Source organism: Nocardiopsis sp. CC223A, from assembly GCF_030766825.1.
GTDB lineage: Bacteria > Actinomycetota > Actinomycetes > Streptosporangiales > Streptosporangiaceae > Nocardiopsis.
In genome coordinates this window covers 1-90,120 of sequence record NZ_JASFDV010000019.1, presented here as the reverse complement: position 1 = coordinate 90,120, position 90,120 = coordinate 1, and the positions used below count along the sequence as shown (strand labels likewise).

86 protein-coding genes and 1 pseudogene are annotated in these 90,120 nt (G+C 71.6%); 40 read left to right on the top strand and 47 right to left on the bottom strand.

Annotation, left to right across the window (positions count from 1 at the left end; all coding sequences use genetic code 11):
• Both QJS33_RS10515 and QJS33_RS10510 read left to right on the top strand, forming a co-directional pair.
• Nucleotides 1-1,141: WD40 repeat domain-containing protein (locus tag QJS33_RS10515; RefSeq protein WP_306367711.1), on the top strand; the 1,141-nt coding region annotated here is incomplete at its 5' end.
• A 1-nt stretch (nucleotide 1,142) separates the two neighbouring features.
• Nucleotides 1,143-2,927 carry a WD40 repeat domain-containing protein gene (locus QJS33_RS10510; RefSeq protein ID WP_306367710.1) on the top strand — a complete coding sequence of 595 codons (1,785 nt, stop codon included), beginning with the start codon at nucleotides 1,143-1,145 and terminating at the stop codon, nucleotides 2,925-2,927.
• 42 nt (nucleotides 2,928-2,969) lie between these two features.
• On the opposite strand, the gene eccD is transcribed toward QJS33_RS10510, so the two are convergent.
• Nucleotides 2,970-4,304, bottom strand: coding sequence for a type VII secretion integral membrane protein EccD (gene eccD / locus QJS33_RS10505; RefSeq protein WP_306367709.1), 1,335 nt, complete (start codon nucleotides 4,302-4,304; stop codon nucleotides 2,970-2,972).
• 309 nt (nucleotides 4,305-4,613) lie between these two features.
• Here eccD and eccCa point away from each other — a divergent pair, with 309 nt between their 5' ends.
• Complete coding sequence (gene eccCa / locus QJS33_RS10500; RefSeq protein WP_306367715.1) at nucleotides 4,614-8,519, top strand: type VII secretion protein EccCa; 3,906 nt, start codon at nucleotides 4,614-4,616, stop codon at nucleotides 8,517-8,519.
• A gap of 48 nt (nucleotides 8,520-8,567) precedes the next feature.
• Here eccCa and QJS33_RS10495 read toward each other — a convergent pair whose 3' ends face one another.
• The 3 genes from QJS33_RS10495 to QJS33_RS10485 all read right to left on the bottom strand — a co-directional run bounded on the left by QJS33_RS10495 (nucleotide 8,568) and on the right by QJS33_RS10485 (nucleotide 12,134).
• Complete coding sequence (locus tag QJS33_RS10495) at nucleotides 8,568-8,939, bottom strand: hypothetical protein (RefSeq protein WP_306367708.1); 372 nt, start codon at nucleotides 8,937-8,939, stop codon at nucleotides 8,568-8,570.
• 179 nt (nucleotides 8,940-9,118) lie between these two features.
• Entirely contained in the window at nucleotides 9,119-11,587 is a 2,469-nt protein-coding gene (locus QJS33_RS10490; protein ID WP_306367707.1) for a hypothetical protein, read from the bottom strand.
• Nucleotides 11,588-11,645: 58 nt separating this feature from the next.
• Complete coding sequence (locus tag QJS33_RS10485) at nucleotides 11,646-12,134, bottom strand: hypothetical protein (protein WP_306367706.1); 489 nt, start codon at nucleotides 12,132-12,134, stop codon at nucleotides 11,646-11,648.
• Between the two features lie 604 nt (nucleotides 12,135-12,738).
• On the opposite strand from QJS33_RS10485, the gene QJS33_RS10480 reads away from it, so the two are divergent.
• Entirely contained in the window at nucleotides 12,739-12,954 is a 216-nt protein-coding gene (locus QJS33_RS10480) for a hypothetical protein (protein ID WP_306367705.1), read from the top strand.
• A gap of 253 nt (nucleotides 12,955-13,207) precedes the next feature.
• Here the strand turns inward: QJS33_RS10480 and QJS33_RS10475 are convergent, their stop codons facing one another.
• From QJS33_RS10475 to QJS33_RS10455, 5 genes are all read right to left on the bottom strand, one after another.
• Entirely contained in the window at nucleotides 13,208-13,375 is a 168-nt protein-coding gene (locus tag QJS33_RS10475; protein WP_306367704.1) for a hypothetical protein, read from the bottom strand.
• Nucleotides 13,376-13,659: 284 nt separating this feature from the next.
• Nucleotides 13,660-14,067, bottom strand: a complete 408-nt coding sequence (locus QJS33_RS10470; protein ID WP_306367703.1) for a hypothetical protein — start codon at nucleotides 14,065-14,067, stop codon at nucleotides 13,660-13,662.
• A 154-nt stretch (nucleotides 14,068-14,221) separates the two neighbouring features.
• Nucleotides 14,222-14,608 (bottom strand): hypothetical protein, encoded by a 387-nt coding sequence (locus QJS33_RS10465; RefSeq protein WP_306367702.1) that lies wholly within the window; start codon nucleotides 14,606-14,608, stop codon nucleotides 14,222-14,224.
• 118 nt (nucleotides 14,609-14,726) lie between these two features.
• Nucleotides 14,727-14,945, bottom strand: coding sequence for a hypothetical protein (locus tag QJS33_RS10460; protein WP_306367701.1), 219 nt, complete (start codon nucleotides 14,943-14,945; stop codon nucleotides 14,727-14,729).
• A 78-nt stretch (nucleotides 14,946-15,023) separates the two neighbouring features.
• Nucleotides 15,024-15,296: a hypothetical protein gene (locus tag QJS33_RS10455; protein ID WP_306367700.1), complete on the bottom strand. Its 273-nt coding sequence runs from the start codon at nucleotides 15,294-15,296 to the stop codon at nucleotides 15,024-15,026.
• Between the two features lie 334 nt (nucleotides 15,297-15,630).
• On the opposite strand from QJS33_RS10455, the gene QJS33_RS10450 reads away from it, so the two are divergent.
• The 8 genes from QJS33_RS10450 (at nucleotide 15,631) to QJS33_RS10415 (ending at nucleotide 23,024) form a co-directional block, all read left to right on the top strand.
• Nucleotides 15,631-16,755 carry a hypothetical protein gene (locus QJS33_RS10450; RefSeq protein WP_306367699.1) on the top strand — a complete coding sequence of 375 codons (1,125 nt, stop codon included), beginning with the start codon at nucleotides 15,631-15,633 and terminating at the stop codon, nucleotides 16,753-16,755.
• A 222-nt stretch (nucleotides 16,756-16,977) separates the two neighbouring features.
• A complete protein-coding gene (locus QJS33_RS10445; protein WP_306367698.1) occupies nucleotides 16,978-17,226 on the top strand; it encodes a hypothetical protein in 249 nt (82 codons plus the stop codon).
• Between the two features lie 36 nt (nucleotides 17,227-17,262).
• Nucleotides 17,263-17,559 carry a WXG100 family type VII secretion target gene (locus QJS33_RS10440; RefSeq protein WP_306367697.1) on the top strand — a complete coding sequence of 99 codons (297 nt, stop codon included), beginning with the start codon at nucleotides 17,263-17,265 and terminating at the stop codon, nucleotides 17,557-17,559.
• Nucleotides 17,560-17,573: 14 nt separating this feature from the next.
• The gene (locus tag QJS33_RS10435) at nucleotides 17,574-17,885 is read left to right on the top strand and encodes a hypothetical protein (protein ID WP_073380633.1); all 312 of its coding nucleotides are present in this window, start codon (nucleotides 17,574-17,576) and stop codon (nucleotides 17,883-17,885) included.
• A gap of 103 nt (nucleotides 17,886-17,988) precedes the next feature.
• The gene (locus QJS33_RS10430) at nucleotides 17,989-20,319 is read left to right on the top strand and encodes a protein kinase (protein ID WP_372339632.1); all 2,331 of its coding nucleotides are present in this window, start codon (nucleotides 17,989-17,991) and stop codon (nucleotides 20,317-20,319) included.
• A gap of 79 nt (nucleotides 20,320-20,398) precedes the next feature.
• On the top strand, nucleotides 20,399-21,328 hold the full coding sequence (locus QJS33_RS10425) for an AEC family transporter (RefSeq protein ID WP_306367695.1): 930 nt from the start codon (nucleotides 20,399-20,401) through the stop codon (nucleotides 21,326-21,328).
• Between the two features lie 77 nt (nucleotides 21,329-21,405).
• Nucleotides 21,406-21,960 (top strand): RNA polymerase sigma factor, encoded by a 555-nt coding sequence (locus QJS33_RS10420; RefSeq protein WP_306367694.1) that lies wholly within the window; start codon nucleotides 21,406-21,408, stop codon nucleotides 21,958-21,960.
• Nucleotides 21,948-23,024 carry a CU044_5270 family protein gene (locus QJS33_RS10415; RefSeq protein WP_306367693.1) on the top strand — a complete coding sequence of 359 codons (1,077 nt, stop codon included), beginning with the start codon at nucleotides 21,948-21,950 and terminating at the stop codon, nucleotides 23,022-23,024. The genes QJS33_RS10420 and QJS33_RS10415 overlap by 13 nt, the downstream gene beginning before the upstream one ends.
• Nucleotides 23,025-23,396: 372 nt before the next feature.
• On the opposite strand, the gene QJS33_RS10410 is transcribed toward QJS33_RS10415, so the two are convergent.
• The 6 genes from QJS33_RS10410 to QJS33_RS10385 all read right to left on the bottom strand — a co-directional run bounded on the left by QJS33_RS10410 (nucleotide 23,397) and on the right by QJS33_RS10385 (nucleotide 29,821).
• Nucleotides 23,397-24,542, bottom strand: coding sequence for an RNA polymerase sigma factor (locus tag QJS33_RS10410; RefSeq protein ID WP_306367692.1), 1,146 nt, complete (start codon nucleotides 24,540-24,542; stop codon nucleotides 23,397-23,399).
• A gap of 7 nt (nucleotides 24,543-24,549) precedes the next feature.
• Nucleotides 24,550-24,957, bottom strand: a complete 408-nt coding sequence (locus tag QJS33_RS10405; RefSeq protein ID WP_306367691.1) for a YciI family protein — start codon at nucleotides 24,955-24,957, stop codon at nucleotides 24,550-24,552.
• 243 nt (nucleotides 24,958-25,200) lie between these two features.
• Nucleotides 25,201-26,598, bottom strand: coding sequence for a dihydrolipoamide acetyltransferase family protein (locus QJS33_RS10400; protein ID WP_306367690.1), 1,398 nt, complete (start codon nucleotides 26,596-26,598; stop codon nucleotides 25,201-25,203).
• A gap of 14 nt (nucleotides 26,599-26,612) precedes the next feature.
• Nucleotides 26,613-27,590, bottom strand: a complete 978-nt coding sequence (locus QJS33_RS10395) for an alpha-ketoacid dehydrogenase subunit beta (protein WP_306367689.1) — start codon at nucleotides 27,588-27,590, stop codon at nucleotides 26,613-26,615.
• A 3-nt stretch (nucleotides 27,591-27,593) separates the two neighbouring features.
• Nucleotides 27,594-28,700: a pyruvate dehydrogenase (acetyl-transferring) E1 component subunit alpha gene (gene pdhA, locus QJS33_RS10390; protein WP_306367688.1), complete on the bottom strand. Its 1,107-nt coding sequence runs from the start codon at nucleotides 28,698-28,700 to the stop codon at nucleotides 27,594-27,596.
• Between the two features lie 515 nt (nucleotides 28,701-29,215).
• Nucleotides 29,216-29,821, bottom strand: a complete 606-nt coding sequence (locus QJS33_RS10385; RefSeq protein WP_306367714.1) for a sigma-70 family RNA polymerase sigma factor — start codon at nucleotides 29,819-29,821, stop codon at nucleotides 29,216-29,218.
• A 378-nt stretch (nucleotides 29,822-30,199) separates the two neighbouring features.
• Between QJS33_RS10385 and purS the strand changes: the two genes are divergently transcribed.
• The 5 genes from purS to purL all read left to right on the top strand — a co-directional run bounded on the left by purS (nucleotide 30,200) and on the right by purL (nucleotide 35,077).
• Nucleotides 30,200-30,445, top strand: coding sequence for a phosphoribosylformylglycinamidine synthase subunit PurS (gene purS, locus QJS33_RS10380; RefSeq protein WP_220564319.1), 246 nt, complete (start codon nucleotides 30,200-30,202; stop codon nucleotides 30,443-30,445).
• A gap of 216 nt (nucleotides 30,446-30,661) precedes the next feature.
• The gene (locus QJS33_RS10375; protein WP_306367687.1) at nucleotides 30,662-31,156 is read left to right on the top strand and encodes an ATP-binding protein; all 495 of its coding nucleotides are present in this window, start codon (nucleotides 30,662-30,664) and stop codon (nucleotides 31,154-31,156) included.
• 287 nt (nucleotides 31,157-31,443) lie between these two features.
• Nucleotides 31,444-32,139, top strand: a complete 696-nt coding sequence (purQ, locus tag QJS33_RS10370) for a phosphoribosylformylglycinamidine synthase subunit PurQ (RefSeq protein ID WP_306367686.1) — start codon at nucleotides 31,444-31,446, stop codon at nucleotides 32,137-32,139.
• Nucleotides 32,140-32,185: 46 nt separating this feature from the next.
• Nucleotides 32,186-32,704: a hypothetical protein gene (locus tag QJS33_RS10365; protein WP_306367685.1), complete on the top strand. Its 519-nt coding sequence runs from the start codon at nucleotides 32,186-32,188 to the stop codon at nucleotides 32,702-32,704.
• Between the two features lie 78 nt (nucleotides 32,705-32,782).
• On the top strand, nucleotides 32,783-35,077 hold the full coding sequence (purL, locus tag QJS33_RS10360; protein ID WP_306367684.1) for a phosphoribosylformylglycinamidine synthase subunit PurL: 2,295 nt from the start codon (nucleotides 32,783-32,785) through the stop codon (nucleotides 35,075-35,077).
• A gap of 61 nt (nucleotides 35,078-35,138) precedes the next feature.
• Here purL and QJS33_RS10355 read toward each other — a convergent pair whose 3' ends face one another.
• Complete coding sequence (locus QJS33_RS10355; RefSeq protein ID WP_306367683.1) at nucleotides 35,139-35,552, bottom strand: type II toxin-antitoxin system VapC family toxin; 414 nt, start codon at nucleotides 35,550-35,552, stop codon at nucleotides 35,139-35,141.
• Entirely contained in the window at nucleotides 35,549-35,866 is a 318-nt protein-coding gene (locus QJS33_RS10350) for a type II toxin-antitoxin system Phd/YefM family antitoxin (protein WP_306367682.1), read from the bottom strand. The genes QJS33_RS10355 and QJS33_RS10350 overlap by 4 nt, the downstream gene beginning before the upstream one ends.
• A gap of 159 nt (nucleotides 35,867-36,025) precedes the next feature.
• Between QJS33_RS10350 and QJS33_RS10345 the strand changes: the two genes are divergently transcribed.
• Nucleotides 36,026-36,280 carry a hypothetical protein gene (locus tag QJS33_RS10345; protein ID WP_306367681.1) on the top strand — a complete coding sequence of 85 codons (255 nt, stop codon included), beginning with the start codon at nucleotides 36,026-36,028 and terminating at the stop codon, nucleotides 36,278-36,280.
• Here the strand turns inward: QJS33_RS10345 and QJS33_RS10340 are convergent, their stop codons facing one another.
• The 8 genes from QJS33_RS10340 to QJS33_RS10305 all read right to left on the bottom strand — a co-directional run bounded on the left by QJS33_RS10340 (nucleotide 36,281) and on the right by QJS33_RS10305 (nucleotide 46,556).
• Nucleotides 36,281-38,218, bottom strand: coding sequence for an endonuclease/exonuclease/phosphatase family protein (locus QJS33_RS10340; protein WP_306367680.1), 1,938 nt, complete (start codon nucleotides 38,216-38,218; stop codon nucleotides 36,281-36,283).
• 115 nt (nucleotides 38,219-38,333) lie between these two features.
• Nucleotides 38,334-38,735, bottom strand: a complete 402-nt coding sequence (locus tag QJS33_RS10335) for a hypothetical protein (protein WP_306367679.1) — start codon at nucleotides 38,733-38,735, stop codon at nucleotides 38,334-38,336.
• Nucleotides 38,732-39,094, bottom strand: coding sequence for a hypothetical protein (locus QJS33_RS10330; RefSeq protein ID WP_306367678.1), 363 nt, complete (start codon nucleotides 39,092-39,094; stop codon nucleotides 38,732-38,734). Before QJS33_RS10330 ends, QJS33_RS10335 begins: the two co-directional genes overlap by 4 nt.
• Before the next feature lie 92 nt (nucleotides 39,095-39,186).
• Entirely contained in the window at nucleotides 39,187-40,146 is a 960-nt protein-coding gene (locus QJS33_RS10325; protein ID WP_306367677.1) for an ABC transporter substrate-binding protein, read from the bottom strand.
• On the bottom strand, nucleotides 40,139-42,127 hold the full coding sequence (locus QJS33_RS10320; RefSeq protein WP_306367676.1) for a proline/glycine betaine ABC transporter permease: 1,989 nt from the start codon (nucleotides 42,125-42,127) through the stop codon (nucleotides 40,139-40,141). Before QJS33_RS10320 ends, QJS33_RS10325 begins: the two co-directional genes overlap by 8 nt.
• 1 nt (nucleotide 42,128) lies before the next feature.
• Nucleotides 42,129-43,409, bottom strand: coding sequence for a glycine betaine/L-proline ABC transporter ATP-binding protein (locus QJS33_RS10315; RefSeq protein WP_306367675.1), 1,281 nt, complete (start codon nucleotides 43,407-43,409; stop codon nucleotides 42,129-42,131).
• A complete protein-coding gene (locus tag QJS33_RS10310) occupies nucleotides 43,406-44,971 on the bottom strand; it encodes a GMC family oxidoreductase (protein WP_306367674.1) in 1,566 nt (521 codons plus the stop codon). The genes QJS33_RS10315 and QJS33_RS10310 overlap by 4 nt, the downstream gene beginning before the upstream one ends.
• Before the next feature lie 61 nt (nucleotides 44,972-45,032).
• Nucleotides 45,033-46,556: an aldehyde dehydrogenase family protein gene (locus QJS33_RS10305; RefSeq protein WP_306367673.1), complete on the bottom strand. Its 1,524-nt coding sequence runs from the start codon at nucleotides 46,554-46,556 to the stop codon at nucleotides 45,033-45,035.
• 321 nt (nucleotides 46,557-46,877) lie between these two features.
• Here QJS33_RS10305 and QJS33_RS10300 point away from each other — a divergent pair, with 321 nt between their 5' ends.
• Nucleotides 46,878-47,540 carry a class II aldolase/adducin family protein gene (locus tag QJS33_RS10300; protein WP_306367672.1) on the top strand — a complete coding sequence of 221 codons (663 nt, stop codon included), beginning with the start codon at nucleotides 46,878-46,880 and terminating at the stop codon, nucleotides 47,538-47,540.
• Between the two features lie 172 nt (nucleotides 47,541-47,712).
• On the opposite strand, the gene QJS33_RS10295 is transcribed toward QJS33_RS10300, so the two are convergent.
• From QJS33_RS10295 to QJS33_RS10280, 4 genes are read right to left on the bottom strand one after another with little or no spacing between them, the layout of a single operon-like run.
• Nucleotides 47,713-48,267 carry a hypothetical protein gene (locus QJS33_RS10295; protein ID WP_306367671.1) on the bottom strand — a complete coding sequence of 185 codons (555 nt, stop codon included), beginning with the start codon at nucleotides 48,265-48,267 and terminating at the stop codon, nucleotides 47,713-47,715.
• A 37-nt stretch (nucleotides 48,268-48,304) separates the two neighbouring features.
• Nucleotides 48,305-48,586 (bottom strand): helix-turn-helix transcriptional regulator, encoded by a 282-nt coding sequence (locus QJS33_RS10290; protein WP_306367670.1) that lies wholly within the window; start codon nucleotides 48,584-48,586, stop codon nucleotides 48,305-48,307.
• The gene (locus QJS33_RS10285) at nucleotides 48,576-49,445 is read right to left on the bottom strand and encodes an ABC transporter permease (RefSeq protein WP_306367669.1); all 870 of its coding nucleotides are present in this window, start codon (nucleotides 49,443-49,445) and stop codon (nucleotides 48,576-48,578) included. The genes QJS33_RS10290 and QJS33_RS10285 overlap by 11 nt, the downstream gene beginning before the upstream one ends.
• Nucleotides 49,442-50,413: an ABC transporter ATP-binding protein gene (locus QJS33_RS10280; protein ID WP_372339630.1), complete on the bottom strand. Its 972-nt coding sequence runs from the start codon at nucleotides 50,411-50,413 to the stop codon at nucleotides 49,442-49,444. Before QJS33_RS10280 ends, QJS33_RS10285 begins: the two co-directional genes overlap by 4 nt.
• Nucleotides 50,414-50,711: 298 nt before the next feature.
• Between QJS33_RS10280 and QJS33_RS10275 the strand changes: the two genes are divergently transcribed.
• Nucleotides 50,712-51,104 (top strand): VOC family protein, encoded by a 393-nt coding sequence (locus tag QJS33_RS10275; RefSeq protein WP_306367668.1) that lies wholly within the window; start codon nucleotides 50,712-50,714, stop codon nucleotides 51,102-51,104.
• A gap of 1 nt (nucleotide 51,105) precedes the next feature.
• Here the strand turns inward: QJS33_RS10275 and QJS33_RS10270 are convergent, their stop codons facing one another.
• Entirely contained in the window at nucleotides 51,106-51,870 is a 765-nt protein-coding gene (locus QJS33_RS10270) for an alpha/beta fold hydrolase (protein WP_306367667.1), read from the bottom strand.
• Between the two features lie 141 nt (nucleotides 51,871-52,011).
• Between QJS33_RS10270 and QJS33_RS10265 the strand changes: the two genes are divergently transcribed.
• The 5 genes from QJS33_RS10265 (at nucleotide 52,012) to QJS33_RS10245 (ending at nucleotide 55,014) form a co-directional block, all read left to right on the top strand.
• Nucleotides 52,012-52,524, top strand: coding sequence for a DinB family protein (locus tag QJS33_RS10265; protein WP_306367666.1), 513 nt, complete (start codon nucleotides 52,012-52,014; stop codon nucleotides 52,522-52,524).
• A gap of 192 nt (nucleotides 52,525-52,716) precedes the next feature.
• Nucleotides 52,717-52,956: a hypothetical protein gene (locus QJS33_RS10260; RefSeq protein WP_306367665.1), complete on the top strand. Its 240-nt coding sequence runs from the start codon at nucleotides 52,717-52,719 to the stop codon at nucleotides 52,954-52,956.
• 40 nt (nucleotides 52,957-52,996) lie between these two features.
• Nucleotides 52,997-53,302: a type II toxin-antitoxin system prevent-host-death family antitoxin gene (locus QJS33_RS10255; protein ID WP_306367664.1), complete on the top strand. Its 306-nt coding sequence runs from the start codon at nucleotides 52,997-52,999 to the stop codon at nucleotides 53,300-53,302.
• Nucleotides 53,302-53,823 carry a type II toxin-antitoxin system RelE/ParE family toxin gene (locus tag QJS33_RS10250; RefSeq protein WP_306367663.1) on the top strand — a complete coding sequence of 174 codons (522 nt, stop codon included), beginning with the start codon at nucleotides 53,302-53,304 and terminating at the stop codon, nucleotides 53,821-53,823. Before QJS33_RS10255 ends, QJS33_RS10250 begins: the two co-directional genes overlap by 1 nt.
• A 381-nt stretch (nucleotides 53,824-54,204) precedes the next feature.
• Nucleotides 54,205-55,014 carry an SURF1 family protein gene (locus QJS33_RS10245; protein WP_306367662.1) on the top strand — a complete coding sequence of 270 codons (810 nt, stop codon included), beginning with the start codon at nucleotides 54,205-54,207 and terminating at the stop codon, nucleotides 55,012-55,014.
• Between the two features lie 440 nt (nucleotides 55,015-55,454).
• Here QJS33_RS10245 and QJS33_RS10240 read toward each other — a convergent pair whose 3' ends face one another.
• Nucleotides 55,455-55,865 (bottom strand): DUF3817 domain-containing protein, encoded by a 411-nt coding sequence (locus tag QJS33_RS10240; RefSeq protein ID WP_306367661.1) that lies wholly within the window; start codon nucleotides 55,863-55,865, stop codon nucleotides 55,455-55,457.
• 146 nt (nucleotides 55,866-56,011) lie between these two features.
• Complete coding sequence (locus QJS33_RS10235; RefSeq protein ID WP_306367660.1) at nucleotides 56,012-57,508, bottom strand: glycosyltransferase; 1,497 nt, start codon at nucleotides 57,506-57,508, stop codon at nucleotides 56,012-56,014.
• A gap of 394 nt (nucleotides 57,509-57,902) precedes the next feature.
• Here QJS33_RS10235 and QJS33_RS10230 point away from each other — a divergent pair, with 394 nt between their 5' ends.
• The 3 genes from QJS33_RS10230 (at nucleotide 57,903) to QJS33_RS10220 (ending at nucleotide 60,528) form a co-directional block, all read left to right on the top strand.
• The gene (locus QJS33_RS10230) at nucleotides 57,903-58,604 is read left to right on the top strand and encodes a WbqC family protein (RefSeq protein WP_306367712.1); all 702 of its coding nucleotides are present in this window, start codon (nucleotides 57,903-57,905) and stop codon (nucleotides 58,602-58,604) included.
• Between the two features lie 120 nt (nucleotides 58,605-58,724).
• The gene (locus tag QJS33_RS10225) at nucleotides 58,725-59,438 is read left to right on the top strand and encodes a PIG-L deacetylase family protein (RefSeq protein ID WP_306367659.1); all 714 of its coding nucleotides are present in this window, start codon (nucleotides 58,725-58,727) and stop codon (nucleotides 59,436-59,438) included.
• A gap of 106 nt (nucleotides 59,439-59,544) precedes the next feature.
• Nucleotides 59,545-60,528, top strand: coding sequence for an NAD(P)-dependent oxidoreductase (locus tag QJS33_RS10220; RefSeq protein ID WP_306367658.1), 984 nt, complete (start codon nucleotides 59,545-59,547; stop codon nucleotides 60,526-60,528).
• 522 nt (nucleotides 60,529-61,050) lie between these two features.
• On the opposite strand, the gene QJS33_RS10215 is transcribed toward QJS33_RS10220, so the two are convergent.
• Together QJS33_RS10215 and QJS33_RS10210 are read right to left on the bottom strand one after the other, a co-directional pair.
• Nucleotides 61,051-61,425: a DUF202 domain-containing protein gene (locus tag QJS33_RS10215; RefSeq protein WP_306367657.1), complete on the bottom strand. Its 375-nt coding sequence runs from the start codon at nucleotides 61,423-61,425 to the stop codon at nucleotides 61,051-61,053.
• On the bottom strand, nucleotides 61,422-61,784 hold the full coding sequence (locus tag QJS33_RS10210; protein ID WP_306367656.1) for a YidH family protein: 363 nt from the start codon (nucleotides 61,782-61,784) through the stop codon (nucleotides 61,422-61,424). The genes QJS33_RS10215 and QJS33_RS10210 overlap by 4 nt, the downstream gene beginning before the upstream one ends.
• A 230-nt stretch (nucleotides 61,785-62,014) precedes the next feature.
• On the opposite strand from QJS33_RS10210, the gene trxA reads away from it, so the two are divergent.
• The 7 genes from trxA (at nucleotide 62,015) to QJS33_RS10175 (ending at nucleotide 68,288) form a co-directional block, all read left to right on the top strand.
• Nucleotides 62,015-62,389, top strand: coding sequence for a thioredoxin (trxA, locus tag QJS33_RS10205; RefSeq protein ID WP_306367655.1), 375 nt, complete (start codon nucleotides 62,015-62,017; stop codon nucleotides 62,387-62,389).
• A gap of 294 nt (nucleotides 62,390-62,683) precedes the next feature.
• Nucleotides 62,684-63,556 (top strand): phosphate ABC transporter ATP-binding protein PstB, encoded by an 873-nt coding sequence (gene pstB / locus QJS33_RS10200; RefSeq protein ID WP_306367654.1) that lies wholly within the window; start codon nucleotides 62,684-62,686, stop codon nucleotides 63,554-63,556.
• 74 nt (nucleotides 63,557-63,630) lie between these two features.
• Nucleotides 63,631-64,416 (top strand): response regulator transcription factor, encoded by a 786-nt coding sequence (locus QJS33_RS10195; protein ID WP_306367653.1) that lies wholly within the window; start codon nucleotides 63,631-63,633, stop codon nucleotides 64,414-64,416.
• Between the two features lie 371 nt (nucleotides 64,417-64,787).
• A complete protein-coding gene (gene pstS, locus QJS33_RS10190; protein ID WP_306367652.1) occupies nucleotides 64,788-65,879 on the top strand; it encodes a phosphate ABC transporter substrate-binding protein PstS in 1,092 nt (363 codons plus the stop codon).
• 165 nt (nucleotides 65,880-66,044) lie between these two features.
• Nucleotides 66,045-67,052: a phosphate ABC transporter permease subunit PstC gene (gene pstC, locus QJS33_RS10185; RefSeq protein ID WP_306367651.1), complete on the top strand. Its 1,008-nt coding sequence runs from the start codon at nucleotides 66,045-66,047 to the stop codon at nucleotides 67,050-67,052.
• On the top strand, nucleotides 67,049-67,960 hold the full coding sequence (gene pstA / locus QJS33_RS10180; protein ID WP_306367650.1) for a phosphate ABC transporter permease PstA: 912 nt from the start codon (nucleotides 67,049-67,051) through the stop codon (nucleotides 67,958-67,960). The genes pstC and pstA overlap by 4 nt, the downstream gene beginning before the upstream one ends.
• Nucleotides 67,961-68,072: 112 nt before the next feature.
• Nucleotides 68,073-68,288 (top strand): EF-hand domain-containing protein, encoded by a 216-nt coding sequence (locus tag QJS33_RS10175; protein ID WP_306367649.1) that lies wholly within the window; start codon nucleotides 68,073-68,075, stop codon nucleotides 68,286-68,288.
• A gap of 40 nt (nucleotides 68,289-68,328) precedes the next feature.
• Here QJS33_RS10175 and QJS33_RS10170 read toward each other — a convergent pair whose 3' ends face one another.
• Nucleotides 68,329-69,018: a spermidine synthase gene (locus QJS33_RS10170; RefSeq protein ID WP_306367648.1), complete on the bottom strand. Its 690-nt coding sequence runs from the start codon at nucleotides 69,016-69,018 to the stop codon at nucleotides 68,329-68,331.
• A 103-nt stretch (nucleotides 69,019-69,121) separates the two neighbouring features.
• On the opposite strand from QJS33_RS10170, the gene QJS33_RS10165 reads away from it, so the two are divergent.
• Nucleotides 69,122-69,508, top strand: a complete 387-nt coding sequence (locus tag QJS33_RS10165) for a MauE/DoxX family redox-associated membrane protein (RefSeq protein WP_372339629.1) — start codon at nucleotides 69,122-69,124, stop codon at nucleotides 69,506-69,508.
• Nucleotides 69,509-69,893: 385 nt separating this feature from the next.
• On the opposite strand, the gene QJS33_RS10160 is transcribed toward QJS33_RS10165, so the two are convergent.
• Both QJS33_RS10160 and QJS33_RS10155 read right to left on the bottom strand, forming a co-directional pair.
• Nucleotides 69,894-71,807, bottom strand: a complete 1,914-nt coding sequence (locus QJS33_RS10160) for a hypothetical protein (protein ID WP_306367646.1) — start codon at nucleotides 71,805-71,807, stop codon at nucleotides 69,894-69,896.
• A 160-nt stretch (nucleotides 71,808-71,967) separates the two neighbouring features.
• Complete coding sequence (locus QJS33_RS10155) at nucleotides 71,968-72,480, bottom strand: hypothetical protein (RefSeq protein ID WP_306367645.1); 513 nt, start codon at nucleotides 72,478-72,480, stop codon at nucleotides 71,968-71,970.
• 54 nt (nucleotides 72,481-72,534) lie between these two features.
• Here QJS33_RS10155 and QJS33_RS10150 point away from each other — a divergent pair, with 54 nt between their 5' ends.
• Nucleotides 72,535-73,962 (top strand): cellulase family glycosylhydrolase, encoded by a 1,428-nt coding sequence (locus QJS33_RS10150; protein ID WP_306367644.1) that lies wholly within the window; start codon nucleotides 72,535-72,537, stop codon nucleotides 73,960-73,962.
• 254 nt (nucleotides 73,963-74,216) lie between these two features.
• On the opposite strand, the gene hisG is transcribed toward QJS33_RS10150, so the two are convergent.
• From hisG to QJS33_RS10135, 3 genes are all read right to left on the bottom strand, one after another.
• On the bottom strand, nucleotides 74,217-75,071 hold the full coding sequence (gene hisG, locus QJS33_RS10145; RefSeq protein WP_306367643.1) for an ATP phosphoribosyltransferase: 855 nt from the start codon (nucleotides 75,069-75,071) through the stop codon (nucleotides 74,217-74,219).
• Between the two features lie 77 nt (nucleotides 75,072-75,148).
• Nucleotides 75,149-75,412, bottom strand: a complete 264-nt coding sequence (locus QJS33_RS10140) for a phosphoribosyl-ATP diphosphatase (RefSeq protein ID WP_306367642.1) — start codon at nucleotides 75,410-75,412, stop codon at nucleotides 75,149-75,151.
• A gap of 102 nt (nucleotides 75,413-75,514) precedes the next feature.
• Nucleotides 75,515-76,342 (bottom strand): SDR family oxidoreductase, encoded by an 828-nt coding sequence (locus QJS33_RS10135; RefSeq protein WP_306367641.1) that lies wholly within the window; start codon nucleotides 76,340-76,342, stop codon nucleotides 75,515-75,517.
• Between the two features lie 141 nt (nucleotides 76,343-76,483).
• On the opposite strand from QJS33_RS10135, the gene QJS33_RS10130 reads away from it, so the two are divergent.
• Nucleotides 76,484-77,185 (top strand): class I SAM-dependent methyltransferase, encoded by a 702-nt coding sequence (locus QJS33_RS10130; RefSeq protein WP_306367640.1) that lies wholly within the window; start codon nucleotides 76,484-76,486, stop codon nucleotides 77,183-77,185.
• Nucleotides 77,186-77,404: 219 nt separating this feature from the next.
• Here the strand turns inward: QJS33_RS10130 and QJS33_RS10125 are convergent, their stop codons facing one another.
• Nucleotides 77,405-79,411 carry a hypothetical protein gene (locus QJS33_RS10125; RefSeq protein ID WP_306367639.1) on the bottom strand — a complete coding sequence of 669 codons (2,007 nt, stop codon included), beginning with the start codon at nucleotides 79,409-79,411 and terminating at the stop codon, nucleotides 77,405-77,407.
• 1,032 nt (nucleotides 79,412-80,443) lie between these two features.
• On the opposite strand from QJS33_RS10125, the gene QJS33_RS10120 reads away from it, so the two are divergent.
• On the top strand, nucleotides 80,444-82,810 hold the full coding sequence (locus QJS33_RS10120) for a trehalase-like domain-containing protein (protein ID WP_306367638.1): 2,367 nt from the start codon (nucleotides 80,444-80,446) through the stop codon (nucleotides 82,808-82,810).
• Between the two features lie 192 nt (nucleotides 82,811-83,002).
• Here the strand turns inward: QJS33_RS10120 and QJS33_RS10115 are convergent, their stop codons facing one another.
• The 6 genes and pseudogenes from QJS33_RS10115 to QJS33_RS10090 all read right to left on the bottom strand — a co-directional run.
• Complete coding sequence (locus QJS33_RS10115; protein ID WP_306367637.1) at nucleotides 83,003-83,698, bottom strand: hypothetical protein; 696 nt, start codon at nucleotides 83,696-83,698, stop codon at nucleotides 83,003-83,005.
• A gap of 229 nt (nucleotides 83,699-83,927) precedes the next feature.
• Nucleotides 83,928-85,334 carry a dihydrolipoyl dehydrogenase gene (lpdA, locus tag QJS33_RS10110; protein WP_306367636.1) on the bottom strand — a complete coding sequence of 469 codons (1,407 nt, stop codon included), beginning with the start codon at nucleotides 85,332-85,334 and terminating at the stop codon, nucleotides 83,928-83,930.
• 327 nt (nucleotides 85,335-85,661) lie between these two features.
• Nucleotides 85,662-86,327, bottom strand: coding sequence for a hypothetical protein (locus QJS33_RS10105; RefSeq protein ID WP_306367635.1), 666 nt, complete (start codon nucleotides 86,325-86,327; stop codon nucleotides 85,662-85,664).
• Between the two features lie 78 nt (nucleotides 86,328-86,405).
• On the bottom strand, nucleotides 86,406-87,974 hold the full coding sequence (locus tag QJS33_RS10100; protein WP_306367634.1) for a hypothetical protein: 1,569 nt from the start codon (nucleotides 87,972-87,974) through the stop codon (nucleotides 86,406-86,408).
• Nucleotides 87,975-88,087: 113 nt separating this feature from the next.
• Nucleotides 88,088-89,191 carry a winged helix DNA-binding domain-containing protein gene (locus QJS33_RS10095; protein WP_306367633.1) on the bottom strand — a complete coding sequence of 368 codons (1,104 nt, stop codon included), beginning with the start codon at nucleotides 89,189-89,191 and terminating at the stop codon, nucleotides 88,088-88,090.
• 316 nt (nucleotides 89,192-89,507) lie between these two features.
• Nucleotides 89,508-89,951 (bottom strand): annotated as a pseudogene (locus QJS33_RS10090) (MFS transporter); the annotation flags it as partial.
• Between QJS33_RS10090 and QJS33_RS10085 the strand changes: the two are divergent.
• Nucleotides 89,838-90,120 (top strand): hypothetical protein (locus QJS33_RS10085; RefSeq protein WP_306367632.1); only part of this gene is annotated, 283 nt, incomplete at its 3' end. The pseudogene QJS33_RS10090 and the gene QJS33_RS10085 sit on opposite strands and share 114 nt — an antisense overlap.

Genomic DNA, 90,120 nt, shown 5'->3' with positions numbered 1-90,120 from the left:
GCTGGGCGCCTGGGCGGCGCTGGGGACCGGCGGGGCCGGGGGCGGCGCACCGGAGGAGGGCGGCGACCCGGGATCGCAGGCACAGGGGTCGACCGGGTCGGGGGCGGCGGGATCGGGCGCGGGCGCCGACTGCTCCCTGCCCGGGGACCTGGCCCCCGAGTACGTCGAGGCGGCCCGGGCCGAGCCGCAGGTGCCCGGTGCCGACACCCACGACCTGGACGTCCACTCCTACCCCTCGCCCGCGTTCGTCCAGGGCGGCGACGTGCTCGCGCTGTCCCACCCCGAGGGGGTCGCCCTGTGGGACACGGAGACCGGGGAGGAGATCGCGTACGTCGGTGCGGACCTGCCCGACTTCGCCGGTACCCCGGTGGTGAGCCCGGACGGCTGCCGGTTCGGCTACCCCTCGGGGTCCGGCGGGGTCCACGTGTTCGACCTGCGGACCGGCGGGCACACCGTGTACGGCGAGGAGGCCCGGCTGCCGGTGGCCCTGCTGGCGTTCTCCCCCGACGGAACGTCCCTGGCGGTCGGCGAAGGGGGCACGGGCGAAGGCGCTCATGTGATCGACCTCGCCACCGGGGACATCACGACCGTGGTCGACGGGTTCACCCAGGGGGTCGCCTACTCCCCCGACGGCGGCCGCCTCGCCGTGACCGGGCCGGAGCGTTCGGTCGTCGTGGACACCGCGACCGGCGCCGAGGTGTTCGCGGGGCCGGCGGCCGCGACGGCCTCGACCGGGGACTCACTGGCCATGCCCACCGACGACCTCCTCCTCTACCTGCACGAGGAGGGGATCGTCCTGACGGACCCGGCCTCCGGCGAGGACCCCCCGGTGCTCGCCCCGCCGGGCGACGGGGGGTACGGCTTCGGCGAGGTCGCCGCGGCGGGCACCGACCGCGTCCACGCCCTCCTCGACGGCTACGACGAGGAGACCGGGCACTACTCCCCCCGACTGACCGTGTGGGAGCCGTCCACCGGGGAACAGGTGGCCGCCGACGGGGAACCGCGGTACGTCCGCGACATCGCGGTGCACCCGGACGGCACGCTCGTCGCCGGGGTCTCCGTCGACGGCACCTCGGTGGTCCTGATGGACGCCGCCACCCTCGATGTCACCGCCGAGTTCGGCCGCGCCCCCGGGAGCTGACGTGGACCCCCTGCACCCGCACGACCCGCCCGCCATCGGCCCCTTCCGGCTGCTCGGCCGGGTGGGCGAGGACGCCGACGTGCGCCGCTACCTCGCCGAGGGCGAGGACGGCACGACGGTGACCCTGGCGGTGGTGCGCCCGGCCCGGGCCACCGATCCGGCGTTCCGCACGGCCTTCGCCCGCCGGATCGAGGCGGTGCGGTCCGCGCGGAGCCCCTACCTGGCCCCCATCGTGGCGGCCGAGCCGCACGGCGCCGTCCCGTGGGCCGCCGCGGCCCGCCCCGGCGAGGGCACGGTCGTCCCGGTGCCCCGGGAGACCCTGCCCCTGCTCGCCCGGGACCTGGCGCGCGGATTGGCGGACCTGCACGCGGCGGGGGCGGCGTACGGGCCGTTCACGGCGCGGGACGTGCTGTCGGACGGGACGGTGCTCGCCGGACCGGTGCCCGCCGCCGACGCCGACGCGGCCGCCGAGGACGTGCTCGCCTGGGCCGGGACGCTCACCTCCGCCGCCGGCGGGGAGGGGGTGCCGCTGCGGCTGCGCCCCCTGGTGGACCTGTGCCTGAACCCGGACCCGGGGCTGCGGCCCAGCGCCGCCGACCTGGTGCGGATGCTCGACGGCGCGGACCGGGCGGCCCCGGTCCGCGAACGCCCGTCCCGGCGTCCGCTGGTCCCCCTGCTCGCCGGCGGCCTGGCCCTCGCGGCGGTCGCCGCCGTCGGGGCGGTGCTGCTGCGCGACCGCGCCGGATCCGACGCCGCCGGGGGCGGTCCCCCGTCGGCGGCCGTGGACGCCCCGGCGGGGAGCTGCTCGGACGTCACCGGGTTCGCACCGGACGGCGGCATGCCCGAGCAGACCGCCGCCGGGCGCCTGGAGTTCTCCCCCGACGGGAGCCTCCTCGCGGTGAGCACCCCCCGACACGGGATCACCCTGTGGGACTGGCGGGAGAAGACCCCGGTCGCCCACCTGGGCGGGTCGCGCCACTCCCCGCAGCGCCCCGTCTTCTCCCCCCTCGGGTGCACGGTGGTCGCCCTCGAATTCCGGGACACCGAGGACCACGATCACAAGGTCGTCAGCCACGACCTGCTCACCGGCACGGCCGTCGACCACCTCGGGCGGGAGCCGGTGGCGGACGGCCCGTTGGGGGCCGACCCGGCCGACGCCCTGTCCGTCGCCGTCGGCCCCACCGGGCGGATCATCGTGGGCACGGACGGACCGGAGACCCTGCTCTTCGAGCCGGACGGCACCGAACCCGCCCGTGTCCTGGAGTCCTCGTCGACGAGGGCGGCCGCGTTCCTGGACGAGGACCGGGTCGCGGGGCTGGGCGGCGGCGCGATCACCGTGTGGGACGTGGACACGGGCGAGGCCCTGCACACCGTCCGCCCGACCACGGCGTTCACGTTCGCCCACGTGCCGGGGACCGACGACATCGTCCACGTCGTCCGGGACCGGGTGGTCCGGTGGAACGCGGTCGAGCGGACCGAGGTGGCGTCGTTCGCGGTCCCCGGACACGACGGCTCCGCCGACGCGAACGTCCACGACCTCACCCTGGACGCCGAACACGACCGCGTGTTCGTGTCCTGGGGCGAGGACGTCGACGGGGACACCGTGGGCCGCTCGGACGTCCGGGACATGGCCACGGGCGCGGGCCTCCTCCCGGAGGACGCCCCGTACTACAGCGCGATGGCCTTCCACCCCGACGGCGGACCGGTCGCCGCCGTCACCGGGGACGGCGGCGTGGTCCTGCTCGCCCCGGACACCCTGGAGGAGGCGGACACCCTCCTCCCCTGACCCGCGCCCCGGCCGCCCGGCGGCAAGCCGTCGGGCGGCCGGTCAGCCGGTCATGCGGGCGACCAGGGCGAACAGCCCCATCCCCCAGGCGAAGACCCCGGACATCGCGATGACCACCAGGACCTCGGTCCAGTTCAGGAGGCGGCGCAGCGACGCGCGCGGCACGTCGGTCAGGCGCACCCAGCTCAGCGAGGCCAGGACCACGCCCGCCAGCAGCGCGGCCCCCGGCAGCCAGGCGGCGAGGAACCCGTACTCGCCGGCCACCGCGAACCCGGTCGCCCCGAACCCGGTCACACCCGCCAGCCGCAGCGGCAGCACGTGCCGGATCCGGTCGAACAGGCGCGAGCGCAGCACCAGCAGCGTCGACAACAGCCCGCACAGCAGCAGGTCCGGCAGCCCCTGGGCGAGCACACCCAGCAGGACCACGACGGCGCCCCCCGACACCGCCGTGCCCGTCACGACGCCCAGCAGCAGCCGGTCGCTGTTGGTGAAGGTGTCCTCGAACCGCTCGGTGGCGACCTGCCCCGAGCGGCCCACCTCGTAGTCGAGCCCGGACAGCCCGCCCATCACCATCGCCACCCGCGGCAGCACGCCCACGCACAGCGCCAGGAGGATCCCCATCGACCGCGCCCCGTACACGGGCGACACGAAGATGCCCACCACGACCAGCACGGCGGCCACCAGCGCCACGACGCCCAGCCCGGCGATGTAGGGCAGGCCGGTCTCGTGCAGGGCCCAGCCCACCGCCGCCACCAGCAGCGCCCCGACCAGTGCGAACGCCAGTGTCACCAGGGGTTCGGAGCGGGTGATCAGTCCGGCGGCGGTCGCCGCGGCCACCCCGCCCCACACGCAGGAGACGGCCAGCAGCACGTGCGCGACGGCGGGCAGCGGCCGCCGGGCGGCCGCCATCATCGCGCCGATCGCGAACAGGGTGCCCAGCACCGCCACCGCGAGGTGCCAGGGCGACGGGTACAGCCGCATCGCCGGACCGAGCACCGCCAGCGGCCCGATCACGGCGGCCAGCAGGCCGAACGCGAAGGTCGTGGTGGGATTCCAGATCCGCGCCGTCCCGTCGATCCGGTCCTCGACCGCCCCGCGCACGTCGTCCACGTGCGCCGGCCGTCCGGGGGCGGTGCGCCGCTCCAGCAGCAGCACGTCGCCGTCGTGCACCCCGGCCCCCTCCAGGGGCTCGTCGGGGTGGACGGGGGCGCCGTCGACGGTGGTGAGCGTCCAGGCCGCGGGCTCCAGTGCTTCGTTGTCGGGGGCGCAGACCTCGACGATGCGCGGCATCAGCGCGGCCACGGGCACCGTCCCGGGCAGGGCCAGGTCCGCCCAGCGTTCCGGGCCGGTGACGGTCACCCGGCAGTATCCACTCACACCTATCGTTCCTTCGTCGTCTCGGCTTGGGCGCCTTTTGCTGCGTTATGGCCGGTCGGGGGCGGGACTGAAGTGAAATTAGGCGATTCGCGGCGTTCGCGAGATCATGCCTAGCGTAGTCACTTAGACACCAGCCCCCTGTAACCAGACACCGGTCCTTCATAGGTGGACGGAAGAGAGGTGCCCGTGGCGACGAGGACGGTCCCCCGGCCTGCCCGCAACGTTCCCCCCGCCCCCGGGACATCTCCGCTGGTCATCGCGGCCCCGCCGCAGATGCCCGAGAACGCGCCCGCGTCGAGCTCCGGCGCGATGATCATCATGCCGATCATCACCGGTTCGGGGTCGCTGCTGATGTCCATCACCATGGGCCACCGGCCGCTGATGGCCGTCGCCGGGGTCATGATCATGCTCGCCAGCGTGGTCGTGGGCATCATCATGTTCGTCGCCCAGCACAACGGCCCCCGCAAACGCATCCGCGAGCAGCGCGAACGCTACCTCGACTACCTGGACCAGCTGCGCGAGATCGTCCGGGACGTCGCCTCGACCCAGCGGGCCGACAACGCGTTCCGCCACCCCTCCCCCGACCTGCTCACCGAACCGGCGCGGTCGCGCACCCGGCGCTGGGAGCGGCGCGCCACCGACCCCGACTTCCTCGACGCACGCCTGGGCTCGGGCACCCGGCCGCTGGCCCGGCGGCTCAAGCTGAAGGTCGACACCTCCTCGCCGCTCATCGTCTACGACCCCGTCTGCCAGGGCGCCGCCGACCAGCTCATCGAGCTGTACGCGGACGTGCCCGAGATGCCGCTGGTGCTGCCGCTGCGCGAGTACGGCGTGGTGTCGGTGGTCGGCGACCGGGCCGCCGGGCGCTCCCTGGTGCGGGCGCTCATCGCCCAGCTCACGGTGTTCCACTCCCCGCACGACCTGCGGGTGGGCGTGGTCCGCGACCAGCGGCTGCGCGACCGGTGGGAGTGGCTCAAGTGGCTGCCGCACAACACGTTCGAGGATGCCAAGGACGGACCCATGCCCGCCCGGTTCGTCGCCGGGAACACCGTGCAGGCCGCCGAGCTCCTCGCCGACGAGATCGAACGCCGCACCGTGGACCTGCAACGGCGGCGCGGCCGCCCGCCGGGCCCGGGCACACAGCGTCTCGTGGTGGTCCTGGACGGCGAGCACCAGTCCACCCTGTCCGGGCTGGCCGCCGAACCCCCGGTGGCCTCCCTGGCCGACCTGGGCATCCACATCATCGCCCTGGTCTCCGACAAGCGCGAGGAGCCCGAGGCCGTCGACCTGCGCCTGCGCATCGACGCCGACGGCGTCCTCACCCAGGACGGCGACGCGCGCACCACCCAGGACGGGGAACCCCTCCACCCGCCGCTGGAGGGCAGGGCGGACCGGGCCGACGTCGCCCACCTCACCACCCTGTCCCGCCTCCTGGCGCCCTACGGCATCACCGCCTCCGACGGCGACGACGCCATGCACTCCACCGTCGGCCTGCCCGAGATCCTCGGTGTGCCCGACGTCGCCCACCTCGACACCCGCCGCACCTGGGCGCGCCGCAGCACCGGCGACTACCTGCGGGTCCCCATCGGGATCGGGCCCGGCGGCAACACGGTGCTGCTGGACCTGAAGGAGTCGGCGTTCGGCGGCATGGGCCCGCACGGGCTGGTGGTCGGCGCCACCGGTTCCGGCAAGTCCGAGATGCTGCGGACCATGGTGGCGTCGCTGGTCATCAACCACTCGCCGGAGAACCTGGCGCTGCTGCTGGTGGACTTCAAGGGCGGCGCGACCTTCGCCGACACCGACCGGCTGCCGCACAGCTCCGGGCTGATCACCAACCTCGCCGACGACGACTCCCTGGTCGCCCGGTTCCGCGAGGCCACCTTCGGCGAACTGGTGCGCCGCCAGCAGATCCTCAAGGACGCCGGGAACCTGCCCAACCTGCACGCCTACGAGGCGGCCCGGGAGAACGACCCGGCGCTGGAGCCGCTGCCGCACCTGCTCATCATCATCGACGAGTTCTCCGAGCTGCTCACCGCCCACCCCGACTTCGCGGAACTGTTCGTGGCGATCGGGCGCATCGGCCGGTCCATCGGCGTGCACCTGCTGCTGGCCACCCAGCGCCTGGAGTCCGGCAAGATCAAGGGCCTGGAGTCGCACCTGTCCTACCGGATCGGCCTGCGCACGTTCTCTGAGGCGGAGAGCCGCGAGGCGATCGGCGTGGGCGACGCCTACCACCTGCCGCCCGAGCCCGGCTCCGGGTACCTGAAGGTGGACACCTCGGTGTTCGAGCGGTTCAAGGCGGCCATGGTGTCGGGGCCCTACGAGCCGCCGGCGCAGGAGGAGAAGGACGAGCACGAGCCGGTGCTGCCCCTGCTGTCCTACAACGGCCTGGACAGGGTCACCGGGGCCGGGTCCCTGGTGGACTCGTTGATCGGCTCGCTCAAGGGCCGTCAGGAGGCGCCCCGGGAGGAGAAGCGGACCATCCTCCAGGTCATCGTGGACCGGCTGGTCGCCTCCGGTGCGGCCCCGGTGCGGCCGGTGTGGCTGCCGCCGCTGCCCGAACTGCTCACCCTCGACACCGTGCTCGACGAACTGGGCGAGGGCGTCCAGGAGGGGCCGGGCACCGAGCCGCCCGCCGAGGAGATGCGCGCCGTCTTCGGCTTCACCGACATCCCGCGCGAGCAGCGCACCGTGCCAGCGGAGCTGGACTTCACCGGCGGCGAGGGCAACGTGGTGGTCCTGGGCGGGCCCCAGTCCGGCAAGTCGACGCTGCTGCGCACCCTGGTCGCCTCCCTCGCCTGGCGGTACCCGCCGGGCCGGGTCGTCGTGTACGCCATCGACTTCGGCGGCGGCGGGCTCCAGTCGCTGGACGGGCTGCCGCACGTGGCCGGCGTCGCCGGTCGCGCCGACCCCGAGAAGGTGCAGCGGGTGCTGGTGGACGTGCGCGCCCAGCTCGACCGGCGCCAGCGGGCGTTCCGCAAGTACAACCTGGACTCCCCGGCGGCACTGCGCCGGGCGCGCGCCGAGGGCAAGGTGCCCGAGAGCGTCGCGGGCGACGTGTTCCTGATGATCGACGGCTGGTCGTCGGTGCGGGACACCTTCGACGAGGCCGACGAGTTCCTCATGGACATCGCCACCCGGGGCCCGTCCCTGGGCGTGCACACCATCCTCACCGGGGCCGCGGCCTCCCAGGTGCGCTCCCGGCTCCAGGCGCTCTTCGGCGGCCGGTTCGAGCTGCGGCTCAGCGACCCGATGGACTCGGGGATCGGCCGCAAGATCGCCGACGAGGTCCCTAAGGACACCCCGGGCCGCGGCCTGACCGCCGAGGAGCACCACACCCACGTGGCGCTGCCCCGGGTGGACGGGTCGGCGACCGACGCCGATCTCTCCGCCGGACTCGCCGACCTCGTCGCCCGCGTCGCCGAGCGCTGGCCCCAGGGCGCGGTGCAGGGCGTCAAGACCCTGCCCGCCCGGGTGGAGCTGGACGACCTGCTCAAGGGCCGCCGCGCGCCCCGCGGCCGCCGCCTGGAACTGGTGCTGGGCCTGGCCGAGAGCACCCTGGCCCCGGCCACCACCGACCTCACCCGCGACCCGCACCTGGTGGTGTTCGGCGACCCGCAGAGCGGCAAGAGCGCCCTGCTGCGCGGGCTGGTCAAACAGATCATGCGGCGGCCGGCCAAGGAGGTCGGCATCGTCATGGTGGACTTCCGGCGCAGCCACCTGGAGCTGGTCCCGGAGGAGTACCTGCTGGCGTACTGCACCACCGCCGAGCAGACGGGCGCGGTCGCCAAGAACCTCGCCGGGTCGCTCAAGGAGCGCCTGCCCGGCCCGGACGTCACCCCCAAGCAGCTGCGCGAGCGCACCTGGTGGAAGGGCCTGGACCTGTACGTCGTCGTGGACGACATGGACATGACGGGGTCGCGGGCCAACCCGCTGGCGCCGCTGGCCCCGTTCATCCCCCAGGGCGCCGACCTGGGCCTGCACGTCATCGCGGCCCGCCGCACCGGCGGCGCGGCCCGCGCCATGTTCGAGCCGGTGCTCCAGGCGCTCAACGACATGGCCAGCCCGGGCGTGCTGTTCTCCGGCGACCGCATGGAGGGACGCCTCTCCAACGGCACGGCCTCCCGCCAGCTCCCCCAGGGCCGCGCCCTGCTGGCCCGCCGCGGCCAGCGCCCGGACCTGATCCAGGTCGGCTGGAGCGAACCCCCGGCCTGACCCCCGCGCGGGGAGGGCACCCGCCCTCCCCGCGCGTCCACGGGGCCCTCAGGAGCCGTCGGCCCACCCGCTCCCGCAGTCCACGTACTCGGCGATGTCCTCCTCGTACTCCTCCAGGGTCTCGAAGGACTCCCCGCCCGTACCGGGGTAGTCCATGGCGAAGTCGTAGCCAGGGCGCTCGACGGCACACCAGGTCACCGTGTTGGTCCGCATGAAGAGGTAGAGGCCGTCACGAACCCGCACCAGTAGAGGCGCAGAGTCGTCCGCCCCCTCACGGCCAGAGATGAACCATTCCCGCTCATCGGTCTCCACTCGCCATTCCTCACCGTCCTCGACCAGGACCCGGGCGTCCACCAGCACGTCCCGTGCCTCGTCCCCGGCATTGGCGATCAGCACATCCGCGTCCTGTTCCGCGAACATGCGCTCCAACGTGACCGCATGCACGGTCTGCCGAACCCACTCCGCGTCCGGTTCGGGACCACTCGAGACATCACTTCCTTCACCTTCCCCGCCACATGCACCAACAAGAAGGATAACAAAAGTAAATACTGGAATTTTAGCCGCAAAATTCCATTCACAAAACCCTCTGCGAGGACTAGTCATTCATCTTCACCAGAATCCCTGCGCCCCAGCTCCTGAACCAGTTCATAGCGATCATTATAAGGAGTGGCAAACTGATCATAGAGTCCATTCCCGTTTGTAGGATCCACCTTCGATGGGTCGATCGTTGTTCCATCCAGCGCCGCGAAAACCGCATCGGCGCCACTAATAGAAACTCCATCCGAATCTTCTATGTCATTCCATTCGCTTTGATCGACTTCAATCCCAATCGAACCATCCTCACCATAATGGATTACACCACATTTCTCCAGCAAGTCGATTTGACCCTCATCTGGCCCTCCGATGATTGCATCATTTTTCGAGTCCAGGACATGGGAGAGAAATTGCAGCTTCTGGTCAATTCTTCGAGACTCTGCGTCATCAATATGAGGAACCTTGGGCGCAAAATCTACATTGGAACCGGCCAAACCCTCTGCAATGTGCCCCGACCCCAGGCCCAGGCCTGTACTGATTGCGTTTCCCAACACCGGAATCTTTTCTGCCAGCGATCCAACTTCATCCAAGGCAAATCCATAGAGCTCTTCCCGGCGCTCCTCGGCATTTTTATCATCACCAACCCTGTCCTCAAGCTCCATAGAAATGCCCAACTCAATAAGAGAATGGAGCGTTGCAGGACCGACGGCAGTACTTTCTGGCAAACCGTGACCAATGTACAATTCAATGGCAGCATGCTCATACGCAGAAGCAAGGCCGATTGTTCGCATGGCTGAATCTTCATCGCCCATTAGATACTGCATGTAGGCCGCACGCTCTTGGATTCCGATATCGAATCTCTCTGTAGAGGAATCATAGTTTCCCGCGCCAATAATAGTTTCACCCCCATCTTTGATGTCGCTCTCGGCGAAGCTGACGATATACGTCTCAAAGACTCCAGCAAATGCATCCGCTAGCTCTGGGTTGAACTCTGTGAACGACGCATCCTTGCTGTCACCCACCTTGACACCGGTATCAGTCAGAGCATCCTGCGCATCACTGGTAGTAACCAGATCAACAAATCCAGCTGCCGCTATTCCCGCCCGCTCCCTCAGCTCCTTATCATCACTAAGAGAGTCTTCAGCCAACCAATCGATGAGACCCCGTGCAGCAGCCCCATCATCTTCCCATTCATGAGAGAAAAGGCTGGTAACGAGTTCTCCAAACTCTGTTCCCCGCATCCCACCACCGACAGAGAAATAAGTCGGGTGCTTGTAGCTCTCTCCATCGGGGTACTCCCCGGTGAGAATCGCGTAGTTGGCGTCCTTGTTCTGAGTGGAGATGTCGAGCATCGTCTGCAAGGTCTCGTCGTCGGTGCCGCCGGTCAGCGGATCCACGACCACACCGGCAATGGTTCCGGTGAGATTCGCGGACAACTCGGCTCCTCCGATGAGAGGACCGCCCGGGTATTCATTGAACATGTCGTTCGCATCATCGAACATTTCAGTCAGGATCTCGAAATCTGAGGCCCAGCCGGGAGAGTACGCCCCTCCCTTGGAAGAGTAGGGAAGGTAGCCGAGCGGGCCTTCGACGACTTCATGGATCGACTGGGGGAGCTGGTCGTATCCACCACCGATGCTCTCATCCGAGAGGGCGAGGACGGATCCGCCCATGGTGGACAAGAGCTGGTCCTTCTGCTCCTGTGTCAGGTGCTCGCTTTCCTGAAATCCGTTCATGTTGGTGAAGAAATACCCATCCCCTGAAGACCCGGGTTCTTCGAGATCCATGGTCTCGATAAGGTCACCGAGTATTTCCAGTTCCCGCTCGGTCAGCGGGTCACCTTTCTCTTGCCTGTTCGCCACTGAAGTAAGAAAGGCGTTCATGAGGGCCAGGTTCTCATCCAGATCCCTCAGGGCGTTCTCATCGCCATCGGCAGCACGGTCGAAGGTTCTGGCCAGGTCATTGCCATCGATTCCCGGCGGGAAGGAGAAGTACCGGTCATCCCCGGTCACGATCCACCCGAGTCCCCCAGGGACGTCTCCCAGGTGGCCGCCTTCGACGAGTTCCCTGATCCCTTCCGGGGTGGGACCTGTGGCCAGACTCTCAGATGCCTCCGTCGCCGAAGTCTCCAAGGTCGCCCACTTCTCATCCGCCTTCCCCTTGTAGTACTCGACCCATTCCTGCTTCTCGGCGTGATCGTCCGAAGACGCCACTGCCCTCGCCAGTTCTTCCTTGAGGGACTCGATTCCCTCTTCGTACGTCTCCACCGCTGTCACATAAAGGGTGATGACGCCCTGAGCATGGATGGTCGCTAGAATCGCGTCCTCCCAAGCCTCTTGATTCTCGTCAGCCGCAGCCCTGATGTCATCATCGATGAGCTCAGAGAAGTTCGTGGCCGTCGTATTAGTGATGGCATTGAAACTCGCTGAGCGCCCAGTGATACTCGAAAACATATTATCGAAGGCAAAAGCATGGCGCTTGAGAGCCCCAACATTTGCCTCGACCTTTTTATGAGGGAGTTCGTAGCCAGACATCCCGAACCTTTCCACCATTCAAAACCGGACGCAAAAACCAGGGAGGCGCAAGAAAAATTCAGTAGACCTCGTAATTGAGCGGCCTGGAAAGCACGGTTCCGTCAGTTGCGGACCTGTATTCTTCGGAGGAATCGGTGTCCGTTCTCGACCCCTCGGAAGACGCGGATTGGATGTTCTCAGCAAGCCTCTTCGCCTGCTCTTGGACATCCTGCATATGCTCTTCCTGTTCGGATCCGAATTTCGTCCATCCGGTGACGACCGGCGGGGACTTCATGATCTCAGCGACAGCGCTGACGGTCTCCGACCAGTCCAGGGGCAGGTCACGGAGCCGCGAGGCGGCAATAAGGGACGCGCTCCCTCCCGCGTAGCCCTCAGAAGGGTCCATTCCAACGGCACTCGACATTCCAGGACCTCCTTTTATCGACAACAGGAACAATCTCATGGAGAAGAACGATCCGGGAAAGACCCCTGCTTCACCCCTCGCTTCGCCTCCTTGCCCGAACAGCCCGGAGCAGAGGGCGAACACGAAGATAACCGCAGCTGGCACGATCCGTCACCGCAGCCCTTCGACTTTCGTTGGGAGTGTCCGGTGTCGGCCATTGCCGAACAGGGATTCGTGGCGTTTCCGCAGGTGAAAGGCACTTCCTTCCAGGGAGGCCGGGTAGACGCGACACAAAGGACCACCAGAGAATGTGACCGGACCCTCAGCACCGAACAACGACGCCCCCCGGATAGAGATGGTCGGCCATGCGAGATCGCCCTCCGCTCCTGCTCGCCTTGCTGCTCCTTTTCCGGGTGCGCGGTGATGCCCGAGGCGGTACCGACGCCCAGCCCGATGGCGGCCTATCTGACCCAGGCGGGATTCACACCGACCACGTCGGAGACCATCCCGAAGGAACCCCTGCCATGTCTGTCCGGGGCCGACCGGTGGCCTGGGGGGTGAAACCGGATGCCTGCGTTGGTCGCGTCCGTCAGTCGGCGAGTACGTCGTGCCCGACACGGCCGCCCTCTACAACGTCGCCACCGGCGCCCGTGTCTGGTTCTATGCGGAGAACGGCCTCCTGCAAGCCTTCTACCCCGCCACCGGATCAGGCGAGTGACACCTGGATCTGCGCGAGGAACACCGGATCGCCTTCCTGCACAGCGTCCCGGTGTGGTTGTTCGGAACCGGTGACGGCCTGCTGTTGGATTTCAGCGGTGGGTACGTCCGGGTGTCCGCGGCCGGTGCGGAGATCACTTCCGTGGTCCCCCTGGCCCGCTGTTCCGCCCTACCGGTGGCGGTTCGCGGCGATGACCTGGTCCTGGCCGAGTGCAGTGGAGGTGGCACCTACACCGTCGTCGACTTGGAGGCCGAAGACGTGCAGTAGCTCCGGGAAGAGGGGCGGGCCGACGTCGGTCGGGTGAACGGGGGTCCGTTGACCGCACTGCCCGAGAGGCCCGGATCAGCACCTGCGCAACCGGAGAGGCTGGGAACGGTCGGCCTGGTGGAGACCGAGACGGCGACGTTCACCCTGGCCTGCGCCCCGGCGGTGTCGGAGAGCCTGATCCGCGGGCCCTGGGGATCGGGATGACCTGCTCGAAACCGTGTCCGTACGCCGTCGACATCGGCTGACACGCCGGTCAGGAGATACAGCCCTCCCTGGCGCAGACGATTCCTTCGACCGTCCCGGCGTCCGCCTCTGTGTCCTCCCCGCTGACGCCGGGCCGGTACCAGACCACGTGCAGGCGTCCGCTCCCGTCCAGGCCCATGTCCACCCGCCCGGGGTGGGCTCCCTGGTCCCCGAGCACCGACCGGCGGGCCTCAGTGCACGCGGTGTCCGCACAGGACAGGAGCACCACCTGCCCGGTGGCGGCGTCGATCGCGGCGATCTGCGGCAGTCCCCGGAGGTCCAGGGCCAGGGCCGCGGGCGGCGTACCGGGGCCGGGAGCGAGCAGCTCCGTCTCGGTGGAGGAGGTGCACTCCGGATCGCCGCGGCCAGCGCCCGGACCTGATCCAGGTCGGCTGGAGCGAACCCCCGGCCTGACCCCCGCGCGGGGAGGGCACCCGCCCTCCCCGCGCGTCCACGGGGCCCTCAGGAGCCGTCGGCCCGCCCGCTCCCGCAGTCCACGTACTCGGCGATGTCCTCCTCGTACTCCTCCAGGGTCTCGAAGGACTCGCCGTCCCTACCGGGGTAGGCGGAGACGAAGTCGATTCCGGAGACCTCGGAACCGCACCAGGTCACCGTGTTGGTCCGCATGAAGTGGTAGAGGCCGTCGTACACCTGGGTGATCAGAGGTCCGGGCCCGCCGAGTCCCTCGCTCAGGTCGGGGGACCACTCGCCCGGGTCTGTTTCCACCCGCCATTCCTCACCGTCCTCGACCAGGATCCAGGCGTCCACCAACACATCCCGCGCATCATCCCCGGCATTGGCGACGAGCACATCCGCGTCCTGCTCGGCGAACATGCGCTCCAACGTGAACGTCTGCACGGTCCTGCGCACCCACTCTGCATTCGGACCCGGAACGCTCGGGTCAACGCCCTCGGTTTCCTCGGGAGCACACGCACCGATGAATAAAAGCACGCACACGACCACTGCCAGACGGGACACACCCATGTTTCCGGTCACTCCCGAGAACACGTCAGGAGCGCGAAGCTCACAGATACCCATCCCCGCAGTCTACGTAGTCGGCAATACTCTCGCGATAATCCTCCTGTGAATCAAGCTCGCCCACAAAACGGTCCTTATAAGAATTAACGAAATCTTCTCCCGTGACTCCACCCTCGCACCAGGTCACGATATTATCCCGCAGGACGTGGTCGAGAGTATCATCGATCGGGTTTAGGTCGTACGCGAATTCATCCCAGGGAGCCCAACCGTCCTCTGGGTTCTGCTCAACTTGGAACCCCTCCTCCGTCGGAACAAGAATCCCATTATCCACCAAGACATCAATTCCATCTTCGTCGGCCTCAGACAAGGTCTCTTCCGAGCCGTGCTCCCGCACCATCCGATCCAGAACCGCAATCCTCGCGGTTCTGGTCACCCATTCGGAATCATGCCATTCATGCCATGGAGTCGGATCGGATTCCACTTCGGATTCGACATCAATCGAGCATCCAACCACCATAAAGAGGGAGACGGACAATCCAATAAAGAGACAATTATTTTTCATCAAATAACGACCACGGCCGCTCACCGGCGAGCGGGCCCACCAGCGACAGCCACATCGGAGTGAGGAGCACCATCGCCACCGCGCCCAGCGGCCAGCCGACGAACCCGGCACCGCGCTCGCTCTCGATCAGGGCGTGTGCCACCGCCGCCAGGCCGCACAGGACACCGCCGACGGCCGTCAGACCCGCCAGGGTCCAGGGCAACCGCACGGCTGACCGTCCCAGCGCGGCGAAGAGGCCAGGTGACCGACCACGCACGGCCTAGGCGATCACGTGGACCGCCGCACCTCATCCGAGGGCGAAGGACGCGACCAGGGCGGTGGCTCCCGACCACAGCAGGACAGGAGGTACGAGTTCGGTGACAGGCGCGTGCAGCCAGGGTTCGGAGTCCACGATCCGCCCGTACCGGGCCACGGACCAGGGGACCCCGACCGCGGCGGCCACCGTCCACGGCACCAGCGGCAGCAGCAGGGCCGCCCAGGCTCGGGGGTGGGCGGCCCAGGGGATCCGGGCGAGGAGTTCACCGATGCCCTCCGCGTCGGCGGACCACTGCTCCCGCACCCCGATCTCCCATCACCTCGGACCAGCAGCACCGATAAGGCGACGAAAGCACCGATACCGGGGAATCGCCCCTTGGATGGCGAACGGGACGACGATAGCGAGACCCACCGGAACCCCGGTACCAGGGCGCTACCGGGCGCACCGGCGTGGCCGGAACCGGCCAGGGAACGCGTCGGAAGCGGCCCGTCACCTCGCGCGCACGGGTACCGCGTTCCGTCCCGTGCGCCCCGGTGGACGTTCTGTCACAGGATGAACCGTAATCTTCCTATGGGCATCACACTCCCCGCACACCCCCCACGGAACCCGGAACCGCTCCCCCGAAAGGCAGTCCCCCATGCGGCGCACTCTGGCTCTGACCGTGTGCCTGCTCGCGCTCACCGCCTGCACCGGCACCGCGGCGGACGAACCCGGTGAGGACGCCCCCGAGACCGTCGAGGACCTCGCCGAGGAGGGTCCCGTCGGCCTCGCGCTCGTGCACCGCGGCTACGGGGGCGGCGACCCCGAGGCGGACCAGGCCCTGGTGTTCCACGACGCCGAGACGGGACAGCCCCTGAACAGGTTCGACCTGCCCGACGGTTCCGTCGACCCCATGGCCGCCGCACCGCCGGTGCACGCGCGCTTCTCCGAGGACTGGACGTACTACGTGTACGCCACCCGCGAGCCCAACGCCGTCCACGTCGCCGTCCTCACCGACGCCGAGGAGACACCGCCCACCGCGGAGCCCACCGAGGGGGAGGAGCCCTCCGCTTTCTTCTACCTGCCGGTGGAGAGCATCACCCCGCCCGCGGGGGAGGTGCTGTCCGCACCGGCCGTACACGGCGACCGCCTGTGGTTCGTGTCGGACAACCCGGCCGACGCCAACCCGCCGCGTGTCCTGTCGGTGCCCCTGGACGCCCCCACGGGCACCCCCAACCAGGAGGGCAGCCTGCCGCTGGGCGAGAACCGGCGGCCCAGCGACTGGTCGCTCACCCCGGACGGGGCCCTGCACATCCGTGACAGCGTGCAGACCGTCAACGTCAGCGGCAGCGGCAGCCTCGTGGTGCGCGAGACCGCCGGCAGCGTCGTCAACGCCACCCTGACCATCGACGGCACCCCGTGGCAGAGCTTCGACGGCGCACCCGTCTGGGGTGCGGGGACCGCCCTGCTGCGGTCCGCCGCCACCGGCGGCGAACCCATGCCGGGCGCCTACCTGGTGTCCGTCGACGGGCAGGGGCACACCGCCGCCCGGATCCTGGAGGACGCCGACGGACCCGTCGAGCAGTACGCGCTGCCCGCCGAACGCGACGCCGTCCTGGTGCAGACACCCGCGGCCTGGTTCCGGGTCGACCTGGACGAGGACGGGAAGGTCGCCGGGACCGAGGAGCTGTTCCCCCGGTTCCACGACGCGTCCATGGACGGGTGGCCGTTGGCCGTGCGCTGGGTGCGCACCCCGATCCCCGCGGAAAGCCCTGACGCATGAGACATTTCGGACGGCAACCCCGCGTTGACCCTCAGGCACGGACTTTACTATCGTCCGTATCGTCCCCTCCTTTCTCGCGGTGGCCGAAAAACCACCCGGAGGAACCCCCGCCCCCGAACAACCGGAAAGGTCACGATGTCACACGTCGGTATTGAGAATCACGATGCGCTCGCCAGCGGCGGAGAACAGCTCGGACAGGAATCCGACAATCTCCGGTCCCAGATGGGCCAGCTCATCGACGACATGAGCCAGGACGCCAACGTCCTCCAGGGCCAGGCCCTCAAGGACTTCAACGACGCCAAGCAGGCCCTCTCCGAGCGCTTCGAAGAGCTCATGACCTGGTGCGGCCAGAACGGCATCAAGCTGAACGAGGGACAGGGCCAGTTCAACCTCACCGACCAGGAATCCAGTGACGTCCTCGGACAGTCCGTCGGCGACCTCGGCGGACTTTCCCGGCCGATCAACGCCTGACCCCAGTTCCCTCTTTATCGAGAAAGGGCGTACCCCATGGGAGCCTCCAACTTCGACGTCTACGGCGACGTCGCCGGCATCCAGGGCCTGGCCGAGGACCAGCAGGCGCACCTGGGCCGGTTCACCGCGATCATGAGCCAGATCCACGAGCAGTCCGAGTCCACCGTGAGCAAGTGGGAGGGGTCGGGCAGCTCGCAGTTCCAGAGCAAGGCGCAGGAGTTCGACACGCACTTCTCCGAGGTGAACTCGGCGTTCGCGACGCTGATCGCGGCCACCGGTGACACCGCGGACAACTACAGCAAGCTCACCCGATACCTGGACGGTCTGTTCTAGTAGGCTCGGCGACGATGTCCACCCCACCCCCGGCCGACCCGGAACCGCAGCTCCCCGAGGCGTTCCACTACACGCCCGACGAGGAGAAGTACGTACTCCAGGCGGACGCGCTGCGCCACCGCCAACTGCGGTCGGCACTTCTGTACGGGTCCAGCCGCTACTGGCGGCGGCGCCAGCAGGTGTGGCCCGCGGTGATCGGCGGACTGATCCTCGTCGCGCTGATCTGCGGTGTCATCGCCCTGGTGGGGGCCTTCGGCAGACAGCAGGAGGTCAACAGCGAACGCGGGTGGGGCGTGAACGCCCAGGAGACGTCCGCGCGGCCCTGACCCGCCGCCCACCCACACCTAGGGGGTCCTTCCTCTCATGTCCTCATGGGCGCCCGGGTACGAGACGCCGGTCCCGCTGACGCAGGGGCGTCGAGCCCGCATCGTGCGCGCGACCCGGTCCACCAGCGGTGCCGACGTCGTGCTCAAGGTGATGCCGTCGAACCGGGGTCGGACCGAACTCGAACGGTTGCGCGACCTCAGCGGCGTGCCCGGCGTGGTGCCGCTGCTGGACGCGGGGAACACCGCGGACGGGAACGTGTTCGTGGCGCTGCCGTTCTACCCGGACGGGTCGTTCGCGGAGCTGCTGGCGAACAAGGGGCCGGCGCCGGTGCAGGAGGCGGCGGCGGTCGCGCGCCGCATCGCGGAGGCGCTGGAGGCGATGCACCGGCGGGGGCTGCTGCACGGGGACGTGTGCCCGGGGAACGTGCTGCGCGCCGGGCGCACCCCGGTGCTGACGGGGTTCGGTGCGGTGCACCGGCCGGGGGAGGCCCTGCCGCCGCCCGACCCGCGGTCGGAGTCGTTCCTGCACGCCGCGCCGGAGGCGCTGCGCGGCGAACCGCGCACCCCGGCGTCGGACGTGTACCAGCTGGCGTCCACGGTGTGGACGTTGCTGGTGGGGCGGCCGCCGTTCGCGGAGGGCGGGTTCGACCCGCGCACGTACGCGGAGCGGGCGCTCACCCAGGAGGTGCGGCCGGTCCCCCGCGACGACGTGTCCCGCAAGCTGCGCGGGGTGCTCACCCGCGCCTTGGCCAAGGACCCCGGTGAGCGGTACCCGAGCGCGGCGGCCTTCGCCAACGCCTTCGAGCAGGCCCGTTCCCCCCGTACCGCCTCCGGGCCCCAGCCCTCCGCGGCGACACGCGCGCCCTCCGGGGCACAGCCCGCGGCGGCCGCGCGGCACCCCGGCACGCCCCCCACCGCACAGCCGCCCGTGCCGGGAGCCCCCGGAGCAGCACCCTCCGGCGCATACCCCACGGCCGCCTCGTGGTTCCCGGAAACCCCTGACCCCGCACCGGCTCCGGTCAGAACACCCCCCGGGCCGCAGCCGCCCGCCGCTCCTGCGGCGCCCTCGGGGGCGCAGCCCGCAGCGGCCGCATGGGACACACCCGCCTCGGCGCCCTCCGGCGCGCAGCCCGCTCACCCGCCCGGCGCAGCCTGGACGCCGGGGGCACCGCCCGCCGCGGGTCCCGGCACCGCCGTACCCGCGGCGCCCATGCCCGAGGGCACCCCCGGCAGGGCGCCCTCGGGTGCGCAGCCCGGGCACACTCCGCCCTCCGGGGCGCACCCCGCGGCGGCCACATGGCACCCCGAGGCCCCCTCCGCCCTGCCCGGCACCGGGGCCCCGACAGCACCACCCGCACCAGACAACCCACCGGCCCCGGCACCACCCGGCGCACACCCCGCCCACGGGCTGCCCACAGGAGGACGACCGCCGGGCGGCCCTGGCGTCCCCCACACCGCGCAGCCCGATCACGGCACCGCCGCACCCACGGCACCCTCCGGGGCGCACCCCGCCGCGGCCGCATGGGACACACCCGCCTCGGCACCCTCCGGGGCGCACCCCGCCGCGACGGCCTGGGACCCCGCGGGCCCCGGCGCACCGGCTGCTCCGCCGTTCCGGCCGCACGGCACCGGCGGGTTCCCCCCGGCCGCGCCGACCGGGCTGGAGGGGAGCAGGCTGCCCGCGGTCGACGCCGGCGGGACCGCCGAGATCATGATGGCCAAACTGCGCGGCGAGGAGATCTCCCCGCTGCGCGCCTGGTCGCGGCTGGAGGGCTGGACCGGCGACGGCCAGGCCTCCTTCCTGCCCGTGGACGAGATCGAACAGGAGGAGGACGCCGGCGGCCGGCCCCCCGCCGCCTTCGACGGCGGCCCCGCCCGGTGGCGCCGCCACCTGCACATCGCCGTCTCGGTCTGCGGCATCCTCCTGGTCACCGCCGTCTCCAGCGTGTTCGCGTCCGCGGCACCGCAGCCCGTGGCGGAGACGGCCGCCGCCGCGGAGCCGACCGCCGAGCCGCAGCCGTCCGAGGAGCCCGCCGACGAGGTCGTCTCCCCCAGCGCCCCGCCGGAGGTGGCCGCCCCCTCCGCGGTCGCCCTCCAGGACAACCTCGGCAACATCATGCTCACCTGGACCGACAACAGCGGCGGCACCGCGTCCTTCTTCGTCCTCGGCGGCCCCCGCGGCCACGACCCCGAGACCCTGGCCCGCACCGGCCCCGGGGTGGTGTCCGCGCAGATCCTCACCGAGGACACGGTGATGGAGTACTGCTTCACCGTCATCGCCGTGGACGGCGCCTCCGCCCCCGCCGCCGAGGTCTGCACCGCGCGCGAGGCGGCCCGGGAGGCCGCCCGCGAAGCGGAGGAGGAGGCCGAGCGCGAGGCCGAGGAGGAGGCCGAGGAGGAAGAGGACGACCCCTCCCCGCCTCCCCGCGACTGAGCGGGTGTGACCCCGCTCCTGGTGGCCGTGACGGGACCGGAGTAGGTTCCCAGGGTCCCCGCTACCCCAGGAGGTGCCCGTGTCCGGCGTGGTCACCGGCTTCGGTGTCATCACCACCGTCGTCGTCATCGGCTACATGCTGGGACGCCTCTCGCTCCTGGGCCCCGGCGCCCGTGACGTGCTCAGCGCCCTGGCGTTCTACGTGGCGGGCCCCGCGCTGATGTTCACGATCCTGCTCGACACCGACCTGTCGGTGCTGTGGTCGGGCAAGGTCGTGGTGAGCGCCCTGAGCGTGGCGGTGGTGGTCCTCGCCGTGGTCGCGACCGGCCTGCTGCGCCGCTGGGGCGTCTCCCGCACCACCATGTCCGCGCTGGCCTCCTCCTACGTGAACGCCGGGAACCTGGGCCTGCCGATCGCCTCCTACGTCCTGGGCGACGCCTCCCTGGTGGCCCCGATCCTGCTGACGCAGATGCTGGTCATGGCCCCGGTCGCCGTGACCGTCCTGGACCTGGCCGGCGGCGAGGTCCGCGGCGCGGGCCCGGTGCTGCGCCGCGCCCTGGGCACCCCCGTGCGCAACCCGCTGCTGCTGGCCTCCCTGGCCGGGGTGACGGTCTCGGCGGTGGGCTGGTCGCCGCCCGCCCCGTTCCTGGAGCCGTTCGGGCTGATCGGCGGGATGGCGGTCCCGGCGATGCTGCTCGCGTTCGGCATCTCCCTGCACGGTTCCGGGATGCCGGGCCGCGGCCCTCAGCGCGGTGCCGTGCTGTTCGCGGTGAGCCTGAAGTCCGTCGTGCAGCCCCTCACGGCGTGGGCGCTGGGCGCCCTGGCCTTCGACCTGTCCGGCCCGGACCTGTTCGCGGTGGTGGTGCTGGCGGCGCTGCCCACGGCCCAGAACGTGTTCACCTACTCCCTGCGCTTCCGCACCGAGGTCGACACCGTCCGCGACACCGTGCTGATCTCCACGTTCGCGACGGTCCCGGTGCTCTTCGCGGTCACCTTCCTGCTGGGCTGACCGAAAAAGTCCCGCTCCGGATCTAACACTCTCCCCCTCCCCCGACACGTCCAGGTGAGAGGACGGGAGGTACGCCGATGAGACACGGCACGGCCGGGGACGCATACTCCGGCCAGCGCGACTTCAACGCCATGTTCGAGGAGCACTACGACGCCGTCCACCGCTACGCACGGCGCCGGGTGGGACCGGACCACGCGGACGATGTCGCTTCCGAGGCCTTCGCCGTGGCCTGGCGTCGCGCCGAACGCATGCCGCCCGGGCGCGAACTGCCCTGGCTGTACGCCTGCGCACGCCGGATCACCCTGGCCCACCTGCGCAAGAACCACCGGCAGGACCTGATCGCCGAGTCCCTGAGCCGGCGGCCGGGCTCGGCCGTCCACGCCGACGACGCCGACCGGGTGGTCGAACGCGCCGGGGCCCTGGCCGCCCTGGCCCGGCTGACGGAACCGGAGCGAGAACTCGTGATGCTCGTGACCTGGGAGGGACTCGACTGCCGCCAGGCGGCCCGGGTCGTCGGCTGTACCCACGTCACCGCCCGCGCCCGGCTGCACCGGGCCCGCAGGAAGCTCACCGCCCACATGGCGGAGCACTCCGCCGACCACGCCCCGAAGGAGGCGGCATGGACGACCTGACCGCTCTGCGCACCGCTTTGAACGGCGCCGACCCCGCTGCGGGCACGGCCCCCGCCCCCGAGGCCCGCCACCGGGCCCGCACCCGCGCCATCGCCCGCCTGGAGGAGTCCCCCGCCGTGTCCCGACCCCTGTGGCGCCGCATCCCCGTCCTGGCCGCCGGTGCCGCCGCCGCGGCCCTGGCCGTGGGCGCCGGAACCCTGCTCCTGCCCACGGGCGAGCCGGGGGGCATCCCCGCCGCCTACGCCGCCCCGCCCGAGCCGATCGAGGTCGTCGGCGGCGACCCGGTCGACGGGACCGACGGCCTGCTGGCCCTGGCCGAGGTCGCCGGGGACCGCGGCCCGGCCCCGGGCTCGGGCGACGTCGCCTTCGTCTCCACCACGGGGACGCGGCTGATCCGGCTCACCGCCGGCGCCGGGGACGAGGACCCCGACGAGACCCACGGCTACCGGTACGTCCCGTACGAGTGGAACGAGTGGACGGGCCCGGGCGGCGAGCACCGGTCGGACACCCACCCGCAGCCGCCGCTGGACAAGGGCGGTGAGGAGGCCGACCACGAGTGGTTCCTGGAACAGGGGACCGAGTCCTCCGAGGAGACCCTGCACCCCTCCCTGGTGTGGCCCGCGGAGCTGCCCACCGACCCGGACGGCCTGGCGGAGGTGCTCGCCGGCCTCGGTGAGGGCCCGGCGGACGGCTCCCCGGCCGGGATCGTGAACGCGGTGGAGTTCCTGTACGGCAACCGCCCGCTGGCGGGCCCGGAGGAGGCGGCGGTGCAGCGCGTGCTCGCCGGGCTCGACGGCCTGGAGTACCTGGGCACGGCCACCGACCCGCTGGGCCGCGAGGGCGAGCTGTTCTCCGTGGAGGTGGCGGACGGGACGTCCGTGTCGGAGTTCCGCTTCCTCTACGACGCCGGGAACGGGTCGCTGCTGTACCGCGACACCATCCTGCTGGCGGAGGACCCGGAGCTCGGCTCCGCCGAGGACTACGGCCTGTCCTACCCGCTGACCGCCGAGCAGGTCGGCTACGTCTGGTCGGGCTGGGTCGGGGAGGTCGGCGCCCGACCCTAGGGCGTGTTCGACGGGTCATTCCGACCGCCCGTCGCCCTCAACGGACGCCGTCGGCGCGGTGCCTCCGCGGAGCCGCCGGGCCGCCTCCCGTCGCGCCGCCTGCGCCCGGACGGCCGAACCCGGGCGGGCCCCGCCGTACGACACCGCCGAGCCTGCGAGGCAATGCACAGCCGGGAGATGGCGCCCGTCCCGTTCCGGGCGGACTTGCGGACGCCTCGGAAACCGAAGGTGTCCGAGTCGACACGCCGGGGAACAATCAGGGGTAGTGGATCCGCCCCCCTCCCCCTTGGGGGGCGGGTCCCGCCTCGCGGGCGGGGCCGGTGCGCACGGCGTACCGGCCCCCTGCACGTCCCCGGCGACCCGCCCGGCCCGTCAGCGGCCCGGCCGGGTGTTGAGCCGGGCGGCCTGGCGTGTCAGGTGGTTCCGTTCTGCCAGGTCGGTCGCCTTCCGGGCCGCTTCGGCGTACAGCCGGGCCGCCGTCTCCGGGTCGCCGTCGCGTTCGTGGAGGTACGCCGCCACCGCGGTGTGGCGGGGCAGCGAGTCGTCCAGTTCCGCGAGTGCCGCCAGGCCGGCGCGCGGCCCGTCGGCCTCGCCGACGGCCACCGCCCGGTTGAGGCGGACGACCGGGCTGCCGGTCAGGCGCACGAGCTCGTCGTACCACTCGACGATCTGCACCCAGTCGGTCTCCGCGGCGGTGGGCGCGTCGGCGTGGAGCGCCGCGATGGCGGCCTGGGCCTGGAACTCGCCCGGCCGGTCGCGGGCCAGGGCCGCCTGGAGGACCTCCACCCCTTCGGCGATCAGCGCGGTGTCCCAGCGGCCGCGGTCCTGCTCGGCGAGCGGCACCAGGGCTCCGTCGGGGGCGGTCCGGGCGGCACGCCGGGCGTGGTGGAGCAGCATGAGCGCGAGCAGTCCCGACGCCTCCGGGTGGTCGACCGCGGCCGCGAGCCCCCGGGTGAGGCGGATGGCCTCCGCAGCGAGGTCGACGTCGCCGGAGTAGCCCTCGTTGAAGACCAGGTAGAGGACGCGCAGCACCGTGGCGACGTCGCCGGGCCGGTCGAACCGCACGCCGGAGACGGTGCGCTTGGCCCGGCTGATGCGCTGCGCCATGGTCGTCTCGGGCACCAGGTAGGCCCGGGCGATCTGGCGGGTGGTCAGCCCGCCGACGGCCCGCAGCGTGAGCGCGACGGCGGACGACGGCGTCAGCGACGGGTGGGCGCACAGAAAGTACAGCCAGAGCGTGTCGTCCACCGCGGACGCGGGCCCGGGCTCCGGTTCCCCGTCGACGAGGTCCTCCCGCCGCCGCCGGGCGGTGTCCGCGCGGGCCGCGTCCAGGAACCTGCGCCAGGCCACGGTGACCAGCCAGCCCTTCGGGTCCCGCGGCGGGTCGCCCGGCCAGACCCGGACCGCTTCGACCAGGGCGTCCTGCACGGCGTCCTCGGCCGCAGCGAAGTCGGCTCCGCGGCGGACGAGGATCCCGAGCACGCCCGGTGTGAGGCTCCGGAGCAGCGTCTCGTCCACTCGGGGGTCACTCCGTGATGGTGGGCGCCGCGCCCAGGAACGGGCGCAGTTCGAGCCACTCGTGGATCGGCCTCCCGCCCGCCCCGGGGGCGGCCGACAGTTCCCCGGCCAGCTCGACGGCACGTTCGTGGCTGTCGACGTCGATCACCATCCAGCCGGCGATGAGGTCCTTGGTCTCGGCGAACGGCCCGTCGGTGACCGGCGGCCGGCCCTCGCCGTCGTAGCGGACGAACGTGCCCTCGGGGGCGAGCGCCTGGCTGTCGACGAACTCCCCGGTCTCCTCCAGCCGGGCCGCGAAGTCGTTCATGTACCGCATGTGGGCCGAGATCTCCTCCGGCGTCCACCGGTCCATGGGCACGTCATTGACCGCCGCCGGCGCGCCGCGATAGTGCTTGAGCAACAGGTACTTGGCCATCGTCGTTCCCCTCGGTACGGTTGCGGCCCGCTTCCGGCCGCCTTCACCCCGGGGACGGAGCCCGTCGCGGATCCTCGACATCCCGCGCGGATCTTTTCCCGGATTCCCCGTACGGCCCCCGCCGGGCCCGGCAGGCCCCTCTCGCCCCGCCCCGGCGGGCACCCCGGAGACGTGTGCGGCCCCCGGGGTCTCCCCCGGGGGCCACGTCGCACCGTCAGCCCCGACGATGCGGTTCACAGGAGACTACCCCCAGGCGAGCGAGGTCAGCTCCGGGTCCTCCAGCGCGGCGCCGATGTCGCGCAGCACCTTCGAGCCGAGCTCCCCGTCGACCAGCCGGTGGTCGAAGGACAGCGACAGCGTCGTGACCTTGCGGATCTTCAGCTTGCCCTTGTGCACCCACGGCATGTCGCGGATCTGGCCGAAGGCGAGGATCGCCGCCTCCCCCGGGTTGAGGATCGGGGTGCCCGCGTCCACTCCGAACACGCCCACGTTGGTGATCGTGACCGTGCCGCCGGACATGTCCGCGGGGGTCACCTTGCCCGCGCGGGCGGTCTCGGTGAGTTCCTTGAGCGCGGCCGCCAGCTGCGGCAGCGTCTTGGCGCCGGCGTCCTTGATGTTGGGCACCACCAGGCCGCGTTCGGTGGCGGCCGCGATCCCCAGGTTCACGTAGTCCTTGACCACGATCTCCTGGTTCGCCTCGTCCCAGGACGCGTTGACGTCCGGGTTGCGCTTGATCGCCAGCAGCAGCGCCTTGGCGACCATGAGCAGCGGCGACACCCGCACACCCGCGAAGTCGGGGTGCTCGCGCAGGCGCGCGACCGCCTTCATGGTGCGGGTGACGTCCACCTGGAGGAACTCGGTGACGTGCGGTGCGGTGAACGCGCTGCCCACCATCGCCGCCGCGGTCGCCTTGCGCACGCCCTTGATGGGCACCCGCCGCTCCCGCGCGGACCGGTCGACCGTCCCCGCGGCCGCGGGGGCCGCCGGGGCCTCCTGGGGTGCGACGGCCGGTTCCGGGGCGGCCTGCCCGCCCTGGGCCGCGGCGTGGACGTCGTCGCGGGTGATGATCCCGCCCGCGCCGCTGGGGGCGACCGTCGCCAGGTTCACCCCCAGGTCCTTGGCGAGTTTGCGCACCGGCGGCTTGGCCAGCGGGCGCCCCTGCGCGGCCACGGGAGTGGGGGCCACCGCCACCGGCGGAGCCGGAGCGACGACCGGCCTGGCGGCCGGGGCCGGGGAGACCGGGCCGGAGGGCGCCGGGCGGCGGCGGGCGCGGCGCTGGGTGGCGGCGGCCTTCTCGCCGTAGCCCACCAGCGGCTTCTCCCGCTCCTCCGCGGCCGGAGCCGGGACCGGGGCGTCGTCCCCGCCGCCGGTGCCGTCGTCCACGGTGATGATCACCGTGCCGACGTCCACCGTCTGCCCCTCCTCGACCAGCAGTTCCTTGACCGTGCCCGCAAAGGGGCTCGGCAGCTCGACGACCGCCTTGGCCGTCTCGATCTCGCAGATGTTCTGGTTGACCTCGATCACGTCACCGGGTTTGACGAACCAGGTGAGGATCTCCGCGTCGACCAGGCCTTCGCCCACGTCGGGCAGTTTGAACGAGTGCACGCCGCCCACCGCGGGGGCGTTCTTCTGAATCGCCATGTGTCCCTGATCCCCTAGTACGCGAACGCCCGGTCGACCCCGTCCAGGACCCGGTCCAGGTCCGGCAGGTAGTACTCCTCCAGCCGCGACTGCGGGTAGGGGGTGTCGAACGCGGCGACCCGGATGACCGGGGACTCCAGGTGGTAGAAGCACTCCTCGGTGATCCGGGCGGCGATCTCCGCGCCCGGCCCGCCGGTGAGCGTGGCCTCGTGGGCGACCACCAGGCGCCCCGTCTTCTTCACGGACTCGACGATGGTCGGGTAGTCCACGGGGGACAGCGACCGCAGGTCGATGACCTCGATGGAGTGGTCGGTGTCGGCCTCGGCCGCCTGGAGGGCGGTCTTGACCATGGGCCCGTAGGCGAGCAGCGTGGCGTCGGTGCCGGGGCGGGCGACCCGGGCGGCGCCCATCGGGGTCGCCTCGGCGATGGACGCCTCGGTGTCCACCTCCGCCTTCTCGTAGTAGCGCCGCTTGGGCTCCAGGAAGATCACCGGGTCCTCGCTGCGGATCGCCTGCTGGATCATCCAGTAGGCGTCCACGGCGTTGGCGACGCTGATCACGCGCAGGCCCGCCGTGTGCAGGAAGTACGACTCGGGCGACTCGCTGTGGTGCTCCACGGCGCCGATACCGCCGCCGTAGGGGATGCGCATGACCACGGGCATGCTGAGCGTGCCGGCGGAGCGGCGGCGCATCTTGGCGAGCTGGGTGAAGGTCTGGTTGGCCGCCGGGAAGAAGAACCCGTCGAACTGGATCTCCACCACGGGCCGGTAGCCGCGCATCGCCATGCCGATGGCGGTGCCGACGATGCCGGACTCCGCGAGGGGGGTGTCGATGACCCGGTCGGCGCCGAAGTCCTTGTGCAGGCCGTCGGTCACCCGGAAGACACCGCCGAGCCGGCCGACGTCCTCGCCCATGACGAGGACCTTGGGGTCGTGCTCCATGGCGGCGCGCAGGCCGGCGTTGATGGCCTTGCCGATCGTGAGGTTGGTCATGGCCTATCGGACCCCTTCCGCCTCGAAGGAGGCCAGGTATTCGGCGTACTCCGCGCGCTGGCGGTCGATGTGGACGTTGGGTTCGGCGTACACCTCGTGGAAGATGTCCAGCGGCCCGGGGTCGGGCAGGTTCCGGCACTGCGTGCGGACCTTCTCGCCCAGGGCGTCGGCCTCGGCGTCGACCGAGGCGAAGAACCCCTCGTCGGCCAGGCCGTTGTTCTCCAGGTGGCGGCGCACCCGCAGGATCGGGTCCTTGGCCTTCCACTCCTCCAGCTCGGCCGCGTTGCGGTACCGGCTCGGGTCGTCGTTGGTGGTGTGGGCGCCCATCCGGTAGGTGAACGCCTCGACCAGGGTGGGGCCGTTGCCCTCGCGGGCGTTGTCCAGTGCGGCCCGGGTGACGGCGAGGACCGCCAGCACGTCGTTGCCGTCCACGCGCAGGCCGGGGAAGCCGAAGCCGGAGGCGCGCTTGTAGATGGGCACGCGGGCCTGGCGCTCCAGCGGCTCGGAGATGGCCCACTGGTTGTTCTGGCAGAAGAAGACCACGGGGGCGTTGTTCACCGAGGCGAAGTTGAACGCCTCGTTGGTGTCGCCCTGGCTGGTGGCCCCGTCGCCGAAGTAGGTGATGACGGCGGTGCCGTCCTCGCCGACGGCGCCGTCGCGCTGCACGCCCATGGCGTAGCCGGTGGCGTGCAGGGCCTGGCTGCCGATGACGATCGTGTAGAGGTGGAACCCGTGCTCGTGGGGGTCCCAGCCGCCGTTGGTGACGCCCCGGAACATACCGAGCAGTTCCTTGGGCTCCACGCCGCGGCACCAGGCGACGCCGTGCTCGCGGTAGGAGGGGAAGGCCATGTCGGTCCCGCGCAGGGCGCGGCCGGAGCCGATCTGCGCGGCCTCCTGGCCCAGCAGCGAGGCCCACAGGCCCAGCTCGCCCTGGCGCTGGAGGGAGACGGCCTCGCTGTCGAAGCGGCGCACCAGGACCAGGTCCCGGTACAGGTCGCGGATCTCGTCCGCGGTGATCTCCAGGGGGTAGTCGGGGTGCCCCGTCAGTTCCCCCTCCGGTGTCAGGAGCTGGATGAGCTCCGGTTCCTCGTGCACGGTGGTGTCCGACACGTCGCTCCTCGGTATTCGGGGCCGGTTTCGCGCGGGTGAGCGCTGATCGGCCGGATCGCCGCGCGCGCACCCGGGGTGATGGGTGTACGGCGGACCTCACCATATGGTGACAGAACTCACCCTGGCCAGCGCAAGACCCGGCCATCACCTTTTACGCCGCGAGTCCATGTTCCCCGATGCCGGAGCAGCGCGATTAGCAGGGCTTCCTAGCATGTACAAGGTCTTCCGACGACTTCGCCGCCGGGTCGCCGGGGTCCGGCCGCGGAGCGACGGGCGGCCGGGTCCGGCCACGGAGCGTGGCGGAGAGGTCGGTCCGAAACCCCCCGGGGGGCGGGGTCGCGGGCCCGGGCGCCGGACGGGGGCGGGGTTCCAGCCCTCCCGTGAGGTGCCGCTGAACGCCCCGGGTCCCCGCGGCGCGGCGGGGTTCTGGGGCTCCGGAGGAGATACCTCCGGGAAGAAGGACGTCGGCCGCCGGGCCGTCCGTTGCGGGCGGCGGCGGGCGGGCCGAAGCGGGACTAGCGGGCGGCGGGAACGCGCATGCCGCGTTCGCGCGCGTAGTCGGTCAGCATCTCGCGGAGCTGGCGCCGGGCGCGGTGCAGCCGGGACATCACGGTCCCCAGCGGGGTGCCCATGCGCTCGGCCACCTCCTTGTAGGCGTAGCCCTCGATGTCGACGAGGTAGATGACCTCCTGGAACTCCTCGGGCAGCCGTGCGAGCGCCTGCTTGATGTCGGAGTCGGGCAGGTGGTCCAGGACCTCGTTCTCGGCCGACCGCATGCCCGAGGAGGTGTGCGCCTCGGCGGCGGCGAGCTGCCAGTCCTTGATCTCGTCGGTGGTCTCCTGGCGCGGCTCGCGCTGCTTCTTGCGGTAGCTGTTGATGAAGGTGTTGGTCAAGATCCGGTAGAGCCAGGCACGCAGATTGGTGCCGGCGCGGAACTGGTGGAAATTGGCGAAGGCCTTGGCGAACGTTTCCTGAACGAGGTCTTCTGCGTCGGCCGGATTGCGGGTCATCCGCAGGGCCGTGGGGTAGAGCTGATCCGCGAACGGCGTGACGGCGGTGGCGAAGTCCAACGCCTCTTCCGGCTCCTGCCGGTCACTGTTCCGCGCGGCGATCGGTTCCATTTCGATAGTCGTCAAGATTCCCCCTCAGGACGACCGGACGATCACTTCCACCCTGTTAGACGCCACCTTGTGCTCCCAATGATGACATCAATCGTGGTGATCCGAGTCACGAACGTACCGAAACACTCGCTTGAGGGGTTCAGGATGCGGTAAAAACCCCCGTTTCCCCCTACCCCGCAGGCGGTCCCGGATATTCCCCGGCCGGACCCGGCCACACACCGGCCCGGGAGTGACGAAGGCCTCAACCGCACCGGCGCCCCCGCGTGTGCCGTACTCTGGCGTCGCCCGCTCCGAGCAGTACGGAGAGGCGTCCGCCCGGCCGGGGAGCCGGGAGGGGACGAAGAGGGCGGCACACCCATTTCTCTTGTGGAGGACCCTGTGGCCCGCGTCGTTGTTGACGTCATGCTCAAGCCCGAGATCCTGGACCCGCAGGGCCAGGCGATCGCCGGCGCCTGCTCGCGCCTGGGTTTCGAGGGGATCGAACAGGTCCGCCAGGGCAAGCGCTTCGAGGTCGAGGTCGAGGGCGAGGTCGACGAGGCCAAGCTGGCCGACGTCCGCCGCCTGGCCGAGACCCTGCTCGCCAACACCGTGATCGAGGACTTCCGGGTGCACGTGGCCTCCTGATCCGCCCGCCCCACCCGGCTCCGCAGCGGACGGTCGCGCCGGATTAACGGCCTTCGCCCAAAAGCGCGAGAAGTGCCCGCGGCGCCGGATGTGCAATGGAACGACCGGCGGTGTCCCATGAGGACGCCGCCGGTCGTTTTACGTCCGCCGCCCTCGGGAAGGTTCCTTGACGGGCCGGGCCCATGACCGACGACGGAGCACGAGAGGTGTTATTTCATGGACGCCGTCTTCTCGATCTCCCTTCCACGGCGGGCGTACACGGTCGCGGTCGTACGCGACATCCTCGGGACCCTCCTGTTCCGCGGCGGGCTGTGCCGGGGGTGCGTCGACGACTTCCTGCTGGCCGCCTCCGAGGCCTGCGCCAACGCGGTGGAACACGGCGGCCCCACCTCCGACTACCGGGTGGACGCCGAGATCGACCGGCAGTGGTGCGAGGTCCGCATCTCCCATACGGGGAGAGCGCCCGACCCCGAAGCGCTCGCCGCCCGCTTCACCTCGGAGCGCCCACCGCCCCTACCCGGACCGGATGCCGAATCGGGTAGGGGCATTCTGTTGATGCGCCGCCTCATGGACGAGGTGTCCTTCGAGGGGGAGCCGCGGATCACCGTGCTCCTGCGCAAACGCCGCACCACCTGCGACGAGGGCCCCGACGACGACACGGCCGGGAGCGTCCCGGCCCGGCTCGGCGCACTGGCCCTGGGCCGGGCCTGAGGGGTCCCGGGGCGGTCGGCGGCCACCGCCGCCGCCACTGTGTCGCACACCACGGCGGCTGTCGGGTCGTACACCCGTCGGCCCCTCCGAGCCGTTGGAATCGGGAGAATCGTACGAACGCGAGCCGCGGAACGGGGGTGAGCGTCGTACCCGAGCACAGGTGAGCGGGTACGCTGCCAAGTGCGGGCGCGGTACCCCCCTCGGGGTCGGACAGGCGCCGCCAGCCTCCTCGCCGAAACTCCCCGCAGCCGCGGGGAGGGACCCGACCAACGACTCGGAGTGTGCTCATGACAGCCCGTGTGGGCGTCGTCACCTTCCCCGGTTCCCTCGACGACAAGGACGCCGCGCGCGCCGTCGCGCTGGCGGGCGCCGAGCCCGTCGCCCTGTGGCACGCGGACGCCGACCTCAAGGGAGTCGACGCGGTCGTCCTTCCCGGCGGCTTCTCCTACGGCGACTACCTGCGCTGCGGCGCCATCGCCCGCTTCGCACCGCTGATGTCCGAGCTCGTCCCGGCCGCCCGGTCCGGGGCCCTGCCGGTCCTGGGCATCTGCAACGGCTTCCAGATCCTGTGCGAGAGCCACCTGCTGCCGGGCGCGCTCACCCGCAACTCCACGCTGCGCTTCGTCAACCGCGAGCAGCGGCTGCGGGTGGAGAACACCGCCACCGCCTGGACCGGCGACTACGCCGAGGGCCAGGAGATCCTGGTCGTCCTCAAGAGCGGCGAGGGCAGCTACGTCGCCGACGAGGCCACCCTCGACGCCCTGGAGGCCCAGAACCGGGTCGTGGTCCGGTACACGGGCTCCGACCCCAACGGCTCGCGCCGCGGCATCGCCGGGATCACCAACGAGCACGGCAACGTCGTCGGCCTCATGCCGCACCCGGAGCACGCCGTGGAGGCGCTGACCGGCCCCTCCACCGAGGGCCTGGGCTTCTTCACCTCGATCCTCGCCCACCTGGGCGCCAAGAGCCCGGCCGGCGTCTGAGCCCGGCCCGGTCCCACCGCACACCGACAAGGGGACGATCCTCGCGATGATGGCGCTCCTGCGCTCCCGGACCACGATGTACGTACTCGCCTCCGTCGTCGTCGTGGGCCTGGTGGTGTCGGCCGCCGTCGGCCTGTTCAACTCGCTGGGCTCCGTACCGCCCGGCGCGCAGCAGACCGGCCAGGAGGGCGGGGCCCCGCCCGCACAGGCGCCCGACGTGCCCGAGGTCTCGTCGCTCGGGGACCCGCCGCCCGGGCTGTCCTACACCTCCGACCCCGAGGACGGCGTGTACTGCCGGCAGGAGGGCTGCGCCCTGCTGGTCACCGTGCTCACCGAGGACGGTGAGATCACCGGGGACGCCCGGGCCACCGTCCGGGAGGTCTACGACCACCTGCTGGACCGGGACTGGAAGATCATGCTCCCCGAGGGCGCCGAGTCGCCCGAGGACGTGCCGCCGGAGCAGACCGTGCTGACCGACGAGACCGTCATGATCGCCGACTCCTCCACGGGCGCCGCCGGGGAGCCCGCGGTGCTGATGGTCCGCTACGCGGACCTCACCCGATGACCCCGCCCACGACCTTCCGCGCCGGTCGGCGGACGCCACGGCCCGGCTCACATCCGCACATCCCGAACGGAACCACGCATGTCTGAAGTACCTCGTCTCGACACCGTCGCCGTGGCGCAGAACAGCCCGGACACGCCTCAGCCGTACGCCGAACTGGGCATGGCGAAGGATGAGTACGAGCGGGTCCGCGAGATCCTGGGCCGCCGCCCCACCTCCGCCGAGCTGGCCATCTACTCGGTCATGTGGAGCGAGCACTGCTCCTACAAGTCGTCCAAGGTGCACCTGCGCCAGTTCGGCGAGAAGGCCCCCCAGAGCGACGCCCTGCTGGTCGGCATGGGCGAGAACGCCGGCGTGGTCGACGTCGGCGACGGCCGCGCGGTGACCTTCAAGATCGAGTCGCACAACCACCCCTCCTACGTGGAGCCGCACCAGGGCGCGGCCACCGGTGTGGGCGGCATCGTCCGCGACATCCTCACCATGGGCGCCCGCCCGGTGGCGGTCATGGACGCGCTGCGGTTCGGCCCGGCCGACGCCGACGACACCAAGCGGGTGCTGCCCGGCGTGGTCTCGGGCATCTCCTTCTACGGCAACTGCCTGGGCCTGCCCAACATCGGCGGCGAGATCGGCTTCGGCGCCGGGTACATCGGCAACCCGCTGGTCAACGCCCTGTGCGTGGGCGTGATGAAGCACGAGGACATCAAGCTGGCGCAGGCGCCCGGCCCCGGCAACAAGGTGGTGCTGTTCGGCTCCACCACCGGCCCCGACGGCATCGGCGGCGCGTCGGTGCTGGCCAGCGCCACCTTCGACGACGAGTCGCACGCCAAGCGGCCCAGCGTCCAGGTCGGCGACCCGTTCATGGAGAAGCTGCTCATCGAGTGCAGCCTGGAGCTGTTCGCCAAGGACCTGGTCGTGGGCATCCAGGACCTGGGCGCGGCGGGCGTCTCCTGCGCCACCACCGAGCTGGCGGCGGGCGGCACCGGCGGTATGAGCATCCGGCTGGACCGGGTGCCGCTGCGCGACCCGCGGCTCACTCCCGAGGAGATCCTCATGAGCGAGTCGCAGGAGCGCATGATGGCCATCGTCGAGCCGGCCAGGATGGACGAGTTCCTGGCCATCTGCGACAAGTGGCAGATCCTGGCCACCGAGATCGGCGAGGTCACCGACGTCACCGCCGAGGAGGCCGAGCGCGGCGGGCGCCTGGTCATGACCTGGCACGGGGAGACCGTGGTGGACATGCCGCCGCGGACCGCCTCCGACGAAGGCCCGGTCTACGAGCGCCCCTACGCCCGCCCGGAGTCGCAGGACGCGCTCCAGGCCGACGACGCCGCGGCGCTGCCCCGGCCCGCGACCGACGCGGAGCTGCGCGAGCAGCTGCTGCGGGTGCTCGGCGCGCCCGGTGTGGGCGACCCGACCTGGGTGACGCAGCAGTACGACTCCTACGTGCGCGGCGACACCGTGGTGTCGACCCCGCACGACGCCGGGATGATCCGCATCGCCGACGACTCGCACCGGGGCGTGGCGCTGTCCACCGACGGCAACGGCCGCTACACCCGCCTGGACCCGTACGCGGGCACCCAGCTGGCGTACGCGGAGGCGTACCGCAACGTGGCGGCGACCGGCGCCCGGCCGTTGGCGGTGACCAACTGCCTCAACTTCGGCTCGCCGGAGGACCCGGGCGTCATGTGGCAGTTCGCCGAGTCCACCCGGGGCCTGGCCGACGCGTGCAAGGCGCTGGGCACCCCGGTGACCGGCGGCAACGTGAGCTTCTACAACCAGACCGGCGACGTGGCGATCAACCCGACCCCGGTCATCGGCGTGCTGGGCGTCATCGACGACGTGCGGACCCGCCTGAAGACGGCGTTCGGCTCCGAGGGGGCGCGGGTGTTCCTGCTCGGCGAGACCCGGCCGGAGTTCGGCGGCTCGGCGTGGGCCGACACGGTCCACGGCCACCTGGGCGGGCTGCCGCCGCGGGTGGACCTGACCGCCGAGGCGGCGCTGGGCGAGGTGCTGGCCGAGGCCGCAGAGCGCGGGCTGGCCGAGGCCGCCCACGACCTGTCCGACGGCGGGCTGGGCGTGGCCCTGGCCGAGTCGGCGCTGCGCGGCGGCACGGGCGTGCGGGTGACGGTGTCCGAGGACGTGTTCACCGCCCTGTTCAGCGAGTCCGGCGCCCGCGCGGTCGTGGCGGTGGCCCCGGGCGACGAGGAGGAGTTCGTGGCGCTGGCGGCCCGGCACGGGGTCCCGGTGGAGCAGATCGGCACCGTGGGCGGCGACGCCCTGGTGGTGTCGCACGCGGGCGGCGCCGTGGAGGTCCCGCTGGCCGAGCTGCGCGAGGCCTACGAGTCCACCCTCCCGGCCCTGCTCGGCGACCTGTAGGACCGGCTTCACCCGCGGGGGCGGGGCACCGCGACGGTGTCCCGCCCCCGCGGTGCTCCGATCATCTCGGCTCGGGGGAGACGACGGGGAGGCCTTCGGCCTCCGCCGCCTTCGCCAGCCTCACGTCGTACGTGACGAAGCCGATCAGGGCCGTGCCGAGTCCCAGGGCACAGGCCACGTGCAACGCGTCGAGGGATCGCAGGCGGGTGCCCGGTGACAGTTCGCCCGCGGCGTCGAACACTTCGGCGGGCATGCGCAGCTGGGCCGTCCTGTTCGACCACTCGGCGGCCCTCTTCAGGGTCTCGGGCCGCGCGCCCGCCGCGTGCAGAGCCCGGCGGAGCTCCGTACGGGTCAGGTAGGAGGTGATCTGGCGAGCGTCGGCGCGGTCGTTCAACCAGCGTTCCAGAGCCTCCGACTCGACCTCTTCCTTGAAGAGCTTGAGCGCGGCGCACGTGTCCAAGTAGACGAACCTCACCGCTCCTCTTCCTCACGTAGTTCCAGCAAGGCGTCGGACGCGGGGCGGGTACCGGCCGGGGAGGGCTCCCTGGGCATTCCGGCGGCCTCTCCCGCCGTGGGCAGCGACTCCAGGTCACGGAGGTCGATGAGCCCGTTGTTCACCGCCCTGGTCAGTGCTTCCTCGGCCGGGTCCGGCGGCACGAGGCGGCCGACGATCTCTCCGTGTCTGGTGATCAGGAAATGCTCGCCTCTGCGCGCGCGGTCGATGACTTCGGCCGTGTTCCGCTGCAGTTCGCGGATGGTGATCTGGTGTTCCATGAGCAGCATCTCCATACGGTGCAGCGTAGAGCCGAAGGCGGCTCCTTGTCTGACATTCTCCCCGATCGGCAGGCGGACACTCCATTCGCCGGACATCTCGGCTCGGCGTTGGGCGGGGGGCGGGTGCGGGGGCGGCGGGGGTAGGGGTAGTGGTAGGGACCGGAGGTGGTCGCGATGGGTCGGGAGAAGCTGCGGCGGGGCCGGTTGAAGGGACCGCTGGGCAGCCCGGAGCGCCCGGCGAGCGCGCTGGGGTTCCGACTGGTGCTGGCGGTGTTCGGGGGTCTGGTGCTGGCGGCGGGCACGGCGGCGGCGGTGGTCATGGCGGCGCCCGCGTGGCTGGTGGTGGCGCTGGCCGCCGGGTTCGCGGCGTCCTGCGTGAACGTGTACTGGGTGGCCCGGCGGCTGCGGTACGAGCGCCCCGGCCGCTGATCACTCCGGGGCGAGGTCGACCGAGATCATCCGGTGGTCGGAGTACGGCACGTCCGGGTTGCCGGGGTTCGCCGCGGTGAACTCCTCGGTGACGAGGATGTGGTCGATCTCCTGGGGCTCCCCCGCCCGGCTCGGGATCGTGTTGAACGGCCGCTCGAAGGGGTCGTGCAGCCCCGCGTCGGTCAGGATCGACCACGCCGGGTCGTCCGGCTCGATGTTGAGGTCGCCGGCCAGCACGACCGGCCGCCCCTCGGACCGGGCCCCCTCGACGATGGCCGCCAGGTCCCGCAGCTGGGCACGGGCGCTCTCCGCGGTGAAGTCGTAGGTCCGGGGCTGCACGTGGGTGGCGACGACGCTGACCTCGGTGCCGTCGTCCCAGCGCACGACGGCCTCCAGCGCCTGGGCCCCGGTCGGCCCGCTGGGGGTGAGCGTGTGCCCGCGCACCTCGGTGACCTCGCGGGAGGTGAGCAGGGCGTCGCCCCACAGCGGCCCGTCGGCGGGCGCCCAGTAGGCCGCCATGCCGAGCTGCTCCGCGGTGAGGGACAGCGCGTCGTGGCCGCCGTTGAGCAGCCACCCGCGGTCGACCTCGCTGAGCACGACGATGTCGGGCATGTCCTGGTTCAGCAGCGCGATCTGCTCGTGCAGGGCGTAGCGCCCGTCCATGTCGAAGCCCATCCGCACGTTGTAGGCGGCCAGCCGCAGCCCCGACACGGGTTCGTGCGCCTGTTCCGCCCCGCCGCGGAAGGACGTGTGCCAGGACGGCACCGCGACGGTCAGGACCAGGACCAGCGCGGCCGCCCCGGCGGTCAGCCAGGGGCGCCCGGCGCGGGACGGGACGGGACCGCGGCCGCTCATCGCGATCGCGAGGGGCACCAGGGCCAGGAACGGCACCGCTGTGTTGTCGTAGTACAGGTCGTAGGCGGCGTAGAACCCGAAGACCGCGACCGCCAGCAGGAACAGCCCGCCGGACGCCGCCCACCCGGTGGCCGCGCGCGTCGGCCGGCCGGTGCGGTGGACCGCCCACCCGGCGCAGCCCGCCAGGGCGAGCTGGCCGATCGGCAGGGCGGCCAGCGCCCAGCCGGGCCACACCCCGGGGACCCCGCCGAGCTCGGTGGGCGAGACCGCCAGCACGGTGAGCGCCCCGGCCAGGAGGACGAACGGGACCGCCGGGTGCCCGGTGGACCAGCGCGGGTCGGCCGCGACCATGACGGACAGGACCGCGGTGGTGGCGACCAGCGCGGCGGCGACCGGCGTCTCCCCGATGGCCTCGCCCACGGCCGGGTTGGCGGTGTACAGCCCGGAGAGGAACAGCAGCGGGCCCAGGGCGAGCCAGGCCCGGGCGGGTGCGGGCCGGGGTTCGCTGTGGCCCGACCCGTACCGGTACGCCCCGGCGGCGGCCCACGCGAACAGGGCGACCTCGACGGCCACCCCGGCCCAGGGCCAGAGGTCGTCACGCCAGGCGAGGTCGACGGTGTTGAGCAGGGTGTGGATCACCGCGGTGGCGGCGACGCCGGTGACGACGCCGACCATCACCCCGTGCCCGGTGGCGCGGGGCCGGTCGACGGTGGTCATGGCGGAGGCGGTCAGCCAGACCGCCCCGGTGCCCACCAGGAACGACGCCAGGTACAGCTGGGGAGCGCCGCCGTCGGTCGCCTGCAAGGCCAGGCGGCCGAGGGCGAGCACGGCGCCCGCGGCCAGCGCGGTGCGCCCGGGGTCCAGGCGCCGGGCCGCGGCGACGAAGGGGACGGGGGCCAGGAACCAGGCGAGGGCGTACAGGCCCATCAGTTCGGCCGGGGTCTCCCCCGCCCGCCCGAAGAGGGTGGTGAGCGAGGGCAGGAACACCCGCAGGGCGTCCAGGAACAGCACCGTTCCCACCGCGACGGCGAATCGGTCCCAGCGCATGGTCCTCCAGGGGTCGGTGCCCGCACCAGCGAACATGAATGATTCTCATGTCCTGTGCTCGCACGGGCAAGGGGCGCGAATACCCCGATTCCCCCGAAACCCCTCGTCATGCCTGCCGAGACCGGGCCGCGTCGCAACCGCGACCGATCTCTCACACCACGATCGTCGGCACCCGCCCTTGGACGGAGTCGGCGATCTTCCCGATGTCACCGGGGTCCGAGGTGACCACCGTCGCGTTCCTCTCCATCGCGAGCAGGACCACCACACCGTCGACCACGTCGCGTGTTCCCGCCACACCCAGCAGGGTTCCGAGGCGGAGTGCCATGGAGTGGTCGACCCCGACCACCTCACATGCCTTGACGATCCGTGCGACACCCGCCTGCCGGGCTCCGCCCCGCCAGATCCGGGCCAGCACGATGGAAGGGATCACCGGTTGCAGACCTCCGGCGTTGGCCTCGCGGCACAGGTACCACACCTGGCCGTGGGGATCGGCCTCGGCCGCGCGGAGCGCCCCCGCGTCCAGAACCAGGCTTTTGGGACGCAACACCTTCATGTGTCATCCCTTTTCATCCAGGACTCCGGAGGTTCGACGAACTCCGGCCGGTCGACCTCTGCGAGCCGGTCCAGATACGCCAGGGCCGCATCGTTCGCCCGGAGGTCCTCCGGGGGGGCGGGACGTCCGACGCCGGTCCTGTCCATCTCGGCCCGCGCCCGGGCCATGGCTTCGGGCCTGGGCTCCCCGTGCTCGGCGAAGTGCTCTTCGAGGGCGGCACGCCCCTCTTCCAGGTCGGCGACCTTTCTGGCCGCCCTGTCCAGCCATCTCGACAGCGGAATGCCGTCGCGCTCGGCCGCCCGCCGTGCGCGGGCGACCGTCTCGGACTCCAGGGACACGGAAAGCTTCTCAGCGGTCATGCGCCCAACGATACCCACCAGGTAGCACCACCGGTAGCACTTTTCGCCATCCGTGTCCCGGGCCGGGGCCGCTCCCCCGGCCCGGGAGGCGGTCACCGGTCCTCGAAGTCCTCCGGGATCCACGGCCGCCACACGTCCGGGTTGTCCCGGACCCAGACCTCGGCCGCCTCGGTGGGGTCCAGCCCCTCGTCGGCGATCATCCGGGCCACCTCGTTCTGGTCCGCGTTGGTCCACGTCCAGTTGTCGAGGAACCGGTACGCGGGGTCGTTCTCCTCCACGAACCCGGCCCGGAAGATCTTGTTCAGCTCATAGGCCGGGTAGTCGCAGGGCACCGAGTCCAGGTCGGCGTCGCAGCCCTCCTCGTAGGGCGGCAGGTCGATCTTGACCAGGTCCAGCTCCTCCTGGAGCCACTGCGGGTCGTAGAAGTAGAAGAGCACCGGCTCCTCGTCGGCGTACCGCCGCCGCACCTCGGTGATCTGCGCGGGCTCGGACCCGGCGAACACGATCTGGAGGTCCAGGTCGAAGGCGTTGATCATCCCCTGGTCCTGGGTGACGAACCCGGGGGCGCCGCCCAGGAACTCGCCCCGGTCACCGGTCTCGGCCGTCCGGAAGATGTCGGTGTTCTCCCGGAGCCCCTCCAGCGTGGTGATCTCCGGGTACTCCTCCACCACGTAGGCGGGCACGTACCAGCCGATCACGCCCTCGTTGCCGTTGGGGCCGCCGTCGACCACGGTGCCGTTGCCCCCGGGGCCGTACAGCTCCATGAGGTCCTCGTGGCCCCAGTTCTCCACGATGACGTCGATGACGCCCTGGTCGATGGCCTGCCAGGACGGCTGCTCGTCCACCCGGACCAGCTGCACCTGGTAGTCCATCTCCTCGCGGAGGATGTAGGCGAGCACCTCGGCGCTGGCCTCGTAGCCGACCCAGCCGTTGAGCGCCATGCGCACCGTGCCCGGGTCCCGGGCGACCTGGTCGGTACGCACCGCGCAGGAGGAGAGCAGGGCCGCCGCGGTCGCGGCCGCCAGGATCCTGATGAGAGGTCCCCTACGCACGCTGCACCTTCCTTCCCTGGGTGACCCGGTCCAGGAACAGGCCCAGGCACACGATGGCCAGACCCGAGGCCAGACCCAGCCCCAGCTCGTTCTGCGCCAGGCCGAACACCACGTCGAAGCCCAGCGATCCGGCGCCCACCAGGGCGCCCATGACCACCATGGACAGCACGAGGATGAGCCCCTGGTTGACGGCGAGCAGCAGCGAGCCGCGCGCCAGCGGCAGCTCGACCTTGGTCAGCAGCTGCCACCCGGTGGAGCCCTGGGACGTCGCCGCCTCCAGCGAGGCCGGGGACACGCCCCGGATGCCGTCGTTGACCAGGCGGATCACCGGCGGCAGCGCGAAGATGACCGCCGCCACCAGGGCGGGCACCCGCCCGATGCCGAACAGCGCCACCGCCGGGATGAGGTACACGAACGGCGGCAGGGTCTGCATGGCGTCCAGGACGGGCCGCAGGATCGCGGCGAACACGTCGCTGCGCGACATCAGCACCCCGACGACCACGCCCAGCGCGATGGTGATCACCGAGGCCACCAGCACCTGGGACAGCGTGTCCATGGCGTTGCCCCACACCCCGAGCAGGCCGACGGCCACGAACGACCCGGCGGAGACCAGCGCGGTGCGCCACCCCCCGAAGATCCAGCCCAGCGCGGTGGCGCACAGGATCACCAGCCACCAGGGCGAACCGCCCAGCAGCCCGCTGAGCGGCCCCAGCACCCAGTCCAGGGTCCAGGTGCCCAGCGCCGTGGTGAACGGGCCGATGGCCGTCTGGAGCCAGTCCTCGAAGGCGTTCACCGGATCGCTGATGTCGACGGAGAGGTCGCGCGGCCAGCCCTCCACCCCGATCAGGCGGCACACCGCCACGGTGGTGATGAGGATGATGAGGTCGGCCCCCAGCAGCGGCAGCCGGTACCGCTCGGGGACCCCGGCGGTGCCCCGCGAGCCGTGCCCGACGGCGCCGGTCACCCGGTCCATGGCGATGGCGAGCATGACGATCGCCAGCCCGGCCTGGAGCGCCTGCCCCACGTTGACCTTGGACAGGGCCTGGTAGATGGCGTCGCCCAGGCCGCCCGCGCCGATGACCGACGCGATGACGACCATGGACACGGCCAGCATGATGGTCTGGTTGACGCCCAGCAGGATGGTGCGCCGGGCACTGGGCAACTGCACCTTGGTGAGGATCTGCCAGGGTGTGGACCCCAGCGAGGTGGTCGCCTCGATGGCGCCCTGGGGCACCTCGCGGATGGCCAGCGCGGTGATGCGCACCGCGGGCGGGATCGCGTAGACCGCGGTGACCACGGCCGCCGCCGGGTCGCCGATGCCGAACAGCAGCACGAACGGCAGCAGGTACGCGAACGCCGGCATGATCTGCATGAAGTCCAGCACCGGCCGGATGGCGCGGTGGAAGCGGTCGCTGCGCCCGGCCAGGATGCCCAGCGGGATGCCGAACAGCAGGGCGATGGACACCGAGGTGATGATCAGCGCCAGCGTCCGCATCGACTCGTCCCACAGCCCGGTCAGGGCGAACACCCCGAAGGTGCCCAGGACCAGCAGCGCGACCCGCCACCCGGCCACCCGCCAGGCGATGACGGTGCCGAGCACGGTCACCCCGGGCCAGGCCAGGAACTCCAGGAACCGGTTGATCAGCACGACGGCCGACCCCAGCCCCACCGAGATGTAGTTGAAGAAGTACAGGAACAGCGGGCTGTCGTTGCGGTTGACGACGATCCAGGCGTAGATCCCGTCCAGCCACGCCATGAACCGTTCACCGGTGTCGGTCGGGAAGCCGGGTCCGCCGCCCCAGGCCAGGCGGGCCGCCCAGTGGCCCGCCACCAGGACGGCGAACACCACCAGCGCCCACAGCCACGGGGACCGCAGGACCGCGGCCGGGTCCCGGCGCGCTGCGGCCCGGGGTCGGCTCCCCTGTTCGCGGTACACCGGGTCGGACCCGCCGGGCCCCCCGGCCGGAGTCGTCACGGCCATGTCAGCCACCCGCCCCGGTCGGTGCGGGACCCCCGTGCCCCTCGGGGTCGGTCCCGGCCGACGCGGTCGTGGCCCCGCCCGGGTCGCCCTCCCCCGGCCGGTCGGGCCCCTCCGGACCGGTGTCGGCCGCCGGGTTGTCGGAACCGTGGTCGACGAGGTCCTCGGACAGCTCCCCCACCGTCTCCTCCTCGATGGCCGCGGCCACGGAGGCGTCGGCCAACTGGTCCTCGGCGATGGCGCGCAGCACGTCGTCGCGGCCCACGTAGCCGAGCAGCCGGCCGTTCTCCACCACCCGCACCGGGGCGGTGCTGGCGGCGAGCATCGGCAGCACCTCCGCCAGGACGGTGCCGGGTTCGGTCACCGGCCCGTCGGTGCTCTCCTCGGGGAAGGCGTCGCGCACCAGCCACCGGGCGGTGAGCACGGTGGTGCGGGCGACGTCGGAGGTGAAGTCGGCGACGTACGCGTCGGCCGGCCGCCCCACCACCTCCTCCGGGGTGCCCACCTGGACGAGTTCGCCGTCGCGCATGATGGCGATGCGGTCGCCCAGCTTGAGCGCCTCCTGGAGGTCGTGGGTGATGAACACCGAGGTCTTGGCCAGCTCGCGCTGGAGCCGGACGACCTCCTGCTGCATGTCGCGGCGGATGAGCGGGTCCAGTGCGCTGAACGGCTCGTCGAACAGCAGCACCTCGGGGTCCACGGCCAGCGCGCGGGCCAGGCCGACGCGCTGCTGCATGCCGCCGGACAGCTCGCCCGGCCGGGAGCCCTCATAACCCGACAGGCCGACCATCCCGATCATCTGCTCGGCCCGCTCGTAGCGTTCGGCGCGCGCCATGCCGCGCACCTCCAGGCCGTAGGCGACGTTGTCGATGATCTTGCGGTTGGGCAGCAGGCCGAAGTGCTGGAAGACCATGGCGATCTTGTGGCGGCGCAGCTCGCGCAGCCGCTGCGGGGTGGCCTCGCCGACGTCCTCCCCGTCGAGCAGCACCTGCCCGGAGGTGGGTTCGATCAGGCGGGTCAGGCAGCGGATGAGCGTGGACTTGCCCGAGCCGGACAGGCCCATGACCACGAAGATCTCACCCGGTCGGACGTCGAAGGAGACGTCGCGCACCGCGACGGTGCAGCCGGTCTCCTCCTTGATCCGGTCCCGGTCGGCCCGCTCCAGTTCGCCGCCGACGATGGTGTCGGCGTTCCTGCCGAAGATCTTCCACAGGTTGCGGACGGAGAAGGTGACGTCCTGCGGGCCGCCCGGCGAAGCGGCGGGTTCGGTCGTCGGGGCGCTCATCGGGCCTCCTCGCGGCGGTGGTCCTCGCGCACCAGGTCGGCGGCGCGTTCGCCCAGGGCCAGGACCATGACCATGGGATTGGGTGTGGGCAGGGTCGGGAAGACGGACGCGTCGGCGATCCGCAGCCCGCGCAGGCCCCGGACCCGCAGCCGCGGGTCGACCACGGCCAGCGGATCGTCGGCGGCGCCCATCCGGCAGGTGCCCGCCGGGTGGTAGACGGTGTGGGCGGCGCGGCGGCCGTACTCCGACAGCTCCTCGTCGGTCCGCACCCCGGGGCCGGGAGCCACCTCGGCCTCGATCCAGGATCGGAACGGCTCGGCCTCGGCGACCTGCCGGGCGATCTTGAGGCCGTCGACGATGGTCTGCTCGTCGTAGCCGTCGGGGTCGGTGAAGTACCGGAAGTCCAGGGCGGGCTTGTCCTTGGGATCCGCGCTGGTCAGGTAGAGCCGGCCGCGCGAGCGCGAGCGCGGGATGTTCGGGGTCATGCAGACCGCGTAGCCGTCGGGCGGGGAGGTGTAGCCCAGCCGCTTCGTGTTGTCGTCGAAGGGGATCTGGTAGATGTGGAACATCAGGTCCGGGCGCGGGTCGGAGTCGTCGCGCCGGACGAACAGCGCGGCGTCGGAGTCCATCACCGTGTTCTGCGGGACCGGCCTGCTCGTCTTCCACATGATGATCGACTCGGGGTGGTCGAGCAGGTTCTCGCCCACGCCCGGCAGGTCGTGGCGGGGCTCCACCCCGACCTCGCGCAGGTGCCCGGCGTCGCCGATGCCCGAGAGCAGCAGCAGCCGCGGCGTGTCGACGGCTCCCGCGCTGAGGATCACCTCGCGCCGCGCCGACACCGAGATGCGGCGCCCGTCCCTATCCGTCGCCTCCACCCCGGTGGCGCGGTCCCCGTCCAGGACGACCCGGTCCACCCAGGTCTCCAACAGGACGGTGAGGTTGTCGCGCACGTCCATGATCGGGTGCAGGTAGGCGACCGACGCCGAGGAGCGGTACCCGGTGTAGGGGTCGTAGGCGATGGACAGGAACCCGGCGCCCTCGGCGAACCCGCCGCCGTGCGAGGTCAGGGCGTTGAAGTCCTCGACGACCGGGACGCCGGTGGCCTTGGCCGCGGACTCCACCCAGTCGCGGACCATGGTGTTGCGGTCCTTGTCGGCGACCGGGACGATGTTGCACTTGATCCGGTCGGCGTAGGACTGCACGGTGGCGTTGTCCCAGCCCTCGGCCCCGGCGGCCACCCAGTCGTCGAGGTCCTCGGCGAAGGGCCGGAAGCTGATGAGCGTGTTGTGGGAGGAGCAACCGCCCAGCACGCGGGCCCGCGAGTGCAGGATGTGCGAGTTGCCGCGCGGCTGCTCGGTGGTCGTGTACTTGAGGTCGAGGTCGCCGTCGAGGACGCTCAACCAGTCGCGCAGGCGGAGCACGTGCTCCAGGTCCCGGTCGTCGGGTCCGCCCTCGATGAGGCAGACGGTGGTGTCGGGGTCCTCGGTGAGGCGGTCGGCGAGCACCGACCCCGCGGTGCCACCGCCGACGATCACGTAGTCGTAGGTGCGGTCGTGGGACACGGCCTGATTCCTCTCGTTGTTCTACCGGGGGATGCCGGGAAACCGACTCGTGCTGTCGCGGTCAGCCGAACCAGCGCTGCGGTTCGGGCGCCAGGTTGCGGTAGATGTGCTTGGCCTCCCGGTACTCGGCGAGCCCGGACGGGCCGAGTTCGCGGCCGATGCCGCTGCGGCCGAAGCCGCCCCACTCGGCGCCGGGGAAGTAGGGGCCGTAGTCGTTGACCCAGACGGTGCCGTGGCGCAGGGCCGCGGCCACGCGCTCGCCGCGCGCGGTGTCGTCGGTCCACACGCCGCCGGAGAGCCCGTAGTCGGTGTCGTTGCCCAGGGCGATCGCCTCCTCCTCGGTGCGGAAGCGCTCGACGGTGACGACCGGGCCGAACACCTCGGTCTGGACGATGTCCATGGAGCGGTCGCAGTCGACGAACACGGTGGGACGGTAGAAGTAGCCGTCCCGGAGCCCGGGGTCGTCGGGGCGCCGGCCGCCCGCGATGATGCGTGCGCCCTCCTCGACGCCGCGGGCGACGGCGGCCTCGACCTTGGCCCGGTGCTGCTCCGACACCAGCGGGCCGCAGCGCACCCCCTCGTCCTGGCCGCGGCCGATGCGGATGGCGTCGGCGCGGCGGGCCAGCTCGGCGGTGAAGGCGTCGTGGACGTCCTCGTGCACGATGAGCCGGGCCCCGGCCGAGCAGACCTGCCCGGAGTGGAAGAACGCGGCGGCGAGCGCGTAGTCCACGGCGGTGTCCAGGTCCACGTCCGGGAAGATGATGTTCGGGTTCTTGCCGCCCAGCTCCAGCGCGACCTTCTTGACAGTGGGCGCGGCGGCGGCCATGATCCGCCGCCCGGTGGCCAGGCCGCCGGTGAAGGACACCAGGTCCACACCGGGGTGCTCCGACAGGGGCGCGCCCGCCTCGGGGCCGCTGCCGGTGACCAGGTTGACGACCCCGGCGGGGACGCCCGCCTCCACCACCAGCTCCATGAGCTTGAGGCTGGTGACGGGGGTGACCTCGGTGGGCTTGATCACGCAGGTGTTCCCGGCGGCCAGGGCCGGGGCGAGCTTCCAGGAGAGCTGGAGCAGCGGGTAGTTCCACGGGGTGATGAGGCCGCAGACGCCGACGGGTTCGTACACGATCCGGCTCTGCACACCCGCGGGCGCGGACACCAGGCGGCCGGTGTCCTTGTCGGCCAGGCCCGCGTAGTAGCGGAAGACCTCGGTGACGTCGTCGACGTCGATGCCGCCCTCCTCCACGGTCTTGCCGGTGTCGAGGGACTCCTCCAGGGCGATCTCGGCCCGGTCCCGCTGGAGGAGGTCGGCGATGCGCTCCAGCAGGCGGGCGCGCTCGCCCGCCGTGGTGCCGCGCCACGGACCGGCGAAGGCCCGTCCGGCGGCGGCGATCGCATCCTCGGTGTCGGCCCGGCCGCCCTCGCTGACGACGGTCAGCACGGAGGCGTCGGCGGGGTCGATGATCTCCCGCACCCGGCCGTCGCGGGCGGCCCGCCACTGCCCGTCGATGTGGATGCTGGTGGCGCGGGTCGAGCCCGGAAGCGCCAGATAGGGCGCCTCCGGGAGGGTGTCATGGCGTTCGTTCACGGGCCCGGTGTGCCCTCGTCCGCTGGTCACAAACAACCTCTTCTCATAGGGCACTTGCGTCACAACACCCACAAACCGGCTCTGATCAGCACAAATGCTCGTAGGAGGCGTCGTCACCCGTGGTCCGCATCACGTAACCCAGGCGTAAAGAACCACACTCCGCGGGGGTTCGGGGTGGAGCCCACGCTCGAACCTGGGGAATACAGGGAAGAGTCTTTGACGTACATTTAGGTGTACCTAAGTGGTTCGCCCGGGTCCCGGGCGTCCGGCACCGACGGCCCGCCCCCGGGTCCCGACCGCGCACCTTGAGGAAATCACCAGATGTTGTTGGAGCAGGAACGACGGGATGTCTGCCTGACCGCCCGCACGCTCGCCGCCCTCCCCGGTATCGCCCCCGGTGAATCCGCCACCCTCAGTGTCCGCAACCAGGACCTGGTCGTCGTCACCCCGCACGGGGTGCCCCTGGACCAGATCCAGCCCGCCGACTGCCCGGTGATGTCGCTGGACGACCGGATGCTGGAGGGCCGCCGCGACCCGGCGGCCGAGACCACCCTGCACATGGCCGTGCACCGGCAGGCCGCCGACCACGGGAAGGGGGCGAGCGCGGTGGTGAACGCGTTCACCGCCGATACCGTCGCCGTGTCCTCGGTGCTGGTCGAGCTGCCGCCGATCCACCACCGCGCCGCCGCCCTGGGCGGGGCGATCGCGGTGACCCCGTACACCACCTACGGCAGCGGCGACATCGCCGACCAGGCGGTCAAGGCCCTCAAGGGCCGCGACGCCGCGCTGCTGGCCGACCACGGCGGGGTCGCCCTGGGCCGCGGCCTGGAGCACGCCCTGGAGAACCTGCGCCTGCTCGACTGGCTGTGCGCGGCCTACCTGCGCGCCCGCCGGCTGGGCGAGCCCCGCGTCCTCTCCGAGGACGAGCTCGCCGCCGTCTCCCGCCGCGACACCTACGGCTGGGCCGGCCCCGACATCTGGTGACCGGCCCGGCCCTGCCTACTCGGCTTCCAGCGCCACGACGCCGGGAAGGTCCCCGAACTTGGCCTCGGCGTTCCGGCTCACGAGAATTCTTCCGCTCTGTATCGCGTGCGCCGCGATGATCAGGTCCAGCGCCCCCGTTACTCGTAGGCGATGAGGGCGTTCGTGCCGCGGATCAGACGTCGTCTTCGTCGTCGGGACCCTCGTCAGGGCGGGTCCAGGCCAGGTAGCAGGCGGGGAACGCGGCGTGCAGCATGGCGGTGAAGAGCACCAGCGGCGTCAACACGGCCAGCGGCAGCTCCGCGTCCATGTCGATCCCGGGAGCCGCCGTCGCGAAGGCCGCGGTCACACCGATGAGCAGGGTCGCCAGTCCGGCGGTCACGTGGTGGCCGAGCCGGGTGGCCCGGTCCATCTCCGCCCGCTGGAACTCGTCCAGGCCGCGGTAGCCCATCACCCAGCGTGCGGCGATGTTGATCTGGGTGGCGAGCACCATGGTCAGCACTATCGCGACCAGGAACCCGACCAGAAAGATCAGCGAGGCCGGGGGCCACGAGTCGTCGATGACCAGGGGGAGGACGAGGAAAAGCGCGGTCGCCGACGTGCTGGCCGCCCAAGCGGCGACCGCGACGCGGCGGCGCGAGCGGGCCGCCCAGAACGCCCGCCGCCGCGGGTTCTCGATCATGGCGCGGATGCGCTCCTGGGTGCGGCCGTCCGGCTGTCCGATGAACATGGCGATCCTTCGTGGTGGTGCGGTCGGGTGCGGCGGCTCAGCCGCCGATGCGGGGGAAGGGCTCGGTGGAGAACACGACCTCCACCGGGACCTCGAAGTAGCGGGCGATCCTCAGGGCCAGGTGGAGGCTGGGGCTGTACTCGCCCCGCTCCAGGTAGCCCACGGTCTGGTAGTGCACCCCGAGCGCCTCGGCGAGCTGGCGGCGGGACACGTCCCGCTCCGCCCGCAGCATCGCGATGCGGTTGTAGATGACCTCGGCCGGACCGGCCGCCGCCCTGCCGCGGCGGCCGGTCCCACCCCTCTTCTCCTCAGTAGGCACGCTGCATCGCCTTCTCCCGGGCCGCTTGGACCCTCGATCCCGACGTCCTGCGGGTCATCCGGCGCAGCACCCACTGCGCGGCCACGAACCCGACCACGGCCCACAGTGCCAGAACCCCGGCGACCTGCGGCAGCTGCCAGGTCCCCGCGAGCTCGGCGGCGGCGTGGGCCTCGGGGAGCAGGGCGGCGCGCACACCCATGCCGGACCAGTAGACGGGGAAGACCTGGGCGACCGTCTGGAGCCAGGGGGGCATCACCGAGATCGGGGACATGATCCCGGAGACCATGGTCAGCCCGATCACCGGGATCATGATCAGGCCGACACCGGTGCGCGGGTTGCTCAGGGTGGCGCCGAGGACCGCGCCGATCGGCGCCAGGGCCGTCAGGGAGAGCACCGTCACCCAGACGAGGGTGAACGCACCGGTCGGGCCCTGGACCGCGAACCCGTCGATGAGGACCAGGCCGGGTGCCAGCATGAGCGCCAGGGCCGCCGCGGACATGGTGACGAGGTGCCAGGTCTTGCCGACCGCGTACCCCACCATCCCGGCGGGGGCGACGCGGGCCCGCAGCAGGGTCCCGTCCTCGCGTTCGCTGCCGATGACCTGGGCGACCGTGGCGGTGCCGAGCATGAGCAGCAGCACCGACACCCCGCCGGTCATCACCATCGCGGCGACCGGGGTGCCGCTTCCGTCGACGGTGTCGTCCCCGACGAACAGCGTCAGGACGATGAACACGAGGGGCATGGCGAGATAGCCGCCGATCACCTCCCCGGGACTGGTGAACGAGTTCTTGAACTCGATCCAGCCGCGCGAGAACCCGGCGCGGACGGCGTTGGGGACGGTCTTGGGAACGGGGTTCATCGGATCTCCTCGGCGAACTCGACGGCGGCGCGCTCCGCGTCGCCGGACTCGGAGCGCCGGACCAGGTCCAGGTAGACCTCCTCCAGCGAGGGGCCCAGCACCTTGAGGTCGGTGATGCCGTCACCGTGCACCCGGTACAGCTCGGCGATGTGCCGGGCCGGGTTGTCGGTGGCGTGCACGTGGCGGGCGCCGTCGACGCTCCAGGTGACCTCGCTGTGCATGCCGACCAGGGAGGACAGGCGGTCCGCGCTGCCGTCGGCGACGATGCGCCCGCCGGCGAGGATGAGGATGCGGTCGGCGAGCTTCTCCGCCTCGGCCAGGTCGTGGGTGGTGAGCAGGATGGTGGTGTCGTCCTCGTCGGCGAGCCGGTGCAGCAGTTCGTGGAAGTCGCGCCGGGCCCGGGGGTCCAGACCGGCTGTGGGTTCGTCGAGGAAGAGCAGTTCGGGGCGGCCGACCAGGCCCAGGGCCACGTCGACGCGACGGCGCTGGCCGCCGGAGAGGGTGCGCAGCCGCTTGTGGGCGTGCTCGGCCAGGCCCAGGGACGCCAGCAGCTCATCGGTGTCGTGGGGGCGGGGGCGGCCGGGCTCGGAGTAGGGGGCGTGGAAGCGGCCGAAGTGGTCGATGAGGTCGCGCACCTTCCAGGCGGCGTGGTCGCGCCAGGACTGCATGACCACGCCGATCCGGGCCCGCCAGCGCTCGTCGCCGCGGGCCGGGTCCATGCCCAGCACCTCGACCTCGCCGGCGGAGCGGGTCCGGAAACCCTCCAGGATCTCGACGGTGGTGGTCTTGCCGGCGCCGTTGGGGCCGAGCAGGGCGACGACCTCGCCGCGGCGGGCGGTCAGGTCGACGCCGCGCAGGACCTCGGTCGTCCCGTAGTTCATGCGCAGACCGCGAACGGTGATCGCGGCCGGCTCGGGTGTTCCGTGCGCCACCTCCCGGGCCACCGATCGCGCACTGGCATCCGCCATGTCCGTACCTCCTTCGTTGTCTCTCTGCTGCGATCGATAGTACATGTACTACATTCGACAGAACAAGCACTACACTTGGACGCAGAAGTGATACGGCCTGCCGCAGGCGGGCCCTCCCCGGCGAAAGCGCAGCTGGATGCGGGGGTGTGGCCGCATCCGGACAGGCCGCGGAAATCCCCCGTCCCCGTGTCGGCACCCCCCTGGACCCGGAAACCGGGTACGGATACTCAGGAAGGGCGCCGCCCCGAGGCGCCACACTGGTGCCGACGACCGCAGACCCCGCTGGGAGGCCCCCGAGATGCGCTGTAGCTACATCCGCCTACTCGTCGACGACTACGAAGCCTGCTTCCGGTTCTACTCCGACGTGCTCAAGCTCCCCGTGCTGCGCGGTGACGAGCACAGCCGCTACGCCGAGTTCGACGTGGACTCCACCACCCGCCTGGTGCTCAACCAGCGCGAGGTGATGGCCGAGGCCCTGGAGACGGACACCGCCGACCCCGAACTGCCCCACCAGGACCGGATGGCCGTGGTGTTCGAGGTGGACGACGTGGACGCGACCGCCGCCCGGCTGGTCGCCGACGGGGCGCGCCAGGTGATGGCGCCGCGCGACTGGACGGCCTGGGGGATCCGCGCCGCCCACTTCCGCGACCCGGACGGCTACCTGCTGGAGATCAGCAGCCCGCTCATCTGAATCACGGGGCCACGTGCTCCACCAGCAGCTCGTTGACCCGGTCCGCCCGCTCCACACCGAGCAGGTGCGCGGCTCCCGTGACGACCTCGAACCGGGAGTGGGCGATGCCGTCGGCGAGCCTGCGCCCGTGCCCGGGCGGCAGCATCGGATCGTGCGCGGCCGACACGACCAGGGCGGGCACCCGCACGCCCGCCACCAGGTGCCGCTGGTCCATCGTGTGCACCGCGTCGCACACCGAGGCGAACGTCGCGGGGTCGATCCGGCCCAGCTCCCCGGTGAACCGTTCCACCACGTCGGGGCGCTCCTGCACCATGTCGGGGGTGAACCAGGGCAGCGACACGTCGGCCAGCACCGACTCCATCCCGTCCTCGCGCACCCGGTCCGCCAGGCGGCTCCACCTGTGCGCGGGGGGCGTGCGCGGCGCCGCCGCCAGCAGGGCGATCCGCTCCAGGGTGCGCGGCGAGTTGGCGGCGATCCACACCACCAGCGAGGCGGCGAACCCGGCGCCCACAGCCGACACCCGTGCCAGGTCCAGCTTCTCCAGCAGCGCGAGCACGTCCAGGGCGAGGTCCTCGATCCCGCACGAGCCGACCGCGACCGGCGAGGAGCCGTGGCCGCGGTGGTTGATCCGCAGGACCCGGCGGTTGCGGGTCAGCTCGGGCATCTGCGGCTCCCACACCGACATGGTGGTGCCGAACGGTGGGACGAGCAGCACGACGGGCGCGTGCCGCGGTCCGTCGATCCGGTACTGGAGCGGAATGGTCATGAGGCCTCCGAGTCGCCAGAACGCCAGGGTATCCGTAAGCGCCCGGACACCACTCATGTTCTCCGCCAATGGAGGACAGAACCTGACCTCCACGCTTTCTAGGGTGGTACCACCGAGACGGCGACCCAGAAGGCGGCCACGATGACGACGGACACCGAGCGCACCTCCATCCTGAAGATGCTCGCGGACCAGCGGGACTTCCTCCGGCACACGGTCAAGGGGCTCGACGACGAGCAGGCCTCCCGGCGCACCACCGACAGCGAGCTGACCCTGGCGGGCCTGGTCAAGCACGTGACGCGGGTCGAGGAGAAGTGGATCCGGTTCGCCCAGGACGGCCCGCCCGCCGAGCCGGTCGACTACGAGGACCCGGCCGTCTGGAAGGAGCAGGCCGACAGTTTCACCCTGTCGGCCGGCGAGACCCTGGAGAGCACCCTCGCCCACTACGGTCGTGTCGCGGCCGCGACCGAGGAGTACGTCCGCTCACTGCCCGACCTGGATGCGGGCCACCCGCTCCCGGAGGCCCCGTGGTTCGAGCAGGGCGCCGCCTGGTCGGTCCGCGACGTACTCCTGCACATCCTCCGCGAGACCGCCCAGCACTGCGGCCACGCCGACATCATCCGCGAGTCCCTCGACGGCCAGAAGACCATGGGCTGACCGTGAGGATGTGCGGTGGCTTCTCCGGCGGGTCCGGCTCACGGGCCGACGCCGACCGGCCGTCTTCCACGGGATCTGTCGGCCCGCCCGGAGAAGCCGCCGCACGCGACCGGACGGGCGGCCGTGACCTCATCGGAGCACCCCCTGCGTGCCGCCCCTGACGTGGGCGCGCGAGGAACACCGCCGCCCGGGATGACGACCGTCGTCCCGGGCCGCCGGCAACTGCTCCTACCGGCCCGGCGGCCCCGCGGCGAGGATGGCGCACATGACGAAGGCACGGAGCACCTCCCCGACCGGCCCCTCGGACTCTCCCTCGGACCGGCGATCGGCATGGGTTTCGCCGCCGTCCCCACCGGCCTCATGCTGGGCGTCACCCTCGCCTACGCCCTCCCTTTCCCCCTGGCCCGGCGCACCGCGACCGCCGCGGAATGACCCCGTTGGCGACCTGCACATTTTTCTATACAGTTGAGGAATGGCGATTCTTGAGCACCCCCAGCGGATCAGCGTCACCGATGCGGCCAGACGCGGTGTCGCGGGCATCGTCCACGACGCGGAGCAGGGCACCGAGATCATCGTGACCAGAAGACACGAGCCGGTCGCGGCCGTGGTCTCCTTCGCCCGGCTGGCCGACCTGGAGCAGGCCGAGGCCGACCTCAGGGACTTGGCCCTCGTGATGGCCCGGGCGCTCACGGACAACGGCCGACGGACCTCCATGGACGACGTGCTGTCCGCCTTCGGGCACAGCCGTGCCTCGCTCGAAGAACTGCCCGAGGACTGATGGCCGAGATCGCCTTCACCGACGCCGCGCTCGACGATCTGCGCCGCCTCGGTCCGGACGTCGTACCGAAAGTCCTCAAGAAGATCCTGCTCCTGGAGGGGAACCCGGAGGCCGGATACCCTCTGGGCGGGGAGCTCACGGGGTTCCGCAAACTGATCGTCGGCCGCAGCACCTGGCGTGTGGTGTACCGCGTGACCGACGACAAGAACGTGGAGGTCTGCGAAATCTGGGCGGTCGGCGCCCGGGCGGACGCCCAGGTCTACTCCGAGGCCGCGCGAAGAGTGCGTCAGGCACCCGGGAACACTCCCGCCGTGCAGCGGCTCGCCGCCGTCATCGAACACTTGGGCCGGGGCGCCGGAGTGCCTCCGTCCGACCTCCGACCCGCGCGTGAACCGGTCCCGGGGTGGCTGGCCGACCGCCTGATCCATACCGCCGGCGTCCCCCCCGAAGAAGTGGCCGCACTCGGCCTGGAGCAGGCCGTGGACCTGTGGACCGCGTACCGCACCCGCCCTCGGCAGTGACCCCGGACACGCGAACGGGGTGCGCCCGAAGGCGCACCCCGCCGCGAAAGGCGGCGAGGGCCGCTTCCGCATCCCCCCTCAAAGTACGGAAGCGTCCCTCGCCTGGGAAGCGGCCTGCGACTCCTCCCCCCTGGAGTCGCGGCCTGAAAGGTCCGCACGCGGGCGGCTCGGTGCGCTCGGTGCCTCTGCGGCCCCGGAGCGACTTTGTCGTTCCGCGTTGATAGAGACACTACCCACCCCGACCTCGGTAGACAACCCTGTGTCACGAGAACTTACTTAAAGTGATCGCCATTCCTCCGTCGATGCCGCCCCAAGCCACCGCGCGCAGTGTCAACCCGGGGTCATGACCGACTCCTCCGAAGGCGCACATAGCCTGGTCGGGTGAGATCACCGCTGCTCAGTCCCCGATGGATCGGCATCCACCTCGGCATCCTCCTGGTCGCCGCGGTGTGCGTCGCCGGTACCGCCTGGCAGTTCGTCCGCGCCTTCGAGCCGGACCGCGAGGTCATCACCAATCCGGTGGCGGACCTCGCCGACGCCGCACCGCTCCAGGACCTCCTCGAACCCGGCGAGTACATGCACCCGGAGACCCTCGCCAACACGGCGGTCACCGTCACCGGCCGCTACTCCCCCGAGGACACGCTGCTGGTGCCGCGCACCGAGGACGGTGTCCGCGGCCACGACGTCATCCTGCCGCTGGTCACCGAGGACGGCTCCGCCGTCACCGTCGACCGCGGCTGGGTCCCCGAGGGCACGGCGGCCCCCGGGGTCCCCGACGACGAGGTGACCGTCACCGGCTGGCTGCTGCCGCCGGTCTCCGACGGCGGCTTCACCCCCGTCGCCACCGAGGACGGGACGGTGGAACGGATCGCCACCTCGCTGCTGGTCAACGAGTGGGACCACCCCCTCTACGAGGGGTACGTCATCCTGCCCGCGGGCGATCCTGCGGTCGAGGGCCTCACCCCGGCGCCGCCGCCCGAGCCGCCCACCGGGTTCACGGTCAACTGGCGCAGCCTGAGCTACACCGTCCAGTGGGCGATGTTCGGCGTCTCCGCCCTGGTGTTCTGGATCCTGCTGATGCGGCGGGAACTGGCGGACGCGCGGGCGACCCAGGACGCACAGGAGGCCCCCTCCGAACCGGAGAAGGCCCCTGACCCGGGAGAAGATCAACCCGCGGCCGCGGGCTCCTGAACCAGGACGGCATCCCCGGCCTGGTGTCCCGGACCCTGCCGATGCGGCGGGAACCGACGGACGCGCGGGCGACCCAGGACGCACAGGAGGCCCCCTCCGAACCGGAGAAGACCCCTGACCCGGGAGAAGACCAACCCGCGGCCGCAGGCTCCTGAACCAGGACGGCATCCCCGGCCTGGTATCCCGGACCCTGCCGATGCGGCGGGAACCGACGGACGCACGGGCGACCCAGGACGCACAGGAGGCCCCCTCCGAACCGGAGAAGACCCCTGACCCGGGAGAAGACCAACCCGCGGCCGCAGGCTCCTGAACCAGGACGGCATCCCCGGCCTGGTATCCCGGACCCTGCCGATGCGGCGGGAACCGACGGACGCGCGGGCGACCCAGGACGCACAGGAGGCCCCCTCCGAACCGGAGAAGGCCCCGGACCCGGGAGAAGATCAACCCGCGGCCGCAGGCTCCTGAGCCGGAGCGGCGTCCCCGGCCTCCTTCGCCTTCTCCGCCCGCACGACCCGGTGCTCGACCACGAAGCCGAGGACCGGGATGGTGCCGGCCAGCACCACACCGAGCGTCTTGGGCGCGCTCCAGCGGCGGTCGAGGGCGACCCACAGCACCACGAGCACGTACACCATGTAGATGTAGCCGTGCGGCATGGCGATGAACAGCATCAGCGGCGACTCGGGCCCGAACCACTGTTCCAGGCCGAACGGCGCCGGCATCAGGGAGAACCGGGCGGTCTCCCCGATGAGGTACTTGGCGGGCATGGCCACGAAGGTCAGGCCCAGCAGGAAGACACCGGTCACATAGGCCAGCACCCGGTACAACCCCAACGACACACGGCTCTTGTCCACCGTTGCTCCACACCCACTCGGACGATCTCGCACCCCGCGAAGGTCCGGGGCCCTTTTCCGAGGCTAAACGCTGTCCGAAACCGGCCGCCCCCGGGGTGGCGCGTGCCGTCCCCCACACCGCGCGGCGCCCACCCCGCCGCGCGGGGTCACTTCTTGGCGACGCGGTCGGGGCTGGCCCACCGGCCGTCCGACCGGGCGGTCCAGGCCCGCGGGATCATCTTGAGCGTGATGAAGGCGTCCACCACCCGGATCGGGAAGAAGAACAGCCCGTACACGAGGTACGACGGCCGCCGCCGGATCGCGGTCATGACGCAGGTGAGCATGTAGTCGGGGATGAGCAGGCCCATGGCCAGCGCCGTCAGCGGCAGGAACGCCGTGACCGCGGTGAACGACGTCCCCACGAAGGGCACCGCCACGAACGCCTCCCCGGCGATCGTGCCGACCAGGACGAACCCGGCGATGATCGTGGTCAGCAGCAGGACGAGCGAGACCACCACGACCTCGAAGATGTACAGCCCGAGGAACACCCAGAACATGCTGGGCCAGATCCCGTGCCGGCGCACCGTCTGCCAGAACCCCAGCGTCCACCGGCCCACCTGCTTGCGGTAGTCGGAGAACGTGAACGGGTCCTGGCTGTAGGCCTTGGTGTCCGGCCGCATCGAGATCCGCCCCAGGCGCTTGTGCTGCACCTCGAACGTCATGTTGAAGTCCTCGATGACCAGGCCCTTGGGGTTGACCTCGATCTCCCGCAGCGCCTCGCTGCGGTACACGCTGGCGAATCCGGGGACGATGAACGACGCGTTGGTCCCCCGCCAGGTCTGCCCGAACCGCATGAAGTACTGGAGCATGAAGTAGAGGCGGTCCCGGTAGGCGGAGATCATCCGCCCGACGAAGGTCCGCTCGTGCGGCTTCCACTCCGACACCACGAACCCGGCGACGGCGGCGACCTTGGGGTCGCGCAGCTGGCGCCGGACCCCGTCGACGTACCCCTCGTCGAGTTCGGTGTCGGCGTCGAGGATGAGCACGCCGTCGTAGTTCTCGGTGAGCGCGAACTCCTCGATGACGGCCTCGATGGCCCCGGCCTTGCCGCGGTTGGTGAGCAGCTCCAGGACGTTGACACCGGTCTTGGCGGCGATCTCGGCGGTGGAGTCCTTGGAGGAGTCCGACACGACGTAGATGTCCCACCGGGGGAACAGGCTCAGCGCCGAGCCGATGGCCCCGTGGATGACCGGTTCCTCGTTGTGGGCGGGGATGATCACGGCGAGGGTGGCGTCCCGGGGGTCCTCCCCCTCCCGGGTCGCCGGAGCGCCCTCGGCCTCGGCGCCCTCGGCACCGTCGGCGGGGCCGCCGGCTCCGACGAGGACGCGCTCGCGAGAGCGGACGGCGCGACGTTCGCCGGCCGTGACGTCGCGCCGCAGCACGGTACGGACGGAGTCGTCGCCCAGGCGCAGCAGCCCGACGACGGTCCAGAGCAGAAGATTGGCGCCGAAGGCGAGCCAGAGGAACACGTACCCGACGGGGCCGAGCCCTGCCGCCGCGGCCATGTCGGTCGCGAAGTCGAACCAGAGTACGAAGAGTGTGACGGCGATTGCCAGGGCGATGAGCCCGATCAGCAGGCCGCCGACGAAGCGAACGATACGCACAGCCTTGGGACCCCTCCCGAAAGTCAGCGGTTTCGGACCGACATTAACCCGCTAAGTCGGCGTTAGGTTGACGCCCTGCCACCTGGAGGGGTTCACCCGAGTTCGCGTCCTATGTAGGCCACGGAAATCGTATACACGGGCTTGCGTGAAGTGGTACCCATTAGAAGATATTTGAGATCGGGGACCGGGGGCGCACGCGCCGTCGGTTTATCCCCGGACGGCCCTGATACGCAGGGTTCCGCGCGTTCCGAGACGGACGGAGACGAGGAGAGTGCACGGCGTGATCGGTGAGTCCGCTTCCCCATCACCCGGGCCTGCCCCCGCCGCCTCGGGTCGAGAGCCCGACGTCGACGCGCCGACCGGCCCGGGCTCCTCGCCGGACCGACGAGTCCGGGTGGCGATCCACCAGCCGCACTACCTGCCGTGGCTGGGCATGGTCGACAAGCTCGACCGCTGCGACCGCTTCGTCGTCCTCGACACGGTCCAGTTCGAACGCCGGGGATGGCAGAACCGGAACTATGTGGCCGGACGTGGCCGCCCGGTGCTATTGACAGTTCCGGTGACACAGGGCAGTCGAGACGACCTAATTCTGGACAAAGAGATCGACAACAACCAGAAATGGAGGGCGAAACACCTCAAGGCACTGGCCGAGCACTGCTATCCGAAGACTCCCTACTGGAACGATTACAAGGAAGAAATCGCCCACCTGTACGAGACCGAGTGGGACAACCTCGCGGCCCTGGCCATCGCCACGACGCGGATGGTGATGCGCGGATTCGGCATCGACACGCCGATCCTGCGCGCGAGCGAGATCGGTGACTTCCCCGGCCGCAAGACCGAACTGCTGGCCCAGATCTGTACCAAGGCCGGAGCGTCCGTCCTGCTCTCCGGTGACGGGGCCCGGGACTACCTCGACCCGCAGATCCTGCTCCGTTACGGGATCGACGTCGAGTGGCAGGGATTTCGGCACCCGGTCTACCGCCAGTACCAGCGGGAGACCGAGGACTTCGCTCCCCGACTGTCGGCGATCGACCTGCTGCTCAACGCGGGTCCGGACGCCCTGGAGATCCTCCGTCGAGCGAGAACGCAGAGCTGATCTCACACGAGCCGATCTCCCCGTGGCGGCACCGCGGCCGCCGTGTCACCCGGGGCGCCCCGCAGCCGCACCGCTCGCGGGCGTGCGCCCCCAACACTCGGTAAAGGACGGGAAACCAGCATGACGACGGACTGGTCCCAGGAACGCATCCTGGTCTTCGCACCACACCCGGACGACGAGACGCTCGGCTGCGGCGGCCTCATGAGCAAGGCCAAGGCCGGGGGCGCCGAGGTCTTCGTGCAGTTCATGACCGTCGGGGACACCGCAGACCAGTCGCCGAAGGGTTTCTCCACCGCGGAGGAGCGCTACGCCGAGATCAAGAAGGTCGCCGACCACTTCGGCTGGGACGACTGGCACATGGCGCTGCCCGGCGACGAGTACCACCTGAGACTGGACGCCGTTCCCCGCGTGAACCTCACCCAGATCATCGAGAGCAGCAGCCCGCTGTCCGTCTCGCGGCTGCGCCCGACCGTGGTCATCGCCCCCCACCGGACCAGCTACAACCAGGACCACCAGGTCACGGCCGAGGCGGTGCACACCGCCCTGCGCCCGTCCGACAGGGAGCTGCGCCACCACCCCCGCCTGGTGCTCGCCTACGAGGAGGCCGCCGACCAGTGGCGGCTGGAGCAGGCGCCCTCGCCCAACCTCATCGTGGAACTGTCCGAGAAGGAGGTGGGGGACAAACTCCTCGGCATGGAGCTGTACGGGTCGCAGAGCCACCGGCACCCGCACACCCGCTCGGAGTTGACCCTGCGCAGTCTGGCCGTCCTCCGGGGCATGCAGGCCGGCGTCGCCTTCGGCGAGGGCTTCCACATCCTGCGCTGTCTGGCCTGAGAGGTACCGGGGCCCGGCCCCGGCACCGAGACTCCCCCGCCCGTCCCATTTCGCGTCACCTCCCCAGTGAAGAAACAAGTCAACGCCTGAAAATGGAGGGGAAACCATGAAGGCTATGGTCACCGGAGGAGCCGGTTTCATCGGCTCCCACCTGTGCGACCACCTCGTCGCACAGGGGCACGAGGTGGTCGTCCTGGACGACCTGTCGACCGGCTCCGAGCAGAATCTGGTCCAACTGGAGAACTCACCCGGATTCCGCTTCGTGCAGGGGGACATCTTGGACCGGGACCTGGTCGACGACCTGGTCTCGCAGGCCGACACGGTGTTCCACCTGGCGGCGGCGGTGGGCGTCTACAACATCGTGGACGAGCCGCTGCGGTCGCTGCGGATCAACCTGCACGGTACGGAGAACGTGGTGGAGGCCGCGGTCCGCCACCGGGTGCCCTACATGGTCGCGTCCACCAGCGAGGTCTACGGCAAGAACGACGCCGACGGGCTCAAGGAGGACGACGACCGGATCTACGGGTCGCCGACCAAGAGCCGCTGGTCCTACGCCGCCGCCAAGGGTCTGGACGAGCTGGTGGCCTACGTGCACGGCGCCGAATCCGGTGTCCCCTGCGTGATCACCCGCTTCTTCAACGTGGTGGGCCCCCGCCAGACCGGCCGTTACGGGATGGTCGTGCCCCGGTTCGTCGACCAGGCGCTCTCCGGACGGCCCATCACCGTCTACGGCACCGGGACGCAGCGCCGCTGCTTCGGATCGGTGTTCGACGTGGTGCCCGGCATGTTGGCGCTGATGGACACTCCGGCGGCCTACAACCGGGCGGTCAACCTGGGCGGGCACGAGGAGGTGTCCATCAAGGGACTGGCCGACCGCGTGGTGGAACTGACCGGGTCGGACAGCGAGATCGTGTACATCGACTACGACGAGGCCTACGGCGAGGGCTACGAGGACATGCAGCGCCGCTACCCCGACACCTCGTTGGCCAAGACCCTGGTCGGGTACGAGCCGACCCGCGACCTCAACGCCATCATCAACTCGATCGTGGAGCACCGCCGGGCGCAGGACACCGTCCCGCAGCCCGTCTAGCACCGGCCCGACCGCTCCTCACCCGCCCCAGGGCCGGAGCCGACGCCTCATGACTCCCGCCCGCCGAGGGCATCCCACTCCATCCCCGCTCATGGAGGACTCCCCGTCGAGGGGACCGATCTCCCCCCTGCCCCGGGGAGACCGCAGAAACGACGGACAGCGGTACCCGGCAGGAGCAGTGACCGCCCGCGCCCCGCCGCGGGCACCCGAACCCCCCTCCGCGTGCCCGCACCGCGCGTGCACGATCGTCCGCCCGCAGGTACGGGCCCCGCTCTTCGGGGCCGGTGGCCGACAGCGGAGCGGACGGGCCGTGACGGCGGCCCCTCCCGCCGGGACCCCGTCCGGTCCGACGGCCCCGATCGCGGAGGGCGCGACCGGCCGGGGGCGCACCGCCGCGATCCGCCCGGCGGACGGCGCCGGCACGACCGCACAGAGCAGGAGCAGAAACAGGAGCAGAGCAGGCACGGGGCGGGCACACGACCCGAGGCGCGGACACCGCACCGACCGCCCGGGGACACGCCCTCAGCCCAGGAGCACCGCCGCGATCTGGACGACGGCCAGCACCAGAACAGCCCCACAGAGCAGGAACATGGCCCAGGGCGCGGACACCGAGCGCAGCGGTCCGCCGGTGCCGTCGGGATCTCTCAGCCCCTCGCGGCTGCGCCGCCAGCGCAGCCACAGGTGCAGGCCCACGGAGGCGGCGACGAACAGGAAGGCGATCATCAGAGCCATCCGCAGCACGGGCGGTGCCTGGGGCACCGAGGTGGCCCCCTCCGTCAGCTCGCCGCGCAGGAACAGCAGGCCCACCACCACCAGCAGGACCAGGGTGCGCTGCCACGCGAGCAGGGTGCGCTCGGGCTGGAGGCCCGGATCCCCCCGGTCGGCCGGGCTCTTCACAGCAGATGCCCCAGCAGCAACACCAGGCACACCAGCCCTACCGCGAACGTGGTCAGCAGCGGCAGCAGGCTCATCTTCAGGGTGCCGCCGTCGCGCATGATGCGCTGGACCCGGTACCAGCGCATCGGGGCGTAGAGGGTGATGACGGCGGCCAGGGCCGCCAGGGTCAGGCCGACCACCGTGCGCGGCCCCTCCTCCCAGCCCAGGGGGAGCAGGTGCAGAACGGCCACCGCCCCGGCGAGCAGGGCCAACGCGGTGCGCACCCAGGCCAGGAAGGTGCGCTCGTTGGCCAGGGTGAAACGGTAGTCGACGGTGTCGCCGCCCTTCCCCGTGTCCCCGTCGGCCGTTTCGGCGCCCATCGAACCCCCTTCTCGCCCCCCGTCCCGCCACGTTAGCCCCATCTTCACCTTCCACCCAAACAGGTATTGACCACGTGTTATGTAGGAATCTTCCGGTCGGCCACGGGCCCCGGGGGCGTCCTGCGAGCATGTGGAACAAACGAGTGGGCACGATCGCTGTAGTCCACCGAAGAGGAAGGCGGCCGGGCCCCGGCCCGACCGCCCGACACCGACAGATGGCAGGAGAACCCGTGGCCACCCTCGAACTCACCAAGGACAACTTCGCGGAAACGCTGAAGGACAACGACTTCGTCCTCATCGACTTCTGGGCGGACTGGTGCGGACCCTGCCGGCAGTTCGCCCCGGTCTTCGAGCAGTCCTCGGTGAAGAACACCGACATCGTGCACGCCAAGGTGGACACCGAGGCGGAGCGCGAGCTCGCCTTCGAGTTCAAGATCCAGTCCATCCCGACCCTGATGATCGTGCGGGACCAGACCGTCATCTACAGTGAGCCGGGCGCCCTGCCGTCCGAGGCCCTGGAGAGCCTGATCACCCAGGCCCGCGAACTGGACATGGACGAGGTCCGGCAGAAGATCGCCGAACAGACCGACGAAGCGGGCGCCTGAACGGGCGGCACCGCACAGAGCTCCGGTGCCCCGGCCGCGCGGCCGGGGCACCGCCGCACGCCCCGGCGGGCCGCCGGGGCGCAATCCGGACGGCGTGGAACCGACCCGAGCGGTTCGGTGACCGGCGGGCAACGGTCCGCGTCATCACACATCCGAGTCCACCGCCCACGTTCATCCAGGCCACGGGGATCGTTCACCGTCGCTTCACCTGGACATATTTGCATGGGTTCGACCGCGCTCCGGCGGTTCACCCCTCATGAGCCCGCAAGCACCGTCCGACCCGGAAGTGGCACCATGTCCATCAGCAACACCGCGTCCACTCGTGGCACCGACTCCGGTCGCGGAGTCGCCCCCGACACCGTCCGGTACAACCGCGAGGTGCCCGGGCTGGGCGACCCCGTCTTCGACGTTTCCGGCCTCTCCATCTACTACGGTTCCAACAAGGCCGTGCGCGACGTCGACCTCAAGGTCGGACCGCGTCAGATCACCGCCATGATCGGCCCCTCCGGCTGCGGTAAGAGCACGGTGCTGCGCACGCTCAACCGGATGAACGACCTCATCCCCGGCGCCCGTATCGAGGGCAAGGTCGAGTACCACGGCGAGGACCTGTACGCCTCGCACGTCGACCCCATCGAGGTCCGCCGCCGCATCGGGATGGTCTTCCAGAAGCCCAACCCGTTCCCCAAGTCGATCTACGACAACGTCGCCTACGGCCCGCGCATCAACGGCGTACGCGGCAACATGGACGACCTGGTCGAGGAGACCCTCACCAAGGCCGCGCTGTGGGACGAGGTCAAGGACAAGCTCAAGGAGAGCGCCTTCGCCCTCTCCGGCGGCCAGCAGCAGCGCCTGTGCATCGCCCGGACCGTCGCGGTGAACCCCGAGGTCATCCTCATGGACGAGCCGTGCTCGGCGCTGGACCCGATCGCCACGCTCAAGATCGAGGACCTGATGTACGAGCTGGCGGCCGAGTACACCATCGTCATCGTCACCCACAACATGCAGCAGGCCGCGCGCGTCTCCGACCGCACCGCGTTCTTCACCGCGGGCGTCGACGACAAGGGCGACCGCTACGGCAGCCTGGTGGAGTTCGACGAGACCGCGACGATCTTCAGCAAGCCGGCCGACCAGCGCACCGAGGACTACATCTCCGGCCGCTTCGGCTGATCGGCAGAGCAGCCGACCGGGACCCTCCGCAGACCTCTTCGACACGCCCTCCCCGACGAAGTGGAACCACGACCATGACCGCGCTCCCCGCATCCACGTCCGTCCCCCGCCCCGCGGGCGCCCCGGACGACGCGGTGGAGCGCGCCGAAGGTCCGCTGCGGGTCCTGCTGGTGGAGCCGGAGTCGGAGCAGTCGCACCAGCTGGTGCTCTCGCTCAGCGGCCACGACGTGGACATCACGGTGTGCGTCGACGGGGCCGAGGCCCTGCTGCGGGTGGGGTTGCTGCGCCCGGACACGATCGTGACCAGCGCGACCCCGCCCGAGGTGGACCTGGAGACACTGGTGCGGGTGACCCGGCGGGCCACCGACATCCCGATCCTCATCGGAGTGGGCCCCGGCGACTCCCAGCGCGCACTGCGCGCGCTGGCCGCCGGGGCCACCGCCTGCGTGAACCGCCCCTACCGCATCCCGGAGCTGGCCGCGCTGCTGCGCGGCTCGCTGCCGGGGGTGGACGTCGGCGGCTCCCTGGAGCACGTCTCCGGCCCCGGCCCGTCACTGCGTTCGGGGGCCCTGGAGCTGGACGCCCTGGGACACCGGTTGTTCGTGGACGGCCATCCGGTCGACCTGGCGCTGCGGGAGTTCGGGATCATGGACTTCCTGCTGCGCCACCACGGCCGGGTGGTCAGCCGCGAGGAGTTGTGGACCGAGGTCTGGCACAAGCCCCTGCCCCCGGTGAACAACACCATCGCCGTGCACATCCGCCGCCTGCGCCACAAACTGGGCGACTCCGAGGCCCGTCCGAGGTTCATCCACACGGTGCGCGGGATCGGTTATCGATTGGACACTGCGAACGGCGGATAGGCATGCTCTGAGCTTTCTCCAAGGGTCCCCCGGAACACCCGGGGCGACCCCTTGTTCATGTTCACGTCACTTCTTTCGAAGACGCATGCGAAAGTGAACGAGGGAAAAATCCCGAATATCGGAGCGATGACCTCGCACCCCCCGCCCCGCTTGGCATACCCGCAGGTCATCACAGTGGGCTTCACTACGGCAACGCCCCGGACACAGAACCATCACACATTGCTCGTTACCTAAACGTGACCAGCATTCACCCTCCATTCACCCGACTTCCACCGAAGGTCTGCCATTTCGATGGCGACACGACTTTCTCCGCGTTTAACGTCGTTTCACGTCAGCCCCGACAGCGGTGATTCAACGAGGAGAACTTCGACATGCGCAACGGGCGTTCCAAGCTCGCCGTCCTGGCGGCCATCCCCCTGCTCGCCACTGCGTGCGGCGGTGGAGACGACACCGACGGTGGCACCGGAGGTGGCGACGCCGCCGAGCAGCTCAGCGCTTCGCTGACCGGCGCGGGTGCCAGCTTCCCCGACCCGCTCTTCCAGGACCTGATCTACACGTACAACAGCGACGTTCAGCCCGGCGTCCAGATCAACTACCAGAGCGTCGGCTCCGGTGCCGGCGTCGAGCAGTTCCTGGAGCAGACCGTCGACTTCGGCTCCTCCGAGGAGCCCCTGAGCGACGAGGAACTGGCCGACGCCGCGGAGGCCCGCGGCTGCGACGCCGTCCAGTTCCCGGTGGTCTTCGGCGCCGTCGTCATCGCGTTCAGCAACGAGGCCCTGGACGGCCTGGTCCTGGACGCCGAGACGATCGCCGGGATCTACTCCCGCGAGATCACCACCTTCGACGACCCGGCGATCGCCGAGCTCAACCCCGACATGGAGCTGCCGGACGACGAGATCGTCCCGGTCCACCGCTCCGACGGCTCCGGCACCACCTACGTGTTCAGCCACTACCTGAACACCGAGGTCGAGTCCTGGGCCGACGAGTACGGCGAGGGCAAGGAGCTCGACTGGGCCGACGGCCTGGTCGGCGGCCAGCAGAACGACGGCGTCACCCAGGGCATCACCCAGAACCCGGGCGGCATCGGCTACGTCAACCAGTCCTTCGCCCAGGAGGCCGGACTGCCCGTCGCCCACATCGTGAACGAGGACGGCAACCCGATCGAGCCCACCCTGGAGGCCACCATGACCGCCTCCGAGGAGGTCGAGGTCCCGGAGAACTTCCAGTTCGCGATCGACAACGTCGGCGGTGACGGCTACCCGATCGCCGGCTCCAACTGGATCTTCACCTACACCTGCGGCTACGAGCAGGCCAACGCCGACGCGGTCATCGACTTCTGGACCTGGGCGCTGACCGACGACGGCGCCCGCGACATCGCCGGCGACCTGGGCTACGCCCCCCTGGGCGAGGGCCTGACCGAGCGCGTGGTCGCCGAGCTGGAGAAGACCAACTCCGCCAACTAGCGCGGACCCCCTCCCCGAGGCGCGAGGGACCCCCTCACCCTCCCGGAGACCCTGCAAGGCGGCCGGGCCACCCGGCCCGGCCGCCGCCTTTCGCCCCTCTTCCGCCCCGTGGTGCCGGGGCGGGGACGCTCTCCACTCCCCACGAAAGCCACAGAGGAGAAGCACATGCCCACCGAGGCCCCCGAGGCCCCGCAAGCCCCCGAGGACTCCCCGCGGAGGACCCTGGTGGCCGGCAGAGGGCGGCTGGCCGACCCGATCTTCAAGTGGACCGTCGCCGCCTGCGGGACCGTCGTGCTGGTCATCCTGGCGCTGATGGTCATCCGGACCACCACCGAGGCGTGGCCGGTCTTCGTCAAGGAGGGCTTCTTCGGCTTCCTCCTGGGCGAGACCTGGGACCCGGGCGGCTCCCGCGACGAGATCACCGGTACCTACGGCGCCTGGCCGTTCATCTACGGCACCCTGCTCACGTCGGTCATCGCGATCGCCATCGCGCTGCCGCTGGCGATCATGGTCGCCGTCTACCTCACCCACGTCGCCCCGCGCCGCATCGCCAAGCCGCTGTCCTACACGGTGGAGCTGCTGGCGGCGGTGCCCAGCGTCATCTTCGGCCTCTGGGGCCTGCACTGGTTCCTGCCGAACGTGATGCGCCCCTTCTTCGACCTGGTCGAGTCCACCCTGGGCTGGTTCTTCCTCTTCGAGGGCCCGGTTCGCGGCGTCGGCTACTTCCCCGCGGGCATCGTGCTGGCCATCATGATCCTGCCGATCATGACGGCCATCATCCGCGAGGTGATCGCCGTGCAGCCGCTGGAGCAGCAGATGGCCGGCTACGCGCTGGGCTCCACCCGGTGGGAGGTCATCACCAAGGTGGTGCTGCCCTCCAGCTTCTCCGGCATCGTCGCCGCGACCATGCTGGGCCTGGGCCGCGCCCTCGGCGAGACCATCGCCGTCCTGATGCTGATCGGCGGCTCCCAGGCATGGGGCGCCAGTCTCTTCGGCGCCGGCAGCAGCATGGCCTCGCACATCGCAGCGACCTTCGGCGAGTCCTCGCCGGAGGCCCGGACCGGGCTGATGGCGATCGGTGTCGCCCTGTTCCTGGTCACGATGATCATCAACATCCTGGCCCGCGTCGTCGTGTGGCGGCTGGGGCAGTTCACGGGAGACGCCGCCGTATGAGCACCGCGACCACCACACCCCCGACCCCGGCGCAGCACGTCCCGCTGAGCGTGCGCCCGCCCGGCTCCGGCTTCCGGCGGTTCAAGAACCGCTCGGCCACGGTCATCCTGACCGGCGCGATGATCATCGCGATGATCCCGCTGATCCTGATCATCTTCGAGGTCACCCGGCGCGGCATCGGCGTGGTGAACCTGGAGTTCCTCACCGCCACCGAGCCCCCGCCCCGGCGCGAGGGCGGCGGCTACGCGGCCGGGTTCGTCGGAACGCTGTACATCATGGCGCTGGCGGTCGCGATGTCGATCCCGTTCGGCATCGCCACGGCCGTGTACATCGTGGAGTACGGCCCCAACCGGCTGACCGGCGCGATCCGCTTCTTCACCGACGTCATGACCGGTATCCCGTCGATCTTCGTGGGCCTGTTCGTCTACGGCCTGCTGGTGGTCGGCTGGGGAGGACTGGGCTTCGGCACGTTCGTGGGCGCCGTCGCCATCGCGGTGATGATGCTGCCGATCGTCACACGTTCGGCCGAGGAGATGCTGCGGCTGGTGCCGAACGAGATGCGCAACGCCAGCTACGGCCTGGGCGCCCGCAAGTGGCAGACCATCGTCCACACGGTGCTGCCCGCCGCCGCCCCCGGTCTGGCCACCGGCTCGATGCTCGCGGTCGCCCGCGGCATCGGCGAGACCGCGCCGCTGCTGCTGACGGCGTTCGGCACCGGCATCATCGTCACCGCGTTCCAGGGCTCGCCCCAGGGCGCCGTGCCGATGCAGCTGTACCGCGGCGCCTCCCAGCCGTTCGAGGCCGGCATCGACCGCGCGTGGGGCGCGGCGCTGTGCCTGTTCGTGCTGGTGGTGCTGTTCACGATCCTCGCCCGCTGGATCGGCTCCCGGGCCTCGGTCGGCAAGTGATCTGACCCGGCGCCCCGACGCAAGGGCCGCACCGGCGCGAGAACCGCCCGGCGCGGCCCTTCGTCATACCGGTAGCCTTTCCGCACCGACAGACCCCCGACTGGGAGAGACAATGCCCGAGACCTCCGAGTACGCCGCCACGTTCGCCCTCGTCGACACCGACGGCGACGGCCGCATCTCCGCCTCCGAGCTGGTCGCCCTCATGCGCAACCTCGGCGACGAGTGCACCGACGAGCAGGCCGCCGAAGCCGTCGGCGCCATGGACACCGACGGCGACTCCCGTATCTCCCTGGAGGAGTTCGCCCGCTTCATGTCCTCCCGGAACTGAGGACCCCGGGGCCGGCGGTGACGCCGGCCCCGTTCTGCGGTCAGGGCTCCCGGGCGAGGTAGACGGTGTCGGGGATGCTGTGGGCCACCGTCACCTCGATCGCCTCCACGTGGGTGAAGCGCTCGCGCAGCAGGACCTCGAAGGGCTCCACCGGGTTGGCGCTCCAGAACGCCAGCACCCCGCCCGGGGCCAGCAGCCCCTTGAGCAGGTCCAGCCCCGACGCCCGGTACAGCCGGCCGTTGGCCTCGGTCACGGTCCAGTCCGGGCCGTTGTCGGTGTCCAGGCAGATCGCGTCGTAGCGCTGCGGCCGCCCGGCCGCCGCCTCGGTCCAAGCGACGATGTCGGCGTTGTGCACCCGACAGCGGGGATCGCGGTGCACGTACGCCGCGGCCTCGCCCAGTTCGCCGTCGTGCCAGGCGATGACCTGCGGCTCCAGCTCGACGACCTCCACCAGGGAGACCCGGGGGTCGTCCAGCGCCTCCCGGGCCGAGAAGCCCACCCCCAGCCCGCCGATGAGGACCCGCGCCCGGGAGCGCCCCCGCGGTAGCGCGGCCAGGCTCGCGCGCACCATCTCGCGCTCCGAGGTGCCGTCCCGGGTGTCCATGAGGAACACCCCGTTGCTGTAGATCTCGTAGTGTGCGCCCACCCGGCGCAGCACCAGGTCACCGCCCGTCTCACCCGTGACACGGGCGAGCGTCTCCTTCTCCTCCGCCACCTGTGGTGTCTCCATCCCGCCATTGTGCCCGCCGGGGCACCCACCGTGTCGGCCGGTCAGGGAATCCCTGAGGGCGAGGGCCTTCCGCATTTTATGACCCGCAGGTAACTTGGGAGCCGTGACGACGAAACTGCGCACGGCCGCCCCGTACGCCCTCGGCTGCCTCTTCCTGGTCTCGGGTGTGCTGCACTTCGCCGCCCCGAAGCCGTTCGAGGCGATCATGCCGCGCTCCCTGCCCGCCCCGCGGACCTGGGTGTACGGCAGCGGCGTCGCCGAGGCCGTCTGCGGTGTGGGTCTGCTGACCCGCCGCCGCTGGGCGGGCCCGGCCAGTGCGGCCCTCCTCCTCGCCGTCTGGCCCGCCAACATCCGGATGGCCATGGACTCCGGCACGGGCCGCCTCCCGGGCCCGGCCGACAACCGCCTCGTCGCCTGGGGCCGCGTCCCCCTCCAGATCCCCCTGATCTGGGCCGCCCTCCAGTCCCGCCCCGAGTCCCCGGCCTCCTAGGACGTGTTCGGCGGATCGCTCCGGGCCCGCCCGTCGCCCGCCCGTCGCCCGCCACCGCCCGCCCGTCGCCCGCCACCGCCCTCAACGGACGCCTGCGGCGCGGTACCTCCCGCTTACGGACGCCTGCGGCGCGGTGCCTCCGCGGAGCCCGTCAGGCCGCCTCCCGCCGTGCCGCCTGCGCCCGGACGGACGCCCCGGGCGGCCCGCCGTGCGACACCGCAGAGCCCGCGCGGCACCGCACGGTAGAGGCACCTCCGCCGGGACGTCCTGTGGGAGATCGCCCGACCGCCTCTCCCGGCACCCGGCGCAAGCACCGAGCCGCACGAGGGCATCCGCCGAACACGCCCCGGTCGGGCCCACGGCACAGCGGTATGGTGCGCGGCGGTCAGGACTTCCAGGACGGGCCCCACCCGCTGCTGTCGGAGACGCCCTCCGGCATGGGCTCCAGCAGGCCGGCACCGGGCGGCTCACGGTCCGTCCCAGGGCCCTCGGCGAGCGACGGCTCCGCCTCGACCTCCCACCGGTCCGCGGGAGGCGGCGGCACCAACGAGGCCCCCGGCGGCACACTCGCCTCGCCGCCCCCGAAGGCGTCCCACGCCTCCTGCGCCCCGGTGGCCCCGGCCGAACCCGATCCACCGTGTCCTGGGGTACCGCCCCCCACGTCGGCGGACCGTCGGCCTCCCGGGACGTCGCCGGCCCCGGGGGCACCATACGTGTCAGGGCCCTCGGCCACACCCGGAGCACCAGCGCCAGCGGACCCGACCGCACCGCCGTACCCGGGAGCACCGTACTCACCAGCAGCATCGCCGTACCCTGCGGCGCCATGGGCACCGTGAGCACCCGGGGCACCGGTAGGCGCCCAGCCACCCGGAGCCTCACCCACACCGGGCACACCAACAGCACCGCCGTACCCGGGAGCACCATACTCACCAGCAGCACCGGCATCCCCAGCGGCACCGTGGGCACCCGAAGGCCCGGCCGGGCCGGGCGCACCGGTGCCCGTGTCGGCGGGGCCGCCGTGGCCGTGGGTGCCGGAGGTGCCCTCGTAAGCCGCGGCGGCGTGTGCGCCGGAGGCGCCCGAGGCGCGGACGGGGCTCCAGGAGTCATCGGCGTCCGGCCGCCGGTCGGCCGGGGCGTCCCGGGGTTCGGGAGGGCCCGGCGTCGGCGTCACGTCGGCCGGGCTCCAGTCCTCCGGCGGCACGTCCACCACCGGGGACGTCTCCTCCTGGCTCTGCACGAGCGGATGCACGACGGTGCCCGCCGGATGCACCCGCCCCCACCAGGCGGCGGCCTCATCGCGCCCCAGCTCCTCCTCGATCCGCAGCCACCCCGGGATGTGCGGGTGGCGGCGGCCGGTCCGCCAGGTGTGCTTGAGGGAGATCGGCTCCAGCACCAGCACCCGCTCCCCGTCGACGAACGGCACCGACCCCGGCGTCGCCTCGTTGCCCACCCACATGCCGTCGCCGCCGACCAGGTCCCATTCGCCCTCGACGATCGACAGCCGCGGGTCGTCGCGCAGGTCGGTGGCGGAGGCCACCCAGTCCGGCATCGGCCGCTGCCCCGGCACCCCCCGGCCCTCCGGCCCGATGAGCGCGTCGGCCAGCAGCGTGTGCAGCTGGAAGTTGTCCCCCACACCGTCGAAGCGCACCCGGAAGGCACGCCCCGACGTCCGGTCCAGGACGAGCATCCGGTCGGCTTCGGCCATCAGCAGCAGCTCGTACACCTCGCCGAACTCCTCGACGTGGCGGCGCATCCGGGAGGACAGCACCTGTAGTTCGGCGAGCCCGCGCGGGTCCGCGCGCAGCGCGGCGCGCACCTCGGCGTCGCTCAACACGGCGCGGATCGCGATCCCGTACGGCTGCATGGTCGCCCACGAGGCGAGCGAGTACATGTCGGCGTCACCGAGCACCGGGGTCACCCGCGCCCGGTGCGACTCACCGGTCTCCCGCGGGTGCGGCGGGTCGTCCCCGCCCGTCGACTCCCAGGCCTCCGCGAACCGCAGCGCCTGCGCACCGACCTCGCGGGCGCGGCGGGTGATCTCGACCCCGGCGGGCCCGGCCGGGGTCCCCACCTCGACGAGGGCGCCGCACAGCACCGCCAGATCGGCGACGGCCCCCAGGGCGATCCGATCCGGCGTGCGCAGGCGCTCGGCGATGGCCGCGAGCGCCGCGACCCGCTCCGCGACGGGTACGTGCCCGGCCAGCTGGAACAGCGTTCCGGCGAGCGGTAGAACGTCGTGGGGCCGCGACTGGGCGGCCTCGACGACGTCGGCGACGGCGCGGCGGAAGTCTTCGATCATGCGGGCATCGTGACACAGTCCTCCGTCAGTGCCGGAGTCCTCCCCCGGAAACGACCACCTTCGGCCACGGGTGATCACCAAGGGCGAACGGTACGTAAACACCATCGAACCGGCGAACGACGAGTTCGGGTGTGTCCGAAACCCCGTCCCCCTGGGGCCTTCAGGCCGTCGCCGCCACCCGCGGCCGGACCGCCAGCCGTGCGAATCCGCAGATCCAGCCCAGTGTCGAACCCCACAGCAGCCCGGTGACCAGCCCGCCCGCGAGCATCGCGTACCACCCGACGGGACCCAGCCCCATCTCCCAGGCGGGCACCAGGGAGCGCGGCACCCCGGCGGCCGCGGTCCCGAGGACGAACGCGCCCCACCCGGCCAGGAACACCCGCCCGGCGGAGGCGCCGGGGCGGCGCGCCACGGACCGCGCGGTCGCCCACCACACGACGGCGACGAGCACGGCCACCCCGGCCAGCTCGGTGGCGAACACCGACCACGGCTGTTCGCCCAACGGCGTGAACCGCAGCCGGGGCACGGCGAACGGCGCCCCCAGGGCGCCGGGCAGCAGCAGCCAGGCGCTCCGCGCGCCCGACCAGGCGAGGAATCCGGTGGAGCCGAACAGCAGGCACGGCAGCAGCGCGACGGCGGACGTGACCGCCGGGATATTGCGAATAAGATTCACGTTTTGCAGGATAGTGACGCACGTCTCCTTCCCCCACCCCCCGAAGGACGCGACTTGAAACGTCTTCCGGCGGTCCTCGCCGTCCTGCTCCTGCTCCCCGGCCTGCTCGCCGCGGCCACCCGGCACACCCCCGGCCCCACCCGCTACATCACCGACGATCAGGGCCGCGCCCTGTTCCTGCACGGCTTCAACACCTCCGGCTCGGCCAAGTCCGACCCGGACCGCCTCCCCTGGATCACCGAGGACGCCGTCCAGACCGAGTACGACCTCATGGGCACCAACTTCGTCCGCCTCCTCATCCAGTGGCAGGCCCTGGAGCCCGAACGCGGCGCCTACGACGAGGACTACCTCGACGCCGTCGCCGAACGCGTCGACTGGTACGCCGAACGCGGCTACCACGTCCTCCTCGACATGCACCAGGACCTGTACGGCCGCTACACCAGCCCCCGGGAGCACTCCGGCAACGGCGCCCCGCGGTGGGCCACCCACAACGACGGCCTGCCGGTGGAGTCGCAGGACATGTGGGAGCTGGTCTACCTGGAGCCGGGCGTCATGCGCTCCTTCGACCACTTCTGGAACACCACCGGCGACCACCCGGCCCTCATGGACGACTACGCCGCCGCCTGGAACCGCGTGGCCGCCCGCTTCGCCGACGAGCCCGCGGTCCTGGGCTACGACCTGATGAACGAACCGTTCGGCGGCAGCCTCCAGGGCCCGGACTTCGAGTCCGGCCCCCTGGCCGAGCTGTACCGGCGGTGCCTGGAGCGCATCCGCGAGGCCGACCAGGACGCCTGGATCTTCGTCGAGGGCCAGGCCGTGGGCGTCAACTGGGGCTTCCCGTCCGCGCTCCCCCACCTGGAGGACCCGCGCGGGGGCGAGCCCCGCATCGTCTACGCCCCGCACGCCTACCCGCTGCCCATGGACCTCGGACAGCCCTACGAGGGCGACTCCCGCGCGACCGTGGACAACAGCATCGACCTGTGGTCCGACAGCGTCCGCGTCACCGCCGAACGCCTGGAGGCGCCGATCGTGCTGGGCGAGTTCGGCCTGGACATGTCGGGCCCGGGCGCGGACGCCTACGTGCGCCGCATGCTGGAGGAGACCGAGTCGATGGCCGCCGGCCGCGCCTACTGGTCCAACGACCACGACGGCTGGGGGCCGTGGGCGGACACCGACCTCACCCCGGGGCCGCTGGTGGAGGTCATGTCCCGCGCCTACCCGCGGGCGGTGGCGGGACGGCCGGTGGAGGTCTCCTACGACGCCGGCTCCGCCGAGTTCCGCGTCCGGTTCACCGAACGCGAGGGCGTGTCGGGGCCCACCGAGATCCACCTCCCGGAACACGCCTTCCCCGACCACGAGCTCACCGTGGACGCCCCGGACGGCTGGACCTCCGAATGGGACGAGGAGCGCCGCGTGCTGTCCGTCGCCATCCCGGACCACGGGGAGGGCACGGAGTACACCATCACCGTCGTCCCGGCCTGAGCCGCACCGCTCGCACCGGTCGGCCCGGTGGCGGACGGCCGAAAACCCGACCCGACCCGGAACCGGGACTCACGGCCGGACGCACGAAGGGGCTCGCGGTTCCCCGCGAGCCCCTCGGTCATCCGTCGCCCCAAGGCGTGTTCCGTGACCGCCACCCGGCACCCGAGCGGACACACCATCCGCGGAACGCACCCGGCAGGCCGCGGGCGCGACCGCCCACCGCGCGATCGGATACCTCATCCGCGGAATTCGCCCTACAGGCGGCAGGCGTAGATGTCCGTCACCAGGATCGCCCGGGCGCCCAGCTGCCACAGGTCGTCCATGATCCGCTGGGCGTCCCGGCGCGGCACCATCGACCGCACCGCCACCCAGCCCTCCCGGTGCAGGGGGGACACCGTCGGGCCCTCCATGCCGGGGGTCAGCGCCACCGCCGCCTCCAGGCGTTCGGCGTGCACGTCGTAGTCCATCATCACGTAGTCGCGGGCGACCAGGACACCGCGCAGCCGCCGCAGCAGGGTGTCGAACTTGGCGTCGGGCTCGGCGTTCACGGGGCGGATCACCACCGCCTCCGACACCAGGATCGGCTCCCCGAACGTCTCCAGCCCGGCCTGGCGCAGCGTGGTGCCGGTCGACACCACGTCGGCGACGGCGTCGGCCACCCCCAGCTGGACGGAGCTCTCCACCGCCCCGTCCAGGTGGATGACGCGCGCGTCGACGCCCTCCTTCTCCAGGTAGGAGCGGAGCAGCCCGTCGAACGACGTGGCGATGCGCTTGCCGTCGAGGTCGGCGACGCTCATGTTCGCGCCGTTGGGCGCGGCGAACCGGAACGTGGAACCGCCGAACCCCAGCGGCAGCACCTCGTCCACGGGGGCCCCGGAGTCCAGCAGCATGTCGCGGCCGGTGATCCCGGCCTGGAGGATGCCCTCGCCGACGTACACGGCGATGTCCTTGGGGCGCAGGAAGAAGAACTCGGTCTCGTTGTCGGGATCGACCATCACCAGGTCGCGGCTGCTCTTGCGCTGCCGGTAGCCGGCCTCGCGCAGCATCTCGACGGCGGGCTCGGACAGCTGGCCCTTGTTGGGCACGGCGATTCTCAGCATGTCGGGCATGTGTCTGGCTTTCGTGTCGGCTCTGCGTGGTCCAAGACGTCTATTGGCCGTACGCGCCGTGGTCGGGGCGCGCCGACCTACAGATGCTTGTAGACGTCTTCCAGCCGCAGGCCGCGGGCCAGCATCAGGACCTGGAGGTGGTAGAGGAGCTGCGAGATCTCTTCGGCGGCCTGCTCGTCCGATTCGTACTCGGCGGCCATCCAGACCTCGGCGGCCTCCTCGACGACCTTCTTGCCGATGGCATGGACGCCGGCGTCGAGCTGGGCGACGGTCCCGGACCCCTCGGGTCGGGTGCGCGCCTTCTCGGACAGCTCGGCGAACAGCTCTTCGAAGGTCTTCATGGTGTCTTTCCTCGACCGACAGTGCACTGACAAGCCTAGGCGGTGCGGTGACCATCCGCGGCACGCGGGGTCGGACGTCTCACCATGCGGTCACGGAGTACGTCACACCATGCGGCGGGCCACCAGCCGCACCAGGGAGCGCGGCAGGACCTTGAGCAGACCGTCGGCGGTCTTGTACTGGGCGCCGGGGACCACGTGGGAGCGCCCGGCGGCCCAGGCCCGCAGCGAGTCGCGGACGATGTGCTCCTTGGGCACGAACGCGAACTCGGGCAGCCCCTTCTCCTGCACGCCCCGGGTCATGTCGGTGCGCACGAACCCGGGCAGCACCACGGTGACGGACACGCCCCTGCCCCGCACCTCGGCGGACACGCTCTCGCTCCACAGGGTGAGGAACTTCTTGCCCGCCCCGTACACCGAACCGCCGGGGTTCACGGCGGGTTCCCCGGCCAGTGAGGACACGGTGACGACGCCGAGCCTCGCCTTCTCCCCGGCCTCGCGGCGGGCGATCTGCACCGGCAGCACGGCCCGGGTCAGTTGCAGGACGGCCCGCACGTTGAGGTCGAGCATGGCGTCGATGTCGGCGGGCTCCTGCTCGGTGAACACGCCGCCGTCGCCGCGCCCGGCGTTGTTGACGAGCAGGTCGACGGCGGGGTGCTCCCCGGTGCCGTCGGCGGTGAGGCGCCCGATGACCGCGTCCACCCCGGCACGCGAGCCGAGGTCGGCGGGGAGGACCTCGACGGAGGTGCCGTAGAGGTCGCGGATCTCCTCGGCCAGCGACTCCAGCAGTTCCCTGCGCCGGGCCACCAGCACCAGGCCGTAGCCGCGCTGGGCCAGGCGGCGCGCGTACTCCTCGCCGATACCGGAGGAGGCGCCGGTGACCAGCGCGGTACGCGGGTGTCCGGTGCCGGTGCCCTCGTCCGCTTCGCTCATGGGGCCAGCCTAGCCACCACGGTCCGCGCGGGGGAGGGGCCGGGGTTCCCGGGCGGGCCGTGGGATGGTCCACACCGGCAATTCACGGCGCGGAATCACCGGTGCCTCCCATCGGGGGCCGCCAGGGGTTAGCGTTCGGATATGTCCGAGACAAAGAGCACCGCCGGACCCCTCGCCGCCCTCGACGAGCGCCTGCGTGACACCAGGCTGTTCTTCACCCAGGCGCTGCGGACGTTCCATGCCACCGGCTCCATCCTGCCCAGCAGCCCCGCGCTGGCCCGTGCGATGGCCGAACACGTCCGTGTCCGCCCGGTACCCGACGAGCCGCTGCGGATCATGGAGGTGGGTGCGGGGACGGGGGCGATCACCCGCGGGATCGCCGCCGCCATGCGCCCGGGGGACACCGCCGACCTGGTGGAGGCCAACCCCGAGTTCGCCGCCCACCTCGAACACCTGCTGGAGACCGACCCGGCGCTGTCGCCGATCGCCCCGCAGGCGCAGGTGCACGCCAAGCTGGTCGGCGACATGGGCACCGACCGCACCTACGACGTGATCCTGTCGGGGCTGCCGTTCGCGAACTTCACCGCCGACTCCGTCCGGGAGATCCTGGAGTACTACTTCGAGGTGCTGCGCCCGGGCGGTCACCTGTCCTTCTACGGCTACCTGTACACGAAGGAGGTGAAGGCGGTCATCGCCCGGCGCGAGGACTACCTGCGCCAGGCGCGCACCAGCTGGGTGGTGCAGGACTGGATCGACCGGTACGGCGTCCGGTCCGACAGGGTGATCGCCAACATCCCGCCCGCGTTCGTGCACCACCTGCGCAAGCCCGACAAGACCCCGTGACCTCCGGGGCCCGTCCTCGTGAACTGCTCCCTGGAAGTTGGACTGGAAATCCAGTTCCATCGACCAGGGAGCAGTCCCATGAAAGCGAACAGCTCGCTCACCCCCTCCCAACGCGAGGCAGCGATAGCGTGGTTCGAGCAGGGCAGGTCCGATCAATCGGTCCCGCCCCCGCCGAACCGCTTCCCCGCCCCCACGGCAGACCCTTTCAACGGTTCGGTGTCACCCTGTTCCGATCCGCGCGATCGCCCTGTCGAGCAGCGCCAGCAGTTCCCGGTCCCGGACCACGTCGCGCCAGCCGGACGTGTTCGCACCCGGCCGCCGGGGGTCGGCCCGCAGCTCCCGCAGCCTCGGCAGTGCGGGCGCGGCCGCCGCGCCCATCTCCTCCGTCACCCGGACCGCCGCCGGTCCGGTCCACGAGTGCGCCCCGCCGCCCAGCGGTGCGTACCCGCCGTCGAGGAGGGCCGACAGGGCCGCGTCCGCGTCCCCTGTCAGCCGCCAGTACGCCAGGACGGCCGGAGGGTTCCCCTTCTCCGATTCCCCGCGCACCGCGTCGATGTGGCCCGCGGCGGCCGGCCCGACCTCGGCCAACAGGGTCCAGAACGGGGTCCACCGTCGGGGGCCGACCTCCTCCAGCAGTTCCAGGGCGCCTTCCGCATCCCCGGTGAGGCGCCAGAACGCCAACGCGGCCGAGCCGTCGCTCTCGGGTCCCGCGAACCGCCGCACCAGCGGGGCGTGCCGGGCCGCCGCAGGACCCATCTCGGCGAGCACCGCCGACTCCCGAGAGGGGTGGTCCGATTCCTCCAGCAGGGCGGCCACCTCCTCCGCGAGCGGAGCCGCCGCCGGGCCCCATTCCTTGGCCGTGGCCAGGGCGGAGAGCATGCCGTCCTTCGGCCCGCGCAGCAGTTCGGTCAACGCGGGCAGGAACGGCTCGGCCTCGGCCGCGAGCAGGCCCAGCACATCGGGCAGCGCCGGGGAGAAGAGCCACCCGGCGCCGTAGCTCCGCGTGTCGGAGAGCCCGAAGCACGGTTGGTCGGCGCGCTTCAGCAGCAGCGGGACCACCCGCGGATCGCGGAGCCGGGCCAGCGCGAACAGCGCGGCCGCCCGCTCCTTGCCGGGCAGGCGGCGCTCCGCGGTGTCCTCCACCCGGGCGGCGCGCTCGGCCAGGGCGTCCGCCCACGGCGCCGCGGCCTCCCCGGCCACCGAGAGGATCTGGGCCGCCCGCGTCCGCCGCCTCGACCAGGGCTCCGCCAACAGCGGCCCGAGGGTGTCGGCCCATTCCTCCTCGGCGCCCCGGAACTCACCGACCAGCCCGGCGATGAGTTCCACCGCGCCCACCCGGGCCCCGGCCCGTCGGGATCCCAGCAACCGGCGGGCCAGATCCGCGCGGGCGTCGGGGCGGTCCGCCAGGGCGCCGGCGACGCGGTGTCCCAGCGCTCCGGTCAGCGCACGCTCGTCATCGATGTGATCGCCGTACATCGAACGCAGCCACGGCGGCCGGGGCACGTCACCGTCGACCGCGGCCACGGCCAGGCCCGCGGGGTCGTCCGGCAGGAGCAGCGGGCTGCGGAAGCCGATGGTCATCCGCGTGTCCACATCGCCCCGGTCGCGCAGGTCCAGCAGCCACCGCACGTCGCCCTGGCCGAACGCGACCCGCGCCTTCGCCTCCGGATGCCGGTCCGTGAGGGCGGCGGCGGCCTCCACCAGACTCAACCGGGTCACCTCATCGGGCTCGGTCTCCCAGCGGCGCCGGAGCACGGGGAGCATCTCGTCGGCCAGGGCCACCGCCCAGGACAGCACCGCCGCGGCCGAGGCGCGCACCGAGGCCTCGGCATCGTCCAGAAGGGCGACGACCTCCGGGAGCACGGCCTGCCAGGCGGACGGCCAGCCGGGATCCACGAAGCGCGGCCGCGCACACCACCCGCTCGACCCCAACTGCGCCACCAGTTCCAGTGCGTGGGAGCGCACCGCCACGGGCCGGTCGGCCGCGGCCGCCAGTCGCAGCAGGAACGGCAGCAGCGCGGGCGCCGCCGAGCAGATCTGACCGCCCTGGTGGTAGACGTTCGTGTCCAGGTCGAGGAGCGCCCGGTGGGCTTCGCGCTCGTCGCCGGTGAAGGCGGTGGCCAACAGGTCCGGCACGCTTTCGGCACTGCCGTAGACGTCCTCCAGGCCGTCCCACGGCACCTCGTCCAAGCCGTCCAACCCGGGGATGTGTCGGGCCTCGGTCATATTCGTTCTTCTTCGTTCCAGTAGAAGGGGTTCACCCCTCGATGCGGGCGATGGCCCCGCTCCCGGTGAGGACGCCCGGGCGCGCTGCGCCGTTCACACGGACGCGGTGACGCGGCCGCCGTCCCCGCCCGGAACCCGTACCGCCTCCCGGGCGGGCCGATCCCCGGCCGTCTTCGGCGGCGGTGCCCGACCACCGGCCCGCAGGTGCGTGGGCCGGCAGGGTCAAGTCCCCTGGAGTGGTGTAACTTTCGCGCGGGTGCGTTCTTTCAGGTCATCGTGATAGTTGGCTGGCACCGAGCGGCCACCGGGTAACGGCGGCCCGCTGACCGGGATGGCAGAGCCGCCGAGGGCGGCGGGGCACCGGCCCGGCGTGCGCAGGCGGCACTCATCCGTGAGCACAGGGCCGGAAAAGTTACACCACTCGGCGGGACACCATCGCCGGCAGGACGGCTTCCATTTCTGGGAACCGCCCCGGCGTCCCCTGCCACGGTCCACCGACCTCCCGAGTCCCGTTGGTCCGCACGCGCGGTCCGGCGGTGACGGGGCCCGGCCCCCACCGTTCCCGCGGGTCGACGCTGCTGAAAAATCCCGATCGGCCGGTGGCACACGGCACATCGCCCACTCCGCCGAGAAGAGGGCGAGTCCCGGTCATGTCGGCTTTGCGATCTTTCTCCACATTTGCAGCACCCGGCGACTTCCCTCCATCCCGGACACACCCTCGCCATCCACCCGAAACATTCTCAGAGTGATCTGCATCACGTCCATCACGGGCCTCAGGGGCAACAGACCGCAGGTAGTCTCGCGTTGACTTCCGGAGGACCGGATCTTGACGCTGCGCGCGATCCCTTTCATCCACATCCGCGTTAAAAGTTCCTGAGATCTGTTTCAAGTCCCCTGAAGCCCCACCCGCGCCACAAGCCCCGGGTTCTACGTTTTCCACACCAGTTCCGTGTGAACCCGGCGTATGCGTGCGGAGTCCTACAGATCACCCATTTTTCCCAGGTCGTTGCGTGGACCAGCGGAGGAGGCACAGTGACGCTCACCCAGACGGTGAACGCGACCCCGGGCATGCCGGAAGAGCCCACCGGAGCGACCCCCGACCCCTTGTCCATCGATGTGCGCCGTCGGGTGTCGGCGCTGGCCCGTACCCCCCGGCTGCTGGTCGCCTGCGACTACGACGGCGCCCTGGCCCCCCTGGACACCGACCACCGCCCCGACCGCCGCCCCCTGCCCGAAGCCGTCCGCGCCCTGCGCGAGCTGGCCGAACTCCCCGGCACCGTGTGCGCGGTCATCTCCGCCCGCCCCCTGCGCGACCTGGCCGCCCTGTCCCGCCTGCCCGGCGAGGTCCGCCTGGTCGGCGCGCACGGCACCGAGTTCGACACCGACCTGGCCGCGGACCCCTCCGCGCACGGCAAGGCCGAGGCCCTGGAGGTCCTGCGCGACCGGACCGACGCCACCGCCGTGCTGTACATGGGCGGCGGCGACGGCGAGGAACCGGTGTTCCTGCACCTGTCCGGCGCCGACGCCGGCATCCGGGTCGGGGACGCGGACGCGCCCTCGGTGGCCGCCCACCGGGTCGCCGACACCCCGGCCGCCGCCCACCTGCTGGCGCTGCTGGCCGCCGAACGCCGCTCCTGGGTGTTCGGCGAGCGCCCCACCCCGATCGAGCGCATGTCGCTGCTGTCCGACCGGGCCTCGGTGGCCCTGGTGGGCCCCGACGCCCGCCTGCTGTGGCTGTGCCACCCCGAACCCGACTCCCCGGCCCTGTTCGCCGAGCTGCTGGGCGGCCGCTCGGCGGGGGTGTTCGCGATCGCCCCCGCCCACCGGGGCCTGCCCCTGGGCCAGCGCTACGAGCCGGGCACCATGACGGTGCGCACCCGGTTCTCCCGGCTGGAGGTCATCGACTACCTGGCCGCCGACACCGCCCCGGGCCGCACCGACCTGGTCCGGGTCATCACCGGCACCACCCCGGCCGTGGTGGAGTTCGCCCCCCGCCCCGACTTCGGCCGCGCCCCGGTGCGCATCACCGCCAAGGACGACGGGCTGATCGTGGAGGGCGCCGCGTTCCCCCTCGCCCTGCACGCGCCCGGGGTGTCCTGGCGCATCGACCACGACGGCGTCGACGACATCGCCTACGCCACCGTGCAGCCCACCTCCGAACACCCCGTGGTGCTGGAGCTGCGCTGCGGCACCGACTCCCTGGCCGGGGCCGAGCGCCCCGAGGCCGAACGGCGCCGCACCGGCGAGGCCGAGTGGGCCGACTGGCTCAACGCTCTGGCCCTGCCCGAGACCGAGCGGCGGCTGGTGGCCCGCTCCGCGCTGACCCTGCGCGGGCTGTGCACCCCCACCGGCGGTGTGATGGCCGCCGCCACCACCTCCCTGCCCGAGGAGATCGGCGGCATCCGCAACTGGGACTACCGGTACTGCTGGCTGCGCGACGGCGCCCTGACCGTGCAGGCCCTGGTCGACCTGGGCTCCACCGCCGAGGCCGAGGCGTTCCTGGACTGGGTGCATCGCGTGGTGGCCGCCCTGCCCGGCCCCGAACTCCTCAAGCCCCTGTACTCGCTGCGCGGCACCGACCTGGGCCCCGAGGAGGTCGTGGAGTCCCTGTCCGGGTACGCCGGGTCCCGCCCGGTGCGGGTCGGCAACCTCGCCGACCACCAGGTCCAGCTCGACGTGTTCGGGCCGGTCGTGGAGCTCATCGCCCACCTGGCCCGGGCGCGCGGCCGCCTGGCCGACCGCGACTGGGACCTGGTCCGGGAGATGGCCCACGCCGTGGCCCGGCGCTGGCACGAGCCCGACCACGGCATCTGGGAGGAACGCGACGAGCCCCGCCACCGGGTCTACTCCAAGGTGATGTGCTGGCTCACCCTGGACCGGGCCCTGACCCTGGCCGCCGCGTACGGGCGTGCCCCCGATCCCGCGTGGGGGCCGTTGCGGGCCCGGATCGCCGCCGAGGTCGTGGAGCGGGGGTGGAACGCCGAGGTGCAGGCGTTCACCACCGCCTACGACGGCACCGATCTGGACGCGGCCTCGCTGCACATCGGCCTGTCGGGGCTGATCGATCCGTCCGATGCGCGGTTCCAGGCGACGGTGACCGCGATCGAGGCCGAGTTGCGCAGCGGGCCGACGGTGTACCGGTACCACCGCGACGACGGTCTGCCGGGTGGTGAGGGCGGCTTCCATCTGTGCACGGCGTGGTTGATCGAGGCCTATCTGGCGACCGGGCGGCGGGCGGAGGCGGAGGAGCTGTTCGCGCATCTGGTGGACTGCGCGGGTCCGACCGGTCTGTTGCCGGAGGAGTTCGATCCGGTGAGCGAGCGGGCGTTGGGCAACCACCCGCAGGCGTACTCGCATCTGGGTCTGATCCGCTGCGCCCGCCTCCTGGACCAGCACTGACCGGACCCGGACGCGACGAAGGGGCCGTGCCGCGGAACATCCGCGGCCCGGCCCCTTTGGCGCTCCCCGGGGATCGGGAGCGGGTGCCGCCGTCGACGCGGACCCGGGTCCGGTGACCGGGGCCCGGCACGGCGGAGGCCGCCGGCACCGCCGGCGGCCCCGACGCCCGTGTTCCCCACGCCCCGGCCGGGGTCAGCCGCGCACCCGCTCCGCGGCCAGCATCACCACGCGCTCCAGATCCTCGCGCGGCACCTCCTCGCCGTAGGCGATCGCGGTCACGTACAGCTCGCCCGGCAGCGACAGGTACAGGTGCCGGGTGCCGCCGTCCACCGTGCCCACGTACTCCAGGTCGCCGCCCAGGTCGTCGGACTCGTCCGTGTGGTAGGTGTCGACGTCCACGTCGATGTCCACCTCCCAGTTCATCTCCTCCTCGGCGCCCGGCACCGACACCACGTCGGGGCTCAGGCTCGGGTCGACGTTGAAGGTGAACACCAGCGTGAACGTGGCCGCGCCCGGGGTCCCGGTGCCGTCGCTGAACGAGCAGGTCAGCTGCTCGGCGTCGGCGAACCCCTCGACCTCGCCGCGCTCCTCGGCCAGCACGGTCCCCGGGGCGAGGTCCCCGACGACCTCCGCGGCCCCGGCCTCCGCACACGACTCCGGCAGCGCGTACCGCGCGGCCTCCTCCTGCTCCTCCTCGTCCTCCGGGCTCGGGCTCGCGCTCGCCTCCGGGCTCGGGGACGCCTCCCCGTCCCCGGAGAAGAGGTCGAAGTCCGTGTCGAACTCGTCGAACTCGACGACGTCACAGCCGACCAGGACGAATCCGCCGATCACGGCGGCGACGACGGCCGTGCCCAGGCACGACAGGGGGGAGGACGGGATCAGTCGCATGGGTGGCTCTCGATGTTCGGAAGGGGGCCGGACGAAAGGGGACGGTTCCGGCGGGGGACACAGGGAAACTTAGCAAGTCCGCCGCGGTCCGGCACAACAGGACGACGGGCGGCGGCCATGGGCATCCGGCGCCGTCCGCCCGGGGAACACGGTGAAGGGCGCCGGGACCGGTCCACCGGCCCTCGACGCCCTTCGCTCCGCTTGTCCCGGGGGCGGACCCCGGAGACCGCTAGAAGTTGATCATGTGCCCGGACAGCCCGTGCACGGCCTCCTTGACGGCCTCGCTCAGCGTCGGGTGGGCGTGGATGTTGCGCGACACCTCGTGGACGGTCAGGTCCCACTGCTGGGCCAGGGTCAGCTCCGGCAGCAGCTCCGTGACGTCGGGGCCGATCATGTGGGCGCCCAGGATCTCCCCGTACTTGGCGTCGGAGAGGACCTTGACGAATCCGCGGCTGTCGCCGATGCCGTGCGCCTTGCCGTTGGCCATGAACGGGAACTTCGCGACCTGCACGTCGAACCCGGCCTCGCGGGCCTCGTTCTCGGTGTAGCCGAAGCTCGCGATCTGCGGCTGGCAGTAGGTGGCGCGCGGGATGAACCTGTAGTCGATCTCCTGGGTCTCGGCCCCGGCGATGGTCTCCACCGCGACGATGCCCATGGCCTCGGCGGTGTGCGCCAGCATCAGCTTGGCGGTGACGTCGCCGATCGCGAAGATGTGCGGCACATTGGTGCGGCCCCGGCCGTCGATGGCGACGGCGCCCCGGTCGGTGAGCTCCACGCCGGTCTTCTCCAGGCCGTAGCCCTCGACGTTGGGCGCGAACCCGATGGCCTGGAGCAGCTTGTCGGCCTCCAGGACCTGCTGGTCGCCCTCCGTGGTGGTGACGGTGACCTTGACGTTGCTCCCGGTGTCCTCGACGCTCTCCACCCGGGTGGAGGTCAGGACCTTGACGCCGAGCTTCTTGTAGGCGCGGGCGAGTTCCTTGGAGACCTCCTCGTCCTCCAGGGGAACGATGCGGTCGAGGAACTCGACGATGGTGACGTCCACGCCGTAGTTCGCCAGGACGTAGGCGAACTCGACGCCGATGGCGCCCGCGCCGGCGATGATGATGCTGCCGGGCAGTTCGGATTCGAGGATCTGCTCCTCGTAGGTGACGACCCGCTCGGACAGCTGCGTGCCGGGCAGCAGCTTGGTGGAGGAGCCGGCGGCGATCACCGCGTGGTCGAAGGTGACGGTCTCGCTGGAGCCGTCGCCGCCCGCGACCTCGATGGTGTGGTCGTCGACGAAGGTGCCGCGCCCGTCGATCTCGGTGATCTTGTTCTTCTTCATGAGGAAGTGGACGCCCTTGACGCGGCCGTCCGCGACCTCGCGGCTGCGGCTGAACGCCTTGCCGTAGTCGAACTCGACCTTGCCGTCGACCTTGATGCCGAAGAGGTCGGCCTCGTTGGTGAAGAGGTGGGCCAGTTCGGCGTTGCGCAGCAGGGCCTTGGAGGGGATGCAGCCCACGTTGAGGCAGACGCCGCCCCAGTACTTCTCCTCGATGACGGCGGTGTTGAGGCCGAGCTGGGCGGCCCGGATCGCGGCGACGTAGCCGCCCGGGCCCGCGCCGAGAACGACCAGATCGAAGTGTCGCTGCCCCATGACGGGATCTCCTTGAGTGTGCTCGTGACTCACCCAGCGCGGTCGGCCTGCCGGGGTGTCGGATTGCCGAACGCCAGCCTAGTCGGGTCCGTGCTCCCTGTGGGCGACCACGGCCGCCCGCGCCGGTCGGCCCGCGGAACCCGGGGCCCACCTGCGCACTCCCCCGGAGCGGAGTCCGCAGCCGACGCGGCGCCGTCCGCTCCCACGGCCCGCCCGCCGACGCCGGCAGGGGCGCGGTCGGCCCCGGAGCCCGGGTGCTTCCGGGGGTGGGGGCGCTCGCCCGCCGACGGCTACCGGACCGGGTCCCACCGACCCGGCCCGTCCCCCTCAGGGAGCGGTGGGGAACTCGTAGTCCTCGGGGTGGAACTCGACGACCACGGGCTCGACGTCCTCCTCCTCGCGCGCCGTGTGGGCGTCGACGCAGGCCTGATCGCAGTCGTTGACCAGGGGCGGGCGTTCCTGTGGGGTGTTGAGGATGTCGTCGAGGATCTGCTCGCGCGGGTCCTCCCCGTCGGACGTGCCGTCGCCCCCGCCGCCGGCGGGCGCGGTGCCCTCGGCCGGCGGGCCGACGGGGCCCTGGGCGGGAGCCGTCGTGTCACCGCCGACCGCGGAATCGGCAACGGTCTCCTGGGGGGCGCTCTCCTCGGGGTCGGCGAGCAGCGACGTGGTGCGCCGTTCCCCTGTGCCCTGTTCGGGCTCGGTCTCGGTGACCTCGGCCGTGGCGGCGGGCGCGAACGCGTCGGCGACCTCCACCCCCAGGTAGGCGGTGCCGCCCACCACCAGCCCGGCGGCCGCCACCAGCACCGTCCGAGCCCCCCAGGGGCCGCCCCGCCCGGTGGCGGCGCCCTCCGCACCATCGGCGGTGTCCGCGGCCGCAACGGCCCCAGGACCCCCGTCCTCCCCGGCAGGACCGCCCGCCGCTACGGGCTCCTCGGCCGTGGGGGGCTCGGCGGAGACGGGTTCCGGGGTGGTGGTCTCGGTGGATTCGGTCATGGGGGCTCCGGTTTCGGGGGGTCGGGGGATGCCGGGCGTGCCGCGGCGCGCCCGGGTGCCGCCCTCGGCGGCGGGGTCTCACAGGCCGGACACGGTCCCGGGCGGGGGCGGCCACTTCCAGCGCGGCGCCCACGCCCAGCTGTCCGACACCCCCGGCGGCAGCGGCGGCATCAGGTGCGCTCCCGGCGGGCGGCCGTCGTCGGGCGGGACGTACCCCCGGGGTTCGGGTTGCCGCCCGGGGACCGGCCACGGCTCGGGCTCCTGCTCGGCGAGCGGCCACGGCTCCGCCTGCTGCTCGGGGTGCTGCTCGGCGAGCGGCCATGCCTCGGCCTGCTGCCCGGACGGCTGCTCGGGCTGCGGTGCGGGCTCGTCCGCCCACCCCACCGCCTCCCGCGGGTACGCCTCCGCCCACGGACCGTCCGGCGGCTCCTCCTGCGGGGCTCCGCCCAACAGGTCGTCCGACTCCGGTTCCAGGGCCGGGAACGTCGACGACAGCGGACCCGAGTCGACCTCCTCGAAGTGCGCCGCCACCCCGAAGTGCCGGGGCGGCCGGTGCGCGCCGGTGTCCCCGTGTTCGATGGCCGGCGCCAGCGGGTGGCGCACCGATCCGGCCGGGTGCATCCGCGACCACCACCCGGTGGCCTCGTCCGGGTGCAGTTCCTCGACGATCGTCAGGCTGCCCGGGATGTGCGCGTGGCGCCGCCCCGCCCGCCACGAGTGGGCGAGCGTCTGCGGTTCCAGCACCAGTACCCGCTCCCCGTCGACGAAGGGGATGTCGGCCGGGCACGCCTCGTTGCCGACCCAGGTCCCGTCCCCGCCGACCAGGTCCCATTCACCGCGCACCACGTCCGCCAGCGGGTCCGCGGTGCCGTCCAGACAGGCGGCGGTCCACCGCGGGTCGGGCCGGGTGCCGGGCAGCCGCTGCCCCTCCTTGCCGATGAGCGCGTCGGCCAGCAGCGTGTGCAGCTGGAAGTTGTCGCCGATGCCGTCGAACCGGACCCGGAACCCCCGCCAGGAGGCCCGGTCCAGCACCAGCAGGGTGTCCGCCTCGGCCATCCGCAGGAGTTCGCCGACCTCGGCGAACTCGGGCAGCCGGGTGGAGAGGGCGTGCACGATCTGGCTCAGCCCCTCCAGGGCGCCGGAGTCGGCGCGCACGGCCGCCCGCACCTGGGTGTCGCCGAGCATGGCCTTGGCGGCGAGCCCGTAGCGCAGGCAGGTCCACCAACCGACGGTGGCCAGGGGCGCGTTCTCGCCCAGGACCTCCTCGACCCGCTGTTCCTCGGCCTCGCCCACCTGGCTGGGGTGCGGCGGAGCGCCGCCGCCGGTCTTGTCCCAGGCGTGCATGAACGCGGCCGCGGCCTGCCCGTAACTGCCGAGCTGGCGCAGCACCTCCAGCCCCACCTGTCCGGCGGGCGCCCCGGCCTCCACCAGCGCACCGGCCAGCACGGCGAGGTCGGCGGCGATGTCGGCCACGGATTCACAGTCGGACAGCACGGGGGCCAGCGCCTGCATGGCGACGGCCAGCTCCTCCTGCGGGACCTGCGAGGAGAGCCGGAAGACGTCGTGCACGGCCGCGGGAAACCCGGGCGCCTGTTCAGCGGCGGTGTCGAGCACACGTTGGAACGCGGCACGGAACTCTTCAGTCACCCGAGAATCCTTCCATATCACCCCGTATTGTCCGTGGTCCGGATGCATACGTCCACATCAGGACACCCATGAGCAAAGCAGACGGGTGACGGGACCGGGGAAACCGGCGCGGATCAGAGCTCGACGAACCGGACTCCGCGCCCCTCGGGTTCCAGGAACGCCAGGGTGCGCTCGCCCTCGGCGGCGACCGCGTCGCGGTCCGCGGCGGAGATCGGTCCGAACAGGCCGACCTCCAGGTGGGGCGCCGACCCCTGGGTGCGCACCACCTTCCAGGAGGCGCTCACGAACCCGTCCACCAGGACCGTTCCCGGGGGCATGCCGTTGCGGGAGGCCAGCCGGGGCCGGTGTTCGTGCGGCAGCACCCGGCTGCGGTCGGCGTGGCCGCGCAGGATGTTGTCGAAGTCGTAGAGGAAGCGGACCGGGGCGTCGACGTCCTCGCCGGGCCGGGGCGCGTCGGGGAGGTCGAACAGGACGGTGCCGTCCTCGGCCCGCAGTTCGACGAGGCGGTCCCGCAGGCCGTCGAAGACCGGTTTGAACCGGGTGAGCGAGGACCACGCCTGCATGTCCTTGACGCCGGCGGGACCGAACGCCGCGAGGTAGCGCAGCACCAGGCCCTCGGGGTCGGGGTCGGCGTCCATGGCCAGCCCGGTCCAGGTGTCGGCGGGCGCGAACGCGGGCGCCCCGGCGGCGCCCCACACCCCGCGCGGGGGGATCTGCACGAAGGGGAGTCGGTCCTTGACCGCCTGCGCGAGGTGTTCGCCGTTCACCTGCGGCCACCGCTCGGCCAGGACTTCGGCCAGGTCGCGCGGGGTCATGGGGCGGGCGAGGAGGAGGTCGTACCCGGCGCGGGCGATGGCGTCGAGGTCCATGCCGCGGGTGGCCTGGCCGTGTCTGCTGCCGGAGAACCCGCGGTCGATGGCGGGCTGCACGGTGGGGCGCAGGAAACGGCAGTCCTGCGGGGTGACGAGGTGGATGGTGCCGCGCATGAGGGTGACGCGGACCAGCTCCCCGTCGGTGAGCATGCGGCCGACCCGGTGGGGGTCCAGGCCCTCGATACGGTTCTCCAGGCCCAGGTACCAGGTGTGGGTGGTCTGTGCCTGGAGGCCGACCAGGCGGGTGACCACGTCCGCGACGGGCAGGTCGGTGCGGGCGAGGAGGAGCTGCCGGTCGAGTGTGGCCCGGTTCAGCGCGCGATTGCTGAGGACGGTCCCGGCCATGGACGGCTCCCTCGAAGGACTCGGCGGCGGGCGTTCCCCGCACTGTACCGCCCGCCCCCGACATTCCCGGGGGCGCCGCGGTCCGCGCCGGAGGCCGTCCACGGGCCGGGGTGGCGGGGTGGCGGGATGCGCAGGCGGGGACGGACCGTGGATTCGGGGGGTCGTGTTCCACCGGCGCCGGGGCATGCTCCCCCCGAATCCACTCCGGCCCGTCGGCCCCGCCACCGCCGCCACGACCGGCCCGCGGACGGGCCCTCCGGTCTCGGTCACGGACACCATCGGACACCGGCACCGACCGCGTGACGGCAAGGACCCGGACCCCGCCCACCACGAGAGCGGCGAGCACCAACACCACCGCCGCCAGGACCGGCCCGCGGACTCCGACCGCGGCGTAGGCCGCTCCGCCCAGCACCGGCCCGGCGATCGCGCCCAGGTTCAGGGCCACCGTCGCGAACGAGCCGCCCATGGTGGGCGCATCCGTCGCACGCGCCATGATCCGCGCTATCAGGGTGCTCCCCACCGCGAACGACAGCGCCCCCTGGACCGGGGTCAGCGCCACCACCGCGACCGGGTGGGTCGCGGCGGCGGCGAGGAGCCCCCAGCCCAGGAGCAGACCGACCCCGCCCCACACGAGAAGCGGCCGCCAGTGCCGGTCCGCGAGGCGTCCCGACACCCGCACCCCGGCGAAGGCCCCGGCGCCGAACAGCGCCAGCACGACCGGCACCGCGGCCGGGGCCGCTCCCGCCGTGTCGGTGACCAGCGGGGCGAGGTAGGTGAACACGCAGAACGTCGCCCCGTTGACGAGCACCGCGAGCAGCAGGACGACCTGGAGCCGGGCACGGCCGAGCACCGCGAACTCGGCACCCGGACCCGGTGTTCCGGCGCGGGGCCGGCCGCCGCGGCCGGCGGTGCCGCCGCGCTCCATGGCG

Bases quoted from the DNA above. Each gene is read 5' to 3' on its own strand.
- eccCa (WP_306367715.1), top strand. From the start codon at position 4,614: ATGATCATCATGCCGATCATCACCGGTTCGGGGTCGCTGCTGATGTCC.
- QJS33_RS10495 (WP_306367708.1), bottom strand. From the start codon at position 8,939: ATGTTCGCGGAACAGGACGCGGATGTGCTGATCGCCAATGCCGGGGAC.
- QJS33_RS10490 (WP_306367707.1), bottom strand. From the start codon at position 11,587: ATGTCTGGCTACGAACTCCCTCATAAAAAGGTCGAGGCAAATGTTGGG.
- QJS33_RS10450 (WP_306367699.1), top strand. From the start codon at position 15,631: ATGCGGCGCACTCTGGCTCTGACCGTGTGCCTGCTCGCGCTCACCGCC.
- QJS33_RS10445 (WP_306367698.1), top strand. From the start codon at position 16,978: ATGGGCCAGCTCATCGACGACATGAGCCAGGACGCCAACGTCCTCCAG.
- QJS33_RS10440 (WP_306367697.1), top strand. From the start codon at position 17,263: ATGGGAGCCTCCAACTTCGACGTCTACGGCGACGTCGCCGGCATCCAG.
- QJS33_RS10435 (WP_073380633.1), top strand. From the start codon at position 17,574: ATGTCCACCCCACCCCCGGCCGACCCGGAACCGCAGCTCCCCGAGGCG.
- QJS33_RS10420 (WP_306367694.1), top strand. From the start codon at position 21,406: ATGAGACACGGCACGGCCGGGGACGCATACTCCGGCCAGCGCGACTTC.
- QJS33_RS10415 (WP_306367693.1), top strand. From the start codon at position 21,948: ATGGACGACCTGACCGCTCTGCGCACCGCTTTGAACGGCGCCGACCCC.
- QJS33_RS10405 (WP_306367691.1), bottom strand. From the start codon at position 24,957: ATGGCCAAGTACCTGTTGCTCAAGCACTATCGCGGCGCGCCGGCGGCG.
- QJS33_RS10400 (WP_306367690.1), bottom strand. From the start codon at position 26,598: ATGGCGATTCAGAAGAACGCCCCCGCGGTGGGCGGCGTGCACTCGTTC.
- QJS33_RS10395 (WP_306367689.1), bottom strand. From the start codon at position 27,590: ATGACCAACCTCACGATCGGCAAGGCCATCAACGCCGGCCTGCGCGCC.
- QJS33_RS10385 (WP_306367714.1), bottom strand. From the start codon at position 29,821: ATGGAACCGATCGCCGCGCGGAACAGTGACCGGCAGGAGCCGGAAGAG.
- QJS33_RS10375 (WP_306367687.1), top strand. From the start codon at position 30,662: ATGGACGCCGTCTTCTCGATCTCCCTTCCACGGCGGGCGTACACGGTC.
- purQ (WP_306367686.1), top strand. From the start codon at position 31,444: ATGACAGCCCGTGTGGGCGTCGTCACCTTCCCCGGTTCCCTCGACGAC.
- QJS33_RS10365 (WP_306367685.1), top strand. From the start codon at position 32,186: ATGATGGCGCTCCTGCGCTCCCGGACCACGATGTACGTACTCGCCTCC.
- purL (WP_306367684.1), top strand. From the start codon at position 32,783: ATGTCTGAAGTACCTCGTCTCGACACCGTCGCCGTGGCGCAGAACAGC.
- QJS33_RS10350 (WP_306367682.1), bottom strand. From the start codon at position 35,866: ATGGAGATGCTGCTCATGGAACACCAGATCACCATCCGCGAACTGCAG.
- QJS33_RS10345 (WP_306367681.1), top strand. From the start codon at position 36,026: ATGGGTCGGGAGAAGCTGCGGCGGGGCCGGTTGAAGGGACCGCTGGGC.
- QJS33_RS10340 (WP_306367680.1), bottom strand. From the start codon at position 38,218: ATGTTCGCTGGTGCGGGCACCGACCCCTGGAGGACCATGCGCTGGGAC.
- QJS33_RS10335 (WP_306367679.1), bottom strand. From the start codon at position 38,735: ATGAAGGTGTTGCGTCCCAAAAGCCTGGTTCTGGACGCGGGGGCGCTC.
- QJS33_RS10330 (WP_306367678.1), bottom strand. From the start codon at position 39,094: ATGACCGCTGAGAAGCTTTCCGTGTCCCTGGAGTCCGAGACGGTCGCC.
- QJS33_RS10320 (WP_306367676.1), bottom strand. From the start codon at position 42,127: ATGGCCGTGACGACTCCGGCCGGGGGGCCCGGCGGGTCCGACCCGGTG.
- QJS33_RS10315 (WP_306367675.1), bottom strand. From the start codon at position 43,409: ATGAGCGCCCCGACGACCGAACCCGCCGCTTCGCCGGGCGGCCCGCAG.
- QJS33_RS10300 (WP_306367672.1), top strand. From the start codon at position 46,878: ATGTTGTTGGAGCAGGAACGACGGGATGTCTGCCTGACCGCCCGCACG.
- QJS33_RS10295 (WP_306367671.1), bottom strand. From the start codon at position 48,267: ATGTTCATCGGACAGCCGGACGGCCGCACCCAGGAGCGCATCCGCGCC.
- QJS33_RS10285 (WP_306367669.1), bottom strand. From the start codon at position 49,445: ATGAACCCCGTTCCCAAGACCGTCCCCAACGCCGTCCGCGCCGGGTTC.
- QJS33_RS10280 (WP_372339630.1), bottom strand. From the start codon at position 50,413: ATGGCGGATGCCAGTGCGCGATCGGTGGCCCGGGAGGTGGCGCACGGA.
- QJS33_RS10275 (WP_306367668.1), top strand. From the start codon at position 50,712: ATGCGCTGTAGCTACATCCGCCTACTCGTCGACGACTACGAAGCCTGC.
- QJS33_RS10270 (WP_306367667.1), bottom strand. From the start codon at position 51,870: ATGACCATTCCGCTCCAGTACCGGATCGACGGACCGCGGCACGCGCCC.
- QJS33_RS10265 (WP_306367666.1), top strand. From the start codon at position 52,012: ATGACGACGGACACCGAGCGCACCTCCATCCTGAAGATGCTCGCGGAC.
- QJS33_RS10260 (WP_306367665.1), top strand. From the start codon at position 52,717: ATGACGACCGTCGTCCCGGGCCGCCGGCAACTGCTCCTACCGGCCCGG.
- QJS33_RS10255 (WP_306367664.1), top strand. From the start codon at position 52,997: ATGGCGATTCTTGAGCACCCCCAGCGGATCAGCGTCACCGATGCGGCC.
- QJS33_RS10250 (WP_306367663.1), top strand. From the start codon at position 53,302: ATGGCCGAGATCGCCTTCACCGACGCCGCGCTCGACGATCTGCGCCGC.
- QJS33_RS10225 (WP_306367659.1), top strand. From the start codon at position 58,725: ATGACGACGGACTGGTCCCAGGAACGCATCCTGGTCTTCGCACCACAC.
- QJS33_RS10220 (WP_306367658.1), top strand. From the start codon at position 59,545: ATGAAGGCTATGGTCACCGGAGGAGCCGGTTTCATCGGCTCCCACCTG.
- QJS33_RS10210 (WP_306367656.1), bottom strand. From the start codon at position 61,784: ATGGGCGCCGAAACGGCCGACGGGGACACGGGGAAGGGCGGCGACACC.
- pstB (WP_306367654.1), top strand. From the start codon at position 62,684: ATGTCCATCAGCAACACCGCGTCCACTCGTGGCACCGACTCCGGTCGC.
- QJS33_RS10195 (WP_306367653.1), top strand. From the start codon at position 63,631: ATGACCGCGCTCCCCGCATCCACGTCCGTCCCCCGCCCCGCGGGCGCC.
- pstS (WP_306367652.1), top strand. From the start codon at position 64,788: ATGCGCAACGGGCGTTCCAAGCTCGCCGTCCTGGCGGCCATCCCCCTG.
- pstC (WP_306367651.1), top strand. From the start codon at position 66,045: ATGCCCACCGAGGCCCCCGAGGCCCCGCAAGCCCCCGAGGACTCCCCG.
- pstA (WP_306367650.1), top strand. From the start codon at position 67,049: ATGAGCACCGCGACCACCACACCCCCGACCCCGGCGCAGCACGTCCCG.
- QJS33_RS10175 (WP_306367649.1), top strand. From the start codon at position 68,073: ATGCCCGAGACCTCCGAGTACGCCGCCACGTTCGCCCTCGTCGACACC.
- QJS33_RS10170 (WP_306367648.1), bottom strand. From the start codon at position 69,018: ATGGAGACACCACAGGTGGCGGAGGAGAAGGAGACGCTCGCCCGTGTC.
- QJS33_RS10160 (WP_306367646.1), bottom strand. From the start codon at position 71,807: ATGATCGAAGACTTCCGCCGCGCCGTCGCCGACGTCGTCGAGGCCGCC.
- hisG (WP_306367643.1), bottom strand. From the start codon at position 75,071: ATGCCCGACATGCTGAGAATCGCCGTGCCCAACAAGGGCCAGCTGTCC.
- QJS33_RS10140 (WP_306367642.1), bottom strand. From the start codon at position 75,412: ATGAAGACCTTCGAAGAGCTGTTCGCCGAGCTGTCCGAGAAGGCGCGC.
- QJS33_RS10135 (WP_306367641.1), bottom strand. From the start codon at position 76,342: ATGAGCGAAGCGGACGAGGGCACCGGCACCGGACACCCGCGTACCGCG.
- QJS33_RS10130 (WP_306367640.1), top strand. From the start codon at position 76,484: ATGTCCGAGACAAAGAGCACCGCCGGACCCCTCGCCGCCCTCGACGAG.
- QJS33_RS10125 (WP_306367639.1), bottom strand. From the start codon at position 79,411: ATGACCGAGGCCCGACACATCCCCGGGTTGGACGGCTTGGACGAGGTG.
- QJS33_RS10115 (WP_306367637.1), bottom strand. From the start codon at position 83,698: ATGCGACTGATCCCGTCCTCCCCCCTGTCGTGCCTGGGCACGGCCGTC.
- lpdA (WP_306367636.1), bottom strand. From the start codon at position 85,334: ATGGGGCAGCGACACTTCGATCTGGTCGTTCTCGGCGCGGGCCCGGGC.
- QJS33_RS10105 (WP_306367635.1), bottom strand. From the start codon at position 86,327: ATGACCGAATCCACCGAGACCACCACCCCGGAACCCGTCTCCGCCGAG.
- QJS33_RS10095 (WP_306367633.1), bottom strand. From the start codon at position 89,191: ATGGCCGGGACCGTCCTCAGCAATCGCGCGCTGAACCGGGCCACACTC.